This window comes from Terrimonas ginsenosidimutans (assembly GCF_022012415.1).
Classification (GTDB): domain Bacteria; phylum Bacteroidota; class Bacteroidia; order Chitinophagales; family Chitinophagaceae; genus Terrimonas_A; species Terrimonas_A ginsenosidimutans.
In genome coordinates this window covers 1-115,343 of record NZ_JAKLTR010000011.1, presented here as the reverse complement: position 1 = coordinate 115,343, position 115,343 = coordinate 1, and the positions used below count along the sequence as shown (strand labels likewise).

Annotated in this window: 101 protein-coding genes (1 of these 101 running past the window's edge); 48 read left to right on the top strand and 53 right to left on the bottom strand. The window is 44.9% G+C overall.

Features of this window, described 5'->3' with window-relative positions; translation table 11 throughout:
- Positions 1-950: the 3' portion of an endonuclease Q family protein gene (locus LZZ85_RS17095; RefSeq protein ID WP_237874555.1), read on the top strand. The gene continues 352 nt to the left of window position 1, outside the view; the window shows 950 of its 1,302 coding nt (coding positions 353-1,302); its start codon lies beyond the left edge, outside the window; its stop codon occupies positions 948-950.
- 47 nt (positions 951-997) lie between these two features.
- Complete coding sequence (locus LZZ85_RS17090; RefSeq protein ID WP_237874554.1) at positions 998-1,516, top strand: DUF2059 domain-containing protein; 519 nt, start codon at positions 998-1,000, stop codon at positions 1,514-1,516.
- Positions 1,517-1,599: 83 nt separating this feature from the next.
- Here the strand turns inward: LZZ85_RS17090 and LZZ85_RS17085 are convergent, their stop codons facing one another.
- Positions 1,600-3,798, bottom strand: a complete 2,199-nt coding sequence (locus LZZ85_RS17085) for a B12-binding domain-containing radical SAM protein (protein WP_237874553.1) — start codon at positions 3,796-3,798, stop codon at positions 1,600-1,602.
- Positions 3,799-3,922: 124 nt separating this feature from the next.
- Between LZZ85_RS17085 and LZZ85_RS17080 the strand changes: the two genes are divergently transcribed.
- Positions 3,923-4,144, top strand: a complete 222-nt coding sequence (locus LZZ85_RS17080; protein ID WP_237874552.1) for a hypothetical protein — start codon at positions 3,923-3,925, stop codon at positions 4,142-4,144.
- Between the two features lie 95 nt (positions 4,145-4,239).
- On the opposite strand, the gene LZZ85_RS17075 is transcribed toward LZZ85_RS17080, so the two are convergent.
- Complete coding sequence (locus LZZ85_RS17075) at positions 4,240-4,638, bottom strand: hypothetical protein (protein ID WP_237874551.1); 399 nt, start codon at positions 4,636-4,638, stop codon at positions 4,240-4,242.
- Between the two features lie 221 nt (positions 4,639-4,859).
- Positions 4,860-5,231, bottom strand: a complete 372-nt coding sequence (locus LZZ85_RS17070; protein WP_237874550.1) for a hypothetical protein — start codon at positions 5,229-5,231, stop codon at positions 4,860-4,862.
- A 244-nt stretch (positions 5,232-5,475) separates the two neighbouring features.
- Between LZZ85_RS17070 and LZZ85_RS17065 the strand changes: the two genes are divergently transcribed.
- Complete coding sequence (locus LZZ85_RS17065; RefSeq protein WP_237874549.1) at positions 5,476-6,321, top strand: hypothetical protein; 846 nt, start codon at positions 5,476-5,478, stop codon at positions 6,319-6,321.
- Between the two features lie 317 nt (positions 6,322-6,638).
- On the opposite strand, the gene LZZ85_RS17060 is transcribed toward LZZ85_RS17065, so the two are convergent.
- Positions 6,639-8,036, bottom strand: coding sequence for a hypothetical protein (locus LZZ85_RS17060; RefSeq protein WP_237874548.1), 1,398 nt, complete (start codon positions 8,034-8,036; stop codon positions 6,639-6,641).
- A gap of 74 nt (positions 8,037-8,110) precedes the next feature.
- On the bottom strand, positions 8,111-10,264 hold the full coding sequence (locus tag LZZ85_RS17055) for a tetratricopeptide repeat protein (protein ID WP_237874547.1): 2,154 nt from the start codon (positions 10,262-10,264) through the stop codon (positions 8,111-8,113).
- A gap of 142 nt (positions 10,265-10,406) precedes the next feature.
- Here LZZ85_RS17055 and LZZ85_RS17050 point away from each other — a divergent pair, with 142 nt between their 5' ends.
- The 7 genes from LZZ85_RS17050 (at position 10,407) to LZZ85_RS17020 (ending at position 16,716) form a co-directional block, all read left to right on the top strand.
- On the top strand, positions 10,407-12,389 hold the full coding sequence (locus LZZ85_RS17050; RefSeq protein ID WP_237874546.1) for a tetratricopeptide repeat-containing sensor histidine kinase: 1,983 nt from the start codon (positions 10,407-10,409) through the stop codon (positions 12,387-12,389).
- Entirely contained in the window at positions 12,370-13,005 is a 636-nt protein-coding gene (locus tag LZZ85_RS17045) for a response regulator transcription factor (RefSeq protein WP_237874545.1), read from the top strand. The genes LZZ85_RS17050 and LZZ85_RS17045 overlap by 20 nt, the downstream gene beginning before the upstream one ends.
- A gap of 234 nt (positions 13,006-13,239) precedes the next feature.
- Positions 13,240-13,812 (top strand): Crp/Fnr family transcriptional regulator, encoded by a 573-nt coding sequence (locus LZZ85_RS17040; protein WP_237874544.1) that lies wholly within the window; start codon positions 13,240-13,242, stop codon positions 13,810-13,812.
- A gap of 165 nt (positions 13,813-13,977) precedes the next feature.
- Positions 13,978-14,772: an SDR family NAD(P)-dependent oxidoreductase gene (locus LZZ85_RS17035; protein ID WP_237874543.1), complete on the top strand. Its 795-nt coding sequence runs from the start codon at positions 13,978-13,980 to the stop codon at positions 14,770-14,772.
- Between the two features lie 116 nt (positions 14,773-14,888).
- Positions 14,889-15,566, top strand: a complete 678-nt coding sequence (locus tag LZZ85_RS17030; protein ID WP_237874542.1) for a type 1 glutamine amidotransferase domain-containing protein — start codon at positions 14,889-14,891, stop codon at positions 15,564-15,566.
- Positions 15,567-15,641: 75 nt separating this feature from the next.
- Positions 15,642-15,944, top strand: a complete 303-nt coding sequence (locus tag LZZ85_RS17025; protein WP_237874541.1) for a putative quinol monooxygenase — start codon at positions 15,642-15,644, stop codon at positions 15,942-15,944.
- 22 nt (positions 15,945-15,966) lie between these two features.
- Positions 15,967-16,716, top strand: a complete 750-nt coding sequence (locus LZZ85_RS17020) for a type 1 glutamine amidotransferase domain-containing protein (protein ID WP_237874540.1) — start codon at positions 15,967-15,969, stop codon at positions 16,714-16,716.
- A 239-nt stretch (positions 16,717-16,955) separates the two neighbouring features.
- Here the strand turns inward: LZZ85_RS17020 and LZZ85_RS17015 are convergent, their stop codons facing one another.
- Positions 16,956-17,513, bottom strand: a complete 558-nt coding sequence (locus LZZ85_RS17015; RefSeq protein WP_237874539.1) for a pyridoxamine 5'-phosphate oxidase family protein — start codon at positions 17,511-17,513, stop codon at positions 16,956-16,958.
- A 251-nt stretch (positions 17,514-17,764) separates the two neighbouring features.
- Between LZZ85_RS17015 and LZZ85_RS17010 the strand changes: the two genes are divergently transcribed.
- Entirely contained in the window at positions 17,765-18,568 is an 804-nt protein-coding gene (locus LZZ85_RS17010) for a DUF4846 domain-containing protein (protein ID WP_237874538.1), read from the top strand.
- A gap of 8 nt (positions 18,569-18,576) precedes the next feature.
- Here LZZ85_RS17010 and LZZ85_RS17005 read toward each other — a convergent pair whose 3' ends face one another.
- The 3 genes from LZZ85_RS17005 to LZZ85_RS16995 form a co-directional block, all read right to left on the bottom strand.
- Positions 18,577-18,963 carry a hypothetical protein gene (locus tag LZZ85_RS17005; protein WP_237874537.1) on the bottom strand — a complete coding sequence of 129 codons (387 nt, stop codon included), beginning with the start codon at positions 18,961-18,963 and terminating at the stop codon, positions 18,577-18,579.
- A 188-nt stretch (positions 18,964-19,151) separates the two neighbouring features.
- The gene (locus LZZ85_RS17000; RefSeq protein WP_237874536.1) at positions 19,152-19,544 is read right to left on the bottom strand and encodes a hypothetical protein; all 393 of its coding nucleotides are present in this window, start codon (positions 19,542-19,544) and stop codon (positions 19,152-19,154) included.
- 270 nt (positions 19,545-19,814) lie between these two features.
- Complete coding sequence (locus tag LZZ85_RS16995; RefSeq protein WP_237874535.1) at positions 19,815-20,282, bottom strand: Lrp/AsnC family transcriptional regulator; 468 nt, start codon at positions 20,280-20,282, stop codon at positions 19,815-19,817.
- 71 nt (positions 20,283-20,353) lie between these two features.
- On the opposite strand from LZZ85_RS16995, the gene LZZ85_RS16990 reads away from it, so the two are divergent.
- Positions 20,354-21,289, top strand: coding sequence for a DMT family transporter (locus LZZ85_RS16990; RefSeq protein ID WP_237874534.1), 936 nt, complete (start codon positions 20,354-20,356; stop codon positions 21,287-21,289).
- 462 nt (positions 21,290-21,751) lie between these two features.
- On the opposite strand, the gene LZZ85_RS16985 is transcribed toward LZZ85_RS16990, so the two are convergent.
- Positions 21,752-22,999: a PQQ-dependent sugar dehydrogenase gene (locus tag LZZ85_RS16985; RefSeq protein WP_237874533.1), complete on the bottom strand. Its 1,248-nt coding sequence runs from the start codon at positions 22,997-22,999 to the stop codon at positions 21,752-21,754.
- A gap of 245 nt (positions 23,000-23,244) precedes the next feature.
- On the opposite strand from LZZ85_RS16985, the gene LZZ85_RS16980 reads away from it, so the two are divergent.
- The 3 genes from LZZ85_RS16980 to LZZ85_RS16970 all read left to right on the top strand — a co-directional run bounded on the left by LZZ85_RS16980 (position 23,245) and on the right by LZZ85_RS16970 (position 25,766).
- Positions 23,245-23,922 carry a hypothetical protein gene (locus LZZ85_RS16980; RefSeq protein ID WP_237874532.1) on the top strand — a complete coding sequence of 226 codons (678 nt, stop codon included), beginning with the start codon at positions 23,245-23,247 and terminating at the stop codon, positions 23,920-23,922.
- Between the two features lie 63 nt (positions 23,923-23,985).
- Positions 23,986-25,026 carry an adenylate/guanylate cyclase domain-containing protein gene (locus LZZ85_RS16975; RefSeq protein ID WP_237874531.1) on the top strand — a complete coding sequence of 347 codons (1,041 nt, stop codon included), beginning with the start codon at positions 23,986-23,988 and terminating at the stop codon, positions 25,024-25,026.
- A 74-nt stretch (positions 25,027-25,100) separates the two neighbouring features.
- Positions 25,101-25,766 carry a hypothetical protein gene (locus tag LZZ85_RS16970; RefSeq protein ID WP_237874530.1) on the top strand — a complete coding sequence of 222 codons (666 nt, stop codon included), beginning with the start codon at positions 25,101-25,103 and terminating at the stop codon, positions 25,764-25,766.
- 94 nt (positions 25,767-25,860) lie between these two features.
- Here LZZ85_RS16970 and LZZ85_RS16965 read toward each other — a convergent pair whose 3' ends face one another.
- The 3 genes from LZZ85_RS16965 to LZZ85_RS16955 form a co-directional block, all read right to left on the bottom strand.
- Entirely contained in the window at positions 25,861-29,052 is a 3,192-nt protein-coding gene (locus LZZ85_RS16965) for a glycoside hydrolase family 2 TIM barrel-domain containing protein (RefSeq protein WP_237874529.1), read from the bottom strand.
- A 643-nt stretch (positions 29,053-29,695) separates the two neighbouring features.
- Positions 29,696-30,097, bottom strand: coding sequence for a hypothetical protein (locus tag LZZ85_RS16960; RefSeq protein ID WP_237874528.1), 402 nt, complete (start codon positions 30,095-30,097; stop codon positions 29,696-29,698).
- Positions 30,098-30,696: 599 nt separating this feature from the next.
- A complete protein-coding gene (locus tag LZZ85_RS16955; protein ID WP_237874527.1) occupies positions 30,697-31,911 on the bottom strand; it encodes an MFS transporter in 1,215 nt (404 codons plus the stop codon).
- Between the two features lie 241 nt (positions 31,912-32,152).
- On the opposite strand from LZZ85_RS16955, the gene LZZ85_RS16950 reads away from it, so the two are divergent.
- On the top strand, positions 32,153-32,872 hold the full coding sequence (locus tag LZZ85_RS16950; protein ID WP_237874526.1) for a 3-ketoacyl-ACP reductase: 720 nt from the start codon (positions 32,153-32,155) through the stop codon (positions 32,870-32,872).
- A gap of 141 nt (positions 32,873-33,013) precedes the next feature.
- Here the strand turns inward: LZZ85_RS16950 and LZZ85_RS16945 are convergent, their stop codons facing one another.
- The gene (locus LZZ85_RS16945) at positions 33,014-33,217 is read right to left on the bottom strand and encodes a hypothetical protein (protein ID WP_237874525.1); all 204 of its coding nucleotides are present in this window, start codon (positions 33,215-33,217) and stop codon (positions 33,014-33,016) included.
- 126 nt (positions 33,218-33,343) lie between these two features.
- Between LZZ85_RS16945 and LZZ85_RS16940 the strand changes: the two genes are divergently transcribed.
- Positions 33,344-36,508: an AsmA-like C-terminal region-containing protein gene (locus tag LZZ85_RS16940; RefSeq protein ID WP_237874524.1), complete on the top strand. Its 3,165-nt coding sequence runs from the start codon at positions 33,344-33,346 to the stop codon at positions 36,506-36,508.
- Positions 36,509-36,551: 43 nt separating this feature from the next.
- Here the strand turns inward: LZZ85_RS16940 and LZZ85_RS16935 are convergent, their stop codons facing one another.
- Entirely contained in the window at positions 36,552-37,061 is a 510-nt protein-coding gene (locus LZZ85_RS16935; protein ID WP_237874523.1) for a hypothetical protein, read from the bottom strand.
- Between the two features lie 167 nt (positions 37,062-37,228).
- Here LZZ85_RS16935 and LZZ85_RS16930 point away from each other — a divergent pair, with 167 nt between their 5' ends.
- The gene (locus LZZ85_RS16930; protein WP_237874522.1) at positions 37,229-37,792 is read left to right on the top strand and encodes a PhnA domain-containing protein; all 564 of its coding nucleotides are present in this window, start codon (positions 37,229-37,231) and stop codon (positions 37,790-37,792) included.
- Between the two features lie 157 nt (positions 37,793-37,949).
- Here LZZ85_RS16930 and LZZ85_RS16925 read toward each other — a convergent pair whose 3' ends face one another.
- Entirely contained in the window at positions 37,950-38,681 is a 732-nt protein-coding gene (locus LZZ85_RS16925; protein ID WP_237874521.1) for a helix-turn-helix domain-containing protein, read from the bottom strand.
- Positions 38,682-38,729: 48 nt separating this feature from the next.
- Between LZZ85_RS16925 and LZZ85_RS16920 the strand changes: the two genes are divergently transcribed.
- The 14 genes from LZZ85_RS16920 to LZZ85_RS16855 all read left to right on the top strand — a co-directional run bounded on the left by LZZ85_RS16920 (position 38,730) and on the right by LZZ85_RS16855 (position 55,059).
- Positions 38,730-39,122: a YbjN domain-containing protein gene (locus LZZ85_RS16920; RefSeq protein WP_237874520.1), complete on the top strand. Its 393-nt coding sequence runs from the start codon at positions 38,730-38,732 to the stop codon at positions 39,120-39,122.
- A gap of 42 nt (positions 39,123-39,164) precedes the next feature.
- On the top strand, positions 39,165-39,890 hold the full coding sequence (locus LZZ85_RS16915; RefSeq protein ID WP_237874519.1) for a PspA/IM30 family protein: 726 nt from the start codon (positions 39,165-39,167) through the stop codon (positions 39,888-39,890).
- Between the two features lie 118 nt (positions 39,891-40,008).
- Positions 40,009-40,695, top strand: coding sequence for an OB-fold-containig protein (locus LZZ85_RS16910; RefSeq protein ID WP_237874518.1), 687 nt, complete (start codon positions 40,009-40,011; stop codon positions 40,693-40,695).
- Between the two features lie 67 nt (positions 40,696-40,762).
- Positions 40,763-42,790 (top strand): flotillin family protein, encoded by a 2,028-nt coding sequence (locus LZZ85_RS16905; RefSeq protein WP_237874517.1) that lies wholly within the window; start codon positions 40,763-40,765, stop codon positions 42,788-42,790.
- 164 nt (positions 42,791-42,954) lie between these two features.
- Positions 42,955-47,799: a DNA repair ATPase gene (locus LZZ85_RS16900; protein WP_237874516.1), complete on the top strand. Its 4,845-nt coding sequence runs from the start codon at positions 42,955-42,957 to the stop codon at positions 47,797-47,799.
- 229 nt (positions 47,800-48,028) lie between these two features.
- Positions 48,029-48,865, top strand: coding sequence for an AraC family transcriptional regulator (locus LZZ85_RS16895; protein ID WP_237874515.1), 837 nt, complete (start codon positions 48,029-48,031; stop codon positions 48,863-48,865).
- Positions 48,866-48,934: 69 nt separating this feature from the next.
- Positions 48,935-49,486 carry a cupin domain-containing protein gene (locus LZZ85_RS16890; RefSeq protein WP_237874514.1) on the top strand — a complete coding sequence of 184 codons (552 nt, stop codon included), beginning with the start codon at positions 48,935-48,937 and terminating at the stop codon, positions 49,484-49,486.
- Positions 49,487-49,706: 220 nt separating this feature from the next.
- Entirely contained in the window at positions 49,707-50,516 is an 810-nt protein-coding gene (locus LZZ85_RS16885; protein WP_237874513.1) for a hypothetical protein, read from the top strand.
- 403 nt (positions 50,517-50,919) lie between these two features.
- A complete protein-coding gene (locus LZZ85_RS16880) occupies positions 50,920-51,450 on the top strand; it encodes a DsbA family protein (RefSeq protein ID WP_237874512.1) in 531 nt (176 codons plus the stop codon).
- Positions 51,451-51,488: 38 nt separating this feature from the next.
- Entirely contained in the window at positions 51,489-52,310 is an 822-nt protein-coding gene (locus LZZ85_RS16875) for an alpha/beta fold hydrolase (RefSeq protein WP_237874511.1), read from the top strand.
- 134 nt (positions 52,311-52,444) lie between these two features.
- Positions 52,445-52,966 (top strand): hypothetical protein, encoded by a 522-nt coding sequence (locus LZZ85_RS16870; RefSeq protein ID WP_237874510.1) that lies wholly within the window; start codon positions 52,445-52,447, stop codon positions 52,964-52,966.
- Positions 52,967-53,142: 176 nt separating this feature from the next.
- The gene (locus LZZ85_RS16865; RefSeq protein WP_237874509.1) at positions 53,143-53,976 is read left to right on the top strand and encodes an alpha/beta fold hydrolase; all 834 of its coding nucleotides are present in this window, start codon (positions 53,143-53,145) and stop codon (positions 53,974-53,976) included.
- Positions 53,973-54,461: an RNA polymerase sigma factor gene (locus LZZ85_RS16860; protein WP_237874508.1), complete on the top strand. Its 489-nt coding sequence runs from the start codon at positions 53,973-53,975 to the stop codon at positions 54,459-54,461. Before LZZ85_RS16865 ends, LZZ85_RS16860 begins: the two co-directional genes overlap by 4 nt.
- Positions 54,454-55,059, top strand: a complete 606-nt coding sequence (locus LZZ85_RS16855) for a hypothetical protein (protein WP_237874507.1) — start codon at positions 54,454-54,456, stop codon at positions 55,057-55,059. The genes LZZ85_RS16860 and LZZ85_RS16855 overlap by 8 nt, the downstream gene beginning before the upstream one ends.
- Positions 55,060-55,202: 143 nt before the next feature.
- On the opposite strand, the gene LZZ85_RS16850 is transcribed toward LZZ85_RS16855, so the two are convergent.
- The 5 genes from LZZ85_RS16850 to LZZ85_RS16830 all read right to left on the bottom strand — a co-directional run bounded on the left by LZZ85_RS16850 (position 55,203) and on the right by LZZ85_RS16830 (position 58,833).
- Positions 55,203-56,627 carry a M12 family metallopeptidase gene (locus LZZ85_RS16850; protein ID WP_237874506.1) on the bottom strand — a complete coding sequence of 475 codons (1,425 nt, stop codon included), beginning with the start codon at positions 56,625-56,627 and terminating at the stop codon, positions 55,203-55,205.
- Between the two features lie 25 nt (positions 56,628-56,652).
- The gene (locus tag LZZ85_RS16845; protein ID WP_237874505.1) at positions 56,653-57,249 is read right to left on the bottom strand and encodes an RICIN domain-containing protein; all 597 of its coding nucleotides are present in this window, start codon (positions 57,247-57,249) and stop codon (positions 56,653-56,655) included.
- 41 nt (positions 57,250-57,290) lie between these two features.
- Positions 57,291-57,884, bottom strand: coding sequence for an RICIN domain-containing protein (locus tag LZZ85_RS16840; RefSeq protein WP_237874504.1), 594 nt, complete (start codon positions 57,882-57,884; stop codon positions 57,291-57,293).
- Between the two features lie 91 nt (positions 57,885-57,975).
- Positions 57,976-58,416: a hypothetical protein gene (locus LZZ85_RS16835; protein ID WP_237874503.1), complete on the bottom strand. Its 441-nt coding sequence runs from the start codon at positions 58,414-58,416 to the stop codon at positions 57,976-57,978.
- Positions 58,417-58,419: 3 nt separating this feature from the next.
- The gene (locus LZZ85_RS16830; RefSeq protein ID WP_237874502.1) at positions 58,420-58,833 is read right to left on the bottom strand and encodes a lipocalin-like domain-containing protein; all 414 of its coding nucleotides are present in this window, start codon (positions 58,831-58,833) and stop codon (positions 58,420-58,422) included.
- A gap of 267 nt (positions 58,834-59,100) precedes the next feature.
- On the opposite strand from LZZ85_RS16830, the gene LZZ85_RS16825 reads away from it, so the two are divergent.
- Genes LZZ85_RS16825 through LZZ85_RS16815 form a run of 3 tightly spaced genes read left to right on the top strand, consistent with a single transcriptional unit; the run spans position 59,101 to position 61,262 of the window.
- Positions 59,101-59,499: a helix-turn-helix domain-containing protein gene (locus tag LZZ85_RS16825; RefSeq protein ID WP_237874501.1), complete on the top strand. Its 399-nt coding sequence runs from the start codon at positions 59,101-59,103 to the stop codon at positions 59,497-59,499.
- A gap of 9 nt (positions 59,500-59,508) precedes the next feature.
- On the top strand, positions 59,509-60,327 hold the full coding sequence (locus LZZ85_RS16820) for a CPBP family intramembrane glutamic endopeptidase (RefSeq protein WP_237874500.1): 819 nt from the start codon (positions 59,509-59,511) through the stop codon (positions 60,325-60,327).
- Between the two features lie 50 nt (positions 60,328-60,377).
- Entirely contained in the window at positions 60,378-61,262 is an 885-nt protein-coding gene (locus tag LZZ85_RS16815) for a retropepsin-like aspartic protease (RefSeq protein WP_237874499.1), read from the top strand.
- Positions 61,263-62,650: 1,388 nt separating this feature from the next.
- Here LZZ85_RS16815 and LZZ85_RS16810 read toward each other — a convergent pair.
- Complete coding sequence (locus tag LZZ85_RS16810; protein ID WP_237874498.1) at positions 62,651-63,751, bottom strand: hypothetical protein; 1,101 nt, start codon at positions 63,749-63,751, stop codon at positions 62,651-62,653.
- Positions 63,752-64,031: 280 nt separating this feature from the next.
- Here LZZ85_RS16810 and LZZ85_RS16805 point away from each other — a divergent pair, with 280 nt between their 5' ends.
- Entirely contained in the window at positions 64,032-65,498 is a 1,467-nt protein-coding gene (locus tag LZZ85_RS16805) for a serine hydrolase domain-containing protein (RefSeq protein WP_237874497.1), read from the top strand.
- Positions 65,499-65,629: 131 nt separating this feature from the next.
- Positions 65,630-66,154: a DinB family protein gene (locus LZZ85_RS16800; RefSeq protein WP_237874496.1), complete on the top strand. Its 525-nt coding sequence runs from the start codon at positions 65,630-65,632 to the stop codon at positions 66,152-66,154.
- Between the two features lie 231 nt (positions 66,155-66,385).
- Here the strand turns inward: LZZ85_RS16800 and LZZ85_RS16795 are convergent, their stop codons facing one another.
- From LZZ85_RS16795 to LZZ85_RS16780, 4 genes are all read right to left on the bottom strand, one after another.
- Complete coding sequence (locus tag LZZ85_RS16795) at positions 66,386-66,982, bottom strand: short chain dehydrogenase (RefSeq protein ID WP_237874495.1); 597 nt, start codon at positions 66,980-66,982, stop codon at positions 66,386-66,388.
- Positions 66,983-67,140: 158 nt separating this feature from the next.
- Positions 67,141-67,881 carry a PIN domain-containing protein gene (locus LZZ85_RS16790; protein WP_237874494.1) on the bottom strand — a complete coding sequence of 247 codons (741 nt, stop codon included), beginning with the start codon at positions 67,879-67,881 and terminating at the stop codon, positions 67,141-67,143.
- Positions 67,882-68,134: 253 nt separating this feature from the next.
- Positions 68,135-68,782, bottom strand: a complete 648-nt coding sequence (locus LZZ85_RS16785; protein WP_237874493.1) for a hypothetical protein — start codon at positions 68,780-68,782, stop codon at positions 68,135-68,137.
- Between the two features lie 122 nt (positions 68,783-68,904).
- A complete protein-coding gene (locus LZZ85_RS16780) occupies positions 68,905-69,468 on the bottom strand; it encodes a Crp/Fnr family transcriptional regulator (RefSeq protein WP_237874492.1) in 564 nt (187 codons plus the stop codon).
- A gap of 268 nt (positions 69,469-69,736) precedes the next feature.
- Between LZZ85_RS16780 and LZZ85_RS16775 the strand changes: the two genes are divergently transcribed.
- On the top strand, positions 69,737-70,903 hold the full coding sequence (locus tag LZZ85_RS16775; protein WP_237874491.1) for a TlpA disulfide reductase family protein: 1,167 nt from the start codon (positions 69,737-69,739) through the stop codon (positions 70,901-70,903).
- Between the two features lie 81 nt (positions 70,904-70,984).
- Here LZZ85_RS16775 and LZZ85_RS16770 read toward each other — a convergent pair whose 3' ends face one another.
- Positions 70,985-72,310 (bottom strand): T9SS type A sorting domain-containing protein, encoded by a 1,326-nt coding sequence (locus tag LZZ85_RS16770; protein ID WP_237874490.1) that lies wholly within the window; start codon positions 72,308-72,310, stop codon positions 70,985-70,987.
- Between the two features lie 164 nt (positions 72,311-72,474).
- Between LZZ85_RS16770 and LZZ85_RS16765 the strand changes: the two genes are divergently transcribed.
- The 3 genes from LZZ85_RS16765 (at position 72,475) to LZZ85_RS16755 (ending at position 76,778) form a co-directional block, all read left to right on the top strand.
- Positions 72,475-75,399, top strand: coding sequence for a sensor histidine kinase (locus LZZ85_RS16765; RefSeq protein WP_237874489.1), 2,925 nt, complete (start codon positions 72,475-72,477; stop codon positions 75,397-75,399).
- The gene (locus LZZ85_RS16760) at positions 75,392-76,129 is read left to right on the top strand and encodes a LytR/AlgR family response regulator transcription factor (RefSeq protein ID WP_237874488.1); all 738 of its coding nucleotides are present in this window, start codon (positions 75,392-75,394) and stop codon (positions 76,127-76,129) included. Before LZZ85_RS16765 ends, LZZ85_RS16760 begins: the two co-directional genes overlap by 8 nt.
- A gap of 211 nt (positions 76,130-76,340) precedes the next feature.
- Positions 76,341-76,778: a hypothetical protein gene (locus LZZ85_RS16755; RefSeq protein ID WP_237874487.1), complete on the top strand. Its 438-nt coding sequence runs from the start codon at positions 76,341-76,343 to the stop codon at positions 76,776-76,778.
- 106 nt (positions 76,779-76,884) lie between these two features.
- On the opposite strand, the gene LZZ85_RS16750 is transcribed toward LZZ85_RS16755, so the two are convergent.
- Positions 76,885-77,454, bottom strand: coding sequence for a dihydrofolate reductase family protein (locus tag LZZ85_RS16750; protein WP_237874486.1), 570 nt, complete (start codon positions 77,452-77,454; stop codon positions 76,885-76,887).
- Positions 77,455-77,716: 262 nt separating this feature from the next.
- On the opposite strand from LZZ85_RS16750, the gene LZZ85_RS16745 reads away from it, so the two are divergent.
- Positions 77,717-78,880 carry an aspartyl protease family protein gene (locus tag LZZ85_RS16745; protein ID WP_237874485.1) on the top strand — a complete coding sequence of 388 codons (1,164 nt, stop codon included), beginning with the start codon at positions 77,717-77,719 and terminating at the stop codon, positions 78,878-78,880.
- A 144-nt stretch (positions 78,881-79,024) separates the two neighbouring features.
- Here the strand turns inward: LZZ85_RS16745 and LZZ85_RS16740 are convergent, their stop codons facing one another.
- Entirely contained in the window at positions 79,025-81,166 is a 2,142-nt protein-coding gene (locus tag LZZ85_RS16740; protein ID WP_237874484.1) for a tetratricopeptide repeat protein, read from the bottom strand.
- Between the two features lie 294 nt (positions 81,167-81,460).
- Between LZZ85_RS16740 and LZZ85_RS16735 the strand changes: the two genes are divergently transcribed.
- Entirely contained in the window at positions 81,461-83,362 is a 1,902-nt protein-coding gene (locus LZZ85_RS16735; protein WP_237874483.1) for a redoxin domain-containing protein, read from the top strand.
- Positions 83,363-84,164: 802 nt separating this feature from the next.
- On the opposite strand, the gene LZZ85_RS16730 is transcribed toward LZZ85_RS16735, so the two are convergent.
- From LZZ85_RS16730 to LZZ85_RS16710, 5 genes are all read right to left on the bottom strand, one after another.
- Entirely contained in the window at positions 84,165-85,082 is a 918-nt protein-coding gene (locus LZZ85_RS16730; protein WP_237874482.1) for a helix-turn-helix domain-containing protein, read from the bottom strand.
- A gap of 118 nt (positions 85,083-85,200) precedes the next feature.
- Positions 85,201-86,037, bottom strand: coding sequence for an SDR family NAD(P)-dependent oxidoreductase (locus LZZ85_RS16725; protein ID WP_237874481.1), 837 nt, complete (start codon positions 86,035-86,037; stop codon positions 85,201-85,203).
- 954 nt (positions 86,038-86,991) lie between these two features.
- Positions 86,992-87,477, bottom strand: a complete 486-nt coding sequence (locus LZZ85_RS16720) for an SRPBCC family protein (RefSeq protein WP_237874480.1) — start codon at positions 87,475-87,477, stop codon at positions 86,992-86,994.
- Between the two features lie 97 nt (positions 87,478-87,574).
- Positions 87,575-88,252 (bottom strand): LytR/AlgR family response regulator transcription factor, encoded by a 678-nt coding sequence (locus LZZ85_RS16715; RefSeq protein WP_237874479.1) that lies wholly within the window; start codon positions 88,250-88,252, stop codon positions 87,575-87,577.
- A complete protein-coding gene (locus LZZ85_RS16710) occupies positions 88,249-89,331 on the bottom strand; it encodes a sensor histidine kinase (RefSeq protein ID WP_237874478.1) in 1,083 nt (360 codons plus the stop codon). The genes LZZ85_RS16715 and LZZ85_RS16710 overlap by 4 nt, the downstream gene beginning before the upstream one ends.
- Before the next feature lie 157 nt (positions 89,332-89,488).
- Here LZZ85_RS16710 and LZZ85_RS16705 point away from each other — a divergent pair, with 157 nt between their 5' ends.
- Both LZZ85_RS16705 and LZZ85_RS16700 read left to right on the top strand, forming a co-directional pair.
- Positions 89,489-90,643, top strand: coding sequence for a TlpA family protein disulfide reductase (locus tag LZZ85_RS16705; RefSeq protein WP_237874477.1), 1,155 nt, complete (start codon positions 89,489-89,491; stop codon positions 90,641-90,643).
- 253 nt (positions 90,644-90,896) lie between these two features.
- A complete protein-coding gene (locus LZZ85_RS16700) occupies positions 90,897-91,295 on the top strand; it encodes a DUF1801 domain-containing protein (protein ID WP_237874476.1) in 399 nt (132 codons plus the stop codon).
- A 67-nt stretch (positions 91,296-91,362) separates the two neighbouring features.
- On the opposite strand, the gene LZZ85_RS16695 is transcribed toward LZZ85_RS16700, so the two are convergent.
- From LZZ85_RS16695 to LZZ85_RS16660, 8 genes are all read right to left on the bottom strand, one after another.
- On the bottom strand, positions 91,363-91,548 hold the full coding sequence (locus LZZ85_RS16695; RefSeq protein ID WP_237874475.1) for a hypothetical protein: 186 nt from the start codon (positions 91,546-91,548) through the stop codon (positions 91,363-91,365).
- A 640-nt stretch (positions 91,549-92,188) separates the two neighbouring features.
- Positions 92,189-92,728 (bottom strand): AAA family ATPase, encoded by a 540-nt coding sequence (locus tag LZZ85_RS16690; protein ID WP_237874474.1) that lies wholly within the window; start codon positions 92,726-92,728, stop codon positions 92,189-92,191.
- Positions 92,729-93,044: 316 nt separating this feature from the next.
- The gene (locus LZZ85_RS16685) at positions 93,045-94,526 is read right to left on the bottom strand and encodes an alpha/beta hydrolase-fold protein (RefSeq protein ID WP_237874473.1); all 1,482 of its coding nucleotides are present in this window, start codon (positions 94,524-94,526) and stop codon (positions 93,045-93,047) included.
- Between the two features lie 103 nt (positions 94,527-94,629).
- The gene (locus LZZ85_RS16680; RefSeq protein WP_237874472.1) at positions 94,630-95,061 is read right to left on the bottom strand and encodes a DoxX family membrane protein; all 432 of its coding nucleotides are present in this window, start codon (positions 95,059-95,061) and stop codon (positions 94,630-94,632) included.
- Between the two features lie 69 nt (positions 95,062-95,130).
- Positions 95,131-95,487: a YciI family protein gene (locus LZZ85_RS16675; protein WP_237874471.1), complete on the bottom strand. Its 357-nt coding sequence runs from the start codon at positions 95,485-95,487 to the stop codon at positions 95,131-95,133.
- Between the two features lie 35 nt (positions 95,488-95,522).
- Positions 95,523-95,714: a hypothetical protein gene (locus tag LZZ85_RS16670; RefSeq protein ID WP_237874470.1), complete on the bottom strand. Its 192-nt coding sequence runs from the start codon at positions 95,712-95,714 to the stop codon at positions 95,523-95,525.
- Between the two features lie 87 nt (positions 95,715-95,801).
- Positions 95,802-96,809 (bottom strand): bestrophin family protein, encoded by a 1,008-nt coding sequence (locus LZZ85_RS16665; RefSeq protein ID WP_237874469.1) that lies wholly within the window; start codon positions 96,807-96,809, stop codon positions 95,802-95,804.
- A 54-nt stretch (positions 96,810-96,863) separates the two neighbouring features.
- Entirely contained in the window at positions 96,864-97,619 is a 756-nt protein-coding gene (locus tag LZZ85_RS16660) for an SDR family oxidoreductase (protein WP_237874468.1), read from the bottom strand.
- A 279-nt stretch (positions 97,620-97,898) separates the two neighbouring features.
- On the opposite strand from LZZ85_RS16660, the gene LZZ85_RS16655 reads away from it, so the two are divergent.
- Positions 97,899-98,867 (top strand): SDR family oxidoreductase, encoded by a 969-nt coding sequence (locus LZZ85_RS16655; RefSeq protein WP_237874466.1) that lies wholly within the window; start codon positions 97,899-97,901, stop codon positions 98,865-98,867.
- 10 nt (positions 98,868-98,877) lie between these two features.
- Positions 98,878-99,696 (top strand): helix-turn-helix domain-containing protein, encoded by an 819-nt coding sequence (locus LZZ85_RS16650; RefSeq protein ID WP_237874465.1) that lies wholly within the window; start codon positions 98,878-98,880, stop codon positions 99,694-99,696.
- 116 nt (positions 99,697-99,812) lie between these two features.
- Here LZZ85_RS16650 and LZZ85_RS16645 read toward each other — a convergent pair whose 3' ends face one another.
- The 11 genes from LZZ85_RS16645 to LZZ85_RS16595 form a co-directional block, all read right to left on the bottom strand.
- Entirely contained in the window at positions 99,813-102,446 is a 2,634-nt protein-coding gene (locus tag LZZ85_RS16645; protein ID WP_237874463.1) for a sigma-54-dependent Fis family transcriptional regulator, read from the bottom strand.
- A 103-nt stretch (positions 102,447-102,549) separates the two neighbouring features.
- Complete coding sequence (locus tag LZZ85_RS16640; RefSeq protein WP_237874461.1) at positions 102,550-103,302, bottom strand: hypothetical protein; 753 nt, start codon at positions 103,300-103,302, stop codon at positions 102,550-102,552.
- A 331-nt stretch (positions 103,303-103,633) separates the two neighbouring features.
- Positions 103,634-104,128 carry a type II toxin-antitoxin system RatA family toxin gene (locus LZZ85_RS16635; protein ID WP_237874459.1) on the bottom strand — a complete coding sequence of 165 codons (495 nt, stop codon included), beginning with the start codon at positions 104,126-104,128 and terminating at the stop codon, positions 103,634-103,636.
- A 129-nt stretch (positions 104,129-104,257) separates the two neighbouring features.
- Positions 104,258-105,043: a carboxylesterase family protein gene (locus tag LZZ85_RS16630; protein ID WP_237874456.1), complete on the bottom strand. Its 786-nt coding sequence runs from the start codon at positions 105,041-105,043 to the stop codon at positions 104,258-104,260.
- Between the two features lie 55 nt (positions 105,044-105,098).
- Positions 105,099-106,463 (bottom strand): glucoamylase family protein, encoded by a 1,365-nt coding sequence (locus LZZ85_RS16625; protein ID WP_237874454.1) that lies wholly within the window; start codon positions 106,461-106,463, stop codon positions 105,099-105,101.
- 64 nt (positions 106,464-106,527) lie between these two features.
- A complete protein-coding gene (locus tag LZZ85_RS16620; protein WP_237874451.1) occupies positions 106,528-107,451 on the bottom strand; it encodes a LamG domain-containing protein in 924 nt (307 codons plus the stop codon).
- A 23-nt stretch (positions 107,452-107,474) separates the two neighbouring features.
- Positions 107,475-109,022 carry a RagB/SusD family nutrient uptake outer membrane protein gene (locus tag LZZ85_RS16615; RefSeq protein WP_237874441.1) on the bottom strand — a complete coding sequence of 516 codons (1,548 nt, stop codon included), beginning with the start codon at positions 109,020-109,022 and terminating at the stop codon, positions 107,475-107,477.
- 22 nt (positions 109,023-109,044) lie between these two features.
- Entirely contained in the window at positions 109,045-112,362 is a 3,318-nt protein-coding gene (locus LZZ85_RS16610) for a TonB-dependent receptor (protein ID WP_237874434.1), read from the bottom strand.
- 151 nt (positions 112,363-112,513) lie between these two features.
- Entirely contained in the window at positions 112,514-113,626 is a 1,113-nt protein-coding gene (locus tag LZZ85_RS16605; protein ID WP_237874432.1) for a FecR domain-containing protein, read from the bottom strand.
- 66 nt (positions 113,627-113,692) lie between these two features.
- Positions 113,693-114,277: an RNA polymerase sigma-70 factor gene (locus LZZ85_RS16600; RefSeq protein WP_237874421.1), complete on the bottom strand. Its 585-nt coding sequence runs from the start codon at positions 114,275-114,277 to the stop codon at positions 113,693-113,695.
- Between the two features lie 512 nt (positions 114,278-114,789).
- Positions 114,790-115,149 (bottom strand): DUF6717 family protein, encoded by a 360-nt coding sequence (locus tag LZZ85_RS16595; RefSeq protein ID WP_237874419.1) that lies wholly within the window; start codon positions 115,147-115,149, stop codon positions 114,790-114,792.
- Between the last annotated feature and the right edge of the window lie 194 nt (positions 115,150-115,343).

Sequence of the window (115,343 nt, the reverse complement as noted above, 5' to 3'; positions counted from 1 at the left end):
ACAATCTGATCTATGTACCGGATTTTTCTTCGGCAGTGTGGATCAGCAAGCGGCTCTCGCGTTATGGAGACCTCTCAGCAGACGGCCGGCCAACTCTTTCCCTGTCTTCTCGTGATCTGCTGGAGATCGTACTCGAAACTCCCGGCGGTAATGCCCATCTCGTTCCCGCTCACGCCTGGACGCCCTGGTTCTCCACACTGGGTTCTAAAGGCGGCTATGACAGTATTGATGAATGCTTCCGCGACCTGTCGTCCTATATCTTTGCCATTGAAACAGGCCTTTCTTCGGATCCGGCAATGAACTGGCGCTGGAGCCAGCTCGACCGCCTGACCATGCTTTCCAGCTCCGACGCGCACTCTGCACAGAAACTCGGTCGCGAAGCAAATCTGTTTGAAACAAAAGTCTCTTATGAGACAATGTTCGAGGCGATCCGGCATCGGGATGGCTTTCTGGGCACCTATGAATTCTTCCCGGAAGAAGGAAAGTACTCCTGGGATGGTCACCGGAACTGTGGCGTCTGTCTTTCTCCCGAAGAATCAATGGCCCTCGATAACCACTGTCCGAAATGCGGGAAACCGGTCACCGTTGGCGTGATGCAGCGGATCGAAAAACTGGCTGACCGGAAACAACCTTTACAACCTGAAAAAGCTCCGTCTTTTCAATACATAATTCCACTGGCAGAAATTCTCTCGGAAATACATGGCACTGGTGTCGACTCTAAAAAAGTGATGAAAGCTTATGCTGACACTGTGGGGAGTTTTGGGAACGAGTTCGACCTGTTACAAATAGTGCCAGTAGGCGATATTCATCGTTATAATCCGTTGCTGGCAGAAGCTATTCGCCGAATGCGCGCCGGTGAAGTGATCAGAAAAGCTGGCTACGATGGAGTATATGGGAAGATCAACCTGTTCCACGGAAAGCCTTCGCTGGAAACTGGAACCCTGTTCTAGAATAGCCTTTTTATTTCTAAAGGGGTATTTTCATAGAAATAAATCATATGAGAAAAGTCGTTTTCCTCCTTTTGTTCATTCTTCCTGTAACTGCCTTTTCACAGATTGACACTGCGTTTCTGCAACGCCTCAAAGCAATGGAGTCCGGCGATATGCTCAAAACAGATACAATCCCTCCTCCCAATGACGCCTTCACACGGAAGATCAAAAAACTGCGCGAAGAAAAAAGTGGACTCAACATAGAGCTCGTCATTCAGATCAAAATAAAAGAGGAACAGGAAAAAGACAAATCGCGCCCGCACGAATATTATGATAGGCTATTAGAAGAAATGAATACAGGAGAAACCGGTCGCCTATTAGAGAATTGTCTTGTGAACATGTACAGGGAATCTTACACAGAGAAAGAAATCGGTCAGCTCCGGAAGTTTTACAAAACATCAGCAGGGAAAAAGATGAACACTGAATTTATTTTACTGATCGCGCGATCCGTAAAAGATGCAGAACAGCTTATGAAGATCGCCATGACAAAACTTGACAGGAAGAAAGCCTCTCCGCAAAATCATTAAATCTCTCTGCAGAAAATGTAAGAAAGAAATTAATCAACCCTTATAGGTCAGCCAGTGCTTTAACTAAAGATATATCCGGAGAGCTACAGCTTGAGCAATCCAACTTTATGTAGGGTATTCACCGGTTTATTATCCCAGAACAATTCAAAATCTTCCAGACCTGCTGCGTTATAACTATCCATCACATCCTGTAAAGTAAGCGTTTTCGGATTCGCAATAGACACCTCTTTCAGCACCTGTGCTAACCAATCTCCCTGCTCGCGGCTCACACTAATGCTATGCTTTGCACGCTTGTCCTGGAAAACAAGTGAAGTCATCTCCCAGGTATTTCCCTTTTTACTCTTAGTAAAATGCTCAACAACGGGAGGTTTTCCAAGATATACGATCCGGGTGGTCGGTTTAGCTGCTACATACAGATCTTCCTCAAGAGTTTTCTGTATAAAGTCAGGCGCAACCGTTGTCTTCGGCACTTTGAAATCGAACCATTTCTGCAAAGGATCATTCAATCCAATTCCGTGCATGTAGTTCAACAACGATTTCTTTAACGCAAACGAAAATGTTTCATGATCCGCACCTGCTTCATCGATATGTTCAAGATCATTATTAGCGAATGTGCCGACAAGTGATGACTCGCGTTTTACCTGGAACTTCTCAGGCTGCATACCAACCGGGCTATGAACAGTCATTGTAAACAGATGCCAGAAGGCGGATTGCAAAACACCGGCGGCAAACATCTGCCTGACCATTTCCAATGAATCGATCGTTTCCTGGTCAGTCTGAGTAGGAAATCCATACATCAGGTATGCATGCACCATAATACCGGCTTCTGTGAAGTTGCGGTTTACCTGCGCCACCTGCGCAACGGTGATCCCTTTATTGATCAATCCCAGCAAACGATCACTTGCTACTTCAAGCCCGCCGGAGATCGCGATGCAACCAGATCGCATGAGCAATATGCAAAGATCCCGCGTAAAGCTTTTTTCAAAACGCACATTTGCCCACCAGCTTACGGTTAGCTTACGCCTGATGATCTCCAGTGCCAACGCACGCATCAATGCTGGAGGTGCGGCTTCATCAACGAAATGAAAACCGTTCTGGCCAGTCTGTTTCATCATCTCTTCCATCCGGTCTGCCAGCAATGAAGCCGCGATCGGTTCATAGAGTTTGATGTAATCAAGTGAGATATCGCAGAAAGTACATTTACCCCAATAGCATCCATGAGCCATGGTCAGCTTATTCCACCGGCCATCACTCCACATGCGATGCATGGGATTAACCACTTCAATCGCAGAGATGTATTTATCCAAAAGAAAATCGCTGTAATCGGGAGTGCCCACCTGCGCCTGTTTATAATCGGAGCAGCTTTTATTGTTGATGTATTGCACATGTCCGTCCTGCAAAGTGAATGTTCGTTTCAGGTCTTCGGTTGATCGATGGCCTTCTACCAATTGCACCAATTGTTCGAGGGGAGCTTCCCCATCATCCAGCGTGATATAGTCATAGAATTCAAATACTCTCGGATCACTGAGAGAACGTAATTCCGTATTAGCGAAGCCGCCGCCCATCGCCACTTTTGTATCGGGATAATTTTGTTTAACCCACTGACCGCAACGTAAAGACGTATACAGATTACCGGGAAAGGGAACTGATATAGCGACCAATTTTGGCTGCAACCGTTCCATATGTTCTTTGAGTAATCTGATCAGTAGCTCGTCAATAAAGGTGTATTCCTTTTGCAGCGCCCCATAGAGTTCATCAAAACTATTCGCGGCTCTACCCAATTTTTCTGCATAGCGGCTGAAACCAAAATGTTCATCAATGCATTCGGTGATCAGATCGGAAAGATCCTCGAGATACATTGTCGCCAGATGTTTGGCCTTATCCTGCGTACCCATAGAGCCGAAAGCCCAGTCGAGATCTTCCAGTTGACCGAAGCGGCTTGCTTCAGGCAGGAAATCGCGTTTGCAGATCCGATGCGCGAGTGTTGGATTATGTCCCTGCAGAAATAGGATCACATCATTGATCGTATAGATATAATCTTCCTGTAATGCCACCATGCGGGCAGCGTTTTCGGACAGCGGCTTTTCCTGCCCGTTGATGCGCTTAAACAATTCCTGCAAGCCTTCATGACAAAAAAGTGCCAGCGTAACTTCGATGCCCAGGTCGCTTTGAAAAGAGGGAATGCTTTTCGTGTTCAGAAAACCTTTCAGGTAGGCGGTAGCCGGGTACGGAGTATTAAGCTGCGTAAAAGGCGGGGTGATCAAAAACACGGGAACACTCAAAATCAGGAATTTCAGGCAAAATTACACTAAAGCCGCGGTAATCAGTAATGCATACGGGGCCGATACAAGTTTGGCTCAATTGCCAGGAAAAAGCCGGAACAGACCCGTAGATCCCTTTCTGACGATGGATACAACAGATGAAAACTCAACCGGGATCTCTGGGTTATTTTTCCAGAATCGATATTCCATAATGCAGCAATGCGCTGTTCCCGGCGCAAGATGGATGTCTGTTGAAGCAAGCACCACATTTAACACACAACCGGTGACAGACTATAACAGGATAAGAGCACGGGGTTTTAATGCCTCGGTTGGATTGAGCTTCGATGTAGCGAAGATGTTTGATTAAAATAGCGCTTACTCATCAACACATTAATGCAGCTGTAAAGTTGCGCTGTTTTGCAGCTGCATTAATTAATAAGAACAAGTCAAAAATATACGTCATTACTTGATCCTGACATACGTACTGCTCCCTCCATCCAGCGCAGGGATTCCCGCATAGCGGATCAATGTATTTCCTTTGAGTTCAAAAAAAGTAGCAAACCCGCTAACGATATCGGGAGAAAGTTTATCCGCCAGACGATCAGTTCCATAACCTCTGAGCGTATCCTTTACCAACCCAAAGGCCCGTGTGTATTGTAACGAACCATTGCCATATTCATATAAGGAATCTTCTGTGATCGTCATTTTAAACCCATTGCCTGGCTCATACTCAACATGTCCGGACATACCGTCAGAGGTTTTCAATTCCCAGGTACCGATATAAACGGATTCACTGGTTTTCTTTTTCGTGCAAAAAGGAAGCACGGCAGCGATAGCAAGTAATACAAATAAAAAACGCATAGCTATTATTTTGGAAGTATGATCTTCTCAACGCAATCATCGTTGCACTACCGCTATATTAAATCTTTCGGAAAAATGGTACGAAATGATCGTTCGAAAACCTGATAAAAAAGATCATGTGACGACCAACCTGGCCGGCGCCCCGGCACTTTCCGTTCATTTATCTTTTTGTGCTCCGTGCATAACAAACCAGATCAAGCGGGTCGGTCTGTGTTCGCAGATCAGGCCATTTCTGCTTCCAAAACCGGCTTGCCAGCGAAATGTTCGAGTACCGGCACTGATGACCAGTTTTCTGAAGGATCGATCATTGGGCATTGATGATCAGTGATGGTCTGAATAATTTCCCAGGCAGTCTGCATGACTGCTGTCGTATCGAGCTTAACATGTTGTACAAATCCGTTCTCCTTCGCCAGTATACTCCCTTCCATATCGAAAAGAGTGTGGCGAAAATATTTTGCACGCGCGGCTCCCCGTCCGTCAAACACACAATTTCCAAGAATAACACCGAGCACGACCGTGCCATAAGTGTCCAGCAAAATATTCTGATAAAGAAGTCCTACGGCCTGGCCGCGCTGATCTGCTAAATAATGCATGCAGCAAAGGTGAGGTTTACCTGTTAACAGATTGTTACGGCAACATTGATTTGAAACAAATTTTTAAGGGAAGCCGCCTATTCTTCGAAAATTTTATGTCGCTACAATAAAATCTTTATAAAATATTTTCCAGCGCTGCAACATTCCGTTGCCTCCTGCGTCTCACCCTTCATCCGCCACACAAGCAAGCCCGAATTTTCCGGGAAGCACACTGTATGCTTTATTAACTTCTAAACAATTTGATATGACCAATCATTTGGCCGCAGTGTCTTGCGCGCTTGTGCTATTCCTTTCTTCTGCCTGCTTTTGCCAGGATAGTTGTCAGACAAACTTAAACTTTAATTACGGCAACCGCGACGCTACGCAACATAAGTTGCAATTGAGTTCAGCGAGCGGTGGAAAGCTTTACTATTTTGGAGCAGTGCATCTTAACGAAACAAAAGACGCCCAATTTTCAGAAATACAGAAAGCCTGGAACTCTTTCACTCCAACGATAGCTTTTTTCGAAGGCCCCGATCGCGGGATCGCGGATTCAGACACAGCTACGATCAGGGAGTTTGGCGAATCCGGTTATGTGCGGTTTCTCGCAAAAAGTGCCGGCATAAAAGCTATGACTCTTGAGCCTCCGCCGACAGCACTTTTTAAATACCTGACCACTCAAATGGAACAACAGCAAGTGGAGCTTTTCTTCCTCCTTGGCGAAGCCATGCGACTCAGAACACGAAAGCATTACAACCCTGAACAAATAGATAAAGCGGTAACGGAGATGATCAAAAAAATGCAGGCGATAGCCGGCGACTCAATGCTGATCCGATCAATTCCTGATCTTGAAAAACTATATAAGCATTATTGGCCCAATGGGCCGGAATGGTGGCAGGCGCCACAAGCATGGTTTGATCCTGCAAAGGATCCGGCAGAGACCGGCGGGCTTTTCACCAATAAAGTAAACAGGCTGTCGTCTGCCTTTCGTGATATTTATATGTATCAGCAGCTGTCAATATTCGTAAATAAAGGAGAAAAGGTCTTTGCGGTTGTAGGCAGAGACCATGTGGTCACTCAATTTAATGCACTAAGGTGTGCCATCCGATAACCGGTTCATGATCACCGAAGATCTATTTTCCCCTTATGTATACGCTGTATCGGTAGCTGTTTGGCTTCATGCATTCTGCAGGTCAAAGAATGCATGAAGCTAACTATACGGAATCACCGTGTCAAACGAAGTTTGCTGATAATGTAAAATCAATCAGGGAATCAAATCCACTGTCGTTTAGTTAAGAGATCGTCCTAGATTAGCTCGATGGCCATCGGCCATCGGCCATCGAATGAACTTTCGGAAAAATCCTTAACTAAATGACATTGGAATCAAATCGGGTAGATATGACGGGCAGTTCTAAGCCCTCCGGCCACTTATTTATTCTGACGCACAAGTGATAAAACCGATCCCTGGCGATCAATCATTATCAGGATCCGGCCTCCTTTGACTGCTTCAAAATAACAACTGTACTTCTCTGACGCTCCTTCGAAACGGTTCTTTAATTCCATATCCCAATTATTTACCGTAAAATCTCCCTTATATACCTGTCGCGCGAACTTTTGATTACCTACAACACCCGATGCGCCGGCATGATCGCTTTCATATTTTCCGGTATTAAAGAACGTAAACTCATTTGAAATGGATGTCGCGGTTGCTCCTGCAAACCCTCCACTATTTACATAATAGTAAGAGAGTGATGCATAATCGCTGCCAGACCATTTACCGGCAAGGTCCGTTGCCGCGACTGCAAACCGGTTACGATTCTGCATGTTCGAAACTTTATCCCAACCAAATTCATCGTTATGATAAGCGCCAAACTCCTGCTCATAAGCACGCTTATCTGTTGTGATAAACTCGATATACCGGCCATTTCCGTTTGAGAAATGTTTTTTGAACAGAACAATATGCACCTGACTGCCTGTCAGTTTCTCCGTTGCATCTGCTTCTGCAAAAGCAATGGACTCAAAACTCTGAACAGGCTTCAATTCATAATTCCTGATATTGGAATAACGGGGAGCAACCAGGAGATCCCAGGCGTTTTGCAGACCTTGCTTCAATACAGAATGATAAGCATCCGCTTGTTTGTTTGGATAGTGGATCAACGCCCGGATGTTTCCCTTCGTCACAGCAGCCCAATTTTCCGATGAAGTGGTGATCCATCCATCATCCCAGTTAGTATTTTCAAACTGAAATTTGACTGAGGCTTCTTTGCCTGTTGCGTTCGTGAGAGGTTCTTTTACCGGCGACCTGTTCCCATTTACGCCAGCAGCTGTAGAAGCAGCCGATGGATTTCTGAGACGAACAGAATTGTTAACCTGTCCGATAACACTGAGAAACTTTGAACTGTTCGTTTTGCCGATTATACTGACACGGTTACCAAAGCCCGTGACCACCTGATGACGGATAAACATATCCAGACCGTCGAACACCGCCTTCCCATCCGCAATCACCGAAGTCCATTGTCCTGTTTTCTTTACCGGAGATCTCTTTGGGCCTGAAGTGATCGAAAGGTCCTTCGCCGTCAGGTCATTCCATTCGGCGTTAAAGTCTGCATCGATAGTACCGGCCGAAGCTGTCGCTTTGTAAATAATGATCTGGCACCAGTTGTTCTGAGCATTAATATGCGTAAAGGTCACAAAACTGTTCTTCTCATCTTTTGTCCAGCTGCCCACTGCCGGAAGTGTATAATCAACCATATCATAAGTCCCTTTTTGCGAATAGGATGACAAGGTCGTCAGCACATAAAGCAATACGAGGAATGTATTTTTCATTGTTTGATGCCTGGCCAGCATGGCTGTTTTATCAGTTTGAATTTTATCTCCTGCTATTCAATATACTTAACAAATCACCATTCACTTAAAACAGTGCCTTTCATAATACCTGTTCCTGTAACAGATCCATGGCCAGAGATCAGGCTCACCTTATCCTGTACGCCAACCGCCACTTTCTGGCCGAGGGCGCCGGCTGTCATTTCCGCCGTGCCTATCATATTTACGTCGCCTATTCCCTTTGGTCCGATTTCTACTTCAATCTCTGTAGTGACTGTACCCTGCACTTTCACTGGTCCGACGTTGCCTCCGGCAGAGGTCTCGATTCCCCCACCTACGGTACCGCCCCAGTCTTTTACTTTGTTATTTTCATCCAGATCAATGGTGAAGTCCGCGCCAACAAAAGCTTCAATACTCAGCGGGCCGGAATCCGCTCCTGCACTAAGGCGCGGTTTTACCTTTACTGTTGCACCGATGTATTTCTCCCCAAGCTCTTTCGTAGTGTAAGAATGTGTACCGAAAAAATAAGTGGTATTGGTACGGCTGCAGCTGATCTCCTGAACGGCAATGCCATAGTCGATTGTTGCTTTGTAGTTACAGGCAACATCATCGAAATCGGCAAGCTTGCCCGGTTTGCCATCTTCTTTATCCACACAATCCCTGAACTGTCCTTTGTGACCCCACAGATTAACAGGTTGCAGCTCGCGCACTTTCTGCAGCCAGCCAAGTTGAAAATTAAGTACGATCAGTTTGAATTCAGTTGGGCTGGTGCTGGTATATTGGGACCAATAAGCCATGTCATTGTAAAAATGACGATAAAGGGGTAGTGTCTCCTCGTCATATTTCTTCTTTCGTTCGTTCGATGCTTTGATAAGTGCATTGATCGCGTCCCTGCGTTGCGAACAACTCGCTTCGGGCGGAGCCGGCCTATATCTTTTTTCTATAGCATCCAGGTCGTTCCGGAACGCCATAAACCGGTCTGTTTCCTTCTTGAATTTCTGTTCGTAGAACGATTTGCATTCTGCCAGGTTGATGGTGGCTTTTTTCAAGAACGGTGGCTGCGAAAATGTGTACGCACCTCCCTGTTCTGCGGTTGCAATAACGTCTTTCGCCATCGCAGCAGCAGAGGCTGTATATTGGGCCCCGACCTCATTGATCTCTTTCCGGATCTGCAGGATCTTATTATCACAAGCGGCATTAAATTCCTCCCAGGCCGGCCCCAGGACATCCATTTGTGCAACGGATGTCGGATAGTCAGGACGTCGCGTATTCAGTAACCCCAGAGGATCAGCACTCGCCCTGATAGGGATCCGCAGGTCTTTCCGTGTCAGCTTGTGACCAAGCTTGTTCAACTTTTCCTCTTTCTCCTTTGTATAAGAATGGCGGATGGATTTCTTTACCGCTTCTATTGCCTTTGTTACATTGCCACGGCTTTCTTCGATAGATGCTTTTGTAAGATTTGCCTGAGGATGAAATGGGTAGATAGTGAGTGCACTATCCAGGTATTTCTCTGCTTTTGCGATATCGCCCAAACCAAACCATGCCTGTCCAAGATTATTTAGCACGGTTGTGTTACGACGATACTTTGTATTAAGTATTTGCAGGATCGGAATAGCCAGATGTTCGCCATCAAGCATAGTCAAAGCAGCAGCATAACTGCTAAGATTATCTGCATCGCTGGCATCCGCGGCACAAACTTTTCCCAGCAGGTAAAGTGAAATTTCAGGCTGACCACTCATCCACAGAGAGGTTGCCATACTTCCCGCCTGGCGGGTTGATTTAGCTTTACCCTGTATTTCTTTGTAGATATTATTGCCAGCGGTAATTGTTTTACTGTCCATCTCCCCGGTCATCTTCTTTTGGATCGCGGAGATATATGCAGGGAGTTTTGCTGCGGTCACCTGCTTTGGGATAGCGGCTATCCGTTTATCATCTTTCTTTGGCACCACGCGATTATCGTCTTCAAATGCCTCTGCCCATTGCTTATCTGTTGCCTTGGGCACTTTTACATTTTTCATGTTTGGCATCTTGATGCCCATGCTGTCCATCATTTTTCTGTCTTCATCACTCATTTCCTTCATCATCTCGTCCATCATGCCCTGCATTTCCTTTAGTGCAGCATCCATGTCCTTTTGGGTGGGGGCTTTTTCTTTTGATTTTGCCTTCGGCTTGACCTGGGAAAATGAGGCTGCTGATATCAGCAGCATAAGACAGGCAGATGCGATTTTCATGATGTAAGTTTTTAGTTCCTGGTTCCTCAAATGTAGAACTTCCACCAGCCTGGCCTATCCCCGGAAAGCGGTATTCGCCTCCTTTTAAGTCTCCCCCCAAGACGGGATCGTTTTATTGCCAAAATCGATGTTTATTTGTAGCATGTGCAGCCACCTTCATTTGCCGCGCAGCAGGGGATTCCAAACGCTGATCCTGCTGCTGGCCTTCCCATCCATTCTGTTTTCACAAACAACAGAGCGTGACAGCCTGCTTGCCAGGTTGCAGGAGCAGGCACGTGATACGAACAATGTAAAGACCATGTATTCCCTGGTCAGGTATTATGAGAAAAGTAACCTGGACTCGGCCGTCTACTACCTTGAAAAGCTCAGGAAGCTTTCTACAGAACTTTCCTATGAGAAAGGCCAGGTCCTTTATCACGAGCGCATGGCCGTTGTAGCATTTACGAATGGCGATCACCAAAAAGCGCTGCGCGAAAGCGAGCTTGGTTTAGGCATTGCCCGGAAACTGAAAGAGACCGGATCTGAGATCGCCATGCTGAATATGCTCGCGATCTGCAACCAGTATCTCGGAAAATACGAGGATGAACTTAACTATGTGTTGCAGGCACAGGCAAAAGCAGAACAGGCCGGTGATAAAGAAAAAATGGTTCAGCTTTATCACAGTCTTTGCAATGCATATTCCGATCTCGGTCAATCGCGCAAAGCAATTGATGCCGCACTTACGGGTCTTCGCCTGCGGGATCTTTATCAGACCAAAGCGCCTTATTTCAATCGCCTTTATTCAAGTCTCGCACAGGAGTACCAGCATATCGGTGTCATTGACAGCGCCGATCATTTTTATAAAAAGGCGATCACTGCTTCCAAAGAGATCAATGATGTTTTTGCCGAAGGAATGATCTATAAATTCGTCACCAATTTTTACTCCGGCCTTGGCAAATATGAAAAGATGCGGGGAATGGCAGAAAAATCACTTGCCCTTGCCAAAGAATTAAAAAGCCGGAAAATGGAAGCTTCCGCCTATTATAGCCTTGCTGCTGCCAACTATTATACTAACAATAATCAACAAGCACGCCGTTTCCTGGATCAGTCGCTTGGAATTGCGATCGAAGATTCAATACGTGATGAATTGCTGAACGGATATCGCCTTCTTTCATACATTACTGCCCGGGAAGGAGATTACCCTGCGTCAGCAAAATCGCAGGGGATAGCAGATTCACTGCAGCAGGCGGGACTGAATGAAGAAGTAGCCAAGTCTGCTGCCGATCTTGAAAAAAAATATGAAACGGAGAAGAAGGAAAACCAGATCAAACTGCAGACAGTTTCTATCCGGCAGAAGAATTTTCTGAACTATATCCTGATGGGCGGTGTAGCCGCCATCCTCGTCATAGCCCTGCTCGCATACCGTAACCACCGAAATAAACAAAAGCTGCAGCAGCAACGGATCAGCGAACTCGAAACAGAAAGGCAATTGCTTTCTACCCAATCATTGCTCAAAGGACAGGAAGACGAGCGCAGCCGTCTTGCAAAAGACCTGCATGACGGCCTTGGAGGTTTATTAAGTGGCGTAAAACTCCAACTTGGCGCCATGAAAGGCAATCTGATCCTCAGCGAAGAAAATGGCCGGTCATTCAATCTTGCCCTTACAAAACTGGACGAATCGATCAGTGAAATGCGCCGTGTTGCCCATAACATGATGCCGGAAGCGCTACTCAATATGGGACTTCAACAGGCATTGCAGGATTATTGTGATGGCCTTTCCGAATCACTGCCCTCGCCTATTCATACAGAATTTCACGGGCTTGAGGAAAGAATGGAGCCGTCTATTGAAATAGTGCTGTACAGAATCGTACAGGAGTTGCTGAACAATGTGATCAAGCATGCGCAGGCAACGATCATTGTAGCACAGGTGATCCGGCAGAATAATCTTATTTCCATTACGGTGGAAGATAATGGCAAAGGGTTTGCCGTAAAAGCGATGGAAGAATTCAGAACCGCCGGGATCCGGAATATACAATCACGGGTAAATTACTTACATGGCCAGCTGGATATCCAGTCAACTCCGGGGAAAGGCACATCAGTACACATAGAATGTTTAATTGAATATAATGAGCAGCAACAAGGATAAAATCAGTGTAATGGTCGTAGACGACCATCCGATGGTACTGGAAGGTATGCAATCAATGTTAGCGCAGTTCGGTTTTGTGGACCTTGCCGGTCTTGCCACCAATGCTTTCGAAGCGATGGAGTTGATCAAAAAGCACCAACCGGATATCGTTCTTACAGATATCAACATGCCAGAGGTCAGCGGAATTGAACTGGCGGAAAAGATCAAAACAGAATGTCCGGGCGTAAAAGTGATCGCCATGAGTACGTTCAAGGAGCGCAGTTATATTTCGCAGATGCTGCAACATGGCGCTGTGGGGTATTTATTAAAAAGCGCTTCGCGCGAAGAAATAGAAGAAGCGCTGCTACGTGTACATGAAGGATACCTTTACATGAGCCAGCATCTTCATCTGGCAGAAGCCGAAAAAAAAGAATTGAACAATTTACCGGTTCTAACCTCACGCGAAAAGGAAGTATTGCAGCTGATAGCCGACGGCTCTACCAATCCGCAAATTGCCGAAAAGTTGTTCATCAGCCTGCATACAGTGGATACGCACAGGAAAAATCTGTTGATGAAGTTTGGAGTGAATAATACGGCGCTGCTGATCAAAATTGCTGCTAAAGCGAATTTGCTATAGGGAAACCGACCTGTTGCGCATACCTCCACAGACATTGACCTAAGATCCGGCGTAGGATTTCCGCCAGGTAGTGCTGACCAGGACGCCGATGCGCAGATTAGTTGGCCACAAGCAGACAGAGATCTGCGTATATAGCGGAAAACAATGCCAGTCTCCCTCCACGAGGCAACTAAATTGCCATCGATTCTACATTAACTTATAAAAGAAGTACTATTTTTAGTTGCTACTTCAAAAATGGAAAAATTAAGAACACATATCGAGCAGGTCACTCCTCTTAGTGATGAAGAATTTGATTACATCAAGACGTTTTTTACACTAAAAAAGGTAAGAAAAAATCAATTCCTGATCCACGACGGAGACGAAATAAAACATGAGTACCTCGTACTGCAGGGTATCTACAAAGTATTTTATGTAGATAATGACGGTAAGGAGCATATCCTGCAATTTGCACGTGAAAATTGGTGGATGTCTGATTATACCGCCTATTTCAAACAACAGGCTTCCACCATGTTCATCGAATGTCTCGAAGAAGGCGAAGTTCTTAGTCTTACGCTTCTGGGAAGAGAAAAGCTGGCGGCAGATCTGCATAAGATGGAACACTTCTTCCGCGTGAAACTTACCAACGGCTATATCGCGTTGCAAAAAAGAATACTGCTATTGCTCTCCAGCACTCCTCAGCAGCGCTACGAAGAGTTTTCCCGCTTATACCCTGATCTGTTGCAACGCATCCCTAAAAAATACATTGCGGAATTTCTTGGCGTCAGCCGGGAGACATTGAGCAGGTTGTATTCGAATGGAGGAAAGTAGCAGGAGCTCCCAGACCGCTAAAGTTAATGCGCCCCACCCTGAGCTTGCTTCGTTCGGGCAATAAATTAAGCAGTGTGATCCGGATCACACTTTTTTTGTGACCAGCCTCCTTCCCCTCCATTTCACTGTGTTCTAGTTTTGACTTACAAACTAAAACACAGGATCATGAACTTACAACTTAACAACAAACGCGTTTTTATATCCGGATCAACCGCCGGTATCGGATTTGCCATTGCTAAAGCTTTTGCCGAGGAAGGTGCGATCGTTTACATAAATGGCCGCAATAAGCAAAAAGTGGCCTCCGCAGTAAACAGTATTCTGTCAACCGTACCGGGCAGCTCCGTTCATGGGATCACAGCCGATCTTGTTACAGAAGAAGGCTTCACTCAGTTAATAAAAGAGTTACCGCAGGTTGATATACTGATCAATAACCTCGGGATCTTTGAACCCGTTCCTTTTTTCGAATCCAAAGACGAAGACTGGTTCAAGCTCTTTAATATCAACGTGATCAGCGGAGTTCGTCTTACCCGCTTCTACATGCCGGAAATGCTGGAAAACAATTGGGGCAGGGTGATCTTCATCTCCAGTGAATCAGCGATCCAGATCCCAACAGAGATGATCCATTACGGCATGTCCAAAACCGCGCAACTCTCCATCGCGAATGGCCTTGCGCAGCTCACAAAAGGTACCGGCGTAACCGTCAATTCGGTTCTCCCCGGACCCACCTTCTCCGACGGCGTTGAAAGATTCATTGGAGAACTTGCCGAACAAAGGAACAGCACCAACCAGGAAGTAGAACATCAATATTTCTCAGAAACAAGACCACTCAGCCTGTTGCAACGGTTTATCTCCCCGGAAGAAGTTGCAGCTACGGTTGTATTCACATCAAGCCCTCTCGCAGCCGCTACCAATGGCGCAGCCGTGAGAGTTGACGGCGGCATCTTAAAAGCAATTCACTAAAAGTGTGATCCGGATCACACCGGAAAAGTGATCCCCTTCCTTTTCGCCCCTTCGTACTGACAGTAGCTTTGTATCACGAAACAATCAATAACCCTGATCTATTTAAATAAAACATTATGAAAAAGAAAATCCTGATCATTGTATCAAACGCCAATTCGATCGGCCCGAATAACCGAAGAACCGGTACGTTCCTTCCGGAAGTGGCGCATCCCTATTCAGCATTCGAGAAAGCAGGCTTTCAGATCGATTTTGCAAGCCTGAGTGGTGACACTCCTTACCTTGACGCACTGAATCTTGCTGACGATCATGAGAACCTCGCATTCCTCACCGGGAAAGGTTGGGCGGATATGCAAAAAGCCGTTAAACTTTCCACTGCAGATACCGATTCTTATGATGCGGTATTTGTTCCCGGCGGACTTGCCCCCATGGTGGATATGCCAGAAGATCCATTACTCAAAAAAGTGATCGCCGACACCTACGAACGTGGCGGAGTGGTTGGCGCTGTTTGTCACGGGCCCGTATCTCTGCTCAATGTAAAACTGAGTGATGGCTCATACCTTGTTAAAGGGAAAAATATTGCATCATTCACAGATGAAGAAGAAAACAACTACGCAAAAGCAGATGTTCCTTTCTTCCTTCAATCTGCCCTCACGGAACAAGGTGCCATCTTCCATGAGGCGGCTCCCTGGACCGCTAACAGTATTGCCGATGGAAATATTGTAACCGGCCAGAACCCTGCATCAGCAAAAGGAGTTGGAGAAAAGATCGTAGCAATCCTGGAAAACAAAGCATAAAACAAGCACCGGACAGGCCTACTCTTTCCCGAAAGGGTCTGTTCTGTGCTTTTGCACCATCTAAAATAAAAAGTCATGAATACAAACCCTATATACGTATTTGCCAAATGGCAAGTGAAACCGGGAAGGATCGATACCGTAAAAGCACTGCTGGCTGAAGTAGCACTAAAAAGCCGGGAAGAAAAAGGCAACCTGTTCTACAACGCTTATCAGGGCAACGCAGATGAAAATACGGTAATGCTGGCAGAAGCATATGCTGACCAAACAGCACTGGATGAACATCGCAATTCTGCCCACTTCCAAAAAATTGTCGTTGAACAAATCGTTCCCGAACTGGAAAACCGGGAGGTTATCCTCTCTTCACAATTGAATTTCTAAACCAACATAATAAAAACAGATCATGAAAATATTAATGGCCTGGGTACTGGTACTGATCAGCACCAGCATGGTAAGCGCTCAAAATGGAAACAAGATGAAAAAGAAAATATTATTTGTTGTTACAAGCCACGACAAAAAAGGAAACACCGGTGAAGCCACCGGATACTATCTATCCGAAGTCGCGCATCCCTGGGATGTACTGGTAACTGCCGGTTATGAAATTGACTTTGTAAGTCCGAAAGGCGGTAACGCTCCGGTAGACGGTTTCAACCTGGGAGATTCCATCAACAAAAAATTCTGGGATGATCAAGCGTATCGCTATAAGATCGAACACACAAAGAAACCTTCAGAAGTAGATCCCTCCCAATATGTGGCGATCCATTTCGCTGGTGGTCACGGTGCAATGTGGGATTTTGCCGATAACAAAGCTCTTGCAAGCATTGCCGCAAAGATCTATGAGAACAACGGGATAGTGAGTGCGGTGTGTCACGGACCGGCGGGATTGGTGAACATAAAACTTTCAAACGGAAAATATCTTGTAGATGGCAAAAAGATAAATGCTTTTACCAATGAAGAAGAAGTTGCCGTTAAACTGGAGAAAGTCGTTCCGTTTGCTTTGGAAACTAAACTGATTGAGCGCGGAGCGATCTTTGAAAAATCTGGGTTGTGGCAATCACATGTTGTAGCAGATCAGCGGGTGGTAACAGGCCAGAATCCGCAATCGGCGAAGGACCTGGGAGAAGTTGTCCTTGAACAATTGAAACGCAATTAATGTCAGGAATAAGCATTCTTGATTTTCAATGGCGTAAGGAGTGCGGTGTCCGCTGCACTCCTTACGCCATTGAAAATATCGGGCTTTTCCCAAACTCAACCTGATGACGATATACAACCGATAATGCCGAAGGTTGAAGGTGTCATAGCGCCCGTTGCGGTACATTGCATCTATTGCGTGATTCCTGCGTCAGTCAGACCTAAACCTAACGATGATGGCAAGGCACACACCCCCACTGTCTAATAAATCATCTGCGAATGTTTTCCAACAGCTTCTTCAAACCTTCCCGTCATCTTATCGATCACTATCCGGAAGAATACGCCGGGCACATCGGAAGCCTCTTTTGCAGTGAACGGCCATTCAAGATTGATCCGCATTTTACCGGAAGTCTGCATTGGAAATGAACGCCCATTCAGAACCGTCAGTGCATACAGTCGTTCATCATCTTTTTTCAGTTCCTCGAACACACCCCAGCAGATCACACTTTGCCAGTTCGCCAGGTCCGCGGTATTGTCCACCTGCAAACAAATGCGCGGGTTCAATCGCAGCATTGTCAGCTTCTGGCCTTCCTGCGTATGGCAGTACACGATCCCATTGTCGTAAGCATAGCTCACAGGAACAATGTATGTCAGGCCGTTTGCATGACAACCGAGACGGCCAAGTATCTGGCGACTCATCAACTGCTGTATCTCTTCGCGGTCCATTTCTCCAAACATATCGGTGCTTTTGAACAAAGCAACAATTATCATGATGATCAAAAGATGATCAATATCATTTCCGATAGTAATTCTGATCACTCCCGATCGATGCGCCGGTTCAGAGCCTTTTTCGATTGACGCAGGAGCAACGTAACGGATGTTAAGATCTTTTTTGCTCTTCGCAGTCCTTTGCGCCTGTTACGGTACTCCTGCGCTCCATCAATTTGCATGATAAGGATAGGGAGAGCAGCCGCAGTATCTAAAAGCAATAACATTACTTTAAGAGAATCCGGATCTGCTCCGGTATGGAAAGTAATTCTTCGGGCTTCTAAACTCCACACACACTGACTATGGGAAGCAACTTTCTTAAACCTTTGCTGCTCGGTCTCGCACTGACACAGTGCAGCGATACCGATATGCTGAACGTTTATCCCAACACAGGCCAGATCCCCCTGCCTGCGGGATTTACACGAACGGCAGCTTCTCCTGATTCATTTGCACAATGGCTGCGCGACGTGAAGCTGAAACCAGACAATACCGTTTATTTATACAATGGAAACCGCAAAAGAAACCAGGACGCACAGTTTGCTGTAATGGATATTTCAGTCGGAAAAAAGGATCTCCAACAGTGCGCTGATGCCGTCATCCGGCTCTATGCCGAGTATCAATATTCAAAGCAGCAATACGACAGGATCTCCTTCAACGCCACTGATGGCACTACAATCGATTATGAAAGCTGGAAGGAAGGGTACCGATTTCCGTTACGTCAACATCGTTTACAGAAAGTAAAAACAGCGGAGGCTTCCAACTCGCGGAAAAGCTTCGACCAGTACCTGGAGGTCGTGTTCAGCTACGCTGGTACACTATCCCTCAGCAGGGATCTGCAACGCGTCAACGATATCAATGATATCAAACCCGGTGATGTATTTGTGGAAGGAGGCAGTCCGGGACACGCCGTTACCGTCACTGATGTTGCACGATCCGCAAACGGAAAGAAAATATTTATGCTGGCTCAAAGCTATATGCCGGCACAGGATATTCATATTTTAAAAAATCCGGAGAACGGTTCAGCCTGGTACAGCACGGAGTTTGGCAGTCGCCTGCACACACCCGAATGGGTGTTCAAACACAACTCGCTATATCGATGGAAATAGGAATTGCGCTACTGAGTGGGTCTTGGGATCTCACTGACGTTCATAAAGATCTTCTTGTTCTTTTTAACGCCGGTGGCGATCATTTCATCAGCGCCTGCCGAGGGGCCACCTATACGAAGTACGGCATCACAATGATCGATCAGCTGAACTGCTACCGGATGAAATAATTCATTGAAGATGTCATCACCGGTTTTTGTCGAGCCCGCTGCTTCTATTAAAGGCAAAGCGAACCACTCACCCAGTACAGGCATATGGCCTATCCGGTAAAGTTGAAGTGCCATATCTGTCATAGCTTTTACATTCGCAGCGATCAGGTCAGGGTTGTCATTCGTACCGGAACGATACGGCCCGGCAACCAGGATCAGCATCGATCCGCTGTTCTTCTCTGTATTCATAATAAATGAGCTTATGACCGAAGATAAACCGAAACGATCTTTTCGATCATGAACCATTTGTGAACTGCGGAATTGCTGAAGCAGATCGATGATTTCAGGCTACCGGAAGTAAAGCCGGCAACCTGTCCCTCAGTGATATGTAGAAGAGCGGTTAACCGTGAAAGATCCCCGACCAGAGTTTGCCGCCCTTAAAACTGCACCACGGGAGCTGGCTTTGAAAACCCACCATCAGCATCCGCAGTAGCCGTAGTGGGCGCGAACACCTGGGTATTTCCTCTTTTTATGACCACGGTCACTTGTTGGCCCGGCTGGCCGCCGAAGCCTGTTATTGCGATAATGGCAGCAGTGACGTTTGGCTTGTAAGTGATCTCTTTTGACCAGGGAGGTGTAACAACTTCATTGTTGGTTCCTCCCACATCAGTTGTATAGGACGCATATACTGTTCCGGTAAAGGTGCCGGAGATCTCATATTTCAATGTGCGGGAATTTCCGCCGTTGTTATTATCATCATCTTTACTGCAGGAACAACAAAGCAGACATACAAAGACTACGATCACAGAGAGTAACGGAGTTAGACGCATACAGGGCTGTTTTGCGTAAAGAAAATCCAGATACCATGAAAATCCTTTTTAAAATACAGGAACGCGGCTGGCGATGAGTGTCTTTAATATGGTGTTATCTGCTGCTGGTATTCTTTTGAAAGATCCTGACGCTGGTTTATTGGTCGAAGCTTGATCTCATTTGAAATTGCAGGCGGTTGTCTGAGTGGATGAATGGCGTAAACATAATAGCTTAGCTATGCATAACGGTAAATTACTGCGGCCTTAACTTCAGTAAAATTTCACTACGCTCTAGGATGGAATCCGGATAGACAAACCACTTTTTACGATGTCCATGCAGATAGATGACTTGAACCGTTTTACCCCGGGATTGTTGAAAAACAGCTGATGCGTCAGCCCTTCATATTCTTTCATTGTATAAACCACAATGATCAGCAGAAAATCATTCTCCCCGGTTACATAATAGCATTGCTGCACCTGCGGCGTATTTTTGAAGATGCGCTTGGTTTCCGCGATCAGCTCTACCTTATCCGTTTCCATTTCCACCTGTACAACGATCGTGATCTGCGACCCGAGATAATCAGGATTCAGTACAGAAATATCTCCTTTAATGGCACCGATCTCGCGAAGACGGGTGATCCGTCGTTGAACGGCGGGTGCGGATAATCCGATCGCATCACCGATCTCCCGCTGAGAAGTCATGTTATTATCCTGTAAAACGGCCAGGATCTTATGGTCGAGCTGATCTAATATCTGCATATGGAAATGAAATAAAAGTGCAAAACAGCCCTTAATTTAAGGCAAAAATGCACGGAGCGCAATTTATTTTTGTGCAAAAGATCAAAAAAGTGAAGAATAATCAGAAAAAAGGCTTTGTAATGGCATTGGTGGCGGCTACATTATGGGGTGTTTCCGGTACGTGTGGGCAGTTCTTATTTCAGCAACGGGGAGTGAGTGTCGAATGGTTGATGTCTGCACGTATGCTTGGAGCTGGTTCAATATTATTAGGAGTGGCACTCGCAAAGAAAGACCGGCATGTCTGGGCGATCTGGCGGAATAAGGCAGACCGGATGAGGATCCTTATTTTTGGAATACTCGGAATGCTGACCGTGCAGTATACCTATTTTGCGGCGATCAAGCATTCGAATGCAGCGACAGCGACTATCCTTCAGTTCATGGCACCCGTGCTGATCGCGCTCTACTTTGCGGTCCGTCATGGGCGACGTTTAAGCCTTCCGGAATACGGAGCGATCGGTCTTGCATTAGCCGGTACTTTCTTTTTAGTTACGCATGGAAATATCCGCGACCTGAACATTTCGCCACTGGCATTTATTCTTGGCATTTCGTCAGCGGTAAGCCTTGCGTTTTATACACTCTTACCCGGATCATTGATCAGCAAATACAGTGCGCTGAGCGTGATCGGCTGGGGCCTTTTCATAGGAGGTGTCGCCATTTCAATTGTTCACCCACCATGGAAGATCGATGGGGTCTGGGATCCGTACACGATTGCAAACAGCATTTTCGTGATCATCTTTGGCACATTGATCCCTTTCTATACTTACCTGAAAGCAGTGCAGATTATCGGCGGACAAAAAGCAAGTTTGCTTACTTCCGCCGAGCCACTTTCCGCAACGATCGTTGCTGTTGCCTGGCTGGGTGTGTCATTCCATGCAATGGATTGGGTTGGCGCATTACTGATCATTGGAACCGTGCTAATGCTTTCCGCCGGAAAGAAAGTAACTGAAAAGATACAGAGTGAGGGGTGATGGCCGATGGCCGATGGCCGATGGCCGATGGCCGATGGCCGATGGCCGATGGCCGGATGGTCGATGGCCGATGGCCGATGGCCGATGATCGATGGCCGATGGCCGATGATCGATGGCCGATGGTCGATGGCCGATGGCCGATGATCGATGGCCGATGGTCGATGGCCGATGGCCGATGATCGATGGCCGATGGTCGATGGCCGATGGTCGATGGCCGATGGTCGATGGCCGATGGTCGATGGCCGATGGTCGATGGCCGATGGTCGATGGTCGATGGCCGATGGTCGGATGGTCGGATGGTCGGATGGTCTGATAATGCAATAAAGCCCCGGTTGACGGGGCTTTATTGCATTATCAGAAATTGAAGAAAATGCCAATCAGGCAACGCAGCTAATTGTCGATCATCGTAGATCGGCCATCGGCCATCGATCATCGGCCATCGTCCATCGTCCATCGTCCCGATCACCCTTTGCTGATCCTGTAAAGATTTCCACTGTCCGTAACAACATAGAACATTCCATCCGAATAAACGATATCACGGAAGCGCTCTTTCTTATCCGTCAATAACCATTCTTCGCCTACCACCTTATCATCTTTGATCACAAGGCGGTTGATGCGTGAACCACTCAGGCCACAAATGAACAGGTTATTCTCCCACTCAGGAATAGCATTTCCTTTATAGAAGCTCATGCCGCTTGGAGACAGAACGGGATCCCAGTAGTAAACGGGTTGTTCCATCCCTTCTTTCTGCTGAATCGAATCACCGATCTTCTTACCTGAATATTCAATACCATAAGTGATCACCGGCCAGCCATAGTTTTTACCTGCGCGAATGATATTTACTTCATCACCACCACGCGGACCAAACTCGGCTTCCCATAACTCACCCGTGACCGGATTTAGTGCCAGGCCCTGCGGGTTACGCACCCCATATGCAAATATTTCAGGCTTAGCATCAGCCTGGTTCAGGAACGGATTGCCCGGAGCAGGTTTTCCATCTTTTGTGATTTTAAAGATCTTTCCAAGACCGGAATTCAGTTCCTGTGCCTGGTGTCTGCCTTCCAGGACAGATCTTTCACCTGCACTCACGAAGAGATTCCCGTCTTTATCGAACACAAGCCGTGACCCATAGTGAAGATCACTGTTGTTCAACTCAGGTAAGGCTCTGAAAATAACAACAGGAGTTTCTACCGTTCCTTTTTCTTCATTAAGCTTTCCTTTCGCAACAGCGGTCAGATTACCTTTCTGATAAGGTTCGGAAAACGACCAGTAAATGATCTTGTTCTTTGTAAAATCAGGGTCTGCTATTACATCCAGCAAACCGCCCTGGCCGGAATCATCAACCTTTGGCAAGCCGGTGATCTTCTTTACATCGCTGCCATCAGCGGCAAGGGACTGCAAATAGCCGGACTTGTCAGTGAGTAAGATCCGGCCGCCAGGCAGGACCTTTACAGACCATGGATGACCCAAGCCACCAGCAACTTTATCAACCTTATAGGGAGTTGTGGTCTTTACCACTTCGGCAATCCTCGTCTGACCTTCAAATGCCGGTTTATAGTTGGAATTGGCTGCATTCTTCTCCAGGCCAGCCGTTACCGGCTTCGAAGTATCGGCCTGATTGCCATCGCCGGGCGAAGATGCGTTGTTGCAACCAACGGAGGCGTTCAGCAGAACGGCTGTAGAAAAAAGGAATACAATTCTTTTTTGCATAACAATGAAAGATAAAATGTGAATGTATAATGATACACAAAATACAGAAAGCGGTTCAGATGGCTACACTCATTTATAAAGATGTAACAAACGGATGCGCATCGCCCAGCTTATAGATCATTCCAATCGCCCGGCCATAGTTCAGCAGGCTAAAATAATGGAAGCTTCGCTGGACGGATCAGTCGTTCTACTCAAGCGCAGTCTTCTTCACAGATCAGCCACTTTACTTTTGTGAAAAAAAATTCATGCGATACGGCCTTATTCTTCTGGTTGCAGCTTCCTGCCATTCACCAAACGGAGGCTCAGCTGCCGGAAATCAAACGGCTGCAGTTCCAGCCATTGCATCTGTGGCAAAGATCGAAACCGATCCTGTTCCTCCATCATCTGTTCCTTACACTAAAATCCCGGCTGATCAGCTTACGGAGGGAGTGCTCACATTAAAGGAAAATGGTAAGGGAATACTCCGGGTCTATAACCTTCAAAACCAGGAATGGGTGGCATTTGAGCCTGATAGCGTTATACCAGATTCATTGAAACCATACTCTGCTTATCCCGACTATCAGAATCTTGTATTTCGCGTGACCGGAATTGAGGCCGAATACTATGATGTGATCGTTAACGAGGAAACAGGTCTTATTGGCAAAATAAAAAAGAATGAACCTACCCTTACCTTTCAACGTTGGGAAGATCATGTTGCTTCTGTATTCTCTGTAGATTTTGATGCGGATAAAAATCCGGTAAAACAAGATACTACAGGTCTGAAACGTGCCGCCTATCATAACAATGTCGAATTCTTTTTCCCCGTAAAGGTCAAAGGCGATTGGCTTCAGGTAAAATGGGATGAAGACACAAAGGAAAAAACCGGCTGGTTGAAATGGCGTAAAGGAAACACCTTACTCGTTTATCTAAATTACATCGCCTGACACTGCTAAATCACTCCTTTCAACGTGCAAAAAACTCTTTATTTTACATAGCCAACGCCTGCTATGATAAGGAATAAGCTCAGGGCATTCTTCATTTTATTCTCAGTATTGTACTGGATACTGGCGGCATTTTATTTCATCACGATAATATATGCCGCATTCGGGGTTTCCGGGCCTAAGGAACTGCACTACGGCCGTCTGCTCGCTTATGGCGTCGTAGTCGGATTTTCTATTGGCCTGTTGTTCGGATTGTTCCCTATAAACAGGCTATTTCATTTCAATAAAAGAAGATCCTTTCTTTCTGTATTGCTTATTGGTACAGGATGCTATGTCCTTTTCTTTATGGCGATCATCTTTCTCGCAAGTCTCTACGGCAATACGATAGAATTTGCATTGCGCTATGTTTTTTCGGCGGAAGGGTTGACGGTGCTTTTTCATCTTTCCGTTTGCAGCTTATTCTATCATTTCATTTTACAGATCAATAAAAAATTTGGCCCGGGAGTTCTGCTGGAATATACGTTCGGGAAATACTTCACTCCGAAAGTTGAAGAGCGGGCATTCATGTTCCTTGATCTGAAATCATCCACGCGCATTGCAGAGTCGCTCGAACATGTGGCGTACAGCCGGATGGTGCAGGACTGCTATGCAGAGCTTACCGACCCGTTGATCCGCTATCGTGGTCAGGTGTATCAATATGTAGGAGACGAGGTAGTGGTGTCCTGGAAGATCAGTCGTTTCTTTACGGCTTCTTCCTGTTTGGATTTCTTTTATGCGTTCCGCGAAAAGATGGAATCAAAGAAAGAATACTTTCTTGCACAATATGGATTTTTCCCTGAGTTCAAAGCGGGACTTCATAGCGGAAAGGTAACGGTTGCAGAAGTTGGAGAGATCAAAACAGAGATCGCGTATCATGGCGATGTCTTAAATACAGCTTCGAGGATTCAAAGCCTTTGCAATAGTTTACAAAAAGACCTGCTTGTGTCGGAGACATTCCTTCAGCTCGTTTCCGGTGAAGAGCGGCATACCGCAATATTTGTTACAGAAGTGGCGCTAAGAGGAAAAGAAGCGATCACACGGGTTTTTACTGTTTGCAAATCGGATTGACGGTGCCGCTAAAACCGGTAAATATATACACTGGATGAGTTAGATATTCACAAAACATTCATTTCTTTAAGGCAATGAAAATTGATCTCATACCTGTTCTCCACATCAGACCATCGCTCAACGACATCCCAGCACCTGCCGAACATCCTTTTTGGGAGCATACGGAATTATGGGAGCAGTATACACGCAAGGCATTGATACATGAAGGCTATTCTATCCGGATGGAAACGTACCTGACTGGCTTCCCCTTTTATTCGATATCCAGCCTTCTGGAAGAGGATGTAACCAAAATCGTGATCGAACATACTGAAGGACTTCGCACAGGCCAATTCAAGACACCGGATATTATTTCACTTGATGGCGGATACGTTTTAAAGAAGAACGGGAAGGATAAGTTCTTTCCTCAATGCTGTGCTGAACTATGCGATATACATTACTGGAGATCTCTGGCAAAGGGAATCGTTGACCAGCCACATGAAGGACATCCATCTCCCTCAGTTGAAATACATAAAGGCATCATCACTTTTGAGTTCTCTGAAGAAGGCCAGGGTGAGCATTTCTCGCCACCTCCGGCAGAAAAAATTTTACAGGTAGAACAATCAGAACTTCAAATAGCAGTCAAGCAGGCAGAATCAGATCTGCATGAATTTGCTGAACTCCTGAAAAAGATAAACCTGCGATCAAATTTAGGAATTGCAAATATTGACCAGATGTTGATCTGGGGGCAAACGCCTCATTAAACCGTAGTCGGCAGTAATCTGCCCCCTTCGATCGCCTTCACTTCTTTGAAAGAAATAAATAAATGTCCAACTACTTAGCACATACAGGCTTTCATCATAGCGGTTCCACCAGATAGCTGAAAGAATAGTTTCCATATGGCAGTAGATACTGCTGCATCGGCATTGATCGCCAGCTGTCAATTCCTCCAACGCCCATCTGCTTCAGGTCAATATTTAACTGTATTTGGGGCCTTTTAACCAGATCCGCTGCATGCCGTTGCTGACGCTTCGGTCCATTATCCAGGTCACGATCAAAGAAATGAAGTGAACTGATACTTAGTAAAGAATCCGACTGAATACGCAGGCCCCGCCCCTTTTCATTTGTAAGCTGGTACCACCGGATATCACTACGATTACCTGTTTCCTGCGGAACTACATAAGGAAAATACTGGTCATCCACCGTTTGTTTGTAGAGTCCAACATGTGCACTAAAATTCCTGTCCTGGTAGTTCTCCTGCGGACCTCTCCCATAATAGGTAACTTTCTCAAACCCTTTCGCGAGGATCCATTGCATTCCAAAACGCGGTAGAACAGCAAGCTTTCCAACGGAATCTTTATTTACTTCGATGTGCTGTTCAACCAGCAGCTTTCCCTCAGCATTGAACCTGTATCGAACTTCAAGCTGCGCATTCGCAGATGAAAGCCTGTAGACAGCTTTAACCACTGCCAATCCCTCATTTACATTCTCCGTTAAAGAAACGAGCTCCTGCGTTGCAGTGGCCTCTTTCCAGATCTGAAGTTTTTGGGGCGTATTGGCTCCATAATCGTTATCATTTGGCGCTCTCCAGAAATTAGGCCTTACGTTAAAGGCCGTGTCAACTAAAGAGATTCCACGATAATTATATTCGCTGATATATCCGGTTTTTTTATCAAACCCGATAGAAGCTTTTGAGCTGAAGAATTGCAGTACGGCAGGGTTTTCCTTTTTCAAAATGTTGCCTTCATTGCTGATCTTCATTTGCACAAACGGAGAGGAATGCAGTAGTAATTGCTCTGTTGCGATGATGTGATCAGCCGGAACCAAAGGCATCTCTTTTTTTGTTTTGAAAACGAGATTCAAAAACACTTCGCCCTCCGATGGTTTTTTATATGGAATAAAAAATGATCGTATTTGTTGTGGTAATACATTCACATCCTTCATTTCTCCCTTTTGTTGCTGTATACCATTCACCACTACTTCCCATTGCAAATAAACATCAGACAGATCAGTGAAGAATTTTTCATTGTAAACAGAGAGCGAATCTGCTTTGATTTTTGAATGGATATCCTGGTAGATCTTTTTCATCTCCCATGCATGTGGATAAGGCGTCCGGTTCGCATAAAAGATCCCTTTTGCTGCATAGTTCCAATCGGTGATCGCTTCTTCCGGCTCGTAATCTCCGCCATAAGTATAAACAGTATCCCCTTTACTGTTCACCCGTTGAAAACACTGATCAACAAAATCCCAGATATAACCGCCCTGGAAAATGTTCTTGTTATCGCGGATCACTTTCCAGTAGTCGATAAAGTTACCTAATGAGTTCCCCATGGCATGTGCATATTCGCACATGATGAACGGCCTCGCCGGATGTTGATTATTCTTTGCGTAATCCAACATGCCTGCTGGTGTAGGATACATGGGATTGACGATATCTGAATCCCATTCCCAGGCGAAACGACGATAGTCAGCCACAGCACGTTCGTATTGAACCGGCCGGCTGCTATCACGCTGCTTCATCCATAGATAACAATTGTAGAAGTTATAGCCGTTACCTGCTTCGTTACCCATACTCCAGAGGATAACCGACGCATGATTCTTGTCGCGTTCCATCATTCGCTGTACTCGAAGTAAGTGAGCGTTTACCCAGGTCGGGCGATTCGCCATGGTTTGGGTAAGGTCATAGCCCATTCCATGCGATTCGATATTTGCTTCATCCACTACATACAACCCGTACTGGTCGCAAAGCTCCAGCCAGGTTTCACTATTCGGATAGTGGCTGGTTCTGACTGAATTGATGTTATATTGCTTCATCAGTTGAATGTCCCTGATCATTGCGTCGCGGGATATAACCTGACCTGTTTGGGGATCCGTTTCATGACGGTTAACGCCTTTGATAAGAATAGGCTGCCCATTTACGAGCAGTAACCCATTTTTAATTTCAATCTTCCTGAACCCGATCTGCTGGGTTGTCATTTCCAACATTTGACCTCCGGCATTTTTGATCTTTATTTGCACCTGGTAAAGTGACGGGGTTTCCGCCGTCCATAATGCAGGAGCGGTTACCGGCATATTCAATTGAAGCCGGCTTGAATCGAACGATTCTGTTTGTGAAGAAATGATCTTTCCATTCTTTAATAAAATCACCTCGGCGTTGGTGCCTTTATCCGGTTGACGGTTTAATGTGCAAATTGTCTTAAGTACCGCATTCTTATACGCATGATCGAGCTCAGGCTTTAACTCTATATCAAAAAGATGAACAGGATTTCTTGCGACGAGAAAGCAACTGCGGGTGATCCCGCTCAATCGCCACATATCCTGGTCTTCGATATAATTAGCATCACACCACCGCATGATCTTCAGTGTAAGCAGGTTTTTGCCTTTTCGCAAATATGCGGTAATATCAAATTCGGAAGGTAGTTTGCTATCTTCTCCATAACCGACATACTGACCATTTACCCAAACAGAAAGATTTGATTTCGCAGCGCCAATATGCATCACCACCTGTTTCCCATTCCAATTTTCCGGGATGACCACTTCACGGCGATACACGGCCGTCGGATCAAAACTCAGAGGCACGGCTGGCGGTTGAAGACGCTTCATCAGGTAACGGAATTCAAACCCGGAAGTAGTATACATCGGGAACCCATACCCATTCATCTCCCAGTTGCCAGGAACATTGAATAATGGCCAGTTGCTATCGTCAAAAGCCGGTCGTTCAAAGCCCTGCGGCAGATCATCTGGCTTATCAACATACTTGAACTTCCAGGCGCCATTCAGGCTTTGATAATTGCGCGACTGTTGCCAGTCGCCTTTAGCGGCAGTGGATTCATTTTCATAACTAAAAAAAGACGCATGCATCGGCAAACGGTTCTGCTCAATAATGGTTTCATCGAGCCAGGGAATTCCGGGACGTGCGGATGTAGTATCCTGGTACTTTTTGGAGGATTTCGCCGGGCCTGACAGTGTCGGACTTGACTGAGCAGAACCGGTCGCAGCCAGGCCAGCAAAGCTGGCAAGTAATAAGAACGATGAAACGTTATTTGACATTATAATTGTCTTTAATGCTGGAAGATATGAATAGCGTTAAAGTTATCGTGTCCTCGAAGAATATGCAGGGGGTAAATTATGATATGGATGGGGGGATTTACATTCGATAGGAGGTCGAGGGCTTTTTTTGCTGCTTACCCGATTGCAATGATCTTTCTTTTCGGGAATACCCCGAACCAATGCCGATTAAAATACAATGTCGTTTAGTTCAATAATCGTCCTACACTAGCTCGATGGCCGATGACCGATGGCCGATGGCCGATGGCCTCATTTGGATGGAAGCGATTGCTGCTAATTGGTATAGGGTATTGACACTGGTAGGTATATGTATTATCGGCCAACGGCCATCGGTCATCGGCCATCGGCCATCGGTCATCGGCCATCGAATGAACTTTCGGGAAAATCCTTAATTAAAGGACATGGATTAAAATAAATGGCTCCCGGCAAATACCATGTCTGCTGCTTCATTGTGTTGCTGACCGGTTTTTGCGGGGACACCGCACCGGCGTAGGCTTGTCCCATGCACGAACGGATGGAAAGTGCACAGCCATTACAGCCGCCTCAATGAACTGACATCCGTCATCTTCGTTGCGACAGACAGTGGAAAGTGTACGGTCGATAGATTACAGAAGCTGAAACATATCTAAAAAATATGCTTGCCAAGCTCAAGTGGTTTATGATTTCTTTCATATGTGACAACTCGCCCTGTGTTGGTCATCAGCCTTTCGGACTTTAGCTTATAGACCATCTGCATGCTCATATTATCCGCATAAACATCGCAGGTATCTACGAGAACTCCTTTCAGGCCACCTGCCAGTGAAATAGCATAGATCATTCGCGCTGCATCCGGGCTGCCGGCCTCGTCAAATAAATACGCTTCATCGATCGAGAATTCCGCAGGCTGCAGCCATTGTGACAGTTCAAAACAATAAAGACAACCAGGTTCTCTTCTGAACTTAAGTATATAATTTCTCTCTTTTAACTCGCTGACCCTTTCCTGTAGCATTGTATCCCAATCAGCCTCTTTCCCAATATGCATTTTCATTTCTTTCACTTGTTAATGATTTGCTTAGTACAGCCAATCGGCATGCCGCGGGACAATCAGATAGTTTTCAATCTATTGAGGGATAACAAGCTTTTTTTGATCACTGTATTTCGTCAAATCACGATCGATAATCCGATATACGGGAAGACCTGAAACCAGATCTTGTTTCCAGGCAGGCAATAGCGTGATCACCACAAAAGAAATGATAAGAAAGTAAGAAATAAATAACGGGAAGAGATCACACGCTGTTTCGGCGCATTATTAAGCTAAGAGCCGTATCGCCTCAGGTGGCTGAGGACGCTTTTTAGTAATAGTCACCCGTTCATTTTCAAGAAAATCGTCCGTGTCCGTGTTCATGTCAAATGCAGCAAATACTTCGAGCTTGTCAAACGAAATATCCTGATATTTTCCGAGCAGAGACAAACCTGCTTACCTCGGAAACCTTCGGCTCTTCAACCGGTGCTTCTTTTGCGGGAGTTTGTCCACGACTGCAAAGCAAACAGCAGTTAGCGCCAAAAAAGATACTTCTCATAAAAGGATCGGTTACCGGGAAGTAAAATAAAGAGAGGGCGCTGTCAACAGCATTCGTGCCCGGAACCTTATTTATCCATCAGTTGAAATCCGTCCGGAGTATTCACGTCATTCAAAGCGGGTGCCAGTTGAGCGGTCTTTCTGTTGAACTTGTACTTATATCGCAGGCAAATGATCAATCCTGCAACAGTCATCGCTGCACCAACAAGCGAAGGATAGTTAAATCCGAGCCCGTTCCTCAATGGAATTCCCCCCAGATAGGCACCCAATGAGTTTGCCACATTGAACGCCGCCTGCATAAAAGCAGCACTCATCATTTCCGACCCGGGTGATGCTTTGATCATCATAATATTGATCGGTGCAGACACAGACATCGAAAGACCACCACAAATAAATGTAAGCACCAGAGACACCACTGTATTGTGTGAGAAGAAAAAGATCCCCATCAAAACTGCAAGCATCAGGATCATTAACATCAACGTGGCTTTTACCTCCCCGATCCTGTCGGACAAATATCCCCCGAGCAAATTACCTACCACCATTCCAGCACCGGCAAGGATCATCACATAGGCCATCTGATCTTTCGGAATGCCGACAACTTCCGTCATCAGCGGGGTAATGTAACTGAACCAGCAAAACAGTCCGCCAAATCCGATCGCCGTGATCAGCAGAATATACCAGGGCTTCTTTCGTCGCAGGAACTTCAACTCTTCAACCGCGTTCGCATTCTCTTTCCGTGAAAGGTCTGGCAACCAGAAATGAATGAACGCCAGTGTGACCAGGCCAATGAATGTCACAATAGCGAAATACCAACGCCAGTGAAAAACGTGCCCAACATAAGTAACTAGCGGTACCATTGCAAGGTTTGCAATGGTCAACCCTGAAAACATATAGGAGATATAGCGTGCCTCTTTCCCTTTTCCAGCAAGGCGGGACGCCACTACGGTACCGGCACCGAAGAAAGCACCATGCGGCAAGCCAGATAAAAACCGCGCGAAGAACATGAAATAGTAATTCGGACTAATAATAGAAAGACCATTAAAGATCGTGAACAGCACCATCAGCCAGATCAGCACTTTCTTTGGAGGTTGCTTCACCGTAAAGCCGATGAGTAGCGGCGCACCAACCACGACGCCTAATGCATAAGCAGAGATCAGGATACCCGCATCCGCGATACTTACGTTAAGCGAACCTGCAATATCCGGCAGCAAACCCATGATTGCAAACTCGGTTGTCCCAATTCCTAATCCTCCAAGCGCAAGAGGTATCACTCTTTTGTCCATCTATCTGAACTTATTTTATCTGATAAAACAAAACAGATCGCTCATCTGGCGATCATTAAATTTAAATTTGGCAGGCAAAGTTAGGAGGGAGTAAGCAGATTTTGTGAGAGAACAATCGCGCTACTTATTTTGTTAGCGTAGGATAATTGTCCTATACATTACCCATTCTAATGACAAATCTTGTCATTTTGTTCAAATATATTGAAATTGTGCCGACAACAAATACAATCAACAGATGAATATGGAATCACTCAAAGGTAAAACAGCACTGATCACCGGAGCAGGTAAAGGACTGGGAAAGGCGATGGCACTTGCACTGGCGGCAGAAAGTGTAAACCTTATACTAATCGCAAGAACAAAAACTGACCTTGACAAAGTCTCAACCGAAGCAAAAGCCTTGAACAGCGGGATCAGTGTCAGCAGCTTCGCAGTGAATGTTGGCAGCTACGCTGAAGTGAAAACTGCTATTGAAAAAATATCCGCGACAAGCCCCGTAGATATATTGATCAACAATGCAGGTATTCTGAAAACCGGAGGTTACCTCGAATTGCCTGTTGAAGAATGGGAAGAAGTAATACAGGTGAATGTTCTCGGCACGTATTACGTAACACATGAAGTACTCCCTCTCTTGTTGAAACAGAGCAGCGGAGACATTATCAACATCGCGTCAACGGCAGGTTTGAAAGGCTCAGCGAAGATGAGTGTTTACGGCGCCTCAAAAGCTGCCGTGATCAATATGACAGAAAGCCTGATGCAGGAAGTCAGAAAATCAAATATCCGTGTAACAACCGTTAACCCAAGCACCATCGCAACTGAGATGACCCTGAATGCAAACTTCACTGATGGTAACGCAGAAAAAGTACTGCAACCGGAAGACCTTGCATATGTGATCGTGCACAACCTGAAGCTACCTAAAAGAGCTTTTGTTAAAGAGTTTGGACTGTGGTCGACTAACCCATGATCCCGAATAGTTATTACATATCGTTTGCAGAAACTTCAATCTCCCGATATTTGTAACATGAACTAAGCGATTCCTTTCCTTCTTTCCAGTTGAAAAAAACGCAAGGAAGAAAAGGAGTCGCTTTATAGCTTTATCAGGAGCTTAGAGATCATACTCCATGAAGTAAACCTTGCCCTTGGTCGAATCTATCCATAGATATGTGTGGTTCTCATGCTCACCTTTTTTGTAAAAAGGAATAAGGGTTACAATCTTTGCACTGTCCCACCACGAAAAAGAAGCCCAAAGGCCTCTGCTCATATTGTCCGGTGCTTCTTTGACTGCTTTCTTATCCAGCTGCAATTCCACTCTTAACTCTTTCTAATAACAACAGCATCTTTGTGCTTGTTTAACAACTCTTAGACCCCTTTATGTTGTTTCTACAATTCCCACGCTTTACTTTTACATCTCCTGTTTTCAAAAAAATCCAGCCCCATGAAATGGAAGAAAATCATTCTCCGCTCGCTTCTCTCTTTATTGATCCTCGTTATTCTAATTCTTACAATTGTACCGATCGTTCTGTATAGAAAACAAAAATCCATCGTACAATATGTTGTGAGCGAAATGAACAAAGAATTTGGCGGAAAACTTGTGATCGAAGACAGTCATATCTCGCTGCTCAACGGCTTTCCGTATGTTTCGATCGATCTTACCGGTGTAAGATTTTTCGGCACAAAAGATACCACACAGCGCCCGATCTATCAAGTCAGTGACCTCTATGTTGGCTTTGATGCAAAAGCCCTGATACAGGGAAAATATGATGTAAAACGGATCTCCCTCGAGAAAGGTCATATCGACCTGGTACAATATGCAAATGGAGATATAAATCTGTTGCTGGCAAAAAATGTAAAGCTGGACAGCACTTCTACCCGGGAAAATGATACCAGCAAATTACACCTGAAGCTGAAAAGAGTGCGTCTGAAGGATATTGACATAACCTATTACAAAGAATCCGATAGCCTGCTCGCTGAAACATATATCACAGACGCAAAGGCAAGTTTCAGTATTACCGATGACATCATCCACGCACGTCTGAAAACAGGCATGGAACTGAATATCGTTCAACGCGGTGACACCAGCTTCTTCAATCACAAACATGTATCGATCACTACGGATCTCGACTTCGATCAGAAAAATGAATTACTGAAAATATCGAAAGGTGAATTTGCACTGGAAGATGGGGAATTTGGTTTCTCCGGGAGTATTGACATCAATGATCAGTTGAAAACAGACCTTGAAATTCATGGCAACAAACCAGATTTCAACCTCCTGCTTTCTCTTGCCCCTCCCGCAATACTGGAAAACTTCAAACCGTTCAGCAATGCCGGCCGGGTATTTTTTGATGCACGTGTTAATGGACGGCTTGCGCCGGGAAATAAATTCGCTATTGACGCGAACTTCGGTTGCGAAAATGCCTATTTCAAAAACACTATTTCCAATAAAACAGTAGACCAGTTCGGGTTCCTGGGAAGTTTCAATAATGGCGCTGACAGTTCCATGAAAACAGCAGAACTCAAGCTGCTGGACATAGCGGCGCGACCAGGTGCTGGCGTATTCTCCGGGAATGTGATCATAAAGAATTTCGAAGACCCGCATATCAACGTAGATCTCCATTCGGATCTGGATCTCGCTTTCCTTGGAGATTTCCTGAATATGGACCAATTAAAAGGTATCAAAGGAAAGGTAATGCTCGACATGCGGTTCAACGAGCTCATAGATTTCCAACAACCCGAGAATAATCTTGTCAAATTAAAAGAAGGGATCGATAGTGAACTGCAGATCAAAGATCTCTCTGTTCTATTGCCTGGATTTAAGGCTCCGATAGAAGATCTCAACCTACATGCCCAGATGAAACAGGGAAAGCTGGATCTGGATACACTGCGTTTTCGCCTTGGCTCATCCGATCTCAGCCTGAAAGGTGCACTTGATGATCTGCCAGCTATTTTTCATTTTGAAGACAAGCCGATCAATGTGTCTCTGCTGGCAAACTCAAAACATCTGAAGATAAAAGACTTTCTTTCTTTTGACACATCTCTTGCCAGTAAAACAGATGAAGAGATCAGTAATTTCTCCATCAATCTCGCCTTTAAAACCTCCGTCAACGACCTCACGCATGTTTCAGGAGTACCAAGAGGAGAATTTCTGATCGATGATCTTTATGCAAAGCTGAAAAACTACCCGCATACGTTTCATGATTTCCATGCTGATCTTTTTATCAATGATACAACTGCAACTTTAAAAGATTTTTCCGGCCAGATAGACAAAAGCGATTTCCATTTTAACGGCAAACTATCCAATTATAATCTGTGGTTTGCCGACCATAAAAAAGGCACTACCAGGTTTTCTTTCGACTTCCGGAGTGATCTGATCAAACTGCAGGATATGTTCAGTTATAAAGGCGAGAATTACATCCCCCAAGACTACCGTCACGAGGAGCTCAGCGGTATCAGGCTTCATGGCGAAATGGGATTACAGTACGACAGTTCATTAAAAGCCGGTCAGATCGCATTCAATAAAGTAAAGGCAAAAATGAAAATCCATCCCCTGAAACTGGAGGACGCAAATGGAACTTTTTACTTCGGCAGACAGCGTATAGGATTTTCAGATCTTTATGCCCGGATGGGACGAAGCGACCTGAAAGCAAGCCTGAGTTTATATACAGGAGACAATGCTGAATTAAAGAAACAGGTCAATAAGATCGAGATACATTCTGCAAGACTTGATATAGATGAGCTTTCCAATTTCGATCTGAAGAAAAAAGGATCCGCCTCGCATGATTCAGCATTCAATCTGTTCAGCCTGCCATTTGGTCACCTTTCGCTAACAGCAGACATAGGAGAACTACATTATCATCACAATGCATTAAAAAATGTTACAGCAGCATTGCGTATGCAGCCTGATCATTATCTGTATGTAGATACATTCACGCTGGCGGCTGCCGAAGGACAACTCGCTTTGAACGGATACTTCAACGGATCAGATCCGACGCATATCTATTTTAAAAGTGACCTTCAATTGGATCATGTAGATATAGACAAGCTGCTGCTTCGTTTTGACAATTTCGGGCAGGATTACGCCTGGAATAAGAACCTGCACGGAATGCTCACAGGCAACATCAAAAGCACTGTTTTTATGCACCCTGATCTTGTTCCGCTCCTCGATAAAGCAGAAGCCGAAATGAATGTCACGATCACCGATGGTCAGCTTGTTGATTTTGCACCCATGCAGGCAATGTCAAAATATTTTAAGGATAAAAATCTTCGTATGATCCGGTTTGATACACTCAGCAACCTCCTTACACTGAAGAATGCGGCTTTGTCGTTTCCAAGTATGAATATCAATTCAAGTCTTGGTTTTATTGAGATCAGCGGAACGCAATCACTTAACACCAGCATGGATTATTACATCCGCGTGCCATTAAAGATGGTAACGCAGATCGGCTTCCGTCACCTGTTTGGGGGTAAAAAACGCGAAGAAGTGGATCCGGAACAGGAAGATGCCATTATCTATCGTGATACTGATAAGAAAGTTGCTTTTGTAAACCTGCGGATTGCAGGAACGCCGGATGACTACAAGATCAGCCTGAAGAAAAAGAAATGATAAAGCCGATAAAACGGCCAATAAACGTTCTTATTTGCAAATATCAATGGTCGTAGTCGATCACTTTAAAATGACTGTTGACATACACCGTCGCCTGCGTTGGTGACACCACATTACTGCTGCTCTTGATGTTCTCGATGCATTGAACTTTATAGATCGTGTCGGTAGCGTTATCGATCAGGTCTGTCAGCTCATCTTTTTTACTTTCCCTGTCAGACCTGACGGTTTCGATAAATTCGCCAAGATCGCCTATGGTGCAGCTGATCTTGTTATTAGCCGCAGATTTTCCGTCCCTGATACTTTCAGCCTCTTTCAACAAGTCATCGCACGTATGCATATCATCCAGCAGCCGCCGGTATTTTGGAAGCTCGTTTGCAGTGATAAATAATGTATCTAATTTTTGAAAGTCCCGCAGATCCGATTTTGCAAAGACAGGGCTAGACTTTACAGCGACAGCAATCTTTTCGATCTGCGCCTTTCCGGAATCCTGATCCGGCGAACATGAACAGAAAAAAGCAGAAAACAATAATGAACCTGCCATAAGTGACTTCATAGTACCGGTTGAGTTTCCAATATAGAGTTTTTTCTTTCCAAACAAAACAGCTGCGGACCGGAAAGAATGAAGGTAAACTACGACTGAAAAGGTTTATTTGTTCAACCTGGAACATTTTTATTTCTTTAGGACCTCTTTTGCCTCTGGGAAATACTAAAATTGAAAAAATGAGCTCTACTATTACAGCCAAACTTGCTGAAAGATGTCAGGGTCTTTGCGAGCTTTGCACGACCGAAACCGCCACAATAGCCTATGCGGTAAGCCCGAAAAACAATGATGTAATTGAAAATGAGGTAGCGCTTTGCAATACCTGTCTTTCCAAATTAGACAGCACCGACGACCAGCAATACTGGCAATCCCTTGCCGGCAGCATCTGGAATACAGAGCCGTCTGTGCAGGCATTAAGCTACCGGATCCTGTATAATAACAGGGACCAGGAATGGGCACAGGAAATCATGTCTTCAGTAGAATTGGATGAACCAGTTATTAATTGGGCTACCAGCGCATTCATTGTTGCGGATGTTCATAAAGACAGCAATGGGACTGTACTCGAAAGTGGAGACACTGTTGTATTAACGCAAAATCTGAATGTGAAAGGGGCAAACTTCACTGCAACAAAAGGGACGGTTGTCAGAAAGATCAGACTCGTACCGGATAATACGGAGCAGATTGAAGGGAAAGTCAATGAACAGATGATTGTGATATTGACGAAATACGTTCGAAAGGGATAATTTATTGACCACGGACCGCAGATCCATATGGCAGATCAAACATCCAATCTGTAGCTCATTTGAAGTTCGCAGAAAAATAGGAATTCTGAATTCGGGTTATGGGGTTCACTAATCCCGGACCTGATAACTGTCTGCGGTCCGTCTTCTTTGGCCCCTCTCAAAGCACGTGCTGGTAAACCGCAAACAATTTCCAGAATGTCATCCGGTGTTTGAAATCGAACTGTTGCTTTTTAAAATCATTCAAGACGAGATCGATCCGGTCTTCTTTCATTTCAAAACGGCCTAACATGATCTCGCGGTCGACGGTATACAGGCCGGTCTTATGGTGGCACAGATGAATATTCTCCTCCGTCACCTCTTCAAAGATCAGCACATCGTGCATTCGATATTCAGGCAGCGATTCATGGTGCGCAATATTGGGATTGAACGTAAGCGCTATCATATTGTGATTGTTCGCTTCCGGAAGCACCAGCCGGGGAAAAGCCCCCCAGTCGTTGAACTGCAATTCCCGGTAACAACACTTCATATATATATTATCATTTATGAATGGCACTTCATGCAGCTGCAGCTTGATAATATGGTTCTCGTCCTCGATGAGCTTGTCGCCATTAAACTTCAGGATCTCGTTGATCGTGAGGTTCTGCGTAACAAATTGGCCAAGGGGTATGCAAAAATAATTGGCAATCTGCACAACAGTCTCGATCCTTGGTTCTGCCCTGCTTTCCTCATAAGAAGAGATATTACCCCTGGTTAGTGTAAACAGATCCGCAAAGGCTTGTTGACTCAACCCCTTTGTAGTCCTGATTTTTTTGATATTTGCCCCGATCTTGGTCATGGCTGCAAAGATAGTTGTAATTTCTTTTAACACAAATGCCAATATTTTTTGCATTTATGATAAAACGTTGTAGATTTGTTAAGTCAGCTTAAACCAACGCCCATGAATTATATTGATACCATTGAAGATTTCGCCCTCAAACTCAATTGCCGGATCGTGTACAAGAACGAATTGAACGGGATTTTGAAGATCGACAATCAACCTGATGGGATCCATAATCTCATTATTGGCATCGCTCCCCCTATCCTGATCATGGAACAATACCTGTTTTCCTTCCGGGAGGACAATATGGATATGTTCAAAAAATTACTGCAAAAGAACCGTGATACGATCCACGGCGCATTTGTGATAAATGAAGAAGGCGATAAGGTCTTGTTCCGCTACACCATGCAGTTGGAGAACATCGACTTCAATGAGTTGGAAGGAGCGCTGAACTCCCTCGGTCTCCTGTTAAGTGAGTTTTCCCGGCAGATCATCGATTTTTCAAAACTGTAACTATAATAGAAAGTCATTTTAAAACTATAAAACTTATTCGTCATGAACATTTTCAAACGTCTCTTCAGAATTGGACAGGCAGAAATACATGCCGCCGTGGATAAAATGGAAGATCCTGTAAAAATGACCGAACAGGGCCTTCGTGAACTAAGGAACGACCTGACGGAAGCAACCGAAGCTTATGCAAAAGTAAAAGCCCTCGCTATCCGTACAGAAAATGACCAGGCTCACTGTCAGCAGGAGTCGATGAATTATGCAGAAAAAGCTATCTTGATCATGCAAAAAGCACAGTCGGGACAGGTTGATCTGGTAAAAGCCGAGGATCTGGCCCGTGAAGCGCTTTCACTCCGCCGTAAGTATTTCGCAGAGGCGGAAGAACTCGGAGGCCAGGTGGTAGCACTGCAGCAATCATCCAAAGAAATGCTGCGCAATACAGAGATCCTGAAATCCAACATGGAGAAATGGGAGAAGGAACTCAGAACATTGAAAGCACGCGTAAAAGTCAGCAAAGCGACAGAGCAGGTAAATAAGCAACTGGCTCAACTCGATAATAACGGAACCATCGCCATGCTGGAACGTATGAAAGCGAAAGTGGAAGACCAGGAAGCTTTATCAAAAGCGTATGGCGAGATCGCTCGTGACAAGAACAGTCTGAAAGATGAACTTAATTCTCTTTTGAAAGATGATTCATTGTCTATCGAAAAAGATCTGAAAGCAATCAAAGAAAAACTGGGAATCCAGGATAATACGGAAGGCAACAATCATTAGATCGCAATTCCTACCGTCTCATTACCTCAACAGCAAATAAAATTTGTGAGGTAATGAGAACGATAAGGCAATAATACCTCTATATCGTTAATTCCGATAAACCTTATTAGTTCCAACTATGCTTAGTATCACTGATCTGTTATTTCACCCGCTTAGTAATGCGATAATGACGGTTCTTACCGGAATTACCGCCATCTACTGGATTTTTACGTTCATTGCCGGAGATTTGTTTGGCGATGCGGAGGTTGATGCCGACCTTGATGCCCACGGAGCGGACGTGGATACAGACACCGATGCAGATGTAGAGGGAGGTGATTCTCCAGGCGATAAGCCCTTTTACCAGAAAGCACTCGAATTTGTTAATATAGGTAAAGTGCCATTTATGGTAGTATATTCTACCTTTAAGTTCATCGCATGGATCGTAACACTAACCTCTTCGATCGCATTTGGTCTGGCAAACTGGGGCTGGAAATCAGTCTTCATTCTGATCCCCGTTTTCTTTGTCGCATTTGTGATCACGAGATACGCTACGAAACCACTTATAAAAGTATACCACGCTATGGGCTATAATGGGGAAGAAGCACAGGAACTGCTGGGAAGAACCGCCAGAATGAAGTCGACCATTGCGGGCAATACGATTGGTGCAGCAGAAGTAAAAGTTCAAAGTGATATCCTGCGGATCAATGTGAAAAGTAAAACCGGCGAACCTATCCCCTATGACGCTGAGGTAATGATCGCCGACGAATCAGCTGATAAGAAATTTTACCTGGTTGTGCGCGAGATCAACCTGCAAAATATCGTCTGACAAAGTTCGACAACCTTAATATCTATAACAAGTCCTTATTCACTCAACCTAAAACAAACACACTACTATGGGAGCATTTGGCGGAATCAGCTTACTGCTTATCGGGGGAATCGCATTTCTCATTTTTATTATCCTCTTTGCTTTTGCCACTTTTTACAAGAAAATTCCACAGGGCAAAGCGATCGTCCGTACTGGTGTTGGAGGTGGTAAAGTAGCCTTCAATAAAGGTATGTACGTGATCCCGATCCTCCATAAAATGGAGATCATGGATATCTCTGTAAAAAAACTACAGATCGACCGCCTCGAAGGTGACGGCTTGATCTGTAAAGACAATATCCGTGCTGATATCAAAGTGGCATTTTTCGTACGTGTAAACAAAAACGTTGACGACGTATTGAACGTTGCCCAGATCATTGGCACAGAAAGAGCCAGTGATGTGGATACACTCCGTAACCTCTTTGAAGCCAAGTTCTCGGAAGCATTAAAAACAGTTGGTAAGAAATTTGATTTTATCGAACTGTATGAAGCTCGTCGCGAATTCAGAACAGAGATCCTTGATATCATCGGAACCGATCTGAACGGTTACATTCTTGATGACTGCGCGATTGATTATCTTGAACAAACAGAGATCAAGTGGCTCAGTGCACAAAATATCCTTGATTCCCAGGGGATCAAAAAGATCACAGAGCTTACCGCAGAGCAGAATGTAAAGGCAAACCTCATCAAACGTGAAGAAGAGAAAGTGATCAAGAAACAAAACGTTGAAGCGCGCGAAGCCATTCTCGAACTGGATCGTCAGATGGCAGAGAAGGAAGAAAAACAACGCCGCGAGATCGATAATATCAAAGCACGTGAACACGCTGAGATCATCAAGGTTCGTGAAGAAGAAAGGTTGAAGGCAGAAACTGTCCGCATTAAAACAGATGAATCACTGGCCGTTCAGGAAGAAAATAAGCTCCGTCAGATCATTATCGCAGAAAAGAACAAACAGCGTACAAATGCTGTAGAAACGGAACGCGTGGAAAAAGACCGCGCATTGGAAGCGACAGAGCGTGAAAAGATCGTAACACTTGCCCAGATCGAAAAAGAAAAAACACTGGAGGTTGAACGTAAGAATATCCAGGATGTGATCCGCGATCGCGTTCGTTTGGAAAAAGGCGTGGTAGAAGAGCAGCAGGGAATGAAAGATCTCGAAGCCTTCCGTGACGTGGAACGTAAGAAAACAGTTGGTATTACGCAGGCCAGTCAGCAGGCAGAAGAGAAATTGATCTTCACTGTTAAACAGGCTGAAGCGGAAAAGAAAGCTGCTGAAGAAAAGGCAAAACAATTGATCATCGACGCTGAAGCGAAAAAAGAAGCTGCGGTCAAACAAGCCGAAGCCCGCAAGATACTTGCTGAAGCACAGGCGCGTGAAGACGCTACATTGGGTCTGTCTGAAGCTGAAGTAATGATGGCAAAAGCCGACGCTACGGAAAGACAGGGAATCGTTGAGGCGAACGTCGTGGAGAAAATGGCAGAAGCAAAACGAAAAGAAGGTTTGACACAGGCCGAGGTAACCAAAGAGAAAGCGATGGCAGAAGCTGCCGGCATCGAAGAGAAAGCCGAGGCAATGAAGAAGCTTGACGCAGTTGGTAAAGATCACGAAGAGTTCAAACTGCTTCTTGCAAAAGAAAAAGATATCGCACTTGCACAGATCAATATCCAGAAAGATATCGCAGACGCTCAGGCAATGGTATTGGGTGATGCGTTGAAATCTGCAAGAATTGATATCGTTGGTGGTGAAACGATGTTCTTCCAGAATATCGTAAACCAGATCTCCAATGCAAAAGGCTTTGACCGTTTGATCAACGAGAGTGAAAACGCTACACAGATCAAAACAGCGTTGATCGGCGATGGCTCAAACAGTGGCGATCTGATGGAACGTATACGCGGATTCGCAGACAAGTATAATATCTCAACGAATGACATCAAGAACCTGACCATTTCAAGCCTTATCCTGAAAATGCAGCAGCAAAGCTCTGAAGGCGACCGCTCTTCATTGCTGAACCTGGCGAACCTGGCAAGCAGCCTGGGGATCTCTAATAAGAAACTGTAATTGTTTTATGCCACTACCGGCATCCGCGTTTGAGTATCGCTGAGAACGCAAAGGAAGCGCAAGGACCGCAAAGAGATCTTTGCGGCCTTTGCGGCTCCCAGCGCCGTCGGCAATACGTACATGGCACTATTTTAGACTTCCATTGAAACGACTATTCTACTAACATGGCAGGTACTGACAACAACACATCCGCCGTACTCGACTCCGGCACATACGAGATCATCCGAAACCGTCTTGAAGAACAACGGCTCCTTCTGGCGCAACGCCTGGCTAAACTGAATACCGCCCGCAAAGAGATCTTCAACTCTTCAGGCTTTCAACTCGTCGCCAACCAGCGTATCACCACTAACAATAATGGCGTGGCCCGGGGCATCATGGCCTTTGGCGATCTGACCATCTTTGCCTATAATGTTCATTTCGGTTTGAGGGAAGATATCAAGCTTAGCGATGTATTCAGCATTTACAAATTTACCGGAGATCATTTCGAACCTCAACCACTGACATTAATAGAGGACCAGAATTTCATCACAGATTTCAGCAATCTCTATAAATACTACCGGGATTCGATATTTGCCAAGTTCACCAAAACGGAGAACTACCTCTACATGATCTTTCAGACCAGCAAAAGCCCGGATGACCGCAAGGCTTTTAAATGGCTGATCAAAGGAAGCCAGCTGGTATACGTAGATGACCGAAGTATTCATGAGGTAAGAAAAGCTTCGCAGCACGATTTTGAGTGGCTGAAAACCGATCTCAGCAACCGCCGCCTCGGCTTGTACCCGCATATTTCTATCCTTGATAAAGTTTTTATCGAAGCCGTTAACGGTGATATCACTTTCAAGATCGAAAATAATACCGATTCAGGTAAAGGCATTTACGCTGAACCTGTATTGAACAGGGATCAGCAACTCGACGACGCTGAATATTACTATGCAGATCTTGGCAACCTGATCCCCATCAAGATCAAACCTTACCAGGAAGATTTCCGTGCATATATATATAATGTCCGCACCAAACAGGTTGTACCTATCTCCAGCCTGCTTGACGCCGCAATTTTATTGCCCGATAACCAGGGCGTGATCTTTCCAAACGGTTACTATCTCCAGAATGGTGAATACAAGATCTTTGAATCTTCAATTACAGAACTGGAATTTATCCGCAGCATTGCATCTCCAAATGGTGAAGACTTCCTGTATATCTTCTACCAGAGAACGTCCAATACATACGTCCTGATGTCGTACAACATGATCATTCAACAGGTAGAAACACCGATCATTTGTAATGGATTCACCGTGTTTGACGATGGCACGTTGATCTATTTCCGCTCAGAGAACGAAGCCGTCAGGCATCACCAGGTACAGATCTGGCAAACGCCTTATACAGCAACGCTGAAAGAAAATACAGCGATGAGCAGTAATGTGCTGTATAAGATCGGTAATAAAGATATTGTCAGCGCAATGAGTGAAAGCCAGGAAGTGATACAGCTTTTGCAAAAAGAAGACAGCTATGAGGATCTTTATGAAGACATCAATAAAAGAACAAATGATATTATAGATTCCTATTTCTGGTTAAAGGATGATGCTACGTTCAATTTAGCACAGCCTTTAGCACAGATAAGGGATATTGCGAACACCGCTATAGATGAGTTCGCTAAAGTCCAGGCACAGCGCCAGCATGCAAAAGACTCACTGCATGCAATGCAAAAAAGGGTTAATCAGCTGGTTGTTGATGTTAAGAATGCGACCATCACTTCGCTGGATCAACTGGTGGAACTTCTCGCCGCTACGAGAAGCATGCAGGGCGCACTCATAGATCTTCAGAACGTTCGGTACATCAACACGGAAGAAGTAAATAAGCTGAAAGAAACACTTCAGCAGTATAACGGGTCTCTATCTCAGGATACGATTCAGTTCCTCCTGAAAGAAGAAGCACTCGCCCCATACGAAGCGAAGGTTGCGGAGCAAAAAATAATAGCAGCCGGTGTAAAAAAAGTCATAGACGCGCAGCCGGTTGAGGAAGCGGTAAAAGGAATTGCAGCCGGCCTCGAGATGCTGATCGACATTCTTAACAGTCTCAAAATTGAAGACACAACGCAAACCACAAGGATCGTTGAGAAGATCTCGCTCATTTTCGCATCTCTGAATGAAGTAAAAGCAGAACTCGTACGCACCACAACCGCATTACGCACGCAGGAATCAACCGGTGAGTTCCACGCACAGTTAACATTGCTCGATCAAAGCATCGTGAATTTCCTGGACCTTTCCAATACCCCTGAAAAATGTGAAGACTATTTCACCAAGATCAGTATACAGGTCGAAGAACTCGAGAGCAAGTTTGCCGATTTTGAAGAATTCGTTATAAAAATTGCAGACAAGCGCGACGAGATCATCAAAGCGTTCAACGGCAAAAAGGAGATGCTGGTCACGCAGATCAACAAGCGAACAACGGCTCTTGAGCAGATCGGCATGCGCGTGCTGAAGAATATCGAAAACAAGGCACAGTCCTTCAACGACAAGGAAAGCATTTACGCTTTCTTTTCTACGGATCTGATGATCGACAAGGTTCGGAATCTTGTTGATGAGTTAAAAGAGCTCGGAGATGTTGCAAAAGCAGAGAATCTGGAAAACCTTACTAAGGTTGCCCAGGAAACCGCATTAAGAAACCTGAAAGACAAATCTGACCTGTTCGTTGATGGCCAGAATATCATTTCGCTTGGCACTTACAAGTTTATTGTAAACAAACAGGTGCTGGATCTTACGATCGTGCGCAGAAACGACCGTCTTTTTTATCACCTGATCGGAACCAGTTTTTATAAGGAAGTTACTGCGGAGTCGCTTTACGCACATCGTACGATCTGGGAACAGGAATTGATCTCGGAGAACAGCACCGTATACCGGTCAGAATATCTCGCTTATCAAACCTTCCTTGAAAGCCTGCACCAGGCTGAGCAATGGAGTTTTGAGACATTTCTGAATGACCGTACAGAGCGGGATTACGCAGCCGCGTATCTAAAAGGAGTTCATAATGTTGATGCAACAGTTATTTACCAGGGTTTGAAAAAGCTGCAGGAAGAGCTCGGCATCCTTCAGTATTCGCCGGCAGTTCGGGTGGCAGCGCAACTATTCTGGTTCGGACTGGATGAAGCCTCCCGCAATAAGCTACAGCAACTGATCACAGCCGCCTATTCAATACAGGAAAGCTTCCCACAAAGCCGTCGCGCGGCATTTGTGGAGAAAGAACTATCATCAAAATTTTTACAGTCATCACTCGCATACGAAACAGTAGATGCAGAAGATGTTGCTCACTATCTATACAGCGAATTTTCTGTATCGAAACATTTCACGTGCAGCCAGCAGGCGATGCAACTAAAAAAATCATTCAGGGAATATCTGCAAGTCAAAAAAAGAACAGATCTTTTTCAACAGGAAGTAAACAATACGGGGTTTGATGTAACAGAACGTTTTTATATCATTCAAAGCTGGGTGATCGCTTATTCGCAAATGCACACAGAAGAATTTGACGCACAATATGTGGATGAAACGGTTTGCCTGCTGCTATTCAAAGATCACCCATACAAAGAAAGAGCGGCATCGGACACACTGGTTCTCGAGGGTTTAAAAGGAACGCATTCAGTAATTGAAGCTGAAGGAAGATATAAACTAAGTTATCATCAGTTCATCAAAAGACTGCAAACATATGTTGAAACCGTCGTTCCGGCTTTTACGTCTTTCAATCAGCTAAAAGAACAGTTAGTAAAGGACTATCGTCAACAGTTAAAAATAACTGAGTTTGAACCAAAGGTGCTCAGTTCATTTGTGCGCAACAGGCTGATCAATGAGGTATACTTCCCGTTGATCGGGGCGAACCTGGCAAAGCAGATCGGTGCGGCAGGCGACGATAAGCGTACAGCCAGAATGGGTATGCTGTTACTCGTATCTCCTCCTGGATACGGCAAAACAACACTGATGGAATATCTTGCCAAAACGATGGGATTGCATTTTGTGAAGATCAATGGTCCCACGATCGGTCATCATATCACTTCCATCGATCCGCAGGAAGCTACCACTTCCGGGGCGCGTGAAGAATTGAAAAAGATCAACCTGTCCTTTGAAATGGCTGATAACGTGATGTTATACGTCGATGATATCCAGCATTGCAGTCCGGAGTTCCTTCAAAAATTCATTTCCCTGGCAGATGGTCAGCGTAAAATGGACGGCATTTTCGAAGGCGAAAGCCGCACCTATGATCTTCGCGGAAAACGCTTCTGTATTGTAATGGCCGGTAACCCGTACACAGAAAGCGGCGAACAGTTCAAGATCCCGGACATGCTGGCAAACCGTGCCGACGTGTATAACCTGGGTGATGTGATCGGCGGATCTGATCTTCTGTTCAAACTTAGCCTGATAGAAAACTCGGTCGCAGAAAACAGGTATCTGCAACGCATCAGCAACCGAAGCTTTGAAGATCTTTATAAGCTGATCAACTATATCGAAACAGAAAGTGAACTTTTGCCTGAATTGGAAGGAAATTACAACCGGCAGGAAACAGATGATGCTATCGCCGTTCTAAAGAATGTGATCCGAATCAGAAATATTGTGATCCTCGTCAATCAGCAATACATAGCGAGTGCAGCGATGAAAGATGCATATCGAACGGAGCCTGCATTTAAACTTCAGGGATCCTATCGTAACATGAATAAGATGACCGGGAAGATAGTGCCGTTGATGAACCCGGAAGAGGTGAATACATTGATCCTTTCACATTACGAGGGAGAATCACAAACGCTTACATCCGATGCCGAAGCAAATCTGTTGCGCTTAAAAGAAATTGCAGGATTTATGAACGAAGCGGAAGCGGCCCGCTGGCAACAGATCAAAGAGATCTTTATGAAGAATAACAAGTTCGGCATGATGAAGGAAAATGATACATCCGGACAGATGCTGATACAACTAAGCTCCTTTAATGAACATCTGGAAGCGATCGCCAAAGCGATCAGTAAAAAGAATTAAAAGGTTGTTTCCGTTTTCCCGCAAAGCCCCGGACTGGAACCCGGGGCTTTGCCTAACGCCGGATGTACATCATCCTGCGGCCATGTTCAACACCGCAACAACGTAAGTCACTCACACTTCCCCAAAACCTTCCCCGCGACCGGCCCGCATCCTCGGTAAATATCAAATCCGGCAGCGGTTACTACCCGTATACCCGGAAAAGATGTAACTTACTTTCTCAAATTCTTACATGCTATTAAACCATATAAACCCCAGCCCCATTCTGGCGGAATATATCCGGCTTTATCGCATTATCGATTTCTTTTTTGAAGACCATCTCAGCATTCCCCCAAAATTGTATTCTCCGCGCCCTGAGCATTGCCTTCAGTTCTATCCCAGAGATACAGAGTCTGTAATGTATCCTGAATCGAATATTACAGTCTCAAACAAACGTGCAACACTGGTTGGTCAGCATACGATCCTGCAGCATCGTTGTGTAGGAAAAAATTTTTTGAGTTTCCAGGTCGTCTTTCAACCAACGGCATTATTCCGGTTGACGGGAATTCCCCTGAATGAATTGACAAATGTATATATGGATGCGGCGGATATTTTTGGAAACGGCATACACGAAGTAAATGAACGGCTTTTTGAAGCCGCCTCTTATAAAGAAATGGTCAGCATCGTGGAGACTTTCCTGATACGGTTATCATTGAAAAAAAACGGCCATAAAGCATTGGAGGCGATTGATCATTCTATTAATAAAATGATCGCTGAAGAAGAACATTTTGGTATAGACCCATTTTTAAAGAATAGCTATCTTTCCCATCGCCAGTTTGACCGACTGTTCAAGCAACGGGTTGGCATTTCTCCAAAGCAATTCCTGCAGGTGATCCGGTTTGACAAAGCCTACCGGCTCAAAAATAAATTCCCGGAAACAGACTGGCTAACTGTGGCTGTTCAATGTGGTTATCATGACTACCAACATCTAGTAAAAGATTACAAAACATTCACGGGGCACACTCCCACGCGTTTTTTTGCACTCGACAATAATGCCCCCGAACGTCTTTTTGGTGATGCAGAAACCTGATAGAATGTCTTGTTTTTACCACTAAAGCCCGGCACAAGTGCCTGAGATTTGCTTCATAAATTCTGAATAATGAAGCGAAAAAAATTCCTTGCAACAGCACTTTCCGCCCTCCCGATGATTGCACTCGCAAAAACAGGCGTAACGTTCTCCGCCTCCGTTAAAAAGCCATTTGTTATCCGGTCCGGTGAGGCGCGGTATGGAAAACCAATGTTCTACAAAGGAAAGCATCCTAATAATATTGTGATCTCAAAGAAAGATACGAACGGCGCGTTTAGCGTATTTGCATACGCAGGTCTTGACAAGATCGGGCCTTCCACCCATCTTCACCTTGCACAGGACGAGATCTTCTTTGTAACTGAAGGAACTTATCGTTTTCTGGCTGGTGAGGAAATAATGGAACTGAAAGCGGGTGACTCGATCTTTCTGCCGCGGAATGTGCCCCATAGTTGGATCCAGCTTACAGAAAAGGGACAACTCATCTATGCCGTCCATCCCGCGGGAACGATGGAGGAGTTCTTTATTGAAATGAGCGAAATGAAGGCTCCGCCCACTGAAGCAGAAGCAAAGAAAATCCACCTGAAACACGGAATGAAATTGATCGGGCCGGGGCTGAGCTTGTAGGTTTGTAACACAAGCTGGCCGGCGAAGGTTGCAACGTACCGCAAGACCGCAATGAATACAAATAACACTGCTAACCCGTTGCGACCATAACGTGCCGTTGCTGCCGCCGCGTTCTTCACCCTACCGGATTTCCGGTATCTCCGCTTTCCCAAACATCCCTATTTCGGAGGATAGCAAAATCCAACGCTGGCCTGTATTTTAGCTTCAAATACTCATTAAAATGAAACAGGCCATTCTATCGCTCTTTTTAGTAATCACCTCCTTGCTCACAAGTCGGCTGATGGCGCAAAACAGCAAATACCTTGCAATTGATCAACTGAATATTCCGATTGATGCGGCTACGATCACCGACTCTTCCAACGGAGGCAGGCTCATCTATTTAGCTTCTTTTGAAATCAGCATGCGCAGCAATGAAAGCGTTTCGGCATTAAAGATGCTTTATGCGGCGATAGCTGAGAACCGCCAACTAAGCCTCTCCATCAAAACACTGGACGCAATGGGCAAAGGACTGGAAGAACGTTTTTATCAGAATGCCGGAATACAGGAAATCGTTTTGCCGCTAATGGACGCGGTAGACAAAAACCTTGTTAAAGTGCAGGTTAAAATAAGAGCAACATCCGTGTCTGTAAAAGAGAACTCCGGCTCCGTGAATCTGGCGGGCATAGGGCGTGGCGCAGCTGTTGTTAACTCGAATTTCCGGTTAGCTATCGGTTCATTGCCCACCAAACGCGTCTCTAAGATCAGTGCAATCCGGATCGCTTCCGGTCAACCATCTTCCTTCTCTATAGAGTTGGCGGAATCAGACTCGAAAGACTGGCAAAACTGGTTAACGGGTAGTTCGTCAAAAAGAGAAGGGGGCTCCATTGAATGGCTGGCAGCCAACTTCAAAGATGTAGCTTTCCAGATCAGCCTGAATGATATCGAAATCACTTCCACCTCCAGCCAATACATCAGTACAACCGAGGTTAGGCAAATCACCAAATTGAATATAGGACTGCGCGCCAAAGCGGTTCCTGGTGGAGGAAAATAACGTATCTCACCGGATCGACCGGTCAATTTTTTCATTTTAAAAGCTGCTCCATTCCTGGCTATCTTAATTGACAGTCGTGAAGGGGCAGCTTTTTTATACTTGCGATCCCCCGCTCTGACCACCAAAACCTTTCTTCCTTTCTGAGTTGGCCCCGTTACTTTCCAATTGTTGTCTAAAACTTGGGCGGATTGGTAAATAAGTTATACAAACACCCATGTGAAATAAACAATGCATATCATTGTGCAGGGAATCGGTTGAACGATTGAAAACCGGCTTTTAACGAGTGTTTTGCTGATCCTGGCGGGAAGTACTTTTTATGAAGAATGAATTGCTTCAATTTCACCTTGTGCGATTGAAATGCTGATCACTGTTTAACCAAACATTCATCTTAAAAAGACAGCTCATGTCGTTAAAACCTCCTGTTAACAAAAACGATCATCTGCTTGGTGACAAAGAAGCCTCCATTGAAATCGTAGAGTATGGAGATTATCAATGTCCTTATTGCCGCGAATCCCACTCCGTGATGGTGCGGCTGATGAAAGAGTTTGAAGGTCATGTTAAATTTGTATTCAGAAATTTTCCGCTGAAAGAGATACACCGATATGCCGCAATCGCAGCGCTTGGGGCAGAGTCTGCAGCGATACAGGGGAAATTCTGGCAAATGCATGATATGATCTATGAAAATCAGGAACGATTGAATGAGCCTTTTTTGTTTACACTCGCTGATGAACTTCAGCTTGACAAAAAGCGATTTGAGGCAGATCTGCAATCCGCTTTTCTTGATGCCCGGATTGATGCAGATCTCGAAAGCGGGATCAGAAGCGGGGTGAACGGAACACCGACTTTCTTTATCAATGGAAAAAAATTCGATGGGGACGCAGCAGATGTGCTGAATCTGCTCAGAGCTGCGCTTTCACCTATCTCTGAAATATAAAGTCAACTCAATTTTCAACACATCAAAAAACATTAACCATGAGCAAAATCACAGTAAAAGACGGAACTGAAATTTATTACAAAGACTGGGGCACCGGACAACCAATTGTATTCCATCACGGCTGGCCATTGTCGGGAGATGACTGGGACGCACAAATGATGTTCTTCCTGAGCCAGGGATTCCGGGTGATCGCTCATGATCGCCGCGGACACGGAAGATCTTCCCAGACACCGGTAGGTCATGATATGGATACTTATGCAGCGGACGTTGCAGAACTCGCATCAGCGCTTGACCTTAAGAACGCGATCCATGTTGGGCACTCTACCGGCGGCGGCGAAGTGATCCGTTATGTGTCAAAATATGGAAAGGATCGCGTTGCAAAAGCTGTTCTGATCAGTGCCGTCACCCCCGTGATGATCAAAAAAGACAGCAATCCGGACGGTGTGCCTCTTTCCGTATTCGATGAGATCCGCGAAAATACTGCAACAAGACGCCAGCAATATTTTGAGGACTTCACTATTCCGTTCTATGGTTATAACAGGCCCGGCGCACAGGCTTCACAGGGAATAAGAGACAACTGGTGGCGCCAGGCGATGATGGGTAGCATCAAAGCACATTATGATTGCGTAAAAGTTTTCTCTGAAACGGACTTCACTGAAGACCTGAAAGCAGTCACCCTTCCCGTACTTGTATTGCATGGAGAAGATGACCAGATCGTCCCCTATAATATTTCAGCTCCCGTTGCAGCGAAGATATTAAAGAATGGTAAGCTTATTTCCTATCCTGGCTTTCCGCACGGTATGCCAACCACGGAAGCAGCAACGATCAACGCAGACATACTGGCGTTCATTAAATCATAACATAATATCCTTTTGTCCTAAAAAGGAAGAACAAACCCTGAATGGAAATCACCATGCGTGATTTCCATTTTTTTGTATATATGCAACGGTCAACCAAAAACCTTTGTCAGGCCGTTTATACAAACTTCCCTGATATGAAAATACGCCTGATGTTCTTTATCACATTGCTATCAGCTCTTTGTATTACAGGATGCAGTAAAGATAACACAGACCACGGAATAGAGTATATGCGGAGTTATTCGGCATTTCTCGACTTTAAAAAAAGTTCAAATAATTCATACCAGTACCAGGTATTGCAGTCGTCCTGGACCGGCTCCAGCGTTCAGACTACCATCACTGTTCGCGCCGGGCGCGTAACTAACAGGGATTGTGTTATAAAACGCTATGTCGTTGGCATTTTATCAAATGTATTAGTAGCCGAGGAATGGCAGGAAAATGAAAATACATTAAATACGCACACTGCCGGGTATCCCATACGAACACTTGACGAGATCTATCATCTGGCAAAAAATGACTGGCTGGTCAAAAGAGCGGGGGCCGCGAATTTTTTTGAAGCGAACAATCAAGGAATGATCTCCAGCAGTGGCTATTATTATCTCAATTGTGCGGATGACTGCACCGTCGGCGTTCACATATCCTGGATAAAAAATTTATAAATCCCGAAACGGACAGAATGAGTTAATCCCTCCCCTGTAGATAAAAAAAGCCCATGTAAGATGTTCTTGCATGGGCTTTTTGTTGGCCCGGGGGCCTCACATAGCATAAATCTAAAAAAAAGTTCGGGCGGCTGTAACAATCCCGGCATCCCTGCATCCAAGTAATAAAAAATATCATGAAACGTCTTTTCTGCTCCATAGTGCTGCTTGCAATCACTATAACCCTCTTCTCCCAGCCAAAACCGGTCAGTATCGAAAAGAAAGGGTCCGGGGCACCTGTAATGCTGCTGCCCGGGTTCGGTTGCCCTGGCGCTGTCTGGAACGAATATTCTTCCGGCCTGAAAAACTACCAGGTACACCAGGTATCATACGCCGGTTTCAACCAGTTACCAGCCATAGATACACCATGGTATAAATCACTTCGCGACGCACTGATCGATTATATAAAAAAAGAAGATCTTAAAAACCTTCACCTCATCGGTCATAGTATGGGAGGAAATTTAGCCACGGAAATAGCTGCTTCCCTGCCCGATCGCGTGTCGAAACTCGTGATAGTTGATGCGCTCCCCTGCATGCGGGAAATAATGACGCCGGGTATGAGTGCAAGCCAGCTGACCTATGACAATCCCTACAATAATCAAATGCTTGCCATGGATCAGCAAGCGATGGCTAAATATGTAAAAATGATGGCTGATAATATGACGCTCGAGCCTGCGAGATCGGCAACCATCCAGGAATGGATGATGCAGGCCGACAGGAAAACTTTTGTGTATGGCTATACCGAACTGCTGAAAATGGATCTTCGCGACGAATTGAAAAAGATCAACATCCCCGTGCTCATTCTGGGCGCATCTTTCCCGGACAGAAAAACAACAGAAGCCACTTTCCAGGCGCAATACGTAAACCTTCCTGACAAAATGATCTCTATCTCGAACAACAGTAAACATTTCATTATGTTTGATGACGCCGGATGGATGAACAATTCAATCAGTCAGTATTTCGCCAAATGAGTTCGCTGCAACCAATACAGTTTGATTCCCTTTATGAGCAATACCATGAAATGGTGTTCCAGCTATGTACCGGTTTCCTGAAAGGTGATCGTGAAATGGCAGCGGATCTCACCCAGGACGTGTTCATCAATACCTGGAATGCCTGGTCATCCTACCGCGGTGAGGCAAGCCATAAAACATGGATCTATCGAATCACCGTAAACACCTGCCTGCAATATCTCCGTAAACAAAAGAACAAACGGAATGTCGGAGAAGAGCAGCTACAGGATCACGCAGAAGAGGAAAGAACCGATGATGTCCACTTTACAGATCTTTACCAGGCTATCGGCCAACTGAATGATCTGGATCGTTTGATCATTATGATGGTGCTCGAAGAAATAGACTATCCCGAGATCTCACAGATCGTCGGGATAAGTGAAGGAAACCTTCGGGTGAGAATACACAGAATAAAACAAAAACTAAAAAAACTTCTCGGCAATGGATAATGAAATGAAATCATTGAGAGATCTCTGGCAAAAAGCCAAACCTGTTGCACCTGCACCTGTATCCATTGCCGCGCTACAGCAAAAAGCAAAGGCAAATAAACGCAGCAGTATCATCTTCCAGTATGTGAATATTATTATCCTCCTTTCACTTGCCATTATAATCTACCTGTACCTGGGTGTCTGGTTTCCATACAGAACACTTCTTGGTCAGACAGGGGTATGGCTCATGATCGGAAGCATGCTGCTGCGGGTGATCATTGAATGGCTGAGTATTCTTCGCTCAAAACGGATCAGGCTTGACACACAACTTTTGCAAAACACCAATTCAGCCCTGCACTACTACAGGTTCAGGAAGAAGATACACGGGCCCATTACTTTTCTGATCGTGGCGTTATACACGGCCGGGTTTTACATGCTGATGCCGGAGTTTACAAGTCATGTCCCAACCTGGTTATCGCTCATTGTAATGATATCTTATCCAGTAGGGGCTGTAGTATTGATCTACCAGATCAGGAAAGGCATCAAAAAAGAAATAAGCGACTTGAAAGAACTCGCGGAACTGCAGGCAACTATAGTACAAAACCAGGATCTGCTCTAGCGGCTGTTTGAACACCTGTATCAGTCCTGCCACTGGGTATAGTTGGTGGTTGCCATGGGTAACGGAAAGTCAACAAGCATGCAATATTTTTTCTGACAGATATGTCATCAGGGATCCCATCAGTCAAATACATCTAACAGCCCTCAGTTACCAGACATTTTTTTTATGTTTGATCCTGTACGTATCTTAACATCAGAGGTTGACTGGATCTTTGGCAGATCGCCTATTCTTTCAAAAATGAAATACGCTGTTGCTCCGGAAGTCTGAAAAAACTGATCCCCGTTATCCTGTGATCTTATAAACCATTGTTTATCGCTTTGCAGCCCTTTTATACGGTAAGCCTTATTAGCCTGGTTATATTGAATATAGAACTTCTGGTTATCCTGACCATTATAGGCCGCCTGCAGGATTTTCGCCTCTTCAAGTTTACTTTGATCTTTGACTGTAAGAAACTTATCGCTGTGCATCGCTTTTAATGTATACACTCCATTGCCGATCTCCTGCACAGCAAACTGTTGATTGGCGCCACCTACTTTATCCCATTGCTGAAGAACAGCACCATCCGATTTACTGATATCCTTAATATCAAGATATTTTAGCGTAGCGGTTTCTTTGATCATGTAAACGCCGTTGACAAGTGGCTTTGCGCCCCCATTCTGGTCTGACGCAGGCAGCGATACCCGATTGGTTAGTTTTCTTGAAGGCGCATCATCCATCCCCAATGACTCAGCATAGTTACGCCGGGCGACATCTTTATTAAACCAATACGCTGTATTGACGCCCGCTATATCTTTTTCGCTTAATTCAAAATAAAGGCTACCAAGATCACAATCTTCTTCTTTATTATTTCTCTTACACTTCATTACCGGCGCATTCGGATCAATGGCAAACGAATATTGGTTGTAGTGCATCACGGAATTATAATCATATGGAGTATTCGTGATGCCGGGCTCGATCTGGAAGGCGTATCGGAATTCTGGTTTAACCTTATTTGTATCAATAGATATGTATTGATCGCGATCTGGCCGGTTTTGCTCGTGCCAGAATCCAAGAGAATGCAATAATTCGTGGACGATCGTCTGAGTTGTTGAATATCTGGTAATGTAAACGATCTGCTCGCCTCCCCGTCGGCCAACTGGTGAAAGACCACCGAAACCCTTTTCAGGGCTGAACATGATCCGGATATAATCGCGCTGTCCTTTGTACGCAACTAGTCGCAGGTTTGTTTCTGCATTCAGCAGATCAATTGCCTTTACTGCATTGCTATAAAGATTGCTTCCTCTCTCAGTTGTTTCATTCTTCATACTTAAATCAATTTTCACCGGCACATCTCCTTTTGGCCAGATATAGCCTCCGTCGGTATTCGTACTTTGAAAAATCCGGACAGTGGCCCCAACATCTCCCACGATAATATCATCATTCAGTACAAGTTTGTTCATTACTTTTTTTACATAGTAGGTTTTTTCCGCCGGGGACATTGGCAGCTTTACCTTGATCTGGCTGTATCCGTGTTGTGCCTGGGATATGCCCGCCGCAAAAAGCAGCATCAAAAAAATAACAATTCGCATAAGAGACTATTTTTTGAAGTTTGGATCAATTCTTTGTTTTCTTAAGGATCACGCCTCCTGGCATTTTTTGCGTCTGTGTTTTTTCTGTTCCATTCGATATCATTGGTGTCGGTATTGGTTCGAACATGAATTTGTAGACACAGTCCGTTGCGCCGTCATGGTATTCAGGAGATTTTATCAGCAGGTTGGGCCCCTGCCCGATCATATTCATCGGAATACTGGTAGACCCATAGGTAATAACAATACCGGGGCTGCATTCTCCCGAATACTTCATCCGCCACTTACCGGTGATATCAGGCGAATCTCCCTGCACAACGCGCTCCCCTTCGATTGCCCTGCTGGCGCAAACAAACCTGTTACTGTGCGCCGCTTCAATGGTAAAAGTTCCATCAATGAAACGCCGAACATAGAATTGCTGGTTTCGTTGATCGGCATAGCCCGCCTGGATCAGGTTTGCGCCATTCTCCCGGCTTACATTTTCAACGGTTAAATAGGTTCCGTTGGGAATTATGCGGATCTTGTACCACCCGTCTTTGGGTAAGGAAGCTGCATTGGTTTGAGCGAATACGTATCCGCAATTAAAGATCATACAAACAAATGCGATAAGATGGATAGATTTCATGATTGATCAGTTTATGCGTTTGAGTAGAGACAGCTTAACGTCTACTGTTTGCTTTTAACAGGCTTGATGGTAGGTTTAGCAGGCTTTTCCGGGCTTTCCTGCTTATCAGCATTTTCTTCGATGGCTTCGATTTCATTTCTTTTAAAATCCATGACCATTCCCCGCATTGTATTGTCGCCGGAAAGAAACAGGTAAGTTCCATTGCCGGGCCTAACGGAAGAATTCCAGTGTTGCATGACCACGCGCATCTTATTTTCAGCGGAGCTCATTACATATCCCCGGCTACCTTTTTGTTTTACGATATGCCATCGCTGATTCATCTGGTTCAACCAATCCCATTGAATGATCCTGACGCCCGCAGCCGGAGTACCTTCCGTACTCAAATACTTCCCGCTATGTTTTGCTTTGATCGTATAGATATCGTTGCCGAGATGCGTAAGAATAAACGAAAAGTGCGTTTTATATTCATTGTCCCACTGAATCAGTCGCGCACCATTTTTCTTATCTGCCCCGGTGATCGCAAGAAATTTTCCGGTATCATTTATCTTTATATAGTACTCGCCATCTTTCAACACCTGTGCATCCGCACAGATCATGATAATATCAAGAAGCACTACAAGGATCATCTTTATCATAATAGTTTATCTAATGTAACTTGCTGGTTATAGCATTAAAAATGATCAATAAGAGCCAGGACCTTCGTCTATAACTAACAGTTAGGGTTATCTAATGGATCATGCGCACATGTTGCCTTGACGTTCCAAATAAAACATCAAATACGAATTCAGTTGCTGTCAGTGAAACAATTCTATATTCCAATCGCTGGCTCCCTGCAGAAATTTCTACAATGGATTCGTTATTCAAAAATTTCCAGCTGGCGAAATAGATCGTCTGAGGATCGGCCGGATGACATTTTGTTGCACCTTCCCGATGCTCGTGCACGAGATCTGTGGTAAAGGTGAATTCATTGTCCTGCTCACAACTCTTTAAGCCGGAATACACATCCGATTCATTGCCTGCCGCGTCGATCACTACTCCTGAGATCATGCGCCATGGTCTGGCAGTAAGCAATTGGGTTCTGTTTGGCTCTTTATCTTTTTTACACGACTGGAATACTGGCAAAAAAAATAGCAGCAGGAGTGATGAAAGCAAGAGTTTCGTTTTCATAAGTTATAGTTTTTGATATGTGATGGTGCCCTGGCCTTCAGTGCCGGTCATGATCAGTTTATTACCGGAAATGGTGATGAGATAACTTTGTCCAACGACAAAGTCTGTAGCGGAAATAGTGAACTTGTTTCCAACAAGTTTCCATTTCGTTTTTGACCAGAGCTTTTCCTGGATATTTCTGTACTTTTCATCACAGCCGCTTTTAGATGCATCCAGGCGAAAGGTTCCGCTCGCATTGATCTCCCAGATCACATTGGCTGCACAGGGACGGCTGTGGAGAAGCGCAGTGTGACTGTCAAATTTTTTACCCTCATATTCGGAAACGTGGGAGATCTTTTTCCATTTACCGACCGGGCCCTGAGCATGAAGAATGCCAGTAAGACAGATGATAAGAAAGCTTAATAATATTGATCGCATGGTATTCGTGTTTTGTCACACAAACCTAGTGATGGGCAAAAGGGAGGGCAAGGCCTGGTCGACAAGCGACAGGATTAATAGACGAACGCAATAATAATGATACCGGTCTTCTTGAGCGCCGGTTGGCAGGCCATTGATTACAGTTGATTACTCCTAAATCATTCTGTTTGACACATCTGGCACCAAAGTGACGGCCTAATGGCGGGTCATTTATTGAATTATCTTTGACCTATTAGGTAATTTCGGATGAAAATAAAATCCCAGGAAATGATCGCGGCATCTGTAAAGGAAGCAAGGCTTGCCAAGGGCTATACGCAGAAGGAATTATCTGATCTTACCAATGTCAGCGTGCGCTCCATACAGCGGATTGAAAATGGCGAGATCGTTCCCAGGAGTTATACGCTTAAAACCCTGGCGGCAGCCCTGGAAATTTCTCTTGAGCAAGCCGAAGTCCGGGAGTCGCCTCTAAAAACTGCCACTGGTATGACAAAATCTCAAAAAATCGTCATTTCTGCCGGGTTGCCCCTCATCAGCTTTCTCGCCTGTTGGGCTTTTATCGCACAATCGCCCCGTTTCCCGGAAACCGCATTTGAACTCATCGTACTCGCCATCATTATGGTGCTGTTTATTACAACCGCTCTCTTTTTTCTCTGGAGAAGAAATTAATCTCAGATAATGTTTATCGTATTATTCAGATGTATCCTGTTCTGGATACTGTTCGAGATCCTATTATTCGCTACCGGCAAAATGGCCTGGTTTGCTCCGCCTGAAGCTGTACGTTGGGTTCAGGCTGGTTTCGGCATTGCTTCTGCGATAGTTTTGATCTATTTATTTCTCCGGTTTGAGAAAAAGTCCTTCGCTGATATCTATTTAAGAATTGATAGAAAGACACCGCTGCGTTTTGCAGGAGGACTTTTAGCCGGAGCTATTATAATGAGTTGTATACTTGCGGTCCTGCTGGTTTTTTCCGAACTCAAACTCAGCAAAACGCCTCTGACTGCATCGCCATTAAAAACTGCCAGCATCTACCTGATGATCATCCCGTTTGCGTTCATGGAAGAACTGGCATTCAGATCATACACAATGGTCAGATTGGACCGCGAATATGGATTGTGGACTGCGCAATTTCTTTCGGCAGTCGTGTTCGCCTTATATCACATAGTCTCCGGTTGGACCTGGTATATCGCGTTCATGGGTCCGTTTATCTGGGCATTCCTGTTTGCTCTTTCCGCTATTCGCTCCGCGGGCATTGCCATGCCAACAGGAATACACGCTTCGCTGAATATATTACAAGTTGTGCTGGGTATGAAAGGAGGAGAAGCCGCCTTCTTTGCATTGAAACTAAAAGAAGGACATACTCCTAACGCCCAACAAAAGTTGGATGCGCTGGGGATCGCCATCCATATCGTCATATTTGCAGGGGGAATACTGGCAACATGGTTCTTCATTCGAAACAGAAACCGGTCTGCATCCATCTCAGATCTGCGAGAATAAAAAAATCACTGTACAACTCTTCAGAAAAAATTATTTTTGAAAGAAAAAAAATGAAGGCGTTGTTTCTACCCGTTGTAATCGTTCTGTTTCAAATGGCTGGCTTTTCCCAGATCAATTCGAAAAATGAAATCCCGTTTGACCTGCTTCCCTCAGGGCATATTCTTGTCAAAGCCAAAGTTGACGGTGTGGAAGGCAGTTTCATTTTCGACACGGGCGCAGGACTCACGGTTTTCACCAAATCATTTTTTCAAAAGCTAAAAGATACGGTCAAACAGGATGGAGGTTACACCGGTTTCCGTGCAACGGGTGAACGTTTGGACATTGACCTTTACACAGTCAGCAACTTCGAACTTGGGAATATGAGAAAACAGAAAGATGAGGTAAGCTGGCTTGACGTGAACCTGGGAGGTATCGATGGAATTATTTCACTTAAATCTGTTGAAGAATATCCGTTCACGTTTGACTTTATCAAAAAGGTGATCCGTGTTGAATCCGCCGCAACGCTTACGACGATCAGAAAGACAGCAAAAGTGATCCCCGTTCAATTGGAACAATCCCGCGATCGCTCATTGACGATCTTTGCTTATTTCAAAGTGAATGACAAACTCACCCTTCAGTTCTCGATGGACAGCGGAGCGGGCAAAGACATCTACAGGATTAATTCAAAGCATCTTCAAACATTTGGGATAAACACCAATGATACTGCCAACGTTAAGCGGATAGACAAGAAAAGTGAGTTTGATACGACATTTGTCTCTTCCATTTTTATTACACAGGTGAACACGATCTCGCCAGCGGCGCAGCCTTCTATTTCAGTTGCTAAACCCAACGTGCAGTTCGTAGATGGGTTGATCTACGACGGAATTATCTGGATGAACTGGTTGGGAAGCCAGATCAGCTTTGATTTAAAGAATAAACAATTGCTGGTTCGCTGATATGTTATAGAATCCGGACACTCAAATATTTATTCAAAAGAATAATCACAGCAGCAACAATCAGTGTCAGTCCAAGTGGATGGTGTTGAACTTCCAGGTAAACCTGTATTGCTTTGATATGATATAAAACAATACAAAAAGGAAGATTGTTACTATCAGCGGCTGCGTGTAAATGCCGATTCCGGTAAACTGACTGATCCTTGCCTCATCTTTCAGCCTGGAAAAGCTCACCGAAGTTGCTAACAACCGAAGGTAAAATGAGAACGGAAAAGGGTAAAATACTTTAGCGCGCTTGTTTCGCATTATAAAAAATGCGATCAGAGCTTCCACGATCTTGGCGGCTGGCTCTGCAGCACTTTTACGTGATAGTCTTTTTCAGTATGGTAAATACTGATTTCGGAAAAGACTTGCTTAACGTCATCCCCATCTCATGCCCCGGTACGTTTCCGCAAGCCAGTGCGTGAACTCGTGAAAGATCCATGAGAGACAAACTGCTCCAATATGATCAGCAGATACCGAAAACCGGCAAAAGAAGAATGCCTTGCATAGATGGACGTAATGGTCGCCTATTGAACAGCAGCAATTAAAGAAGCTAAAAATAAAAGGAGGAGTTTACGCTTCAAGATACGTTAACAAGGTGTATTTGCATATGAATAGTTCCCTCCCGCCATTGATAAAGCACCTTCTTTTTTACCATGCAGTTCCGCGGTTCGTTATTCCCCCATCTTGTTGCCGTTATTTCCGCTGAATATATTGTGTTTTACCCATGGCTTTCGGTATCGCCTAAGCGATATTTACATCGAGATATCTCAATTTAGTTGTCTCCGCCTATGGCGGGCAAGGGGGTGTGGGGGTGTCCGCTATAGGTGGAGACACTATTTTATAATAGCCATCAGGCCGACAATAGTCTAAAAAATGAAACAAATGGATAGATTAAAAGAGAAGAAATACAAGAATTGAAGTTCCCGGCAGATCGGGCAGGATAGTCTGCATGATCGGATAACTATTTGTTATCAGTAGCCGCATGACCTGCTGCCGTAAACTTCTTCAGCATACTTACAAAAGTCTCCTCTTTTGCAGAAAGAGGGAAGAAAAAAAGAAGCGCTTTGCCCCGGGAACGGGATTCGGGAAGATCCGTCTACATATTTAAATGCGCAGCCGGACTGCGGCCGGCACTGCCGGTTAGCGGAGTTTACGCTGTTCAATCACGCGGGCAAACATACCTGCCGCGTAATTGCTACATACCGGTGCGGACCACAACAATTGTTATGTTAATATCAATCAATACCAACCCGACTTTTATACAAGAAACTCTCATCCTCTCCCTGTTTCTGGTTTAAATAACCGGAAGAAAGAGAATGGGAAGAAGATGGAGCAAAGGAAGATCACTATTTATAGTTTTTTGTCTCCAATCGTTGCAGCTCTACCCAATCAAACTGAGCATCGTTTACCGCATCGTTCGTTCCATGGTAGTTACCCTGCTTATCCTTATACACGTGATTGTATTTATCAGCGAGTTTCACTCTATCGCCTGTTTCAGGATCTGCATATTTTGCCTGACCACCGATCACATCCCTGAATGATTCATGGCGTTTATCGGAGGATAGGTTCCGCTCATTGGCAATGTCTTCACCGGTTTTCTGCACATGGTCACGATAGTTTTTTACCATGTCACGGTTTCTCCTGTTGATCTCATCATTCGCGATAAAGCCATTTCTGACCAGTTGTGTATTTTTCTGGACCCAGGCCGGATTCGAAAGCAAGGCGTTTCTCGCGTGTGCAATATGCTTATATAGCGGATCGGTGTCTCCATTCGTTAAAATAAGAGTGGGATATGCTTCCCAGTTGTAGTATACTTCTCCATTCATATTCGTTGTGGTCATATTTATCATGCAATCGATCCGCACCTTCCGGCCATTTGATTCACCATCGATATATGCAGTATAAGTCTGCATGGTAGCTGAAGTTTGCTTTGATGGAAGTGTTTTTTCAGCGGTCATTCGGACCTGCAACCCTTTTTGTGACAAATACGGCAGGAACAGGCGTTTGATATATTCTACCGGTGACATTGGCGGCATCTCATACTGATTGTATTGTTGCGGCATCCCGTATGCCCGGGAGGTTTCCCTCAGACTGCGTGTCGTAGGTCCATCGGCATAATAATATGGGCTGCCGGGCAGAAACTCGATTGTTGAACCCAGATCTGGCGAAGTAAGCTTGATATAAACCTGGTTGATCGGCGAACTTCCATTCCACGCACGCGTAAAGCTTTGTTCCATTTTCCAGGAAGTAGGCGTCTGCAGAGCAAATGCCACCATACCGTTGATCCCGGGATCAAGGATCCCATGAAGCTCATATGGAGATTGCTTTACTGTCTTGTTTTGCGAAGTAGTGGCAGACGCTTGCATTTTTTTGTTTTTGGGTGATTGCGCATCGCAGGATGCAATGATGGAGCAAAAGGGGATCAGCAGGAAGAATGTGTTTCGCATAAAACATCCGTTTTGCTGCAAGTTTCAATATTCGCAATTGCCAGGAAATACTATAATTGTAGTATATCCCCTTAATGGTCCTGGCTTATTGTTCTTCCCGGCTTATTTTGCCAATAAGCAAAAACACTGATTAATTGAATGGGATTGCCGGTTCGAATAACACAAATGATAAGAAGATAGCTAACCTTGCGTGCAGTTAATTTTTGTTAAACGTAATTAACGGAATCTATTCCATAACGGCTGCTTTGTACATTCGGGTTACAAACCTTAACTGAATAACATGAATAAATTTCTTCCCGGGCTCTTCCTGGCATTTTTTACTTCGTTTGCATATTCCCAGCAAGCAAGCATCACAAAAGCAGATGGTAAGAAGATATCTGCCCTGCAGATCGATCAAACGCTCAACCGCCTGATGACTGCTGCCGGCGTGAGCGGGTTGCAGATCGGAATAATCAACAACAACCAGACTGCGTTCATAAAAAGCTATGGTCACAAGAATAAAACACGCCGGCAGTTAAATAATCCAGGAACGAGCTTCTATGCCGCATCATTTACAAAATCACTTTTTGCCGTTATGGTGATGCAACTGGTTGATCAGAAAAAACTGGATCTTGACAAACCGCTGTACCAATACCTTTCAAAACCAATACCTGAATATGTCGATTATAAAGATCTTGCGGGAGATGATCGGTGGAAACTGATCACTGCACGTCACTGCCTTAGTCACACAACAGGATTTCCTAACTGGCGAAACCTGAATCCCAAAGGTGTCCAAAAGCTCGAGTTCTTTTTCGACCCCGGTACAAAATATGCGTATTCCGGCGAAGGATTGGTATTGCTCCAGCTGGTCGTTGAAAATATAACCGGCGAAAAACTGGAAGCGTTGGCGCAAAAGCACGTATTTGTTCCGTTTGGAATGACAAAATCAAGCTTTAGCTGGCAACCAGCATTTAATGAAGATTATGCAAACGGCCACAGCGTTGATGAAGACACTTTTGCCGTCCGGAGAAGAGCTAATGCAAACGCTGCCGGCTCAATGCAAACCACCATTACCGATTATACCAACTTCCTGGCTGCGTTGCTTCAGGGAAAAGGGCTGAGTAATGATGCCCGCAAAGAAATGCTGACACCTCAGATCAGGATCTTCAGCAAGCGCCAGTTTCCATCTTTGAACACCGATACAACAAGCGCTTACAAGCCCATCGATCTTTCTTACGGGCTCGGCTGGGGAATTTTCAATACCAATTATGGACAGGCATTTTTTAAGGAAGGACATAGCGATGATGGCTGGGAACATTATCTGATAGCAATTCCAGGGAAAAAATTCGCCCTGGTGATCATGAGTAATAGCATGAATGCTGAAAGCATCTATAAGGAACTTGTGGAAACCCTGGCTGGCGTATCTATCCCCTGGGACTGGGAAGGATACACGCCTTTTAAGCCTGTAGCCTTATTCACCAGGCAAATGGGCGAAATGTATCCAGGCAACTACATGGGTGAATTCGATGTCAGGATCTTTTTAGATGGCGGCAAGCTGAAGGCCGAATCAAAGGCAGCAGGAATAAAACCTACCAGCATTTATCCTGCTACTCAGACCAGCTTTTTCATGAAAAATTCTCCGATCACCATTGACTTCATAAAAATGAATGGTCCGGCACAAAAGATCAGGGTTTTTGATGGCGAAAAAACATACGAATTAATACGGGTGGAGGGTACTCAGAAAATGCCAGAACGGGAACCTGAGTGACCCTTTTGGGCCGACTGGTCTTTCATTTTGTCTATTTTAAACGTTCAGCGGAAAGGAATGTAAGGGTTAATACTCAGGCAGAAGGAAATGCCTAGCTTCGCAGAAATTACTCTCACCCAAACAACTAATGTATGAAAAAGATCCAACTACTCTTCCTCGTTTGCTTACTGTCATTTTCAGGGTTCGTTAACGCACAAACTGTTGACGACATGGTGAAAGACTGGGAGCGTGCTAAAGCTTATACTAAAGCATATCTCGATGCAATGTCTGATTCAGGCTATGCATTGAAACCGACACCAGAGATGCGTTCGTTTGCAGAGCAGATGTTGCACCTTGCTGACGCCAATTATGGTTTTATCGCTGCGGCCACCGGTGCAACCAGCCCGCTTCCGATGGGTGGCGCAGAAAAATCAACAGATAAGTCAAAAAAGAAAGTGGACGAACTGACTTTAGCCAGCTACGATTTTGCTATCGAGAACATCAAAAAAATGGACGCTGCCAAAGCAGGTGAAAAGATCAAAATGTTCAATCGTTTTGAAATGACCAAAGCTGCAGCTATCGCCAAAGCTTTTGAACATCAGACCCACCACAGGGGCCAAACAACTGTATACATCCGCTTAGCGGGAAAAACACCACCGCAGGAAATGCTGTTCTGATAGCATACCGAGAGCTAGCGCGTGCGTTATACATAGTCCGGCTATTAAAAGTCTTCCCGTATTCCCGCTTTTATAGAACTGATAAGGCAGGAAGACGGGAAGACTTTTTTTAAGAAGTCAGGAACGCTGCGATTCGCCGGTTTCGAAGAATAATACATGCAGAGAAAGATGTCTTCCTGGCTATCCGGGCCTGCGTGTCAGATCAATCCAGGTTATCATGCGACTCTTTGCTCAATGAATCTCTAACACCTTTCCGGTTGCTGCACCAAGAACACTTTTTACATACGCAGCTGTAACCTCCTTCATGGCAACGGGGATTTCCCCTGGAAAGAAAGGGAAATATTCAGGCGAATCTTCCACCACATTTGGACTGACAGCATTGATGCGTACACCATCTTTTAGCTCAACCGATGCTGCTTTAACAAATGAATTGATCGCTCCGTTGACCATAGAGGCGTTCGAACCTCCGCGAACGGGATCATTTGACAGAATGCCAGACGTCAACGTAAACGAACCTTTCTGATTGATATAGTGCTGCCCGATCAGCACCAGGTTCACCTGCCCCATGAGCTTGCTGTTCACCCCTATACGATACTCCTGATCAGTGGTCTGTTCCCAGGGACCGAAGTATGCAGCACCTGTTGCAGACACAAGTGCATCAAATGATTTCAACTGCCTGAACATATTTTCAAGCGACGCAGGATCTGTAATATCCGCCTGTATATCTCCACTCTTACTTCCTACACGGATCACCTCATGCTCTTTTTCAAATGCAGAAACGATCTGCTTACCGATTGTGCCGGATGCTCCGACAATGATAATTTTCATGATCAATGCTTTTAAATGTTGACTCCACCAGACAATGATAACACATGAAAATAAAACAGGTTCAATATACGGGGAATCTCAGTAAGTCAATTTAATCGAATCATTTTCACTATGGTATAATTACCTGCTCCGATCAACGTGGAAAATGAGGTTAAAAATCAACCAGCGTTAACCGCAGGTTGCTGGTGATTTACTTTCTCACTAACGGTTTCGAAAGTCCAGAACTGACGAACCGTGGGCTCGCATGGATAAAGCAGTTCCTGTGCTCGTTTGGCGACAAGTGCCTTTCCTTTTTCCGGATCGTCTGTAATCTCTTTTAAGTAGTGACCGATATCAATCGCTTTTTCTTTCATCATCTGAAGCAATTTCCCGGCAGTCTTTTTAAGATGACATTTTTCCATCCGTTGCAACAATTCTGCTGGCGTCACCGGGGGATCGCTCAGGCTCACCAGCTCATCCACAAACATTTCGAACTTGCCCGCACGTCCACCGATCATTCTAAGCAGGAACTCATCCGGGGTAATAGCCGTGATCCCAAAACGTTTGAGGTAGGTTTTCGGAAAGTCTTTCACATTCCAGGTAACCACTACATCAGACTCACTGACGATTGCGGTAGCCAGAACATGGCGATCCTGCATATCAGGAAGCGTCAATCCCTTTATAAGCCTCGAAAGACCCGATATCATCGCATCCGGAAAATCGGTATTCATCGCCACAGACATCCGTTCCAGGTCTGCACGATTCAGCTCTTTTCTTGTTGAAGCAAGGCTGCCGATCCATTCTTTATGGATCTCCGCATTCCAGAATGGCTTGTACATTTTTACTGTCGCAAAATATAATAACAAATCACGCGCAGTTGAAGAATATAAAGCACAGGCATCCAAAGTAGCTCTTTGCATAATGATCCGGTTTAACGATGTAGAAAATCCATTTGTATATACTCAGCTGATCAGTACTACAAGGTAGATCTCCTGCATAATTTGACCGAAATAAAGCGCATGTTTTTTGGCCGGATTTTCAGGGAAAATCACCGGAAGAAAATGAGGAAAATATCATGGCCTTGCGGTCATCATAAACAGCCGGCAAACCTGCAACAAACACAAACGCTATTTCATTTCTCCTGGCACCATGATGGCCACCATCTGAATCACATCATTCTTTCTTTTTGACGAGTACAAGTGCAACGATCACGATCCAAACCAGCACAGCAGCCAGAAAGATCCGTAAACCCATTAACCTGTTGGCTCCCGCAAATCCGCCAAAGAATATCGCGATCATTGCTACTGCGAGCAATAGTCCGGCAATACCTATCCACGACTGCATCCTTTTTGTTTGAAGTATTAGCACGGACCAGCACAGGATGCCCAGGCTGAATGCACCGGTATAGATATAGTCAAACGCCTTGTTGACGGCAAAACTATATCTCACCACAGATTGCAAGCCATTGATTGTTTCTTCCGTTGCATCAGCATACCCTCTTAAAAAAAGTGGCAGCACTACGCCATTGGTTGCGCCGGCCAGCATAGCGGCAATAACACCGATCGATATAAAAGAAAATCCAAGAACAGATGAAAATCTATTTGTACCCAAGAAGCCTGTTAATCCCCAAAAGCCCGCCCACCCTATAGGCAAAGCCAGCATGGCAGCACCATGTGTGATGATGATCAGGTTCGACTTCCTGATCAATCCCGGTATGTTAGAGCCGGCAGGATGCAATACCATCGTAAAAAGCAACAGTATGGTAAAAACAAGCAGGGCTATCCCAGCGTTCTTTGGAATTGGTTGGTTATTGTTTGTCATCCAACAAAACTATCGGAGCAGCTTTGTTTCAGCCTTGACGAAAATCAAGAAATGCGGGGGCAGCGAAAACCGCCGGGAAATATATGGTATCCCGCCAGATCGCCGCTTATCCTGGCATTTCCCTACAGACTGATCTTCTTTCTTATCCTGCTCAGGGTTTCGGGCGTCATTCCCATATAAGATGCAATATGCTTCAGTGGAAAATGCTGCAGCAATTCCGGTCGCGTACTTAATAATTTTTGATACTTCTCCTCCGGGGTCAACCGGTTCTGCTGAAACTCCTGGCTGCGCATCCCCATCTCTAAAATCATCATCAGGCGAAAAAACCTTTCGGAGATCCTGGCAAGATCGTGGATGTCGCGCGCATGCAATGCCAATACCTCACTGTCGGTTGTCGCCTGTATACAGTTCTGTGATGGCTGCTGAGACACAAAGCTTTTATACTCCAGCATCCATTCATTATGTACATAAAGGTCAATAGTTGATTCTTCGCCTGCCTCATTCACATTAAAATGCCGGAAATAACCCTGGTTGATAAAATATACAGACGAACATGTTTGCGCTTCCCTGATAAGAAACCCGTCCTTAGGCACTTGCCGTATACTCAGTCTTTCGATCAATAAAGACAGTTGCTCTGCCGGCGGAGACACAATGCGGTTGATCGATTCAATGATTGACTGGAACATACAGACTGGTTATTGCTCAGCAAATTACAAATCTTTGCTCTCAGTCGCGTGATCTTGGTGTTTAACCGGGGCATCACCCTGACGTAACATAGGCGCTCACTCCCCGGTCGAACGCAACCACACACTCGCTTATTTCACTGCCAGCTCTTCCATTTATATGCCACTGATAAGGTTGATCAATAAAGAAATAAAAATTTGTCCGATAACCTCCTTCATTGCCACACCGGCGGCTTTGATTATATTTACATTAACCTTATACGCTTGCACTATGTTCAGACTTGTCTCTTTTATACTGCTAACTGTCCCGCTGTTTGCCCGCTGCCAATCCAACTCCCTTAAACGACAGCCCGGCGAGGTCCTGATCAAAGGAACATTGAAAAATATGACACATCCTGTTCCTTATATCTATATAATTGCGGCTGATGGTATCAAAGGGGATGTTGACAGCGTGCCTGTCGTCAACAATCAATACTCGTTCAGATTTAAGCCAAACGTACCGACGGAAATCACCCTATACACTAAAAGCATTCATGCCCCGGACGTATATGATGCGGACAGTAAATACCTGATGGCATTCAGAACAGAACCTGCCACTGTAAATATCGTTTCTACCAATAACATCGTCAACTCCAAAATCACCGGGTCAAAAGCGCACGTTGAGCAAACCCGCTATGAAGCCGGCCGGCAACCAGTAGTTGATCTTATGGGAAAATACAGTTCACTGTATCGTGATAAAAAGGCCAGTACTGATACAGCAGGATTACAAAAGCTTAAAAACAGCTATGATTCTGCCTATGCAACTTCTAATAGTTACACCTGGAATTATCTTCAATCGCACCCGGAGTCTTTATTGCGGGCTTATTTACTTAGCATGTACACTTCTTCTCTTAAAAGCACTTCTGATCCTGACGACATAGCTAAAGTTGAATCTTTTTTTGAGGAATTTTCAGAGGCAGAACAGACGGGGTATTTTGGAAACAAGGCATGGAAAAGACTTGATGCCTTCAAAATTCCAATTGGCAGCATAGCGCCATCTTTCGTTCAAAATGATACGCTGGGCAAACCCGTTTCTCTTCAATCATTCAGAGGGAAATATGTACTGATCGATTTCTGGGCAAGCTGGTGTGTTCCGTGCCGCAGGGAAAATCCTTATGTAGTGAAAGCCTATCAGCAATTCAGGGACAAAAATTTTACTATACTGAGTGTATCACTTGACAAAGCGGAAGATAAGGACAAATGGATCAAGGCGATCAATACTGATGGACTTAACTGGACGCATGTTTCGAGCCTTGATCATACGGACAACGAAGTGGCCAAACTATATAGGGTAACATCCATTCCGCAAAATTTCCTGCTGGATCCGGAGGGCAAGATCATTGCAAAAAATTTGCGGGAGGAGGCGTTGGAAGAGGCGTTGAAGAAATTCATCAACTAAAAAAGAAGACGGCAGTTTTTCCCCATAAACAAAAGGAAAATCTGCCGTCTTTAAAGAATAAAATCCAGTTGCATATCAGTATTACCGGACCATGAACGAGATCGATTCCGTCCATTTTCCGTTTGCATCACTGATCTGTACCAGGTATCTGCCCGTCCCGGTTACCCCGGTATTTATTTTCCAGGAAGTACTACTTGAAGCATCTGTGATCATTTGCTGTTTAATGACCCTGCCATCCCCGCTTAGCACTTTTACATTGACCGCTTTTATTCCTGCGGGCAGCGGTTGCATTCTCTTCAGATTGATCTCGCTTTGTCCACGTTCAATATAATTCGGATACAAACCGAAAGCAGCAACTGCACTTCTCTCTGCCTCGAGCTTTACAGTTTTGGAATAGGTCGTTGTTCCATCCATATCCACCATTCTCAATCTGCAAAAGGATACCTGCTGTGCGACCGGCAGCGTGAATTCATAAGCATATAACTGCTCATAATTGAGCTGGTTCTTTGCATTCACAAATCCGATCGTTTCAAACCGTGATGCATCTGCTGATGTTTCTATATAAAAGCCCTTCACGTTCTCCTCCATTGCCGTTTTCCATTGCAATTTCGCTTTGCCGTTTTGCGAACTTGCTGAAAAGGATAGCAGGTTCAATGGAAGTGCGGAGCCAACTCCAAACGATGTACTGCTTAGCGGAACTGTCCCAGCAGTTGCAAGCGTCCATTTTGTATAATCTGCAATGGCAGCACGATATTGTGCAATGGTCATCCCTGTTCTGTCTCCATTGTATTGTCCGCCATTGGCATTTCCCAGCACATAAACATGATTGGAATCCTTAAGATCCGTTGGACGGTAGCTGGTATTGCTGGCTGTTGCGCCTGAACTAAGCCACCCAGCCTCCCCGCTGGTGGATTGATAGCCCATCCCAAATAACAACGTCCCGGTAAAAGTGACCGCAGCGCCTGATGCAGGTGTATTTCCCTGAAAAATAAAAAGTTGATCTCCCGTTGAAGTGCCGAGCAGAATAGTGGTTGTGGTCGCACCGTTAGCGTTATAGGTCTGTACGGTGCCTGTATTAGCTGTATTGCCGCTTATACTGATCACGGACCCGGGAGCAAGCTCGGCATTGGCGGTCCATACAGCAGTTTGTTCCGAATTACGGTAGCCATTCGTCGAGGTGGACGTCAGTCCCGGTCCATTGAATGCGTTGTCGGTGATCTTTATTACTGTACCGATCTGGACCGTTTTCCATACAACAAATGCATAATTTTTCGGCGTTGCGTTAGCGTTAAAGCCAATAAGAGAAACATCCCCCTGGAGCAGGATTGTTTGCGCGTGCGCTTTAAACAGTATCAGACATTCAATAAAAAAAATGCAGGAGATCCGGGCGATAGTTTTGCGTGGCATGCTTCATGATTTGGATTAAAGAGGCAAAGCAAATCTATCAAGGGCACAGAAGAATGAGCGACCGCTGGGAACGTAAAAGGCGCAGTTTGACCGGCTATTCAAAGGTCCAGGCGACCGGATATCTGTTCTGCATCTTTCATTTGATATACATAGCTTTGAGCGTAATGAAACGACCACTGCCTCTACTGATTGCTACCCTGGTATTTTTTACAAACCGCTCCTCCTCCCAGGAATTTTCATTTTCCGCTAGTATCAGGGACCTAAACCTTCCCACTCAGGAAGTATATAAAGTGATCCAGGATAAAAAAGGCTATCTCTGGTTTGCAACAGAATTCGGGCTCTACCGCCATCAGCAAGGCAGCACAACACCGATCCGCGCCGACGCATCGGCTAATCATACAGCTGTAATGAGTGTTTGCGAAACCAGTGACGGCACGATCATTTTTGCAACTATATACAGAAAAGTATTTTTCGTTCAACAGGATACGGCCATCGAATTACCTTTCAGTAAAAATGGAAGGCTTCTTCAAAACAGGGAGATCATATATCACATGCTGGAAATAGATCAACACCTGTTCATCCAGAGTTCCGCCGCCACTTACCGGATCTCTACCGATTATTCCAACGCTGAAGTAATAGAGCCTCCACTATCGGATGCGTTTCCTGTGATCACCCTGAAAGATTTTTTGCTGCCTGTTAACCGGCATTTTAATAACCATCCCGAACAATTTGAAAACCCCGTTAAACCATTGGAAATTTGCTTTCCCGGATCGAAAGCACCAAACGTCCATATCAAAAAATGGCCTGACGCAATTGATCAGTACCGGATCCTGACAACGAAATGGAAAGATCTCCACGCTGTAACCTTCAGCCGCACTTTGCTCCTGATCTTCAATGATGGCCGGATAAAAAAGATGGACCTCCCGTCACCTATCATTGCGTTAAGAGCGGATAAAAAAAATGGATTGTGGGTCGGCTTATATAAACACGGTTATTTCTATTTTGATGATCCGTCATTGAAGGATCCTGTTACAGGACTGACCGGCATTTCGGTTTCCGACATTTGTGTAGACCGTGAAGGCGGTATCTGGATGACCTCACTTGAACGTGGCGTACTCTTCAGCAGCGGAACCTTCCTGTTACAGCACACGTATGACGCACAGGATCCCACTCCCTACAAATCACTTTACGTTTCTGCAGATGGAATTCTCGCAGCAGCGCATGGAAAACCAACGATGCTGATCGGCGATCGCGGACTGGTCACACACATCCACCCGAGAAAATTCAATGAACCGGAAGCGCTGGTGGCATATCTCGAAACAAAACACTCAAGGCTCTTTTTTAACCATACTTCCCTCATTGAACAAAGCCATTTTAAAGTCCGACCGCAAAAAAAAATGATGGGGCCGGAAATATTTACAGCCGCAATGCTTTGGGACGACAGTACCTTGCTCGCGTTTTTACCAAGCAGTTCGTTCCTGTATAGCAATGGAAGGAAAACATCGTTACCACGGGCGCCAGAGCTGATCTATCATTTGCTAAAAACCGATAGCAGCAGCTTTTTAGCCGCCAGCCGGACCAGCGCATACTTTGCGAGGGATCCGCATAACCCATCCATGAAAAAAATTCCGGGCGATAATGGTCGTGTGGTCCAATTTATCAGCACGTCTAAAGGCAGTACGTTTGCACTGATACAGCATAAAGGTTTATGCATTTTCCAACGGGACAGTTTGAGAACGGTCATTCCCTCCTCTCCCGGGCAGATGTACTATGCAGGTACCGAAAGCATCCCCGGTGAGATCTGGATCTCGTCAAATGAAGGCGTTTGGGCTTATAAAGAAAATGACCTGCTGACCAGATCCGGCATTACTGCCCGGTCTGTTACCGATCATACGGTTTATTCCTTTGCAAAACGGCACGACCGGATGTATTTAGCCACAACCATGGGTGTGATCAGTATGCCCATAAACATCGACGGAAAAAAAGAAACCGGCTTCCCCTTATATCTCCAATCATGGAATGCCGGCGATAAAATGCTTTCGATAAAGGACACTTCTTCATCCATTACATTTGACTATAAAACAGGAGCATTGAGCTGGACGTTTGATATCGCCTCCTTTCGCTCACAGCCCGCCACGCTCCATTATATCCTCAAAGGCCCGCAAGCTGATTCCGGCCTCATTAATGGTCAGCATTTGCAATTAGGAAATCTGCGTCCCGGGAAATACGATCTTATGGTTTGGGCTACCCGCAATGATGGCGCCGTTTCAAACGTCTTCACACAGTCCTTCCGTATTGCTCCTCCTTTCTGGCAGGCAGCATGGTTCATTACGCTGGTATTGATAACGATCATTTCCACGCTGGCTGCAATCACCTGGCTTATCACCCGCCGCGTGCGGCAAAGGGAACAGCTGAAACGTAAAATGGAAAATGAACTGCTCTCCATCCGGCTACAGGCATTACAGGCACAGATGAACCCGCATTTTGTTTTCAACGCGATCAACAGCATCCAGTTATTTATACTCGAACACAAGGAACAGGAAGCCTATCATTATCTCACACAATTCAGCAAACTGATCCGGCGTGTACTGACGCAGTCCCGCAGTCCACTTGTTTCCTTATCAGACGAACTGGAAACTTTAAGGCTGTATGTAGGGTTGGAACAGCTTCGCTTTCCGGATAAATTTGATTATACGATCCAGGCAGATCCATCATTGAATACGGCAAGAATATACCTGCCGGTGATGCTCCTGCAGCCCGCCATTGAAAATGCCATCGTACATGGCATTGAAGATAATGGCGCGCAGGGAAAGATCTCGTTGCATATCACTCATCAATCGACAGCAGGAACAATATCCTTCAGCATTAAAGACAATGGTGCCGGCAAAAGGAAAAATATCAGCAAGCTCCCATCGAAACCCGGCCATGAATCGGCGTCATCCGTGATCAATGCAGAACGGATCGCAGCATTGAACAAGATCTATAACACGGATAAATTTTCATTGCTGATACAATCATCATCCAATGAAATTGTATCCGGCACTACTGTAACTATTTCCATACCTGACAACCTGAATGCAGATGCATAAATACAAAGCACTGATCGTTGATGATGAACATTCCGGCCGCGCGGTACTCAGCCGCTTGCTTCAGTTATACACGCCAGAACTGGAGTTGATCGGAACGGCCGGCACTATTGAGTCTGCCCGTGATCTGATCAGTACAGAGCATCCCGATATTGTCTTTCTTGACATCCGCATGAACCAGGAATCAGGCTTTGATCTGCTCGAAGATGAAATGCATCGTTCATTCGCCCTGATCTTTGTAACGGGGCATGACGAATATGCAATCCCAGCGATCCGGGCTGAGGCAGTTGATTACTTATTAAAACCTGTGGATGTGCTGGAGCTTAAGCAGGCTGTAGAACGTGCAAAGAAAAAACTGCATACCGTTCCGGCTTCTGTCAGGGAAACAGGTGAATCTGTTTTTACAGAAGGTTCGTTGACCGTGCACCTGCATTCACAGGTCCTGATCGTCCATCCTGAAGACGTGGTGTATGCTGAAGCGAACCGGCGTTATTGCAAGGTCGTCCTTGCTGATGGCAGATGCTTTACAGTGCCAAAATCGTTGAGTGAACTTCAGGAGCTATGGCCCGCTCGACGGAAATTTTGCCGTATCAGCCGGGGGATCCTGCTGAATGTGAAGTATGTTGAGTCTTACTCAAAGACATGGCCCTGCCTGATCCATGTGGCGGGAGGAATGACCTTCCAGGTTTCGAGAAGAAAAAAAGCAGAGGTATTGGCTGTCCTGGGCGAGTAGAGAATAATGACGCTCCATAAATATCAGATTCTTTTGATCACGCCGGATTCGACGAATATTCATGTCAGGTCAAGTATTATCAAACAGACCTCTTAAGAATGTTCTTTTCGCTGTATACCCATTGATAATCAGAATTTTTAGATAATATTTATTGAACTGCTTGATTGGCCCCTCTGCCAATGCAAAATTTTCCATCACTAAACTTACCACCATGCCAGGAGTTTTCCGCATTATCAACCGGTCACCAAAGCAACCACAGGTGACATTATCAGCACAGGATGACAATGAAAATGGATTCAAAGAGTATCTCGAACGTTTATTAAAAATGATCCCGGGAGAGATGATCGGCTTTTACATGATCGGATCAGGATTTATCCCGAAAGAATATGACAAATTACAGGCTGTATGGGCTGCGTTATGTCTCATCCTGCTGATCCTGATCCGGGTCTGGGGTACAAAAGACAAGGACAAGGATCTGCCGTATCAGAAATTTCCAGTGTTCGTATCTTCCATTGCGTTTATAATATGGGTGTACTGGATGGGAGCTCCTTTTGTTCCATGGAATCTCCATCTGCCATGGGTTGGATCTCTGGCTATTTTGATCTGGACATTCATCATCCCTTATTTCTATTCGGGAGATCCGGAATAAACTTTCTCTTTGCATCTCATCTTGCTTTGATCAATGCGGACCACGCAGTAAATGCACTTGCCTGGTCATCATTGATCAAAGAACTGTGCGAAAACCGTTCTTTATTTTATCCCCGCAAATATTTATTCAGCACTTTCCCATTCTTATACGCCACCGAACTCTCCAGCTGTAATACTTTCCTTTCTTTAAAAATGGAAAGCCCTTCCCCAATTGCTACAGGATTTATAATAATGTAATATTCATCCACCAGGTCTGCGCTGATCAGTGAACTAACAAAATCTGCGCCTCCATATACCATGATATCTTTGCCTGGCTGATCTTTCAGCGCGTTCACAGCGGTTACAAGGTCGCCGTTCTCCACTTCAACATTCCGACCTTTGATCTCTGTTTGCGTTTTGCTGAAAACGATCTTCCGGTGATCCACCATTAACTGAGCTAATGGTTGCTCAGGACTATCCGGCAGGTTATCGACAACGTTCTCCCAGTGTTTGACAAACTCCGGTGTCATCTTGCGGCCAAGCAGGATGGTATCGCAGGTGTCTGCAAGTTCAATTACTTTCAGAAAGGCGGATGGGTCTTTTTCGGCATTGGGGAGCCAGATCCAATCTAATTGTCCGTCAGGGCCAGCCACAAAACCATCGATGGTTGTTTGAACCTGTAGTTTTAATTTTCGCATGGAAGTCGTTTTTTGAAGTTGATTTTTATATTCAAATATCTGTATAATGTTTCTGATGGGAAGGGTGGATACGCGACTAAAGAGTGGGGCATTTGCGGAGCGGACAGTTGTCCTCCATCGCCGTCAGGCTAAGATCAACTGCGGTAAGATTCCTGCGGATTTGCGCATTGATCTGCGAAACCTGCGGGAACCTTACCCCAGCCGGCCTCAACATTTTGAAGAATGGTCATGAATATGCATACGCAAGTCATATCTTTATCGCATGCGTAACCGACTTATTTTCCTGGCCATTATCTGCTTATCACAGCAACTGGCATTCGCCGCCATTCGCATCCCTTTCCGCTTCAAGAACGGGTTGATCATTGCAGATTTTAATCTCAACGGTAAAAACAAAATACCTTTCGTTTTTGACACTGGTGCGTCTACTACCGTAATCGATTCTACAGCTGCACAGGCACTGCAAATGAAAGCAGAAGGGCGTCAGACCAGTATTGGCGCAAGTGGGCCTGTGTCATTACCCGTAATTTATGGTCAGCATATTCTGCTTGCGAAAGATGAAACAGTTAATCTCACGCAATGTGTGGTCGTTAATCTCCAGGCATTGCGCGAACGAAACGGCGAAGATTTCTTTGGTATTATTGGCTATGATCTTCTAAAGAACTATTTCACATCGATCGATTATGACAAGAAAGACCTGATCTTCGATACGAAACTTCCGGATGCATTGAATGGATACAGCAAACTGCCATTCACGTTTGGGAACAGCATCACCATACCACAGCTTCCCCTCTCCATCACCCTGTCCGGTGGAAAAAAATTGGAAGGATCTGTGTTTTTTGACAGTGGCGCGGCATTAACATTGCTGGTCAACTCGCCTTTCAAAAAAGACAATCTTTCCGCTGATGCGATCGGAAAATCGATCATATCCAAAAGCCGGGATCTTTCCAAAGAAAATCTGCTGGAAGAAACAGCGATCGAATCAATACAATTAGGTGAGTTCAGGTTTACTTCATTACCAATCAGCCTCTCTTCCGATCAGCAGGGCGTAAGTTCCTATAAAGGATATCTTGGCATACTCGGCAACAAGATCATCAGCCGTTTCAATGTTGTACTGGACTACAGAGAGAAAGTCATTTACCTGAAACCAAACCAGCTTCATGCAGCTGCATTTGAATTTCCGATGGCCGGATTGCGCTTTAAAAAGATCAATGGAAAAGTATTCGTCGCCAGTGTTGTGGAAGGAAGCCCAGCTGCTGAAAAAGGATTTAAAGAGGAACAGGCGATCTATTCTGTAGATGGATATAAAGGCAGTGATCTTGACAGGATCAATAAATTGCTGCAACAGGAAGGAAAGACGATCGTGATCACGATCTCTGCGAATGGAGAACATCGTGATGTAGAACTAAAACTGCAGCGCCTGTTGTAATTGCCACACCAGAATAGCGAGCGCTATTGCGCAGCATTTATCTTTTGTAAACTAATTTTCTTTGCCCTCCTTCTATCTCCCCGGTAAAAAAAAGAGTTGCCTTACGGGGCAACTCTGTCTACCTTAAACCTTAGAACCAAAAAACTATTTCGGATAGATCCCAATGTTTGGATTCACCTGAACAGGCGCCGGAGTAAAGACACCTTTGAACGGACCTTCATTGAACTCGATACTTGGCTCCATCCCGGAATTGATACCAAAACGCCAGCCTACTTCACCACTGGCCGAACCATTGTCCATCACACCCGTCTTACTCAAAGCCGGCGGAACGGTATAGCCTGCAGAAAGACCTGCTCCGAATTTCATTCCCATATCATAGATACCGGTCTTACCATCATGTGTGATATAGAAGGTCTGACTAAGTTTTAGTTTGACATTTCCTACAAAACCCAGGTCACCTTTTTTACCTTCGAGATCAAGGCCGATACCGATGCTAAGCGTAGATTGCTTTGTTCTGAAGTTCTGGCTGAAGCTGAACAATGCGCCTTCACCACCTTTAATAGTGATCGATTCACAGTTCACATTTACCTTCCCAACAATAAAAGGAAGATCGATATTCACCGGGCATTTGAAATTCCACTTAGCAGCTAAACTCATTGTATCCGGAGAATGACCGATCGGTATACAGGAGGATGTTAGTGGTTCCGGCGGAGTCAGTTCCCGTAGCCTGCTTACGTACTGCGCAGCCGCGCCATAAAAAGCCGCGTTACCCATTGCTTCGTTAGGAGCAGACAAAAATCCTGCACGGGAATATTCATAGAACAGGTATAAATAAATGCGTTGTTTCTTTTCGCGATAATTTTTTTCTTTGGTACCACGGTCGGCCAGGTATTCATTAGTGGCCTCATCAATCTTTACACACATTTCCTTCCGGAGTTTATCTATCTCCACACAGCCTTTTCCGTTTCCTTCGCCACAGGGTATTTTCTTTATCCGCTCGAGATAACTTTGCCGGATGCTTTCCTCTTTTTTCCGGTAGGACTCTGCGAGTTGCTTTTGCTCCTGCTCATATTTTGGTTGATTCGTTTGTTCATCATCCAGCATATGGTTGAGGTAGGCAACACGCTTGGGCATCGTCCGGGCAGTCATTGCCGCGAATGTGCGGCCTGTTGCTATGGAAGCCATTTTGCGCGGATCATTCATGATGCTTTTCATCATCTGTTCCAACTGGCGCGTACCTGCTTTCTCGTATTCACTTTTCACAGGGCCCAGTTTTTCACGCTCTGCATCCAATTTGTCCCGGAAACTTGCTTTCTCTGCGATCACCGCTTCAGCATCTTTAATGGTCATTTGTGCGCGGGGTAGCTTGAACTTGTATTCATTGAAGTAGTCGGGCAATTCCGGCTCTCCAGTATAGCCTTTATATTTATCCGCCATGCCGGTTTCTTCAAGGATCGCCATAGCCGTTTCAGAATAACCACCTTCCAGTGAAGCTGCGGCATATTCAGCTGCTTTGGCGGTGTTCCCTTCAGCTTTTGCGATCTGCGCAAGAGTGTTGTTTGCCTGAGGATGTTTGGAAACTCTGGCTGCCCGTGCCAGGTGCACCTTTGCAGTATCTTTTATTCCCAGGGCAGCGTAGGCCTGGCCCATATTATTGGCAACAAGTGGATCTTCCGGATGTTTGGTGACGAGATAACGAAGGATGGGAACCGCTTTTTCCGGAGCTCCCCCAATGATCAGTAATGCGCTTAGGTTATTCAGCATCAGGCCGTCGCTCATGTCCTTTAAGCATGCCTGTGCCATCAACGCCATCGCTTCCATGGGTGACTTTGCGAAATACCATCCGTATACAGATAATTGGTGCAGGGTTGCCTTGTCCTTATAACGCTCAGTCATTTTTGCGATCTCTTTCTTCTCTCCATCACTGGCCTTCTCAATGATCTTTTTATAGATCGCATCCACATATTCCTTTAACTCAGCAGCATTCATCGTTGTTTTAGGAATAGCGGTAACAACCGCTGTATTAGGCTTTGGAAATTCAGGCGCCATGGAAGCTGCCATCATTCCATTCTTTTGTCCCTCTTCGATACGTTTTTGCGCCTCCTGTGCCATCTTTTTGATCTCAGCCCCATTCGGCATCTTGTCCAGCTCTTTCATATGCTCCTGCAGCAACTTCATATCCTCTTCCGAAATATTCTGTTTTTTGTCTTTTTTCTGGGCAAAAGTCCCGGAACTGAAACAAAAAAGACACAGCGCGAAGAGTACGGATTTTCTCAGAAAATTCATTTTAAAAATTTCGGCGAAAGTTGAGAAAAACAACGGGCGAGGAAAGGAGAACTGAGGTGAACCGGACGATGTAATAGCTGAACGTGCAAAATCGGATGCCGAGATCAAGGCCTGTCAATTTCTTTACCCCTAAAAGTTAGCGCACATACTGATAATGAGTCTTCGTTTTATTATTCGTCCGGCATATATTCCTTAACTTGCTTTTACGCCTTATCTCTCTTCAAACCCACATCCAGACTGATGAAACGACCATTCTATTTATCCTTCCGGGTATCAAAATTCCTGTGCGTTGCTATGATGACTTTTGCTTCAGAAGCAGGATCAGCACAGCAGCTGGTATTGGAACCCGCCATGCCCGAACGCGGGAAAGCAGTGAAAGTTATATTCACCCCTGCAATCGATACGAGTGGGCAAAACCTTATTACACAAGCGGACACATCTGTAACGATGGTATTCTCCAGCTCCAACTTCTATAATACAGCCTATCGTTTACCAATGCAGCGGGAGGGCAAACAATGGACAGCCTCTATTTATCTTGATCCCCGCTATGCATCTTATGCCACCTTCACGCTGGAAAGCGGCGCCCGCATTCAAAAGCCCGCAAAGAACAAGCATTATGAAATACCGGTTTATGCTAACGGCGTCAGGGCGAAAAATAGTTTCCTTTATGAGAATTACAGCCTTCCATCGCAGGTAGGAAAAAGCCCGGAAGTTCCCAAACTTCAGCGCGCACTGCTGGAAAAAGAACTTGAATTGTACCCGGATAATTATGAAGCGAAAGTCAGGCTCCTGCATAACAAGATGAACAGCACTGACGGTGAAGAAAAAGAACAGTATCGTCAACAGGCCTTAAAAGTGATCGCTGATAATTTTTATAAAGAACCGGGTAATGCCGGTCTGCGTGATAAAACAACAATGGGTTACCTGATCATTGGAGAGAAGACAAGGGTTGACTCCATCCGACAGGTGATCAAAACGAAATATCCGAATACGCCAGCCGGTTATGAAATGCTTACCTCAGAAATTGAAGAGATCGAAGACAAAGAAGAAAGAAAGAACAAGGCAGAAGCATTGCTGAAGACGACACCCGCTGCAAACCTGGAGAATGTACTGGACCTGCATCAGATACTCGCTACGTACTATGCGGAGGCGAAAAATAGCCGGAAAGTCAGTTACCATCTTTCACAATTCAAACCAGACACAACGCCTTATTACGGGCCGACGTTGCTTAAATGGTCGAAGATGCTGCTTGATAATGGTATTCTTCCCGATACAGCACTCGCCTATACCGAACGTGCGTATTCACTGGCCGTTCGCTTTCCGGCTGGTGTAATTCGTTACTGGCCGGAAACAGGATATGTACTCCCTTACGTGGATCCCCTCATAAAAAAGCAATCTGAGCAGGCCGCCCGGGCTAATAGCCTTTCCCTGAAAGCCCTGATCCTTCAAAAGAAAGGCGATCAGCAAAAAGCAAAGGAGGCATTGCAGAAAGCACTATCCTTATCCGATGACGGAACGACGCTGGAATATGCAGCCATCTATTATCGCGTAAACAAAAACTACGAAAATGCATACCAGCTTTCGAAAAAAATAGTGATCAATAACCAGGAGGACACCGCCGCTCAAAGATTGATGTATGAAGATTATATAGACTGGAAAAAAACAGAAGAAGGCTGGACAAAAGAAATGAAAGAGGTGGGAGAACAATGGAAAACGTCCATTCTGGCGACGCTAAAGAAAGAACGGATCAACAAAACATTACCGGTAATGGGCAATCTCGTTAATATCAAAGGAGAACCGGTCACTCCATCAGCTATGAACGGAAAGATCGTGGTGATCGATTTCTGGGCCACCTGGTGTATTCCCTGTATGAAGGAAATGCCGTATCTGCAGTCGGTATATGACCGGTACAAAGACAATCCAAAAGTGATGTTCATGGTGGTGAATAGCGGATCGGGCAATACGCTACAGGATGCGCAGAACTGGAATGGAAATAAAAAGTACAGCTTCCCGGTATTTTATACGGATGATAAGATGCTTGCGGAGAATTTCGGATTTGGAGTGATCCCGGCCACGTTCATCACTTCTACGGACGGGAATATTAAGTTCAGGAATATCGGTTTTGAAGGCCCGGCAATAGAATATAAACTGGCGACGGCAATTGAGCTGTTACTCTCTGAAACAAATGTACACTAGTACCATTCCAAGCTACATACAATACCCTTTGTAAATTTCTTAATCGTTGAATATCGTCAATGCATAGTCCGGCTTATTGTCTGTCACCTTCAGCAAAAATAGCGACAACCCTTTGCGAAGAAATCGACACGTGTACATACCAAATAGAAAGGAAAAGGTAGACCTGAACCATGGCCTTTTGATCTATGAAAATCTGTTCAATAATTCCTCGCATTCGAGCGCTTCCAGACCACTAAACAGTTCAGGATAGCACCTGCCAGAAACAGCCATAAGGTTGGCAAATATTGACTTAATATTTCACCGAATGTGGGCTCATGGAAAAATCGGCCGCGGTCGGAAAAGTCGAAAAGAGTGAATCCAAGGATAATGATAAATGCGAAGGCGAAGCATAATCCAAAATAAAACAAATAAAAATTACTGAAGCTTTTACGTCTTATTCTAAGCTTCGTAAAGTAATTTATCAACAAAAATATAGCGAGGCCAAGAAGGAATAAGGGAAGCCCGTACACCAGCCCCAAAACCAGAAATTGACCGAAATTCAAATCTTTTCGTTCTAAGTCTACGGCAAAATATGCAAGAAACATGCAACCTACGAAGGCAATAAATGTGGCCAAAATTGTTCTTGAAACCATTTACATAAACTTTAATTGCTTACAGCATTCAACTATCTTGTCACTTTGAAACGTCGAACCCTTTCATTTTTTTAGGAAAACCGAGTGACCAGGATCCTCATGATGCAATCCGCCTTCAGAAGCAAGTCATCGAACCAGGAACCTGCGCCAACATAAACTGGAGCGGCCGCTCAATTAAACGACTGCCTGAACTCTCCCGGTGATAAATTCGTTTTTGATTTGAACAACTTGCTGAAAGATTGTGAATGCTCAAACCCTAACTCATACGCAATTTCACTCACTGACAAACTTGTCGTAGACAATTTCTCCTTCGCTTTTTCAATCAGCTTCTCATGAATATGATGCTGCGTACTCTGCCCCGTCAGCACTTTCAATAAACTGCTGAGATAATTCGGAGACACTGCCAATTCTTCCGCAATAAACTGAACAGAGGGCAGTCCTTTGCTTAACAACTCCGCATTATTAAAATAACGATCAAGCACGTCTTCGAGCTTAGTTAAGATCTGATGATTATTGATCTTTCTTGTAATGAACTGGCGCTGATAAAAACGTTCGCAATAATTCAGCAATAACTCGATCTGCGCTACAATGATGTTCTGGCTGAATTTATCAATATTCGAATGATATTCATGCTGGATATTCTCCATTATTCCTTTAATGACCATTTCCTCTTTCTCCGACATAAATAACGCTTCATTCACCGCATAACCAAAAAAATCATACTGCCTGATGGTTTTGGCAAGCGATGTATTCCACAAAAAATCAGGATGAAAGAACAGGAGAATGCCTGTGGGTTTCACAACGGGTTTATCCACTGTTATATTGATCAGTTGACCCGGGGAAACGAAAGAGATCAACCCTTCATCAAAATCATACTGTTGCTGACCATACCGGAACTTCCCATTGATGCCGCGTTTCAATCCGACCGAATAAAAATGTTGTACCCAACTGATCTCCTTTTCATCCGTTGCGTATTCTACGAGGCTGTAATCAACAACGCTGACAAGCGGATGTTCGGGCTTGGGCAGCCCGCTCATTTGATGAAATTCGCTGATCGTATTGAATTGAAATGTTTGCTTTGGCTTCATGATAACAGTAAAGTGAAGATACAAAATGATGAAATAAGCAGAGGGATCAAACAGGAATTACACGACCGGCCAGAAGCATTCCTTCGCCTCAAACCGGTCGGTATAATTCATCCACTGATCAGAAGTCTGTTGACCTGCTCACCGCTTCATACTTTTTCAATTCATCACCAATGGCCCTCAGTTGATTTTCAGCCATTCCAAACGCATCGCTTCCGAGGAAAAGGTGGATTGGTTTTTCGTCTCTTTCCGCCACTTCGATCAAAGCTGTTGCCGCCTTTTCAGGATCTCCGGGCTGATTACCTGGAATTTCATTCTTATGAACTGCCTCCAACTGCCTGGCTTCCACATAAGAGTCAATTGGATTTTTAGGCAGATTCAACGAACCTTCCAGTAAAAAATTGGTTTTGAAATACCCGGGATAAACCACCGTAGCGCTCACGCCAAATGATCTCACTTCAGCAGCAAGCGATTCGGTAAATCCTGCCACGGCAAATTTGCTGGCGCAATAAATTCCCCAACCGGGAAAGCCCGCAAAAAATCCTCCTATAGAAGAGATATTGAAAAACGCTCCTGATCTTTGCTCCCTCCAGTAGGGCATTATCTTGCGGATCACATTCAACGAACCAAATACGTTCACATCGAAATTCTGACGAGCTTCCTGATCTGTCAGCTCTTCAATAGTTCCTAACTGACCATACCCCGCATTGTTTACTACCACATCGATCCGTCCGAAAAACCGGATCGCTTTTGCGATGGAGGTTTCCACACTCTGCTCATCCAGCAGATTCATCTGCAAGGGAAGGAAGGAAGAAGAAGCGCCAACCGCCTTTGTGATCGCGTCGAGGTCGCGTGTTGTGGCGGCTACCTGGTAACCTTCTTTGATCAATGCCTTTACAAGTGATAAACCGAGACCTTTTGATGCGCCGGTTACAAACCAGACTTTGTTCTTTTTCATATTGTTTTATTGTTTTTGACAACACAAAAATGAAACGGATTTATTCGTTGGATGTGGTCAAATCTATGATTGTTGTAGCCGAATCATTGAGGACTTATTTGCCGGAAGCCCGGCAGGCTTTTTTTTCGACGGGAGCGTCGAAAGGCTCTTTTTTTGCCGTACGGGCAAGGCGTTTTTTTTCGACGGGAGGTCGAAAGACTCCGTTTACTTTTTTTGCCTTGATGCAAAAAAAGTAACAAAAAAAGATCAAGGCTGGGAAAAAATGGCTAAAAATGGGAGGATGTCACCTGCACCAAAAAAACTCGCCGGGAAAGTATGATGAATTGATTAGCGTGCTGGCTCAGACAGTTTTTGGCGCCTTCGCACACCTGCGGTGTGGCTCAGACGGTGCCAGCCTCCCATTTTCTTAACGCCATTTTTTCCAAGGCCGGGGGGCGTTGAGAGAGGAGGATTCGGTTGCGAGGAAGATTCGTTGTATATCAGTTGCGGTATCACAAATTGACGTGTTGCTATCCTGATAAAAGACAACAACACTTACAAGAACCGTTAGGTTACATTTATGTAAAGGCCTTCTGCCTGCTTTAAGAGGGGGCGGCATAGCGCAAATGGCGTTAAAAAAATTATGGGCATAACCGACGAGCCGAAGGTGAGGGCGCTAAAATATTGTCTGAGCCAACACGCCAATCAATCCAAAACACTCCTCCGGCGAGTTTATTTTAGTGCCAGGTGCAGCCCATAATTTTTAGCCCCCGCATCGAGTGCGGGGCTGGCTATTTGCGCGTAGCCTTGATCTTTTTTTGTTACTTTTTTTGCATCAAGGCAAAAAAAGTAAACGAACCCTTCGACCTCCCGTCGAAAAAAGCGCCCTTGCCCGCCCGGCAAAAAAAAACCGAATGAATGCGCGCAGTACACTACGCGCATCCATCCGGTACCCACTTCAAGGTAAATACTTTACTATTTGGAAAGATATTCCTCAAGGCGGTCAAGCGTTTCCTCTATACCAGCGATCATCCCCATTTCTTTAACTTTATTCAGATCATCTTCAGATGCATAGCGGGCCGTGCTCCGGACAGTGGTCAGGCCATCTTCCTCTGTAAACTCGTTCCGGATATGTGCGGAAGGCATTGAAGAACTGATATTACCTTCTTTATCAGAAAAATGATCCTGGTAGACGATCAGATCAGATTCTTTGATCTCACTGAATGTGGCAAGTCCCCACGCTTCAGTCCCATCGGGGCCTTTCATACAATAATGCCAGCGGCCGCCGGCACGAAAATCGATTGTGCAATCACTTACAGGCCATTCTCTTGGGCCCCACCAATTCCGCAGGTGTTTACAATCTGTATATGCTTCAAATACTTTTTCCTTTGGAGCATCAAATTCGCGCGTCAGGATCAAATCTGTACCCTGAGTCTCTACTTTTAATTGATGTTTGGTCATAGCCGAAGTTTTTAGAACATTTTATACGGCTAATATCATACCTGTTTAGGTCTGAAACATGTTTACCGGGAACAGGTGGCAGTATTTTCCTACCTGACTATTTAAGATGCTTCCACACACTATCGCGGTAGTTCTCGCCTATCGGGATTTCCGCGCCCGCCAACTTTAAACAGGTCCGATCAACACGATCAACTTTTGCAATATTGACCAGATACGACCGGTGTACCCTAATAAACGTATTACCGGGCAACAGCTCTGTCAGTGACTTCATCGTAAGATGGGTAAGCAAACTCCCTTTCGTCGTTTTGATCATAATATAATCTTTCACCGATTGCGCGTACATAAGGTCTTCGTGATGTACTTTGATCAGCTTCCCGGATACTTTGAAATACGTGTAGCTCTTTCCTTCAGGCCTTTCATCCGGCAACATACGGATCAGCTTCTGCATGCTCTTCTCAAAGCGCTCATAGCTAACCGGCTTCAGAAGATAATCCACCGCATCGAGCTCAAACCCCTTGTGCCCATACTCTGTATAGGCTGTTGTAAAAATCACTTTAGGTGGGTTCTTCAGTGACTGCAGGAAATCGATCCCGCTTATCGAAGGCATGCGGATATCAAGGAACATCAGGTCAACGGCTTCCTTATGCAATACATCAAATGCCTCAAGCGCATGTGCGCATTTTGCAACAATTTCCAGGTGACCATAGCGTAAGATATGGGCCTCGAGGACTTCCTGCGCCAGTGGTTCGTCATCAACAATTATACATCGGATCATTGCAATTCAATAGTTAAGTTCACTTCATACTGACGTTCGCTCTCTGCAATATTCAGGCAGTGCCCTCCCGTATACAAAAGAGCTAACCGTTTACGGACATTTTCAAGACCAATTCCTTTTTCGTTCTCCTTCCCACTGACATCGGGTTTTGTGTTCCGCACCTGTAAGTTCAACTCTTGGTCTTGTACACAGATCACGATTGACACTTCTGCCTGAAAGAGGCTTTCCCTCGCTCCATGCTTAAACGCATTTTCAACAAATGGCAATAAAAGCAGCGGCTCAATGTTAACCCCGGCAATATCACCCTGCACATCAAATAATATAGCCACATTATTCCGATGCCGGATCTTTTCTATCTCAACATAATTAGAAAGAAAATCGATCTCCTGCTTTAAAGAAACTTTCTTCTCGCCAGATTGATAAAGAATATACCTCATCATTTCTGACAATTTCAGGACCATCGGACCCGTATCAGGCGATTGTTTAATGGCCAGCGCATAAATATTATTCAGTGTATTAAAGAAAAAGTGCGGCTGAACCTGTGCCCGGAGATAATTCAGTTCAGCAAGCAGCTGTTGTGCTTTCAACTCATTCACCAACTTTTCCTGTTTAAGTGATCTGACCAGGTAAGCAAAAAAGATGATTGGAAGACATCTGGAAGACAACATATACGCATATAGAATTCCAAAATTTTGCTCGCTTTTGAACTGCCTGGCGGCCGTATTCCTCAACTCAGCAGAGAACAATGGGAGATAGATCAGTGCGTTGGTTGCCACATAGTGATTGTAATAATGAATAACGGGTACAAAAAGTATCAGACTAAAAAACACCCACCAGGGCTTTTTGGCGAGCACAAGTGGCTTAACGCAAAGCCAGTAATAAGCCCCGTACAGCAGGAAATGAAACGTCCCGAAGGCAAGCCTGTACTCCAATGCACTGATAAAATGCCTTTTGCCTGATTCATAGATCGTGTATTCAACATCGCTTAATATCGCAATAAAATAAGTGAAACAACATAGCATAAGTATCTCCATCCAGAAATACTTATCATTGACCTTTTTTCGCCAGTTAAAAGACATACGGCAAATTAAATGAATAGTGATTCATTTATCAGTTTCCTTTCGACTAAACCCGTCTTTTTTTCGATTAAACCTTTTCTGTCTAATTCCTGGTTGGATTGATCTAATCAATCTTTTTGAACGACTTATCCGGTTTATGTTTGAAAAAATAACAGCCATGTCAACAAACACAAAGATCATTCTTTTTCTTTTTTGCCTGTTTGCAAACCGCGTACTTGCTCAACCGGCAGAAGAAGCGTTTCAAAAAGTCTCTTCAACTCTCGAAAGCCTGACAAGGATCCGGTATGATTCCTATCGTGAGATCAACAACAAACAGGATAATTACTTCGCGAAGAACTCAGGCACCAGTTATTTCGAATACGATCCAACTAAAGAAGGAGGGATTTCCAGGTTCCAGATGCAATCAGATAAAACGTCCCAGCTTTACAATGGAACTGAGTATTACATCCTTTTTGACGACAAAACATACGAAGGCGGGAAAAGAAAAACATCTTCATTTAGCAGTCTATCGTTGATCTACAACTCTATTACTACCTTGAGAGTTGCATTGCCATTGATCACGGCCGACGCTGCGATTCCAAAATCAGTAAAGGATACATCTGTTGATGGCAGAGCTTTCAGGCTTTTAAAATTCGAGCTTTACAAGAAAGCTATTGAGTTCCCGGGAGGATTTGTTTCATTCGATGCAGATGTGACCAGGTATTATGAATTACTGGTTGATCCGGCTTCGAATCTCCCTTATATGATCATTGACCGAAACAGCATAATGAAGGATCAGTATCACACAAAAACCATCTTCACCAATATTGATACAAAACCAGCATCCGCCTTATCCAGATCTTGGTTCATATCTGACTACGATGGATATACGATCAGGAAGGAAGAAAAGCAGCTTCCGCTCATCACGACAGGTAGCAAAATACCTGAATGGAAACTGGCAATGTTGAATGAAAAAAAACCTGATACGCTTCTATCTGCTTCATTAAAGGGAAAGAAGACCATAATGGAATTCTGGATAAAAAATTGTGGCTATTGCATGCTTGCTTTTCCCGAAATGAAAGAGCTGCACAAAAAATTTGGCAACACTGCAAACATCGTATCTGTCAATGCCTACGAAGAACGTGATGATGTAAACTTCTTTTACAACCGCGAAAAGCCACCATACAGCATGCTTTATGGAGGAGAAAAACTGGCTACGAAAATGGGGATTTACAGCTATCCGTCTGTGGTAATTACGGACGAAAATGGTGTAGTGATCTACGCCAGCAGGGGCTTTAATAGAAAAGAAATTGAAAAAGTGCTGATGAAGTAATCCGAAATCCTGACAGCTGCCCTGGTTGCACTACATCGGAGCATCAGATCCGCAGCATGAAAAACGTCCGCTCAAACCGCGCGGCCTCGTTGCTCGATACCCAGATCAATATAGATCACTGGCTATAATGGTTCAACTGCCATAAACTGTTATCAGCAAAAAACGGCACCGATAGGCATATTTTCCGGGATCGTCGGTTGACAGAGGACAAACAACTATTTTTCGGTAACTTAGTTACGCTGAATAAAATAAAATGAACAAAGACGTAAAGGCTTACAACGACGAACAGTTACCAGAAGATGCAGCAATTTGCAATGCGCTGGCAAAGGAGATCGACAAGCATCTCCCGGATGCAGAAAGTAAGATCTGGCATCGTCACCCGGTTTGGTTCCTAGAAGGAAACCCTGTGGCAGGCTACAGCAAATTAAAGGGAAACGTCCGCCTGTTGTTCTGGAGCGGTCAATCATTCGAAGAGGCGGGACTACAAGCGGAAGGAAGTTTCAAAGCAGCCGAGGCAAGATATACCTCCAAAAAGGAGATCAATAAAGAGGACCTCGCGCGTTGGCTGTCGAAAGCTAAAAGCATTCAATGGGACTATAAGAACATTGTGAAAAGAAAGGGTAAGCTGGAAAAGCTGGTTTGGCCCGACTGATGAGATAACCTCCCTGTATGACATATAAAAGCCCCGGGGTTTCCGGGGCTTTTTGTTTGCTATTTGATTAGCTTTTCTTGCATTTGCTTTTATCGCAGCAAGGAGGCTTGGTACATGGTTTCGTGCATTTCTTAACACAATCCTCTGTTTTTGCCTTTTCACCTTTCTTTTTGTCTTTACCGCCTTCGTTTGCGAAAGCGATACCGCCGCCAACAAGCATGGCCATTGCAGCCAATACAACTATTTTTTTCATATTGATCAATTACTTAAATGTTGAAAATAAATTACTGATACGATGTATATCAGCACGTATCAGGTGGCTTCCACGCAGAACAATAATAGGTGAAGAGATAGCCTGGAGAGTGATCTGCATAGTTTCTTTTAATGGTGGTAATGTTTGCTCCTGGCAGTATGAACGGCGCAGTTAACATGACGTAGAAGAGCGGGCAATTTACGCAGCATTCAGGGCCGTCATTCCCGGTATCAGTAGTCTTCGAACAGGTGCCCATTGCTGATTTCTTCGCACAGCATGTTTCAACCTTCGCTATTCTCTGTCCCGGCTGTTCTCCCGCATGAAGGAAAAACGGCAATGCTACCAGTTCTACAAATAGCACGAGCAGGGATGTAAATGATATGGCTGATAAGAATCGCAAGAATGAGGTTTCTGAAAGCGAAGCTATGACAGAGAGACATTCGCCAACTTACAATAGTATAAACGGCACCAATCCGGTATAGTTGGACTGGCGGAAAAACAGATCAGTCAATAAAAAGAACAGCTCAAGTCAAATACACAAAATTCATGTCTGTCACCACCTTGTTCTGATTGTTTGCTCAATTAAACTTTTCTTTATGAATAGTGAGATGATGAAATGATCGAAGACAGAGTCTGATATTCACAGTTGCACGACAAATCGTAACCTTCTTAAAAAAGCCGGATCTATATCGCTCTTCCTGGCGGAAGTCAAAATCACAACACCGCCAAACATCTCCACTCTTTTCAAGAATGCATTCACTTCGATGTTCGCATAACGATCATGCGCATCCCGTACTTCCGTTCGCTTTCCAAATAAAGCATCTGCTTCTTCGAAATACACAGCACTATTGGTTGAACTCGCTTCTTTAAATATTACATCAAGGTTTCGCTCGGTTTCACCGGTGTGTTTGGAAATAATCTGTGACAGATCAATACGCAACAGATCCCTGCCCACTTCCTTAGCGATCAATTCGGCAGAAATCAACGATCGTTGTTTATCCATTCCATCCAGCCAAATGATATTCTCCTCCGCCGTAAGCGAACCACCCTTACGCGTACTCATTTGCTCCAGTACCGGCAATAACCGGTCTTTGAGCGATTTCGTTATAGCAAGTTTACTTAGGTTTAATTTTTCATTGTTTACCTTTTTCAGGTTTTCGGACTTGCGTATCGATTTCATATAACATTGTTTTAATGAAATTACAGAAAACAGGATCATTCAATCTTGCTGAGCGATTAGGCTTATCCCGCTAAATTAACCGATCAGTGACAGGAATTCAATACAACAAAAGTGGTAGGCCGGAGCGTTCTTATAAGCAGGCGTGTTGAGTTAGCGTTGTTAAGTGGATCATCAAATAGGAGCAATAAAAAATCCGGAAGAGGTTATATACGCCTCTTCCGGAAATTCAAACCGGCTTTCATTTAATTTTCAAGGACAGTTGATCGCCTTAATTTCTATCGCACCGGGTATCTCACGCACAGGTCATGCTATTATCTTATTTAGTCCGGTCTATCAAGGCCTGCATCTCTTGATCTATCTCCTTTATCAACGCCTCCGAACGTAAGTTAAAATGGGTACCGCCATCGATCACCCGGGTATGAATGGGCAGCCCAAATTTATTGATCTTTCGATCAAACGCCTCCACCGCGTGGTTCAAAAGAAAGTTATCCGCACTTCCGGCATAGATCCTAACCGGCCCGATCATCTCTTTCTTTAATTTACCCGCATGTTCTTGCACATACAGAGAGAGATCATAGGGCTTCCAGCTCGCAGCCACACGAGAGTCGATCTTGCCATTATCATCATAAAGTCTTGCCGGCCTTCCGTGCTTGTCCAACAGTCCAAATTCAGCTTCGAAAGACTGCTGCTGACCACCATCTCCATCAAATGTTTCTTTGATCCTTCCTTCACGGATCGTAGAAAGGAATTTACCTTCTGTCAGATTAATCCCCCGATCTTTTCCATTCTGATCAATGAACGCATTTTTATCCTGATAGATATCAATACCAGTAAAGTTTGAAAAGTCTATGGGATCAGGTGCTGTGATCCACGCGCCGCCGATCTTTTCTGGAAAATGAAGCGCAAGCCATAAAGCACCATATCCTCCACTACTTTGTCCCTGAATAAATGTCAATCGCGGATCTCTGCTTACGCGAAACGTACTTTGTATATACGGCATTAATTCTTCGGTCAGCGCTGTCCCCCATGGTCCATTCACTCTTGAATCAACATATGCATGAAGGCCATAGGGTGTTTGATTTTCCGGATTAAGAAATACAAAGATTTTTTCAGCCCCAACACCTGCGCCATACAATTTTCGGATACGTGCTACGGCTGCCTGGTGATGTGTGCCGCCCCATCCGGGAATGATATACACAACAGGGAACTCACGCCGGGTATCTGTAAAATATGATGGCGGAAGAAAAATTCCTGCTTTAAGATAAATATCTCTCTTTCTGAATGCAGATAATTTCCGGGAAAGCAATACAACTTCCTTCGTTGAATCCGAAACAGGAAATGGTCGCTCCTGGAAAATATTACTCAGGACCAGCGATCCTTTAACACTGATATCGGACACCTGCAGGATCATTTCTTTTCGTGTATATAAATTACCGGGTGCCCCGTTACCGCGTTCAAAGGTATTTGTATCCAGTATCGCGATCATTTTATAGTAACCCGGTTTGACATCTGTCATCTTCAGATACTGGGCGCGGGCCGTATGATCAAAAAACTTACGCTCACCATATTTCCAGTCTTTCACATTTATGGAAAACGCAGGTTCATCGAGTGAGTGTTCGCCGCCAAATCCGCGGGTCGTATCTTTCTGCGTATATAATCTCAGTACGCCTGTATAAGGACCTTTCAGAGAAGAATCCAGGGCTACTGACAGATCATAGACCCTGCCCTTCCCACTGGTTGGTTGCTGGGCAGATGCATTCAATGTCATCAGTAGCAGGAGCGATACGATCATTTTCATACTGAATATTTTTACAATTCTATGAAAACGTCACCTGTCTTTCTGACAAGCTTACCGATCCGTCATTTTTATGTAATGAAACAGCTATTTCTGCAGATCAATTTTATGCTATGTTGTCTGCGCTCCATTTATAATATGGAATTTTCGCGAGCAGCCATGATGCAGCGCTGCAAACAAAAACGGAATAACTGAATGGAGCCCGATATCCTGCAAACAGCAACATGCTGACAGCAAACGCCAGCGTCAGGAAAGCGCTCCCATATGCGGCCATTCTTGTTTTGAAACCGATGATCATGGCTATGCCAAATAAGGCTTCCATGACCGTTGCGATCGCTCCAATAATGTTCACCACCGGCAAGTCAAGGTAAGGCATTAGTGTATACGTATAAGAAATGAAATTATGCCAGTTGCCCCATGCATTCCCCATTTCCCCCGGCAGTCCAAGCCATCCCATCCTATCCATTACAGGAAATATAAATCCAAGGCCAAGCGCAATTCTTAACAGAAGTTGTGGTACATCGAAATTCGTTTTCACTTTATTTTTTTGTGTAAAATATACTGAATAAAAAAAGGTTGCTTCCGGCGGAAGCAACCTTTTCACTAATCACGCGGCTGGTACAGCCAGTCTTACCTCCACTATTGCTCCATACTGAATGATGGGACAACCTTTCGCCAATTCAACAGCCTCGTCATAATCGTTCGCACGGATCAGGAACAAACCGCCGATCGATAACTTATCTTCAGCAAACGGTCCAACGCTGATATGGTTCTTAACTTTTCCATGAGTTATAAACCTTCCGTCAGCATCCCAGCGCTTTGGGGGCGCCACGAGTCTGTCTTTTGCTGCGATACTGCCGATCCAGTCTTTGTACGGCTGCATAGCTGCTTGCATTTGCTCTGGCGTTGGAACTGGTTTTTTGCTTGTGAGATCTCTATGGATCACTAAAAGGAATTCTTGCATGTCAATTTAATTTAAGTGTAAAGAAAAATTTAAGATCACTCTTGTCCATCTGTTTTCGCAGAGTCGAACATGAGTGGTTGCTCCGTCATTCGCAATTCTTCGTCCAGGTATTCGCTTCCTTCGCTTTTATCATGAAGATCCGGCTGATAATAATTCAGCGATGGTGTATAGTCATTGTCAGCTTTTGGCGCGTTTGGATCGTTATCGCCAATGATAAATTTGCTCATGATTGATTGATTTTATTTGTATGTCGTTCAGTTAAGAGATCCTCCTGCAATAGGCTCGATGGTCATCGGCCATAGATTTGGCCAGGTCTAAACCAGGATATTATTCTGGGCTTGCATTTGCACTGGCACATCATTCTCTCCTAAAAACTCAAGCATCTCTATCTCGATCATCCGTGAGATCTGAGAAATAGGGACATCATTTGCGCCACCTTCAAACGGATTCTCGGTACTCTCTCCGACCTGCTCCAGTGATACATACATCCAGGATATGATGATGCTAAAAGGGACCACCAGCCAGATCATATAGCCATTCATAAATCCATCCGCTACGCTATTCAGGTCATCGAATTCCCTCAGCATTCCATAGGGAAGCAGGAAACAGAACAGACGGACGAAAAATGTATTGATGATTGAGTACTGACGTGGATACGGAGTATCTTTGATACGTTCACTTCTGCCCTGTAACACAAAAAATTCCTTTATCGATTTTTCCATCTCAATGTATTTACCCATTGAGCCTGGCTCTTCTTCGAATACATCCGTGATCGTTCTGCTTTGCATACCGAGGATCTGCGTGGCCGGGTTACTTTTGCGCAACACCACTTTCGCTTCAGCCGGCTCAAGGTATTTAAGGATCTCGTCCTCCATAAAAGTTTCCCATTCCGGAACATGATAAGACGACTGGTATTCTACATTATGTTTATATTCGGTCGTCTCCCAGATCCTTGCTTCCCGCATATGGAATCGTAAGGCCGTAACCCAGGCAAGATGTCTCCTGATCAGCTTCTTCGTTATGGTTTCATCTCCTATAAAGTCCCTGCACATAATAGCCCAACCCCGGCTGTTCGTCAATATGGTCGCCCATACCTGGTGAGCTTCCTGTGTACGGTTATAAGTTTGCGTATTTTTAAATCCAACAATGAATGCCGTAGCCGTTCCTAATAAAGCAACTACAGTCCAGGGAATATTGACCCATTTCCATCCTATTACCTCATAAATTATCACAGGAATAATACCGAGCAAGATCAGCTGATATGTCCTTCTCCTGGTCCAGATAATAAACTCCTTTAATTTATAAGAACGGCCTACGTGCATTATTGATTATTTATGTAGTCTGCTTCGATGATCCATTTATGTTCTGCGAAAACTTTATGCTTTTTGCAATTGCTGGTCAATCCATTCCCCGACAGTCTGCTTACTAAGTCGTGCACCGACAGAAGGGATCAGCGTATCGGGCTCGAGTTTGTATCCGAAATACAGGGCGTTTGCATCACCGGTGACCAGGCGTTCATCACCCCTGCTTTCCAGATAACGTTCTCCTAATTCAGCCATGCTGAATTTTTCAGGACCTCCGATTTCGACAATTCTATTTGTCGGCCCCTCCAAAAGAATATCAACCACGAATGATGCAACATCTTCGGCAGCGATCGGCTGAATATTCGCTGTTGATAAATGAACGGTTCCATCTTCCGTGGTAGTAGAAGTAATTTGCGGAAGAAATTCCATGAACTGCGTTGAATGGATAATTGTGTAAGGGATGCCGCCGCCTTTAACCAGATCTTCCTGGCGTTGTTTTGCTTTGAAATAACCATAACTGTTGAGACGCTCTGTTCCCACAACTGAAAGGATCACATGATGCCTAACAGAGGCATTGGTTTCTGCCGCCAACAGGTTTTTTGTTGCTGTTTCGAAAAAAACTGTTGCAGCCTTCTCTTCAAAGTCGGGAGAGTTGGAAAGGTCTACCACAACTTCTGTGTTCATGAATGCTTCTGCGAGGCCTTCGCCCGTAATGGTATTCACACCTGTTGATGGTGCCGCCGCGATCGCTTCATGTCCTTTCTGACGAAGTTTGCTTACCACTTTGCTTCCGATGAGGCCAGTGCCTCCGATGACTACGATTTTCATGATCTTGTTTTTATGTTTTATTTTTTGTTCGCCTGTTCTCGTTCGATCCATATATGCCAAACGACATACCAATGGGTTAAATCATTACTGTACAGCAACTTGGCAAAAAATGCGCTACTCCGTTTTCACTAAATACAGTGAAAGCATTCAGTGGTGCACTAAATAAAGTGAAGCGCGTTTTTAGTGAACCTCAGAACAAGATTGTTTGGACTTTACAACAAGTACCAGTCAATGTCCTAACAGCGACCTTTGCCTGATTAACATTAAAAGATCAATTAAATGGAAGAAAAGAAAAATATCAAAGTCCTTGTGACTGGAGGATCTGGCTTTGTTGGAGGATATTGCATCCTTGCCCTGCTTAATGAAGGTTATTCTGTTAAAACAACGCTGAGATCTTTAGCCCGGGTTCAGGAAGTAAAAGACAGTTTAACGGCTGCAGGTGCACACCACGTAGACGAAATAGAATTTGCCGCGGCAGATCTTACCAAAGACGACGGTTGGGACGAAGCCGTGAAAGGCTGTACGTATGTGTTGCACGTTGCCTCACCCTTTCCAATGGTTCAGCCGGATGACGAAAATGAGCTGATCATACCCGCGCGTGATGGCGCCCTGCGTGTATTAAAAGCTGCACGCAACGCTGGTGTGAAGCGGGTTGTACTAACCTCATCATTTGCCGCAATCGGCTATGGGCAGTCATCTAAAGACCATGTTTTTACAGAAGAGGACTGGACAAACATCCATGCAGATGTACGTGCATATATAAAGTCAAAAACAATTGCCGAAAAAGCTGCCTGGGATTTTATAGGCAAAGATGGTAGTAACCCTGAACTTTCCGTTATTAATCCTGTTGGTATATTCGGACCGGTGATGGCTAAGGACAGATCTACTTCTATTCAGCTTGTTGAAGGAATTCTTGCCGGTGCTATTAAAGAAGACATGCCGTACTTCTTCGGAGTGGTTGACGTCAGAGATGTGGCCAGCCTGCATGTCAAAGCGATGACACTTCCGGAAGCAAAAGGAGAGCGTTTCCTCGCCACAAGCGACGGAACAATAAGTCTTAAATATGTAGCTGACCTGATCCGGAAGGAAAGACCGGAACTAGCGGAAAACGTTGTTGACTTTCCCGCTGCCAGTAAAGAATTATACGTGCATATGTCAAATCAGAAAGCACGTACAATTCTTCAGTGGACACCGTATACAAAAGAAGAAGCGCTGCTGGCAACCCTGGATAGTTTGTCGCAGCATTAAAAAAATATCTATGCCAGCATTGAACCCTCCGGTCATACAAACAAGTTGTGATTACTGCGAAACTTCTTCGGGAGAAAGCCTTGTACAGCATTTTGTTTTAGGTTATCAAACGGAGGGTTCTTTGCATGTATTTGACGGCGTGAAGAACTTCCAGCTAAAAACAGGAACTTACTGGCTGGCAGTTAAAAACAAATTGGCCAGGTTCCGGTATGTGTCGGACCGGGAAGAAGAATACAAGGCAATATCTGTTACTTTCCCTGATCAGGAACTACTTAATTTCAGTCATGAATATGAGATCAGCTCCTCTAAAAAGATAAAGAATACGGCTCCTGTTATTACCTTAAAGGAGCACCCATTATTAAAAAGCTTCTTTGCCGGCCTGGCACCCTATGCTTCATTCTCTTTTTCCGACGATGACCCCTTAATGAAACTGAAACTGAAAGAAGCGCTGGTCGTACTACTAAAATGTCAACCGGAATTGAAAGACCTGCTTTTCGATTTTTCAGATCCGCATAAGACAGATCTGGCAGCATTCATGGAAAATAATTTTCAGTTCAACCTCCCCTTGTCGCAATTTGCTTATCTCACCGGGAGAAGTCTTTCTGCCTTTAAACGTGATTTCGAAAAGATCTATGGCATTACCCCTGCAAAATGGTTATTACAAAAGAGGCTCGACAAAGCACATTTTCTGCTGAAGGAAAGAAAGATGAAAGTATCTGACGTGTATGCGGAAGTTGGGTTTGAAGATGCTTCACATTTTTCCTTTGCCTTTAAAAAGCAGTATAATGTGAATGCATCTGTGGTAGGGAAAGAGGCGGCTGGTGGTTGAGAAAGACCGCCTGACCGGAACCCGAAATTGCAATGATGACTGATAGTTTCCGCAGAAAGCTGAACGTTCAATCAATGAAGATTATCCTTTATGACTAAATTGCCTGCGATACTCACTCACTTCCCAAAATAATCCGCTTTCCCAATATTCAACTTCTTCATTTTTGAGTGTAACGTATTGCCGGGAATATCAAGTATCTCTGCTGCGCCGCCAACACCTGAGATCTTCCCGGAACTGCGTTTCAGCACTTCGATGATATAGCTCCGTTCCACTTCTTCAAGTGATTGATTGGGCAGTAACGCAACCTCATTCTTTTCGCTGGCGCTCGTTTTCGGGATAAACACCTCTTTCAGTACCCCTTCCGGTGACAGCAATACGCTGCGTTCTATCAGATGTTCCAACTCGCGAACGTTGCCAGGCCATGTATAGGTCCGCAATTGCTGGATCACCCCGGGTGCAATTTTTGTGATCCGTCTTCCGGTATTCTTACTGAATTTCGATACAAAGAAGTAGGACAGCGGTTCGATATCTTCCATTCTGTCTCTAAGCGGAGGCAAACTGATCGGAAATACATTCAACCTGTAATAAAGGTCCGCACGGAACCTTCCTGCTTTTACTTCCTCTTCGAGATCACGATTAGTTGCAGCTATGATCCGGACGTCGATCTTGATCGTTTGCTTACCGCCAATGCGCTCTAATTCCCGTTCCTGGATCACACGAAGCAGCTTTGCCTGGGCTTCCAACGGCATCTCGCCTATCTCATCAAGAAACAGCGTGCTGTGATTGGCCAGCTCAAACTTGCCGATACGCCTGTCCAGCGCTCCCGTAAAGGCACCACGTTCGTGACCAAACAATTCACTCTCTATCAGATTTGCCGGCAACGCTGCGCAATTAACTTTTACCATCAGCTTATCCTTACGCGGAGAGGCATTATGAATAGCCCGCGCAATGAGTTCTTTTCCCGTTCCTGTTTCACCCAAAACCAACACGGTAGAATTCGAATCTGCAACCAGCGACATCAGGTGATACACTTTTTCCATTTCATCTCCACTTCCAATGATCTCGGCAAAATTATAGATCGTCCGGATCTGTTCTTTGAGATAGTCATTTTCCTGCTCCAGTTGCTTTTTATATGCCAGCACCTTTTCGTTGGCCTGTATATTGGCAATAGCAATTGATATCTGTGCGCAGATCCCTTTCAGCATCAACTGACTCAAACTATCTGCCAGCAACCAGATAGTCCCCAGATTCTGATTTCCCGCACGCAATGGCAGGCTGTACATGTTCTTAAAGCCGGTAGTTTTCCATAAAAGCGCAAAAACATTCCCCGTTTTTGCCTCATCCTCTACACTGAATACAACACCACTTTCGCTGGAAAGCACACGTGCTGTGTATGGCTCTTCTATGTTGATACGATTGGCAACGATCTCATCAAAATCTTTGACCGCATTCTGATACAATGACCGGTCGTACATAAAAGGATCAAGGTGAAACCCGTCGGAAGCGATCACCTGTATCATTGCAAGTTTAGTATGCAGCAGGTTTTCCAGCACCTTAAAGACAGCCGTTTCAAACTCCGGTTTTGTTTTAACCGATGCGATATCATTACTGAAATCGATCAGGAACCCCTGTTCCCGCTGCTTCGTTTCCACTTCTTCATTTGCCATTATATTGGCCATAGCGATCGAGATCTGATGGCAGATCCCTTTCAGAAGCTGAATATTGACTTCATCAATTGCCAGCCAGAGAATACCGAGATTACGATCCGCTATTCTCAGCCGGATCCCAACCATCGTTTTATAGCCCGTTCTCTTCCAAAGCTGCAGGTATATCGATTTGATTCCCCGTGAGATCTCTCTTTCTGTGCTGAACAAAAGAGGGATATAGCTATCCAGCACCCTGTTCTGCAAACCATCCTCTATGGGAAATTTTGCACTCAGCACTTCCTGAAGCAGTTCATCATCGGGCGGTATTGCTTCCGACCCGTAGACATAGGCGCTCATCGTAAGTCCGTCATCATTGATCTTCCTGATCACATATCCTCCAAGCGGATTTATTTTGCGCAATGACGCACTCACCGCTTTTTCGAGGTCTTCTTTTGTTCTTACGCATGAGATATCATTGCTGAAATCAAGCAGGAAAGATTTTTCCTTTTCCTGGTTAAGAATATCCTCGTTTTTAAGAATATTAGATACGGCTCCTGAGAGCTGAGATGCAATTCCTTTCATGATACTTCTGAACTCTGTGCTGAAGCCTCCCGGCTTATCTGTATAAATGTGAATAAATCCCATTGGCTTATCTGCATTCATCAGTTTTGTCATCAGGATCTCCCGTACGCCACCTTCATAATTCACTTTCAGAAATGGCGGACTTTGCGGGTTGTTCATAATATCCTCCAGCACAAAAGAGATCGGATCATCTGAAGCAAGTGCCGCCTGAATGAATGGCTCATTCAATGGGAATCGGGCCTTTACCATTTGCTGGTACTGCGCATGTGTACGGATAGGAGAAGCTTCATTATCAAGCAGGAATGCGGAATAGGTTTCATCTTTATGATCGATCAGCGTAACGATCGTATGCGTGAAGTAATACAGGCATTTGATCCTTTTGGAAAAAAGAACGATCAGATCATTTTTGTCCCGCACCTTGGTAATATCATTTCCAAGATCGAGCAGGATCTTTCTTTCTCTTTCCAAAGATGCTTTGGAAGATGTGGGGGATACATTGAGCGTATCAGCTTCTTTTTTCATGCCGGCGATGTGTGAAAATGAACCTGCAAATTACACAAAACATAATTGTGAATGGATTACACATACCGCCACCAGTTGTATATATCCGGCAGATGATGCAAAATCAATGGCGTAGAACCATTTGCGCAGATCGCTCCTTTAAAGACCGGTACATTTCCCGGTATGCATCCCACCGGTCGTTATGAAGAGTGAACATCCACTTCAGCTTACCCGCAGTTATCACATACACCGACGTAGACGACAATCCAAAACTTTCCGTATGCGCCACTTCAGTTACAAATCTCCTAACTTCATTTGTTTCATCATGCCGGATTGAAACAACCTCAATAGAGACGGGGATCCGGTCTTTTACAAACCGATCGAACTTGTTATTTTCCGGGCAAAGACTAACCTGGTAACCTTCCTCATTTTTTATAAAACGGATGCGCTGCGAAGCCGTTGCAAAACAAGAATAAACAGTCTGAAGGATCGTTAGGCTATCGCCGTTCTGAAGAAACGACAGTGCGCTATCGACAGGCGGTTGCATTCCGTTATAGCAAAGATGAAGCATATTCACCCGGCCGCTTAAATCATGTTGCGTATTGACCACTGCTCCATCATATCCTTTGTAAGCAATTCTATACTTACCCGGAATAATATCGCTGCACCTGACGAAACCTTTTTCGTTTAATGCCTCGGTAGAAATGGTATACGCTAAAGAATCCTGGGGCAATGTATAGAAATAAACAGGCTGATCATAATCAACCTGATCTCCACTGATGCAATTCCTGAAACTCAGATACAGTTCAGTGGTTTTTTCCTGCGCCTTCACTGCGAATGAGATGACCAGAAAAATGAAGATCAACTGGTAACGCATACATTTGAAGTTTAGGTTATTAGAAGAATTGACCTCTTTGGTGTTGTTTCCTGTCGTCGTGCACTCTGTAAATGTCACCCAACTTCCCCCTTGATCGCCAGAGCACCGGATGTGGCAGGAGAATGCATACTCTATTAACTGAACAAGACCGGATTTGTTTTTCAGCAAGGATCATTTCTTTCAGAGGGCCGCTAAAGATTCCCGAGAATACGGATAACAAGAATGAAAAGACTTCGGCTTGACATGGCGGTGGGTGTATTTTGGTATACCAATATAGCAAATCAATGTCTGTTCGAAAGAAGGCGTAGAATTTTAGAAGCCCTTATTTCAGCTAACCTTCCAAACACTTCTTCAGATCATTCAGCCGCTGGCGGACATTCTTCTGCAAATTGCCTTTTACCAAAAAAGAAAAAATACTGAATGGGAATCGCAGATCATACGAATACAAAAAAATCACTTCAGTCGTCTGCCCATCCACTTCTTTGAAATTCCAGGAACCCAGAAATTTTTTAAACAAAAAAGGACCCTTTGTCATCCGGACAGCAGTTGCTTTCGGAGGATTGAAGGTGATGTATTCCGTTTCCATGCCAAGTCCGTTTTTTGCTACGCACCAGGCTTTTACTCCCTTACCGGCGCTGGTGACTCCACCCATGAGATCTGCTTGCTTCAGGAATGTATCCCAGGAAAGACGCTGATTATAATCCTGCGTGAAGTCAAACACTTCTGCAGCGCTTCTTTTAACGATGATGGATTCTGTGAATTTGATTGCAGGCATGGCTGCTACAAAGAAAGGAAAGATCATCGGGATGGCATAGGAACTTATCAAATCCCTATGCAATATTTTTTACGCCTGACGTAAAAGCAACGCAGCAGGCGCGGCGAGAGCAGCCCGGAGAGTATCGGGTTTCGCCGCCTTGTCACTGCGTCGCTTTACGACAAGCGCACCATATACTGTCTATTTTACCAGCCGCTGGGCGAACATCCACCTGAACAATCCCGGCTCCCTGAATGCCGGATCCCAGCTATTATGATTTGCCTCGGGATAAACGGTATATCTAACTGTCGCCCCCGCTTTCTTTAACGCCGCCTGCATTTTTTCCGAATGCTCCGGCAATACGATATCATCTTTCGCTCCATGAAAGATCCACCATTTCGTTTTCCTGACAGCTGACGCTGTTGCAGGGTTTGCGCCGCCACATATAGCAACCGCCGCTGCAAAATAACCCGGCTTTCTCCTTACAAATTCAAAGGTCCCCATCCCTCCCATACTCAGGCCCATCACATACACCTGGTCTTTCTTTATCTTATACCTCACTTCAAGGTTTTGTGATAAAGACAATAGTAACTTCATTGGCAACGAAGCATCACCATCTGCTACAAAATAAAATGAGCGTTTTCCCTTCGCATCAGCGATCGTATGCACATTGCTCCAGTAACTGGTAGCTGAACACTGCGGAAATACAACGATCGCAGGATATTGCTTCCGCACGCTATCACTCAAAAACATAGCACTGCCATTCGCAAGTTGCTTTTCATTGTCGCGCCCACTCTCACCTCTTCCGTGCAGAAAGTAAACAAGCGGGTACGATTTTGAGGAATCATAGTTCTCAGGCAACAGTATACGATATGGTAACGTGTCGCCATTCTGAATGAACTGAAATTTTTCATATAACGACCTGTCCTGAGCTTTAAGAACAACAACATTAGTGAGCAATATCAACAGAAAAAAACTTCTTATCATACATGTCATATTTATAACGTTAATACCCGATCACGAAAAGCATTTACCGTCTTTATCAGTTCGGTTTTGTCAGGTGCGGACTGCTAAAGCCCAACTTCTTTAGTCCTGTTTTTACTTCAGGGCAACTCATAAATAAGTTCCAAAGTAACCCTGTCCGGTGGTTTTCCATCATTACGACGATCGGACCCTGGTCAATAGCAAGATATCTTGGAAGAAACCAGTTATCTGTTTCACTGAATGCATCATAGAAACCGTAGCTCCCCCAGAGTTTATCTTTTTTGTCATTATACCAGTGTTTCATGGCAGCCATTGACTGATCCGGCGTATAAGGAAAAGATGAAAGAGCGGCTGTTGGCGAGATCACACCAAGATCGCGTTCTGCTGAAGGCGCATGACCTGAGTAACCTTTTACAGAATAACTTGAAGTAAGCCCCCAGCTGTCAGGACCATATCCTTTGAATCCTTTCGCATTGTTCACACACCACTGATAATTTATTAATGCCTGGTGTTGATTTTCCATCCAGTAATCCGCATACTGATCTTTGAGTCCGCGCGGATCAAGCCCAAGGTAAGAATAATGTGCCCAGAAAAGCGGGCCGCCATTGGGAGCGCCATGATGACGCAACTGCAACGTATAGCCAAGCGCTTCACGCGGCTCTCTGATCTTTCCATTCTCTGCCCAACCATCATGATACACTTCCGCAGCCACGCCATGTGTTGGAGATGCGGCAGCCAATATATACATGATCAGGCATTCGTTGTATCCGCTGACAGCAAAGTTCATGTCCCATCCGTAGTTAGGGCTCCAGTGCCAGTACAATGCATTTTTACCGTTCCTGTACCAGTCAAATTCTATTTCTCTCCAAAGCTTATCAATCCTTGCGGCAAGGGCCTTTTCTGCGGGTGAACCATCTTTATAATACTGGCGAACGCAAAGCAATCCCTGTATCATAAAGGAAGTTTCAACAAGATCACCACCATCATCCTTCTTACTGAATGGCTTCACCTTTCCCGTTTCACCATACCACCAATGCGGCCAGGCACCATGAAAGCGGTCTGCTTTTTCGAGAAAGCCGACGATCTTTTCAAATCTTTCAAAACCCTGCTGACGGGTGATAAAGTTGCGCTCGATCCCGACAAGAATAGCCATTACACCAAAACCACCGCCACCACTGGTGACAGTACTTTGATCTTTTTGCGGGTAAACGCCATCTGTGTGGATGCGCTCACGGGCCAGGCCACTGCTGGGCTCAGCACCATCCCAGAAATAATGGAAGGTTTGTTGCTGAACAAGACGGAAGAGAGATGTATCTGCGGGAGAAATTGCGGGCTGGGCAGTTACTGCCTGTTTTGAAGAATTACAGCCACTGAGAATACCCAGCAGGAACACCAGGAATACTATAAAAGAATACTTTTTCATAAGTAGTACAAAAAGCAAAGCACACAGACGCCGAAGCGATCTGTGTGCTTTTAAAAAGAAAAGATTATTTATTCGCTTTGCCTAATGCATATAAAGCTTTGATATGTGCATCTGGTAAATTGATATTGAACACACGTAATTCATCGATGCTGCCGGTCATTGCGCCAACAGACACATCGGCATTTACAGACTTGCCCGGGATCACGTTGTAGTTACCTCCAATGATCACTTCATTTGGCTCGTACGAGTTGAACAGGTTATTACCCGTACCTCTGCTGAAGAAAGCTCCGGCGCGAATACCATTTGCCCATATATCGAAAATACCATTGGTTCCATTATAGTTGATCACAAGATGAACCCACTTATCCGCACCAATTGCCGGAGTGATATACGGGAAGTAGTTCGCATCTCCCGGATTGTCTCTCTTTGTATTGATATTATCCTGCGTACCCCCACCAACAGTTGCGAAGGTTGGGTTGATCTTCAGTTCAGCAGTGTTTGTTGCCGGGAAAGATTGTGTATTCAGGTGAAAATTGATATTTCCAACAAATGTATTCGGGCGGGCGAGCTGAAAAAGCATGGTCCGTTTTGAACCGTTGTTCAGGATCTGCACCCATGCACTGATCGCGAAGCTTTTGAATACGCCTGTTTTGAATGCCGGGAAATTGGTTGGAAAGTACAGATAACCGCCCGCAAGCTTCAGGGCTGCGCCTTTTACGCCAGTGGTGATAAAAGACTCATTTGCTTTTTCTGCCGGTGCAGTACCCGTTTTCGTTTCATTTAATGAATTGTCAAAAGGCCAGTAGGCAACAAGGTTGCCCGGGAAGATCTCATCGGAACTACTGAATCCATCGATTGTTCCTTCATAATCTCCCGGATCAACTCCCGGAAGATTGTTTGGATTGCCATCCTTTTTGCAGGAGAACAAGCTCATGCTGGCAGCAATGCCGGTGCAAAGCAGGATTTTTTTATATTGTTGTTGTTTCATTGAATTCGTTTTTCGGTATAGAATTAGTAACCAAAGTTCTGAGTCAGGACATTATTACTCAGGTCGATCTGGGCCTGAGGAATTGGCAGCAATGCATCGCGTGCTGCGCTGAAGTTTGGTTTGCCCGCGTTATGCATGGCATCATCAGCAATACCCCAGCGGACAATATCAAAGAAGCGGTCGTGTTCCATTGCCAGTTCGATCCTTCTTTCATGACGGATAAAATCACGCAGTTCACCCTGGTCGGTTGTAACACGATCAGCCAGTGTTCCTACCGGAGCTCCTGTTCTTGCTCTTGCACGCACGGTATTCAAGGCAACTCTTGCAGCTTCTATATTATCAGCACCGCCCATTTCATTCGATGCTTCGGCAAACATGAGTACTATATCAGCATAACGGAGAATACGGACATTCATCCAGTAACCGAAGCGGTCGTTTACCCTTGCACGTTCAGAAGGTAATGTATACACTTTCTGATTGTAGCGGGGATTAGGAAGACCGAGCGGAGTCGTTTCGCCATATATAGTTATGCCGGGAGTGGTGGGTGTACTGGTATACAGGATCGTTCTTGCTTTACGCGGATCATTTGCTTCGTATGCCGCTTCAAGAAATGTACTCGGTGTATTCCAACCCCATCCCATGTTCCATTCAGTGGCGCCACGTACGCCCTGGATACTTGCATACTGAATCCCCTGGTCCGTTTTGATCTGCGCATCTGCACGACCCTGGATCTCAAATACAGACTCTTTTGAGTTTTCTCCTGATTCTCCAAAGATTGTCGCATAAGGAGTGGAAAGATCATACTTGCCCGAATTCATCACCAAAGCTGCAGTTGCTTTAGCCATCGCCCATTTCTTCTGTGTAAGGTATACTTTGGCCAGGATGCCATTTGCTGCACCACTTGTTGCACGGCCAATGAATTTTTTATCCCATTCTGCCGGAAGGAAGGATGCTGCAAATGTGAGATCGCTTTCAATTAATGAATAGATCTCAGCGGGAGTGCTTTGCGGAACGTTATTCTGTGCGGCAGGGTCAGCAAAAAGTGTATCGATTTTGGGAACACGACCGAACAGGCGCACCAGCATAAAGTAACCATAGCCACGGATAAACCTTGCTTCCGCCCTTGCCTGCATCTTTGCTTCCTCGGTTGCAACAATTTCATTCCTTATCGTGATCTGATGAATGGTGTTATTACACTTGTTGATCAGTCCGTAATATCCCGTCCAAAGCGCATTTGCGCGTCCATTGTTGGTTAATACAGGAAAATTATCCATCGTGATAACATCTGGACCGCCATCAGATGCGGTGCTGCCTTTATCGGCATCATCACTGCGGATACTGGTAGCAACGATGAAGCCATCTGCATGTACATTATAACCTCTCAGGTCAGTATATGCACCGAGGATGAACTGGTCATACGGACCGGCTCCTCCGGGATAAGGATAGTTCTCTTCATTATATTCTCCCTGTCTCGGGGTGTCGAGGAATTTTTTACAACCCGAGAATGTTGCGATCATCACGATGGCAAGCACTGGGAGAAGCTTACGTGTAATGATGTTGGAATATTTCATGTTCAATTCGTTTTTCAGTCAGTTAAAAAGTAAGATTGAAGCCAAAAGAGTAAATAGCAGGTACAGGATATGTTCCATTGTCTGCACCACTTTGCAGGATATTACCCAGCTGAGGTTCGGGTGAATAACCGGTAGCCTGGCTCCATGTTTTGATATTCTGTCCGCTGATATATACCCTGGCCTGCTTAACGATGTTGCCAAGCATTCTTGCCGGGAATGTATAACCAAACTGAACCGTCCTCAAACGGAAATAATCGCCTGGTTCAAGGAAATACGTGCTGAACAGGTAGTTGTTTCCTCTTCCATTATCCATGATTGGTTCAACATTGGTGCTTCCTGGAGCGGTCCATGCATTCAGTCGGTTTGATTCGTAGTTGAGATCCGTAAAAATTGCTGTGCGGCGTTGCGTATAGATCTTGTTGCCTGCAAAACCCTGTCCATCGATCATCACATCAAAGCCTTTATATGCAGCGTTTACACTGAAGCCAAAGCTGTAAGGAGGGAATGGAGTGCCGAGATAAGTACGGTCAGCATCGCTGATAAAACCATCTCCGTTAAGATCTGCATAGGCAATATCACCAGGCAGCGTGCTGGCAAAAGCCGGGCTCTTTTCGATATCAGCTGTGGTTTGAAAAACTCCAACTTGTTTGTATCCGAAGAAGTACCCGATAGAACGACCGCTTTCCGTCACATTATTACCTTGTGCGATCCGGAAATTGAACCGGTCCCCGATGGATTCTACCCGGTTCCGGTTGTAGCTGAAATTAGCCGTGGCTCCATAAGTAAAGTCTTTACCAATAGCATCTTTCCATCCCAGGCTGACTTCGATACCTTTGTTGCTGATCTCTCCGAGGTTATCAAAATACGGACGGTTTTCATTTGGAAGAACGATACTTGTCAGGATATCTTTTGTCGTTCTGTTATAGAAATTGATCTCGGCAGACAAGCGGTCTTTCAGCACACGCATATCCAAACCGAAATCAAGACCATTCACCACTTCCCAACGGAGATTGGGTGAGACGATGTAAGCCGATTGAATGGCCGTGAACACATTGTCACCGAATATAGCGTTTACAGAGTTCCTGATACCTGGTCTCCAGAAATCGTTCTGGAAGCCGTTCGAATTACCTGTTTGACCCCAGGCTGCGCGAAGTTTCAGGAAGTCGATCCCTTTTACAACAAAAAAGTCCTCATCTGAAACAACCCATCCTAGACCAACGCTTCCGAAAGTACCCCAACGGTTGGAAGGAGCAAATTTGGAGCTTCCGTCTCTACGGATCGTTGCATTCAGCAGGTATTTATTATTGTAGGAATAGCTGACACGGCCAAATGCACCCACCGTAGAGTTTTTTCCGCCGCCGCCACCAAAGTTCCCCGGATTGCTTAAGTTGGCGACATTGATATACCAGAAGTCAGGGTCTCTTGGAATGGCCACATCGGCGCCAACCCGGTTTCCGCTCACGTTCGAGCTTTGATCATAGATCGTAGTAAAACCAGCAAGCGCTGTTAAATTGTGGCCGCCACCCAGTCGTTTATTCCATGATAGTGTGTGATCCTGCTGGAATCTGCGAAATTCATCCTGACGTTGACCAACACTTGTTCTGACAGTCGTATCGAGAACAGTCCGCGTCGCCACAGGTCCTTCTCCAAGCTCGATAAAGGAATAAGCAAGGGGAGAATAGCTGCGGCTGGAATTGAATCCGAGATCGGTATAGAAAGTTGATTTGAATGTGAAATCTTTCAGGAACTTGATCTCTGCAAACACGCTTCCTACAAAACGGAAGCCCTGGTTAATAGAGTTACGATTGCTTCTGTTCAAAGCGGCAACCGGGTTACCTACCTGTACACGCTGCAGGGAAGGCATCGCATAGTAAGTATTGTCATCGAATTGAACAGGCACAATAGGAGCAGCCCAAAGCGCATTTGTCACGCTTACTCCTGTTGGATTTTGTTTCCAGTGAAACCCGCTTATATCCGCACCTATTTTGATATTTTGTGTAAACCGGATCTCCTGGTTAAGACGGGCGATGTATTTCTGGTAGTTCTCATATTTCAGCACACCGTCCTGTGTATTGTAGCCCAGGTTGAAATGGGTGGAGCTTTTTTCGCCGCTGTTGGAGATACTGATACTGTTGGTATTGATAACCGCATCGCGGAAGATCTGATCCTGCCAGTCGGTATTAGCCGTGTAGTTGTCAAAATCAAATTCACCCGCGCCTCTGTTGGCAAGCTGTGCTCTCAGCAATGTTTTATATCCTTCTGCGTCTACAACATCTATTTTATCGGTCACTCTTTGTACACCCACGGAACTTACAAGATTGATTCTTGTCTGCCCGCGTGCCGCTCTTTTGGTAGTGATGGCTATCACACCGTTTGCTCCACGCAGACCATAGATCGCGATAGAGGAAGGATCACGCAAGACATCCATTGCCTCGATATCTGCAGGGTTAAGGTAGTCGATATTGTCCTGCAAAATACCATCCACTACATAGACAGGGTTGGCACTGTTCGTACTGTTCACACCACGGATCCGTACTACAGGTGCTCCGCCTGCGTTACCAGGGTTGGAAACTGTGAGACCGGCAACTTTTCCCTGCAGAGAAGCAAGAGGGTTCGTGTTCGGCATTTTCGCAATCTCCTCGCCTTTTACAGATGCAACAGCTCCTGTCAGATCCCGTTTGCGTTGTGTACTGTAACCAACCACAACCACTTCATTGAGCGAAGTTTCTGCGGGCTGAAGCGTTACGTTGATGGTTGTCTGGCCATTCACTTTTTCTTCCATCGGCTGATAACCCACAGAAGTGAATTGCAGCGTAGCATCATCGGGAACAGTAAGAGCGTAATTACCAGACTCATCGGTAACCGTTCCCACACTTGATCCTTTGATAGAAACCGAAACACCGGCAAGCGGTGCGCCGGCAGCAGAAACCACCTTACCGGTTACGCGCACTTCTTTAGCCGCGATCTCCGTTGAAGAAGCTACCTCTTTTAATACCACAAGATTTGTGTTCAGGATCTTGTAGGAAATGCCGGTGTTCGAAAGAACCTTTGCCAGCACATCATCTATCGGCGCGTTTTCAACAGCTAAACTTACAGGGCGTTTACCCTTTATCACCTGCTCGTCAAAAAGAAAGCGGTAGTTGCTGTTCTTTTCGATCGCAAGCAGAACTTTTTTAATGTCCGTCGTTTCCAGGCGCAGTGTGATTTTATCCTGCGAGAAAGTTTCGGCGGAAGCATGAAGGCATCCAATGAGCAGCAGCAGCATCGTCAGTTTCATAATCCTGTAGAGCTTTGGTGATAGCAGGCCACAAATAAAGGAGCCCACTTCATTTTTTTTCATAATTTGTCAATTGAAGGGTTAATTACTGGTTATCTCCCCGCTGGAGACGATTTACTATGTACTTAGCCTTGGGGGCTCCCCGGCCAGGGAGCTCCCAATTCTTTTAAGAGAATCTTATCAGGAAGAGTTGTAATTCATTTGGCATATGGCATTATCGGTGAATAATTATTTTATTTCCTGACCGTTTAAATATAAATGGGGTGGTGGAGGCATAAGCCAGTCCTTCAAGAGCCTGCTCCACGCTCTCGCGCTCGAACGTTCCTGTCAATCGTTTCTGTTTAAGGGCCCAGTCCGTTATCTCTATATCAACAGCAAACCATCTTCCCATTTTCACAGCAACATCTTCGAATGGCTCATTGTCAAACACCAATTTGTTCTCCGTCCATTGCGTTTCATTGATGGTACTGTCGCGGGAATTGCGTTTGATCTGGTTCAATGTCATCAATGGCTGGTCCGTTTCTTCATCAGCTTTCCACGCTGCTACGGTATCCTTTTTATTCTCCACTACAAGCTTTTCATTGCTGGCAAGTATGATCTTATCAAGGGGACGGCTTTTTATGGATACTTCGAGACTCCCACGTATGAGGCTGGTTTCGGTAGCTTTATCCTCAGGGTAGGCTTTTACATTGAATACGGTACCAAGCACACGGACGTCAACCGTTGAAGTATGTACCAGGAACGGTTTTGCCGGATCTTTGATAACGTCGAAAAAACCCTCGCCGGTCAGCGTTACCTGCCGGTCTTCCTGGTTGTAATCCTTGTCATAGGTAAGTTTACTGCCTGCATTTAACCAAACAACTGAGCCATCCGGGAGCTGGATCCGTGTTTTAGAACCAAGGCGGGTGCTGATCTCGTTTATGTTTGCAAGCTGCGCGGGTGACGCTCCGGATTTCCCGGAAAACGGGTTAAAGAAAAGGAATGCTGCTACAGAGGCGGCCACTGTAAGACCGGCGATCAGCCAGCGGATACGTTTGCGGGAAGAATTTGAAGAAAGTTCGGCTACCGCCGCTTCCTCTTCCGGCTGGAGCTGTTTGCCAAAAGGAATATTCTTTTGCTGCAGCCGATGCAGGTGAAGAAGGTACGCTTCTTCTTCTTCTGAAATATCAACGTGTGGTTTGGAGTTCCAGATATCTTCCAGGTTCTGGGAGGCGAACTGCCATTCGGGATGCTGCTGCATCAGCTGTTCGAGCTCAGTGAGGTCTTCCGGCGAAGCTTCACCGGCAATTTTTCGTGTCAGTAAGATCCAAAATTGTTCCTGGCTCATGCAGTCATACGGCTTATCACCCAATAAGACAAAGCCCGGGAAACATTACCCCTAAAAGAAGCGCGGTTATTTTTTAGAAATTTTAACGTTGAGGCTGGAGACTTCCACCTCCATGCATTTTCCGAGCCGGCGCATGGCGATAGTCATTTGAGCCTCAACTGTTTTGACAGAGATCTGGAGAAGATCGGCCACTTCCTTATATCTCAGCCCATCATCTTTGATCAACTTAAAGATTAGGCGGCACCGGCTGGGCAGATCTTCAACAGCCTGCTGCAGTTTCTGCATCAGCTCCTCCGTCATCATCAGCTTTTCAGGATCGAAATAAACGCTCGGCATGGGCACCAGCCATTCTCCGGAATCAAGTGCCTGCTGGCGGCGTTCTTTGGCAATGCTGTTCAACGCCCGGTTCTTTACCGCCTTGTATAAATAAATAAGAGGAGATTCGATCGCCGGAAGTTTTGTCTTGTGTTCCCAGATATGAATAAAAACGTCTGACACAACTTCCTGTGCATGATCATTCGACTTGAGAATACCGAAAGCAAATTGACAGAGCGGCTTATGAAGCAACAGGAACAGTTTTTTGTAGGCTTCTTCACTTTGTTGAAGAGCCACCTGTTCAAGCAACCATTTTATGTGCAATACATCTTTCATTACGCCTTCGGTATGTAAAAGTATTACTAAATCCGTAAGTGGGAATTATTGGCGTGATGTTTTTACTTCGGTAGCCGTGATACAACAGCAAGAAGCTGTAAACAGACAACTACCTTTATGATCTTACTGTAATATTTCCAGCCATCAGTACGAAAAGAGCAATTGTCCTGTCAATTACTTCTGCGGTTTTCTGCTGGAGCGATGACAAATGGTAAATTATCTTCTATACTTTTCCTTCCGCAGAATAAAATCCAATTTCGTTTAGCTGAGAGATCCTTCGTCAGTATCTCGATGGTCGAAAATATAACGATCTATTAGACGCAATAACCTGTACCGGCTAGCAGCAACGGCCTCAATCCAATGCGACCATCGGCCATCAAATGAACTTTCGGGGAAATGCTTAACTAAATGACATTGGTATAAACTCAGTTTTTAGAATGGCATTAAAAAAATATACACGTGACTACTTCGGGATGAAAACCCTGCTGGCTTCATTAGCGTTAAAGTATAGTTCATTCAGTCGCCACTTCTTTTATGTGAATGGCGGCAGGCAAATGTCCAAATAACCATTCCGTCACCTCACACAGCCACATCTTCATGCCGACCTTTTTGCCATTCCATTCTTCGAGCAGATAAAAACCTCCACCGATATACGGATCACATTTCTCGACAAGTAAAAGTGTCGTGGAACCTGGTAATGCATGCAGATCTATGTCAAGGATGACTTTATCTCTTCCTTCTGCAATGATATCCAGCATTACGTCGGCTCCCTCCACCATTTGTAATCCTTCTTTTGTTCCTCCCTGTAATATATATTCAGGAAGATCAATATACCAGCCGGTTGGCTCTTTGATGAATTGATAAGTATTCATGATTCAATTTAAGGAAATACTGATTCAGAGTAATGGATTCAGAATAATACAGCTCTGCGCGTTGAAACCACCATAATAAATACGAAAAACAGCTCCAGGATCCGGTGAAATCATCGAGGTCTTCACTTAGTCAATTACTAGTTTTATTGAATAAAAAAACGACATGATTACTGACACTTATATTAATATATTAC

Excerpts from the sequence above, each read along its gene's own strand:
- LZZ85_RS16625 (WP_237874454.1), bottom strand. The coding sequence starts at position 106,463 with ATGAAAAAGTATTCTTTTATAGTATTCCTGGTGTTCCTGCTGGGTATT.
- LZZ85_RS16705 (WP_237874477.1), top strand. The coding sequence starts at position 89,489 with ATGTCAACAAACACAAAGATCATTCTTTTTCTTTTTTGCCTGTTTGCA.
- LZZ85_RS16925 (WP_237874521.1), bottom strand. The coding sequence starts at position 38,681 with ATGCAAAAAATATTGGCATTTGTGTTAAAAGAAATTACAACTATCTTT.
- LZZ85_RS16600 (WP_237874421.1), bottom strand. The coding sequence starts at position 114,277 with ATGAAAGATGTATTGCACATAAAATGGTTGCTTGAACAGGTGGCTCTT.
- LZZ85_RS17080 (WP_237874552.1), top strand. The coding sequence starts at position 3,923 with ATGGATACAACAGATGAAAACTCAACCGGGATCTCTGGGTTATTTTTC.
- LZZ85_RS16795 (WP_237874495.1), bottom strand. The coding sequence starts at position 66,982 with ATGAAAATTATCATTGTCGGAGCATCCGGCACAATCGGTAAGCAGATC.
- LZZ85_RS16725 (WP_237874481.1), bottom strand. The coding sequence starts at position 86,037 with ATGAAAAAGAACAAAGTCTGGTTTGTAACCGGCGCATCAAAAGGTCTC.
- LZZ85_RS17060 (WP_237874548.1), bottom strand. The coding sequence starts at position 8,036 with ATGAAAAATACATTCCTCGTATTGCTTTATGTGCTGACGACCTTGTCA.
- LZZ85_RS16975 (WP_237874531.1), top strand. The coding sequence starts at position 23,986 with ATGATAAGGAATAAGCTCAGGGCATTCTTCATTTTATTCTCAGTATTG.
- LZZ85_RS16790 (WP_237874494.1), bottom strand. The coding sequence starts at position 67,881 with ATGCAAAGAGCTACTTTGGATGCCTGTGCTTTATATTCTTCAACTGCG.
- LZZ85_RS16770 (WP_237874490.1), bottom strand. The coding sequence starts at position 72,310 with ATGCCACGCAAAACTATCGCCCGGATCTCCTGCATTTTTTTTATTGAA.
- LZZ85_RS16675 (WP_237874471.1), bottom strand. The coding sequence starts at position 95,487 with ATGCAAGAATTCCTTTTAGTGATCCATAGAGATCTCACAAGCAAAAAA.
- LZZ85_RS16615 (WP_237874441.1), bottom strand. The coding sequence starts at position 109,022 with ATGAAATATTCCAACATCATTACACGTAAGCTTCTCCCAGTGCTTGCC.
- LZZ85_RS17035 (WP_237874543.1), top strand. The coding sequence starts at position 13,978 with ATGAACTTACAACTTAACAACAAACGCGTTTTTATATCCGGATCAACC.
- LZZ85_RS17020 (WP_237874540.1), top strand. The coding sequence starts at position 15,967 with ATGAAAATATTAATGGCCTGGGTACTGGTACTGATCAGCACCAGCATG.
- LZZ85_RS16940 (WP_237874524.1), top strand. The coding sequence starts at position 33,344 with ATGAAATGGAAGAAAATCATTCTCCGCTCGCTTCTCTCTTTATTGATC.
- LZZ85_RS16910 (WP_237874518.1), top strand. The coding sequence starts at position 40,009 with ATGCTTAGTATCACTGATCTGTTATTTCACCCGCTTAGTAATGCGATA.
- LZZ85_RS16605 (WP_237874432.1), bottom strand. The coding sequence starts at position 113,626 with ATGAGCCAGGAACAATTTTGGATCTTACTGACACGAAAAATTGCCGGT.
- LZZ85_RS16870 (WP_237874510.1), top strand. The coding sequence starts at position 52,445 with ATGAAAATACGCCTGATGTTCTTTATCACATTGCTATCAGCTCTTTGT.
- LZZ85_RS17065 (WP_237874549.1), top strand. The coding sequence starts at position 5,476 with ATGACCAATCATTTGGCCGCAGTGTCTTGCGCGCTTGTGCTATTCCTT.
- LZZ85_RS16715 (WP_237874479.1), bottom strand. The coding sequence starts at position 88,252 with ATGATCCGATGTATAATTGTTGATGACGAACCACTGGCGCAGGAAGTC.
- LZZ85_RS16875 (WP_237874511.1), top strand. The coding sequence starts at position 51,489 with ATGAGCAAAATCACAGTAAAAGACGGAACTGAAATTTATTACAAAGAC.
- LZZ85_RS16720 (WP_237874480.1), bottom strand. The coding sequence starts at position 87,477 with ATGACCAAACATCAATTAAAAGTAGAGACTCAGGGTACAGATTTGATC.
- LZZ85_RS16860 (WP_237874508.1), top strand. The coding sequence starts at position 53,973 with ATGAGTTCGCTGCAACCAATACAGTTTGATTCCCTTTATGAGCAATAC.
- LZZ85_RS16620 (WP_237874451.1), bottom strand. The coding sequence starts at position 107,451 with ATGAAACAACAACAATATAAAAAAATCCTGCTTTGCACCGGCATTGCT.
- LZZ85_RS17070 (WP_237874550.1), bottom strand. The coding sequence starts at position 5,231 with ATGCATTATTTAGCAGATCAGCGCGGCCAGGCCGTAGGACTTCTTTAT.
- LZZ85_RS17090 (WP_237874554.1), top strand. The coding sequence starts at position 998 with ATGAGAAAAGTCGTTTTCCTCCTTTTGTTCATTCTTCCTGTAACTGCC.
- LZZ85_RS16885 (WP_237874513.1), top strand. The coding sequence starts at position 49,707 with ATGAAACAGGCCATTCTATCGCTCTTTTTAGTAATCACCTCCTTGCTC.
- LZZ85_RS16735 (WP_237874483.1), top strand. The coding sequence starts at position 81,461 with ATGATGACTTTTGCTTCAGAAGCAGGATCAGCACAGCAGCTGGTATTG.
- LZZ85_RS16665 (WP_237874469.1), bottom strand. The coding sequence starts at position 96,809 with ATGCACGTAGGCCGTTCTTATAAATTAAAGGAGTTTATTATCTGGACC.
- LZZ85_RS17005 (WP_237874537.1), bottom strand. The coding sequence starts at position 18,963 with ATGAATACAGAGAAGAACAGCGGATCGATGCTGATCCTGGTTGCCGGG.
- LZZ85_RS16890 (WP_237874514.1), top strand. The coding sequence starts at position 48,935 with ATGAAGCGAAAAAAATTCCTTGCAACAGCACTTTCCGCCCTCCCGATG.
- LZZ85_RS16840 (WP_237874504.1), bottom strand. The coding sequence starts at position 57,884 with ATGATAAAGATGATCCTTGTAGTGCTTCTTGATATTATCATGATCTGT.
- LZZ85_RS16785 (WP_237874493.1), bottom strand. The coding sequence starts at position 68,782 with ATGACAAACAATAACCAACCAATTCCAAAGAACGCTGGGATAGCCCTG.
- LZZ85_RS16595 (WP_237874419.1), bottom strand. The coding sequence starts at position 115,149 with ATGAATACTTATCAATTCATCAAAGAGCCAACCGGCTGGTATATTGAT.
- LZZ85_RS16935 (WP_237874523.1), bottom strand. The coding sequence starts at position 37,061 with ATGAAGTCACTTATGGCAGGTTCATTATTGTTTTCTGCTTTTTTCTGT.
- LZZ85_RS16880 (WP_237874512.1), top strand. The coding sequence starts at position 50,920 with ATGTCGTTAAAACCTCCTGTTAACAAAAACGATCATCTGCTTGGTGAC.
- LZZ85_RS17045 (WP_237874545.1), top strand. The coding sequence starts at position 12,370 with ATGAGCAGCAACAAGGATAAAATCAGTGTAATGGTCGTAGACGACCAT.
- LZZ85_RS16685 (WP_237874473.1), bottom strand. The coding sequence starts at position 94,526 with ATGAAAATGATCGTATCGCTCCTGCTACTGATGACATTGAATGCATCT.
- LZZ85_RS16775 (WP_237874491.1), top strand. The coding sequence starts at position 69,737 with ATGTTCAGACTTGTCTCTTTTATACTGCTAACTGTCCCGCTGTTTGCC.
- LZZ85_RS16830 (WP_237874502.1), bottom strand. The coding sequence starts at position 58,833 with ATGCGATCAATATTATTAAGCTTTCTTATCATCTGTCTTACTGGCATT.
- LZZ85_RS16805 (WP_237874497.1), top strand. The coding sequence starts at position 64,032 with ATGAATAAATTTCTTCCCGGGCTCTTCCTGGCATTTTTTACTTCGTTT.
- LZZ85_RS16820 (WP_237874500.1), top strand. The coding sequence starts at position 59,509 with ATGTTTATCGTATTATTCAGATGTATCCTGTTCTGGATACTGTTCGAG.
- LZZ85_RS16740 (WP_237874484.1), bottom strand. The coding sequence starts at position 81,166 with ATGAATTTTCTGAGAAAATCCGTACTCTTCGCGCTGTGTCTTTTTTGT.
- LZZ85_RS16865 (WP_237874509.1), top strand. The coding sequence starts at position 53,143 with ATGAAACGTCTTTTCTGCTCCATAGTGCTGCTTGCAATCACTATAACC.
- LZZ85_RS17025 (WP_237874541.1), top strand. The coding sequence starts at position 15,642 with ATGAATACAAACCCTATATACGTATTTGCCAAATGGCAAGTGAAACCG.
- LZZ85_RS16955 (WP_237874527.1), bottom strand. The coding sequence starts at position 31,911 with ATGGACAAAAGAGTGATACCTCTTGCGCTTGGAGGATTAGGAATTGGG.
- LZZ85_RS16695 (WP_237874475.1), bottom strand. The coding sequence starts at position 91,548 with ATGAAAAAAATAGTTGTATTGGCTGCAATGGCCATGCTTGTTGGCGGC.
- LZZ85_RS16750 (WP_237874486.1), bottom strand. The coding sequence starts at position 77,454 with ATGCGAAAATTAAAACTACAGGTTCAAACAACCATCGATGGTTTTGTG.
- LZZ85_RS16690 (WP_237874474.1), bottom strand. The coding sequence starts at position 92,728 with ATGAAATCGATACGCAAGTCCGAAAACCTGAAAAAGGTAAACAATGAA.
- LZZ85_RS16895 (WP_237874515.1), top strand. The coding sequence starts at position 48,029 with ATGCTATTAAACCATATAAACCCCAGCCCCATTCTGGCGGAATATATC.
- LZZ85_RS16610 (WP_237874434.1), bottom strand. The coding sequence starts at position 112,362 with ATGAAAAAAAATGAAGTGGGCTCCTTTATTTGTGGCCTGCTATCACCA.
- LZZ85_RS17055 (WP_237874547.1), bottom strand. The coding sequence starts at position 10,264 with ATGAAAATCGCATCTGCCTGTCTTATGCTGCTGATATCAGCAGCCTCA.
- LZZ85_RS16760 (WP_237874488.1), top strand. The coding sequence starts at position 75,392 with ATGCATAAATACAAAGCACTGATCGTTGATGATGAACATTCCGGCCGC.
- LZZ85_RS16970 (WP_237874530.1), top strand. The coding sequence starts at position 25,101 with ATGAAAATTGATCTCATACCTGTTCTCCACATCAGACCATCGCTCAAC.
- LZZ85_RS16835 (WP_237874503.1), bottom strand. The coding sequence starts at position 58,416 with ATGAAAACGAAACTCTTGCTTTCATCACTCCTGCTGCTATTTTTTTTG.
- LZZ85_RS17040 (WP_237874544.1), top strand. The coding sequence starts at position 13,240 with ATGGAAAAATTAAGAACACATATCGAGCAGGTCACTCCTCTTAGTGAT.
- LZZ85_RS17030 (WP_237874542.1), top strand. The coding sequence starts at position 14,889 with ATGAAAAAGAAAATCCTGATCATTGTATCAAACGCCAATTCGATCGGC.
- LZZ85_RS16930 (WP_237874522.1), top strand. The coding sequence starts at position 37,229 with ATGAGCTCTACTATTACAGCCAAACTTGCTGAAAGATGTCAGGGTCTT.
- LZZ85_RS16800 (WP_237874496.1), top strand. The coding sequence starts at position 65,630 with ATGAAAAAGATCCAACTACTCTTCCTCGTTTGCTTACTGTCATTTTCA.
- LZZ85_RS16845 (WP_237874505.1), bottom strand. The coding sequence starts at position 57,249 with ATGAAATCTATCCATCTTATCGCATTTGTTTGTATGATCTTTAATTGC.
- LZZ85_RS16905 (WP_237874517.1), top strand. The coding sequence starts at position 40,763 with ATGGGAGCATTTGGCGGAATCAGCTTACTGCTTATCGGGGGAATCGCA.
- LZZ85_RS17075 (WP_237874551.1), bottom strand. The coding sequence starts at position 4,638 with ATGCGTTTTTTATTTGTATTACTTGCTATCGCTGCCGTGCTTCCTTTT.
- LZZ85_RS16650 (WP_237874465.1), top strand. The coding sequence starts at position 98,878 with ATGCCAGCATTGAACCCTCCGGTCATACAAACAAGTTGTGATTACTGC.
- LZZ85_RS16810 (WP_237874498.1), bottom strand. The coding sequence starts at position 63,751 with ATGCGAAACACATTCTTCCTGCTGATCCCCTTTTGCTCCATCATTGCA.
- LZZ85_RS16780 (WP_237874492.1), bottom strand. The coding sequence starts at position 69,468 with ATGTTCCAGTCAATCATTGAATCGATCAACCGCATTGTGTCTCCGCCG.
- LZZ85_RS16765 (WP_237874489.1), top strand. The coding sequence starts at position 72,475 with ATGAAACGACCACTGCCTCTACTGATTGCTACCCTGGTATTTTTTACA.
- LZZ85_RS16965 (WP_237874529.1), bottom strand. The coding sequence starts at position 29,052 with ATGTCAAATAACGTTTCATCGTTCTTATTACTTGCCAGCTTTGCTGGC.
- LZZ85_RS17000 (WP_237874536.1), bottom strand. The coding sequence starts at position 19,544 with ATGCGTCTAACTCCGTTACTCTCTGTGATCGTAGTCTTTGTATGTCTG.
- LZZ85_RS16645 (WP_237874463.1), bottom strand. The coding sequence starts at position 102,446 with ATGAAAAAAGAAGCTGATACGCTCAATGTATCCCCCACATCTTCCAAA.
- LZZ85_RS16815 (WP_237874499.1), top strand. The coding sequence starts at position 60,378 with ATGAAGGCGTTGTTTCTACCCGTTGTAATCGTTCTGTTTCAAATGGCT.
- LZZ85_RS16825 (WP_237874501.1), top strand. The coding sequence starts at position 59,101 with ATGATCGCGGCATCTGTAAAGGAAGCAAGGCTTGCCAAGGGCTATACG.
- LZZ85_RS16900 (WP_237874516.1), top strand. The coding sequence starts at position 42,955 with ATGGCAGGTACTGACAACAACACATCCGCCGTACTCGACTCCGGCACA.
- LZZ85_RS16730 (WP_237874482.1), bottom strand. The coding sequence starts at position 85,082 with ATGAAGCCAAAGCAAACATTTCAATTCAATACGATCAGCGAATTTCAT.
- LZZ85_RS16655 (WP_237874466.1), top strand. The coding sequence starts at position 97,899 with ATGGAAGAAAAGAAAAATATCAAAGTCCTTGTGACTGGAGGATCTGGC.
- LZZ85_RS16960 (WP_237874528.1), bottom strand. The coding sequence starts at position 30,097 with ATGAAAATGCATATTGGGAAAGAGGCTGATTGGGATACAATGCTACAG.
- LZZ85_RS16670 (WP_237874470.1), bottom strand. The coding sequence starts at position 95,714 with ATGAGCAAATTTATCATTGGCGATAACGATCCAAACGCGCCAAAAGCT.
- LZZ85_RS16710 (WP_237874478.1), bottom strand. The coding sequence starts at position 89,331 with ATGTCTTTTAACTGGCGAAAAAAGGTCAATGATAAGTATTTCTGGATG.
- LZZ85_RS16755 (WP_237874487.1), top strand. The coding sequence starts at position 76,341 with ATGCCAGGAGTTTTCCGCATTATCAACCGGTCACCAAAGCAACCACAG.
- LZZ85_RS16920 (WP_237874520.1), top strand. The coding sequence starts at position 38,730 with ATGAATTATATTGATACCATTGAAGATTTCGCCCTCAAACTCAATTGC.
- LZZ85_RS16995 (WP_237874535.1), bottom strand. The coding sequence starts at position 20,282 with ATGCAGATATTAGATCAGCTCGACCATAAGATCCTGGCCGTTTTACAG.
- LZZ85_RS16985 (WP_237874533.1), bottom strand. The coding sequence starts at position 22,999 with ATGCAAAAAAGAATTGTATTCCTTTTTTCTACAGCCGTTCTGCTGAAC.
- LZZ85_RS16630 (WP_237874456.1), bottom strand. The coding sequence starts at position 105,043 with ATGATAAGAAGTTTTTTTCTGTTGATATTGCTCACTAATGTTGTTGTT.
- LZZ85_RS16915 (WP_237874519.1), top strand. The coding sequence starts at position 39,165 with ATGAACATTTTCAAACGTCTCTTCAGAATTGGACAGGCAGAAATACAT.
- LZZ85_RS16745 (WP_237874485.1), top strand. The coding sequence starts at position 77,717 with ATGCGTAACCGACTTATTTTCCTGGCCATTATCTGCTTATCACAGCAA.
- LZZ85_RS16850 (WP_237874506.1), bottom strand. The coding sequence starts at position 56,627 with ATGCGAATTGTTATTTTTTTGATGCTGCTTTTTGCGGCGGGCATATCC.
- LZZ85_RS16660 (WP_237874468.1), bottom strand. The coding sequence starts at position 97,619 with ATGAAAATCGTAGTCATCGGAGGCACTGGCCTCATCGGAAGCAAAGTG.
- LZZ85_RS16700 (WP_237874476.1), top strand. The coding sequence starts at position 90,897 with ATGAACAAAGACGTAAAGGCTTACAACGACGAACAGTTACCAGAAGAT.
- LZZ85_RS16950 (WP_237874526.1), top strand. The coding sequence starts at position 32,153 with ATGGAATCACTCAAAGGTAAAACAGCACTGATCACCGGAGCAGGTAAA.
- LZZ85_RS17050 (WP_237874546.1), top strand. The coding sequence starts at position 10,407 with ATGTGCAGCCACCTTCATTTGCCGCGCAGCAGGGGATTCCAAACGCTG.
- LZZ85_RS16980 (WP_237874532.1), top strand. The coding sequence starts at position 23,245 with ATGCGATACGGCCTTATTCTTCTGGTTGCAGCTTCCTGCCATTCACCA.
- LZZ85_RS17010 (WP_237874538.1), top strand. The coding sequence starts at position 17,765 with ATGGGAAGCAACTTTCTTAAACCTTTGCTGCTCGGTCTCGCACTGACA.
- LZZ85_RS16640 (WP_237874461.1), bottom strand. The coding sequence starts at position 103,302 with ATGCGTTACCAGTTGATCTTCATTTTTCTGGTCATCTCATTCGCAGTG.
- LZZ85_RS16855 (WP_237874507.1), top strand. The coding sequence starts at position 54,454 with ATGGATAATGAAATGAAATCATTGAGAGATCTCTGGCAAAAAGCCAAA.